The organism is Pseudomonas sp. G.S.17 (assembly GCF_038096165.1).
Classification (GTDB): Bacteria; Pseudomonadota; Gammaproteobacteria; order Pseudomonadales; family Pseudomonadaceae; genus Aquipseudomonas.
In genome coordinates this window covers 3,930,195-4,045,537 of record NZ_CP151076.1, presented here as the reverse complement: position 1 = coordinate 4,045,537, position 115,343 = coordinate 3,930,195, and the positions used below count along the sequence as shown (strand labels likewise).

Below are 115,343 nucleotides of genomic sequence, written 5' to 3'. Positions count from 1 at the left end.
GCGCATGCCAGCGGAGTTCATCGAGGGCTACGGTCCGGCGATGGTTTCCAATCCGGTCGTTGCGCCGTAAACTGCCGGACTTTTTCGAGTGTGACCCATGCAAATTGCTCTGGCGCCCATGGAGGGGTTGGTCGACGACATCCTGCGCGACGCTCTGACGAAAGTCGGCGGCATCGACTGGTGCGTGACTGAATTCATCCGGGTATCCGAGCGGTTGATGCCGGCCCACTACTTCTACAAATACGCCTCCGAGTTTCATAACGGCGCGAAGACCGAGGCCGGTACGCCGCTGCGTCTGCAATTACTGGGCTCTGATCCGGTCTGCCTGGCGGAAAACGCGGCCTTTGCCTGTGAACTCGGCGCGCCGGTGCTGGACCTCAACTTCGGTTGCCCGGCCAAGACCGTCAATCGCTCCCGAGGCGGCGCGGTCCTGCTCAAAGAGCCCGAATTACTCCACACCATCCTCGAACACGTGCGCCGAGGCGTGCCGAAACACATCCCGGTAACGGCCAAGATGCGGCTGGGCTTCGACAGCACCGATCTCGCGCTGGATTGCGCGCGGGCGCTGGCCGACGGTGGGGCGGAGCAAATCGTGGTGCATGCGCGCACCAAGGTCGATGGCTACAAGCCGCCTGCGCATTGGGAATGGATCGCGCGCATTCAGGAGGTGGTCAAGGTTCCGGTGGTTGCCAACGGCGAAATCTGGACCGTGGACGATTGGCGCCGCTGCCAGGAAATCTGCGGCGCCAGGGACATCATGATCGGTCGCGGGTTGGTGGCGCGCCCGGATCTTGCCCGGCAAATCGCAGCCGCGCAGGCGGGCGAAGAAGTGATCCCCATGACCTGGGCCGAGCTGCAACCGATGCTGCGGGTGTTCTGGCAGCACTGCGTGAAGAAAATGACCCTGATCCAGGCGCCCGGCCGCCTCAAGCAATGGCTGGCGCTGCTGACCAAAAGCTACCCTGAAGCCACCACGTTATTCGACGCCCTGCGCCGGGAAACCGACTGCGAGCGCATCGGTTTGCTGCTCGGTGTTGGCGCCGACGAACGGCCATAAAAAATCTGAAAATAACCTTTTGAAAAGCGAATGGCCGACCCTGGCTTGGGGACTACGCGATGCCGGATTCGGGTCGCGGATTACTGGCCGAAGACAAATACCGCATCGTCATCGCGGAGGCCGGCTTCCAGGAGGAAGAACCTGACTTGCAGGTTGAGAAAGGTGTGCTGACCATTGCCAGCGGCGAGCGCGACACCGGTGCGCAGAACCAGGAAAAGGACAACGTGACTTATCTGCATCAAGGCATCGCAGAGCGTGCGTTCAAACTGTCCTTCCGTCTTGCCGACCACGTCGAGGTCCGCAATGCAGGGCTTGCCAACGGCCTGCTGACCATCGACCTGCTGCGGCAGACTCCTGAAGAAGCCAAGGCCAAACGCATCCCTATCAATGGGCAGCAGATTTTGGAAACCAACGGAAGTTGATTGGTTGATTGATATTGCAGTCGGGAAAGGCGCCTTCACACAGTCTGTTCGGGCGCCTTTTCTGTTTCAGGTTTACGAGCCTGAAACCTGCCCATCCAACAACCCCATAAACGCCCGCGCCGCATTGGACAGCGTGCGCTCGGTATGCAGGATGTACCCCAGATGCCGGGTGAGCTGGATGCCGGGCAGGGGAATGCGCGCCACTTGTTCATCGAGCATGGTGCGCGGCAGTACGCTCCAGGCCAGGCCGATGGAGACCATCATTTTGATCGTCTCCAGATAGTTGGTGCTCATGGCGATATCGGGTTTGAGGCCCTGGGCTTCGCAAAGGCCGCTGACGATATGGTGGGTAAAGGTGTTGTTGCCGGGGAATACCGCCGGGTAGCGAACGATGTTTTGCAGCGTCATCGGGCCGCTGTTGGCCAGCGGATGTTCCGGGGCCGCAACAAAGTCCAGCGGGTCTTCCCAGACCGGTACGGCCTTGATCAGGTGGTGCGGATCAGGTGCGAGGGTGATCACCGCCAGCTCGGCGCGTCCGTGGAGAATTTCTTCGTAGGCCACTTCCGAATCGAGAAACTGAATATCCAGCGCCACCAGTGGGTACAGGCGGGTGAATTCCCTTAATAGAGGAGGAAGCCGATGCAGGCCGATGTGGTGGCTGGTGGCTAGCGTCAGGCGTCCGGTCACTTCGCCGGTGAGATTGGTCAGTGCGCGGCGGGTGTCTTCCAGCACATCGATGATCTGATAAGCCCTTGGCAGCAAGGCTCTTCCCGCTTCCGTCAGGCTGACTTCGCGGCCCAGTCGATCAAACAAACGCACATTGAGCTGCTGCTCCAGACCGGCGATACGCTTGCTGATCGCGGGTTGGGTCAAGTGCAGGCGCTCGCCGGCACCCGAGAAGCTGCCGGTTTCAGCAATGGCAATAAACGCGTTCAGGTTGGCCAGATCCATTGTCAGATTCCAGTTGGTTATCCAAAGCATGAAAAATATGAATTTGAGTTATTTAAGCATATTCCATAGCATGTCCGCACAAGCTAAAGGGTCATCGAGTCGATTGCCCAAAGCATAGAAATACGCTGATGAGGATGTGCCAATGACCGGCAAAACGCTGTACGACAAGCTCTGGGAAGCCCACGAAGTCAAGCGACGGGACGATGGCTCGTCGCTGATTTATATCGATCGTCACATCATCCACGAAGTGACTTCGCCGCAAGCCTTCGAAGGTCTGCGTCTGGCCGGGCGCAAGCCATGGCGGATTGATGCCAACATCGCGACCCCGGACCACAACGTACCGACGACCCCTGAGCGCAAAGGCGGTATCGAAGCCATTGCCGATCAGGTTTCCCGCCTGCAGGTTCAGACCCTGGACGACAATTGCGATGAATATGGCATCACCGAATTCAAGATGAATGACGTGCGCCAGGGCATCGTTCACGTGATCGGTCCGGAGCAGGGCGCAACCTTGCCGGGCATGACCGTGGTCTGCGGCGACTCGCACACTTCCACCCACGGCGCATTTGGCGCATTGGCCCACGGCATCGGCACTTCCGAGGTTGAGCACGTGCTCGCCACTCAGTGTCTGGTCGCCAAGAAAATGAAAAACATGCTGGTGTCGGTCGAAGGCAAGCTGCCGTTCGGCGTGACGGCCAAAGACATCGTCCTGGCGGTGATCGGCAAGATCGGCACCGCTGGCGGCAATGGCCACGCCATTGAGTTTGCTGGCAGCGCGATCCGCGATCTGTCGGTGGAAGGGCGCATGACCATCTGCAACATGTCCATCGAAGCCGGTGCCCGTGTCGGCCTTGTGGCTACCGATGAAAAGACTGTTGCCTACGTCAAGGGTCGTCCTTTCGCACCTAAAGGCGAGCAATGGGACATGGCGGTTGAAGCCTGGAAAGATCTGGTTTCCGACGCCGATGCGCACTTCGACACCGTGGTGACTCTCGACGCGACCCAGATCAAACCGCAAGTCAGCTGGGGTACGTCTCCGGAAATGGTTCTTGCTGTCGATCAGAACGTCCCGGACCCGGCCAAGGAAACGGATCTGGTCAAGCGTGACTCCATCGAGCGTGCCTTGAAATACATGGGCCTCAAGGCCAATCAGGCGATCACCGATATCCAGCTGGATCGGGTATTTATCGGTTCCTGCACTAACTCGCGTATCGAAGACTTGCGCGCTGCGGCGGATATCGCCAAAGGCCGCAAAGTGGCTTCGACCATCAAGCAGGCGATCGTCGTGCCGGGTTCAGGTCTGGTCAAGGCACAAGCCGAGAAGGAAGGTCTGGACAAGATCTTCATCGAGGCAGGTTTCGAATGGCGTGAGCCGGGCTGCTCGATGTGCCTGGCGATGAACCCGGATCGCCTGGAAAGCGGCGAACACTGCGCTTCCACGTCGAACCGCAACTTCGAAGGCCGTCAAGGCGCCGGTGGCCGCACGCACCTGGTCAGCCCGGCGATGGCTGCCGCAGCCGCCGTGAATGGTCGTTTCGTCGACGTCCGTGATTTGATTCAGCACTAAGGAGCCCAGCATGAAAGCCTTTACACAGCACACCGGCCTTGTCGCTCCTCTGGATCGTGCCAACGTCGATACCGACCAGATCATCCCCAAGCAATTCTTGAAGTCGATCAAGCGCACGGGTTTCGGCCCGAACCTGTTCGATGAATGGCGTTACCTGGATGTCGGGCAACCGTATCAGGACAACTCCAAGCGTCCGCTGAACCCGGATTTCGTGCTCAATGACGCGCGCTATCAAGGCGCCAGCGTATTGCTGGCCCGGGAAAACTTCGGCTGCGGCTCCAGCCGCGAGCACGCGCCGTGGGCGCTGGAAGAATATGGTTTCTGCGCGATCATCGCGCCAAGCTTTGCTGACATCTTCTTCAACAACAGCTTCAAGAACGGCCTGTTGCCGATCATTCTCGACGAAGCCGATGTGGATGAGCTGTTCCAGCAGGTTGAGGCCACTCCTGGCTACCAGCTCAATGTTGATCTGGCCTCGCAGACTGTGACGCGCCCGGACGGCAAGGTCTTGAGCTTCGAGATCGACGCGTTCCGCAAGCACTGCCTGCTCGAAGGCCTGGACGACATCGGCCTGACGCTCAAGGACGGCGAGGCAATTGCCACCTTCGAGAGTAAGCATCGAGCCAGTCAGCCGTGGTTGTTTCGCGGCTGATAAAGCTACATAACCGCCTTCGCGGGCAAGCCTCGCTCCAACGGGGAATATCCAGTTTTTCTTGGGAAGCAGCCAATGACCAGCACCGCCCATACGCAAGTCGTACAACGTCAATTTGGTGAACAGGCCGCGGCCTATCTGAGCAGTGCCGTGCACGCTCAAGGCACTGAGTTCGCGCTGCTGCAGGCGCAAGTGGCGGGGCGCAGCGATGCGCGGGTGCTGGACCTGGGTTGCGGCGCTGGCCACGTGAGCTTTCATGTCGCCCCGGCGGTTGGCGAAGTGGTAGCGTATGACCTTTCGCAGCAAATGCTCGATGTGGTTGCCGCTGCCGCGCAGGATCGCGGGCTGGGCAATATCAGCACCGTGTGCGGCGCAGCAGAGCGTTTGCCCTTCGCGGACGGTGAGTTCGACTTCGTGTTCAGCCGCTATTCGGCGCATCACTGGAGCGATCTTGGCCTGGCCTTGCGCGAAGTGCGTCGCGTACTGAAACCGGGCGGCGTGGCAGCGTTCATTGATGTCATGTCGCCGGGCAGTCCGCTGCTGGACACGTATTTGCAGACCGTCGAAGTGCTGCGCGACACCAGTCACGTTCGGGATTACTCGGCGGGTGAATGGTTGCGTCAGGTCAGTGAAGCCGGCCTGTTCACTCGCAGTCACAGTCGTCAGCGGCTGCACCTGGAATACAGCTCCTGGGTTGAGCGCATGCGCACGCCGCAAGCCCTGCGCGTGGCGATTCGCGAGTTGCAGCAGGCCATGGGCGCCGAAGTGCGCGAGTATTTCGAGATTGCCGCCGACGGTTCATTCAGTACCGATGTACTGGTTTTGTGGGCCGAACGCTAGTTTTCATAGCGGCGCTGATGCACAGCGCCGCAATAAAAATTTGAGGATGTTATGAGCAAGCAGATTCTGATTCTCCCAGGTGATGGCATTGGTCCGGAAATCATGACCGAAGCGGTCAAGGTGCTGGAACTCGCCAACGAGAAGTATCAACTGGGCTTCGAGCTCAGCCATGACCTGATCGGCGGCGCAGCCATCGACAAACACGGCGTGCCGTTGGCCGACGAAACCCTGGATCGCGCCCGTGCTGCCGATGCCGTATTGCTTGGCGCCGTAGGCGGCCCGAAATGGGACACCATCGAGCGCGACATCCGTCCGGAACGCGGCCTGCTGAAGATTCGTGCGCAACTGGGCCTGTTCGGTAACCTGCGTCCGGCCATCCTTTATCCGCAACTGGCAGACGCGTCGAGCCTCAAGGCTGAAATCGTTGCCGGTCTGGATATCCTGATCGTTCGGGAATTGACTGGCGGGATCTACTTCGGCGCACCGCGCGGCACCCGCGTGCTGGACAACGGCGAGCGTCAGGCTTACGACACGCTGCCGTACAGCGAAAGCGAAATCCGTCGCATCGCCCGCGTCGGTTTCGACATGGCGCGGGTGCGCGGCAAGAAACTGTGCTCGGTGGACAAGGCCAACGTACTTGCCTCCAGCCAGCTGTGGCGTGAAGTGGTTGAGCAAGTGGCCAAGGATTACCCTGACGTCGAGCTGAGCCACATGTACGTCGACAATGCCGCCATGCAACTGGTGCGCGCGCCGAAGCAATTCGACGTGATCGTCACCGATAACCTGTTCGGCGACATTCTGTCCGACGAGGCCTCGATGCTCACCGGTTCCATCGGCATGCTGCCGTCCGCCTCGCTGGATGCCAACAACAAAGGCATGTACGAGCCGTGTCACGGTTCTGCACCGGATATCGCCGGACAAGGCATTGCCAACCCGTTGGCGACTATCCTGTCGGTCTCGATGATGCTGCGTTACAGCTTCAACCAGACCGTTGCCGCCGATGCCATCGAGAAGGCCGTGAGTCTGGTGCTGGATCAAGGCCTGCGCACGGGTGATATCTGGTCGGCAGGCAATGCCAAAGTCGGTACGCAGGAAATGGGCGATGCGGTAGTCGCCGCGCTGCGCAATCTGTAATATCTCGGGCCCGCTGCAACTTTCGACATCGAAAGCAGCGGTCCCACTTTTTGTAAGGGTGTAGTTGCGATGAAACGTGTAGGTCTGATCGGTTGGCGCGGCATGGTCGGTTCCGTGCTCATGCAGCGGATGCTGGAAGAGCAGGATTTCGATCTGATCGAGCCGGTATTCTTCACCACCTCCAACGTCGGTGGCCAAGGCCCTGCTGTGGGCAAGGACGTTGCGCCGCTCAAGGATGCCTACAGCATCGATGAGCTGAAAACCCTTGACGTGATTCTGACCTGCCAGGGCGGCGACTACACCAATGAGGTGTTCCCGAAACTGCGCGAGGCCGGTTGGCAGGGTTACTGGATCGACGCAGCGTCCAGCCTGCGCATGCAGGACGATGCAGTGATCGTGCTCGATCCGGTGAACCGCAAGGTCATTGATCAGCAGCTCGACGCGGGCACCAAGAATTACATCGGCGGCAACTGCACGGTCAGCCTGATGCTGATGGGCCTGGGCGGGCTGTTCGAAGCCGGTCTGGTGGAGTGGATGAACGCCATGACGTATCAGGCGGCTTCCGGTGCCGGCGCGCAGAACATGCGTGAGCTGATCAAGCAGATGGGCGCCACCCACGCGGCAGTCGCCGACGAGCTGGCGAACCCGTCCAGCGCGATTCTGGACATCGACCGCAAGGTCGCGGCCGCCATGCGCAGCGATGCTTTCCCGACGGAAAACTTCGGCGTGCCATTGGCTGGCAGCCTGATCCCGTGGATCGACAAGGAATTGCCGAACGGCCAGAGCCGTGAAGAATGGAAAGGCCAGGCCGAGACCAACAAGATTCTGGGTCGCTTCAAGAGCCCGATTCCGGTCGATGGCATCTGCGTGCGGATCGGTTCCATGCGTTGCCACAGCCAGGCGCTGACCATCAAGCTGAACAAAGACGTGCCAATCGCCGACATCGAAGGTTTGATCAGCCAGCACAACCCTTGGGTCAAGCTGGTGCCGAACCATCGCGAGGCCAGCATCCAGGAGCTCAGCCCGACTGCTGTCACCGGCACCATGAGCATTCCGGTGGGGCGTCTGCGCAAGCTGAACATGGGTTCGCAATACCTGGGCGCATTCACCGTTGGCGACCAGCTGTTGTGGGGCGCCGCGGAGCCGCTGCGTCGCATGCTGCGAATTCTGCTGGAGCGTTGATCCGCCAGAAGCCCAAAAAAATGCCCCTCGCGTGAGGGGCTTTTTTTTGCCGGCGAATCAGGACGCTGTTTCGCGGCTGATCGGCGTGGTTTCTGTTTCGGCTTTGATAGCGGGCTCGGCGTGCCCAGTCGCCTTGCGGCCCCAAAGCTTGCCCAGTTCGATGCCGGGCAATTCGATGTAGCGATAGGTCAGCACCGAAACCGCCAGCACCGAACCCAGCTCAATGACAACGAACAGGTTGTCGAACAGCGTGCTGCCAGTATTGACGTAACGCACCAGCTCGCCGGGTTCACGACCGACCATATCGATCAACAGCGTCTGACCGGTCAATTTGCCGAGCAGCATCACGCCCATTTGCAGCAACAGAATGACGATGGAATGGGTCATGTAAATCGAAAAGGACAGCATGCCCGCCCACTTAAATAGCCGGGTGCGCAGCAGCGTCGACAGCCCGCCGGATTCGAATGCAAACACCGCGATGACCGCGCAAAACAATAGGCTCAGGGAAATGTTCTGCGAGGGACTGCTGAACGTGACTGCGAGGTAAACCGTCAGCAGGCTCAGTACTTCCATGGCCGTGGCGACCGGCGCGCTGACCTGCAAGTCTTTGAAGCTGGCATAAAGCCGATACGTCAGCGCACCGGTAAAGAAGCAGCCCAGCCCGACCAGTGCGCCTTCGGGAAACAGCACGTTGTTGAAATGCAGCGCAACAAACGCGAGGACTGCAATGGCCGCGAAGACCTTGCGCGACACGCTTGGCAACACAGCGAACACCAGGGCGAAGATCAGGTACAGATAAAACTCGACGCTGATGCTCCACGACGGAAAGTTGAACGACATCTGATTGAATCCCGACCACCAGGATTGCAGCAACAGCAGGTTGGGCAGGATTTCCCCCGGCGCCTTTGCCCCGGTAAAGCTGCCTACGCCAAAACTGACCCCGCGCTGTTCCGCGACCATCTTCAGACATTCCAGGCCCAAGGCGATCAGCAGCATCGCCAGGTGCAAGGGATAAAGGCGACAGATCCGCGCAATCACGAAACGCTTGAGCTGCGCCGAGGATTGGAGCCGGTCGGCGTAGATGTGAAAGAGTACGAAGCCGCTGAGCACGAAGAAGAAGTTCACCAGGTAATTGGCGTGTTTGAAAAACGCCAGTTCGGTGAAGCTTTGCAGCGCGTGGGAGTGATGCAGCACTACCGCCAGGGCGCACAGCCCGCGAAAGCTGTCGAGCACGAGAAATCGCTTCATGGCACACAAGTCCTTGAGGGTGAGAGAGGGCGAACGGCAGTGAGTCAGCGGGTGCGAACGCGCCAGCCAAAAAGGGGCTTACAAGTGAGGAGCAAGGCTAAGGGCGCGAGCAGGTTACCACCCTCGACTGGGGCGTCGAGAAGCACGGGTAATGCTGAAATGGCCATCAGTATGCGGCAACTGCCAAATCGAACGCCATCGAAAATTGCTTCGATTTAATCCCTAAATATGGGATGTGAAATTACATATTGAGATTTACTCCTTGATCAGCTTATAGTCGCTGCGCACTCACTGCTCAAAAAATAATAGGTGAAGCGATGCAGGCGCAATTGATCGCGCTCGATTGGGGGACAACCTCACTTCGTGCTTATCGACTCGGCGAACACGGTCGGGTTCTGGAACAACGCTCCTTGAGCGCGGGCATCATGCAACTGCCCAACACACCGCGGCTGATTGCTGGCGTGATGTGCAACGATGGTTTTGAACTGGCGCTGGATGAAGCCTGTGGTGACTGGCTCGACGCTCAGCCCGATCTGCCGGTGATCGCCTGCGGCATGGTCGGCAGCGCGCAAGGTTGGCGCGAGGCGGCATATCGCGAGACACCCGCCAGCGTCGCCGGTCTCAGCTCGGCGCTGCAAACGGTGCGCAGCCTGCGTGGCGTGGAGATTCACATCATCCCCGGCGTCTTGCAGCGCTCAGCGTTGCCCAATGTCATGCGTGGCGAAGAAACCCAGGTCCTCGGCGTCCTCGCGGCGCTGCCCGAGGCGGAAACCCGCAAGCCCTTGCTGATCGGCTTGCCCGGCAGCCATTCGAAATGGGTGCAGGCGGCTGGCGGCTGCATTGTCCACTTCGACACCTTCATGACCGGCGAAGTCTTCGCCGCGTTGAGCGCCCACACCATCCTCGGCCGCACCATGCAGCGCAGCTATGCCTTCGACGAGGCCGCGTTCGATCGTGGCGTATCCGTTGCGCTGTCCGCTGACGGCGCAGCCGGGCCGCTGTCGACCATCTTCAGTTGCCGCACGCTTGGCCTGACCGGCCAGCTGTCCCCGGCGGCGCAGGCTGATTATCTGTCTGGATTGCTGATCGGGCATGAGCTGGCGACCCTGGCCAGCTTGCAGCGCAATCTTCATGAGGTGCTTCCCGCCGTGATCCTGATTGGCGGCGAGCAACTGTGCCTGCGTTATGGCCGCGCCTTGACGGCCTGCGGATTTCTTCACGTGACGGTGGCCGAACAAGCCACCGAGCGCGGTTTATGGCAAGTGGCGGTCAAGGCCGGCTTGCTCGCATCCACTCAAGCAGAGGTTTGAAATGCTCAAGCAAGCGCTGGTCCAGAACGGTCTGATCGCTATCCTTCGTGGTTTGCGTCCCGAAGAGGCGCCCGCCATTGGCGATGTGTTGTATCAGGCTGGTTTGCGCGTCATCGAAGTACCGCTCAATTCCCCGCAGCCCTACGACAGCATTCGCCTGTTGCGCCAAAGCCTGCCCGCCGATTGCCTGATTGGCGCGGGCACGGTGTTGACGCCGGAACAAGTCGAGCTGGTGAAAGAGGCGGGCGGTCAGGTGATCGTCATGCCGCACAGCGATGCCAAGGTCCTGCGTGCCGCCAAGGCTGCCGGGCTGTTTCTGTCGCCGGGCGTGGCTACGCCGACCGAAGCCTTTGCTGCGCTGGCCGAAGGCGCTGACGTGCTCAAGCTGTTCCCGGCCGAGCAAATGAGCCCGGCGGTGGTCAAGGCCTGGCTCGCGGTTTTACCGGCCGGCACGGTGCTGATCCCGGTAGGCGGCATCAGCCCTGACAACATGAAAGTCTTCCTCGATGCCGGCGTGAAAGGCTTCGGCCTGGGTTCGGGGCTGTTCAAGCCCGGCATAAGTGCGGAAGACGTCGCCGAGCGGGCCAAAGCTTATGTCGCGGCCTGGAAGCAACTGACTGCCGCCGCTAATTGAACTGATCGACCGTTGAACTGATCGGCGCACTAGACGCCCACGTCAAACAAGAGAAATCGCACCCATGAAAATCACCAAACTCACGACTTTTATCGTTCCGCCTCGCTGGTGTTTCCTGAAAATCGAAACCGACCAGGGCATCACCGGCTGGGGCGAGCCCGTGGTTGAAGGCCGCGCGCATACCGTAGCGGCGGCTGTCGAGGAGCTTTCCGATTATTTGATCGGCAAGGATCCGCGCAATATCGAAGACATCTGGACTGTGTTGTATCGCGGCGGTTTCTATCGAGGCGGCGCGATACACATGAGCGCCCTGGCCGGCATCGATCAGGCGCTGTGGGACATCAAGGGCAAGCATCTGGGTGTTTCGGTCAGCGATCTGCTGGGCGGTCAGGTGCGGGACAAAATCCGCGTCTATTCGTGGATCGGTGGTGATCGACCTGCCGACACCGCCCGCGCCGCGAAAGAAGCGGTGGCGCGTGGTTTCACGGCGGTCAAGATGAACGGCACTGAAGAGCTGCAATTCCTCGACACCTTCGACAAGGTTGACCTGGCGCTGGCCAACGTTGCTGCGGTGCGCGATGCGGTCGGGCCGAACGTCGGCATCGGTGTGGACTTCCATGGCCGGGTGCACAAGCCCATGGCCAAGGTGCTGATGAAAGAGCTGGACCCGTACAAGCTGATGTTCATTGAAGAGCCGGTGCTCAGCGAAAACTACGAGGCCCTCAAGGAACTGGCGCCGCTGACCAGTACGCCGATTGCCCTGGGCGAGCGACTGTTCTCGCGCTGGGACTTCAAGCGCGTGTTGAGCGAAGGCTATGTCGACATCATCCAGCCGGATGCGTCTCATGCCGGCGGCATCACCGAAACCCGCAAGATCGCCAACATGGCCGAAGCCTACGATGTGGCTCTGGCGCTGCATTGTCCGCTGGGCCCGATTGCCCTGGCGGCGTGCCTGCAACTGGATGCGGTCTGCTACAACGCGTTCATTCAGGAACAGAGCCTGGGCATTCACTACAACGAGAGCAACGACCTGCTGGATTACATCAAGAATCCCGAGGTGTTCGACTACGACAAAGGCATGGTGAAGATCCCCAACGGCCCGGGCCTGGGTATCGAGATCAACGAGGAATACGTCAAGGAACGCGCCGCCATCGGCCACCGCTGGCGCAACCCGATCTGGCGCCATGCCGATGGCAGTTTTGCGGAGTGGTAGGAACCTGACCTGCTTAACGTAGCGAACGTGTGTGGGAGCGAGCTTGCTCGCGAAGACAGTATTTCAGAGGCCCGAAAAGTGCCGGATGTACTGACCAATTCGCGAGCAAGCTCGCTCCCACACATCCTCGCTCCAACAGAATTCTTCCCAGACCTCAATAAACATAAAAAGAGGCACTTCCATGCAAACCCGAATCCTTGAGGGCGCGGCGTCGTTAGTGACGCCGACCCGCAAACGCTACTTCATCATGGTGCTGCTGTTCATTACCGTGGTGATCAACTATCTGGACCGCAGCAACCTGTCGATTGCCGCGCCGGCACTGACCAGCGAGCTGGGTATTGATCCGATTCACGTCGGGCTGATCTTCTCGGCGTTCGGCTGGACTTACGCCGCCATGCAACTGCCCGGAGGCTGGCTGGTCGACCGGGTTCCGCCGCGCATCCTCTACACCGTGGCGCTGCTGCTCTGGTCCATTGCCACCATCATGCTGGGCTTCGCTGCCAGCTTCATCGCGCTGTTCGTGCTGCGCATGGCGGTCGGTGCGCTGGAAGCGCCGGCTTATCCAATCAACAGCCGCGTGGTCACCACCTGGTTTCCCGAGCGCGAGCGCGCCACGGCGATTGGCTTTTATACGTCCGGGCAGTTTGTCGGCCTGGCGTTCCTGACGCCGGTACTGGCCTGGCTGCAGGCGACTTACGGCTGGCACATGGTTTTCGTCAGTACCGGTGCGATCGGCGTGATCTGGGCGGCGATCTGGTACATGGTCTATCGCGAGCCACGTGACTTCAAAGGCGTCAACGAAGCGGAAATCCAGCTGATTCGCGAAGGTGGCGGACTGGTGGATATCCAGGCCGATACCGAGAAAAACAAGCGCGGCTTCAGCTGGCTGGACTTGGGCGTCGTGCTCACCAAGCGCAAGTTGTGGGGTATATATCTGGGGCAATTCTGCCTCAACTCGACGCTGTGGTTCTTCCTCACCTGGTTCCCGACTTATCTGGTGAAATACCGCGGCATGGATTTCATCAAGTCCGGGCTTCTGGCCTCGCTGCCGTTTCTCGCTGCGTTCGTCGGTGTGCTGTGTTCCGGCTTTTTTTCCGACTGGTTGATTCGCCGTGGTCACACCGTCGGCTTTGCGCGCAAGCTGCCGATCATTGCCGGGTTGTTGATTTCCACGTCGATCATCGGCGCCAACTTCGTTGATTCCACGCCGCTGGTGATTGCATTCCTGGCATTGGCGTTCTTCGGCAACGGGCTGGCCTCGATCACCTGGTCGCTGGTGTCGACCCTGGCTCCGGCACGTTTGTTGGGGTTGACCGGCGGCACCTTCAACTTCATCGGCAACCTGTCGGCAATCGCCACACCGATCGTGATCGGCTTCCTGGTTTCCGGGGATTCCTTCGCGCCGGCCATCACCTATATCTCGGTGCTGGCACTGATCGGGGCGCTGTCCTACATCCTGTTGGTGGGCAAGGTTGAGCGGATCGAAATTTGATCACTGGCATGCACAACAGCTGGCGACGATAATGCCGCCAGCTTCCTGATCTTATAAGGCCTGATATGCAGCCAGTTTCCGACCCTCCTGCAACCAGCAGCGCCACCAAGGATTCGGCGCCCACCGGCACGCAAACCCTGCTGCGCGGGCTGGGCGTCATCCAGGCGGTTGCCGGCGGCGCCCGTGACCTCAAGGAAATCGCCCGGCAGATCGGCACCACGCGCAGCACGACCCATCGCCTGGCGAGTTGCCTGGTGGAGGAGCGTTATCTGCGGGTGCTGCCACAAGTGGGTTATCTGCTCGGCCCCAAGCTCATCGAACTGGGTTTTCAGGCGCGCGAAGAAGTGCCGCTGGCCATGCTGGCGCGACCCTATCTGGATGAGCTTTCCGAATTGACCGGCGACACCGTGCATTTGGCGGTTCGCGATGACGACGAAGTCTTGTACCTGCACAAGAATCCGGGACGCAATGGTCCGGAAATGCGCTCGCGGGTCGGCCACCGCATGCCGTTGTTCCGCACCGGCATCGGCAAGGCGTTATTGCTCGACAGTACCGAATCCGAATGGCAACGCCTGTATGACGTCAGCCTGCCAGTGGGTGGCAAGAATCCACTGTGGCCAGCGCATCAGGAACAGTCGTGGGAGGAGTTGCGTCAGCGCATGCGCGAGTACGTGCAAGGCGGTTATGCCTTCGACCTGGAAGACAACGAGCCGTCGATCCGCTGTGTGGCGGCGCCGATTCGCGATGCCAGCAAGCAGATCATTGCCGGCATCAGTATCGCCAGCACCGTGCCTTACATGCCGCTGGAGAAAATGGCCGATCTGGTTCCGCTGATCAAGCAGACTGCCGCGCGGCTGTCTGCTGAGCTTGGGGGGTAGTGCTGTAGGAGATCCCCCGTCGTCCAGACGCCGCGCTGTCGCGCAGCAAACGGGGGATGCGTCTAGCGTTGAAGGTGCGCGCGGGGCAGAGACCGTAGCCCGCACTGGTGTGACAGCACCCGAGTAGGAGAGTGGTCCGCACGGTATCGGCGTGGAGTCATTGTCGGCACAGCTTGCTGTGACCACGTATGAGAGAGTGAATCTTTTCGCCACCGTGTACCCCGCGCGCCCCTTAATCCTGCGAGGAATTCTCATGGCGCGCAAGAACCAGCAGAAACGTTTACGAATTGTTCACGATGACTGTGCGGGCATCGATATTGGCAGTCGTGAGCATTGGGTTGGCGTCGACCCTGATCGATGCGATAACCCGGTGCGCAGTTTTTCCACCTTTACCGACGACTTGCTCGGTTTGGCCGACTGGCTCGAATCGCTAAGTATCAGCGTGGTCGCGATGGAGGCGACCGGGGTTTACTGGATTCCCCTGTTCGAAATTCTGGATGCCCGCGGATTCGACGTCTATCTGGTCAACTCCCGGGCCACACGCCAGATATCGGGCCGTAAATCTGACGTGCTGGATTGCCAGTGGATTTGGCAGCTCATGAGCTATGGCCTTCTGCGGGGGGCCTTCCGACCTTCGGACGCCATCTGCTCCATGCGTTCGATAGTGCGCCAGCGCGCCAATAAAGTTCGCGATCAGGCTCAAACGCTCAACCGTATGCAGAAGGCGTTGAGCCAGATGAATATCCAGCTCGCCAATGTGATCAGCAATATCGCGGGTGTGACGGGAATGAAAATCCTGCGCGCCATTATCGAGGGTGAGCGTAATCCACAAAAGCTGGCCGCTTTTCGAGATCGGCGCATCAAGGCTGATCACGAAACCATTGAGCGCAGTTTACGAGGCAACTGGCGCCTGGAACACCTGCATGCCCTGGCTCAGGAAGTGGCTTGCTACGACTTTCTTGAAGGGCAGATCGCTGAGTGCGACCAAGCGATCAGACAGGTGCTTGAACAATTGCCGACACTCAACGACAAGCCTCAGCCCTCGACCAAGGCGCTGCGCAGTCCGCATCGTTCTTCATCGGAGCAAGCCGGTTTGCATCAGGCTCTCTGGAAAATCATGGGAGTTGATCTGACGGCTATTCCGACCCTCGGCGTAGATACGGCCTTGGTGCTCGCCAGTGAGATCGGCCCTGACTTGTCACGTTTTCCGACATCGGGACACTTTTGTTCCTGGCTGGGTCTTGCGCCCCCGACCCGAATATCAGGCGGTAGACAGCTGCCCGGCAGTGGTCCCAAAGTCCTGAATCGAGCAGCCCAGGCGTTGAAGCAAGCCGCCTCCAATGCGCGCAATGACAAAAGCTTCATCGGTGCCAGCCATCGTTCGCGTTTGGCAAGGATGGACACCAGCTGTGCGATCAAGGCAACCGCCCACCAACTTGCCCGCTTGATCTACGCAATGCTGACCAAAGGCCAGCCTTACGTTGAACAAGGAATGGAGGCTTACGAAGCCAAGACCCAAGACAGGCAGATGCGGGCCTTGCTGCGCAAGGCCCGCAAGTTGGGATTGGAACTGGTGAAAGCTGCGTGATTTTTCTTAGTCAAAACAGTGGGTTATTTTATGTTTGATGAGAGTGAACTTGTGTGGGAGCGAGCTTGCTCGCGAAGGCAGTATTTCAGGCCCCCGAAAAGTGCCGGATGTACTGACCACTTCGCGAGCAAGCTCGCTCCCACGAAGGCCGCTTAAGCCTTCAACGTCGCCATATCAATCACGAAACGATACTTCACGTCGCCTTTGACGACCCGCTCGAACGCCTCGTTGATGTTCTGGATATCGAGCATCTCGATGTCGCAGGTGATGTCATGTTCGGCACAGAAATCCAGCACTTCCTGGGTTTCCGCCATGCCACCAATCATCGAACCGGCCAGCACGCGACGCTTCATGACCAGATTCACTGCATGTACCGGTGGGTTAACCGGTTCGATCAGGCCCACGAGGATGTGCACGCCATCAAAGCGCAGGGTTTCCAGGTACGGGTTCAGATCGTGCTGTACCGGAATGGTGTCCAGCAGAAAGTCGAAGTGGCCGGCTGCTGCCTTCATCTGCGCGGCGTCTGTGGAAATGATCACATGATCAGCGCCTTGACGACGACCTTCCTCAGCCTTGCTCGCCGAGCGGGTGAACAAGGTCACTTCAGCGCCCATGGCCTTGGCAAACTTGATGCCCATGTGGCCCAGACCACCCATGCCCAACACGCCCACTTTATGCCCGGCCTTGACGCCGAAGTGCTTGAGTGGCGAATAGGTGGTGATGCCCGCGCACAGAATCGGCGCGGCGGCGGCCGGGTCCAGTTTCTCCGGGATGCTCACGACAAAACGGTCGCTGACCACGATGCTGTTGGAATAGCCGCCCATGGTCAGGGTGCCATCGATGCGGTCCTTGGAGGCGTAAGTCTGGGTCGGGCCTTCCAGGCAGTAATTCTCCAGATCGGCTTTACAGGCTTCGCAGGTGCGGCACGAATCGACCATGCAGCCAACGCCGACCAGCTGGCCGACTTTGAACTTGCTGACATCAGCGCCGACGGCAGTGACTTTGCCGACGATTTCATGGCCGGGCATCAGCGGGTAGGCAGCAAAACCCCATTCGTCGCGGGCCTGGTGAATGTCGGAGTGGCACACGCCGCAGAACAGAATTTCGATGGCGACGTCATCCGCCCGAGGGCTGCGACGTTCGAAATTCATGGGGGCGAGCGGGGCGGTGGCCGATTGGGCGGCATAGCCGATGGCTTTGATCATGGTTGAACCTCACAAAAATGGTGGCGGGTAAAGATGTGGGGCATTGTCCGGGCGTGCAGCCGTGCCGGCCATGGTCATTCCTGCGCAATTCATGCCTAATCCTCCGGAACTCGCTTACCTCCAACCTGCATGCGATAGAGATCTGCGATGATGCAAGTGTCTAATCCTCTGCCCGGTGTCTCATGTCGTTAGCCCATCATTCCGATGCCAATGCCGCCCTTGTTGCCCTGATCAAACCCTTGGCGACGCGCCCTGGATTTGTGTCGACGCTGTTGCCGGAGGTGCACGTCGTGTCGATGCACAGCTATGTGGCCAGCAGTCCGCAAATCTACGAGCCAAGCCTGATGATCATCGCCCAAGGCGGCAAACTGGCCAGCCTGGGTTCGCGCACGCTGGACTATGGCGCCGGTCATTATCTGGTGCAGGCGCTTTCCGTGCCGTTCATGTGCGAGACCTTCGCGACGCCGCAAGCGCCGTTGTTCGGCGTGTCGGTGGCGATCGATCGAGTGATGCTTGGTGAGCTGGTGCAGGCCATGGGCACCCCTCCGGACTTGATCGTCGAGGCCCAGACGCCGGAGTCCATGACGTCAGCAGTGCTGGATGCGCCGATGCGCGAGAGCGTGGAGCGCTTGCTGCGCTGCCTGCACGATCCCCTTGAGTGCCAGGTGATGGGCCAGTCGCGGCTGCGCGAGGTTTTGTATGCGGCGTTGCGTGGACCCCAGGCCGGTGTGCTGCGGGCGCTGGTGGCCCAGCAGAGTCATTTCGCCCGGGTCGCCGCTTCCCTGGCCTATCTGCACAGTCATTATGACGAGCCGCTGAATGTCGACATCCTGGCCCGCCAGGCGAACATGAGCGCTTCGACCTTCCATGAGTATTTCAAACGCAGCACCTTGCTCTCGCCGGTGCAGTATCTGAAGCGCCTGCGCTTGCTCAAGGCGCAACAGATGCTGGTCGCCGAAGGTCTGGGTGTCGCGCAGGTTGCGCACCGCGTGGGCTATCAAAGCACCTCGCAGTTCAGCCGCGAATACAAACGGTACTTCAATCGCAGCCCAGGCGAAGAGGGCATCAGCCTGAGAATTCCTGCCTGAGGAGCGCGCACAAAAAAAGCCCCCGAAGGGGCTTTCTGGTTTGCAGCTGCTCCCCTTACATATTGGGATAAGTCGGGCCGCCGCTGCCTTCGGGTGCTACCCAGGTAATGTTCTGGGAAGGGTCCTTGATGTCGCAGGTCTTGCAGTGCACGCAGTTCTGGGCGTTGATCTGGAAGCGCTTCTCGCCGTCTTCCTTGGTCACCACTTCATACACGCCCGCCGGGCAGTAACGCTGGGCCGGTTCATCGTACAGCGGCAGGTTGGTGCCGATCGGGATGCTCGGGTCGGTCAGCTTCAAGTGGCAAGGCTGTTCTTCTTCGTGGTTGGTACCGGAGATGAACACCGAGCTGAGCTTGTCGAAACTGAGCTTGCCGTCGGGTTTCGGGTAGTCGATCTTCTTCGAGTCCGCCGCGAGCTTCATGCAGGCGTAATCCGGCTTGGTGTCGTGCAGGGTAAACGGCAGCTTGCCGGCGAAGAAGTTCTGATCGAGGAAGTTGAACGCACCGCCCATGATCGCGCCGTATTTGTGCAGCGCCGGGCCGAAGTTGCGGCTGGCGAACAGTTCTTCGTACAGCCAGCTGGACTTGAACGACGCCACGTAGGCATGCAGCTCGTCGCCACCTTCCTTGCCAGCCAACAATGCCTCGGCCACCGAGTCGGCGGCGAGCATGCCGGACTTCATCGCGGTATGGCTGCCTTTGATCTTGGCGAAGTTCAGGGTGCCCAGGTCGCAGCCAATCAGCGCGCCGCCGGGGAAAACCATTTTCGGCAAGGAATTCAGGCCGCCTTTGCAGATCGCCCGCGCGCCGTAGCTGATGCGCTTGCCGCCTTCCAGGTACTGCTTGACCACAGGGTGATGCTTGTAGCGCTGGAATTCGTCGAACGGCGACAGGTACGGGTTGCTGTAGGAAAGATCGATGATCAAACCGACGACCACCTGATTGTTTTCCAGGTGATAAAGGAAGGAGCCGCCCATGTTGTCGTCATCAAGCGGCCAGCCGGCGGTGTGCACCACCAGGCCTGGCTCATGCTTGGCCGGGTCGACTTCCCAGATTTCCTTCAGACCGATGCCGTAATGCTGGGCATCGGCTTCCGTGTCGAGGTTGAAACGCTTGATCAGCTGCTTGCCGATATGGCCTCGGCAACCTTCGGCGAACAGCGTGTACTTGCCGCGCAGTTCCATGCCGGGGGTGAAGAGACCATCTTTTGGATGGCCTTCACGGTCCACGCCCAGATCACCGGTAATGATCCCGCGCACTACGCCGTTCTCGTCGAACAGTGCTTCCTGGGCAGCGAAGCCCGGATAGATTTCCACGCCCAGGTTTTCAGCCTGCTGGGCCAGCCAGCGGCACAGATTACCCAGGGAAATGATGTAGTTGCCATCGTTGTGCATGGTCTTGGGTACGAAGAAGCTCGGGACCTTGACCGAGTTTTCGGCACTGCGCAGGACATAAATGTCATCGCGGGTGACCGGGGTATTCAGCGGCGCGCCGAGCTCTTTCCAGTCCGGGAACAGTTCGTTCAGGGCGCGGGGTTCGAACACCGCGCCGGACAAAATGTGTGCGCCCACTTCGGAGCCTTTTTCGACCACGCAGACGCTGATTTCCTGACCGGCTTCGGCGGCCTTCTGCTTCAGGCGGCACGCGGCAGAAAGCCCGGCCGGGCCGGCGCCGACGATGACTACGTCGAATTCCATAAATTCGCGTTCCACAGGCTATCTCCTACTCAAGGCTCATCAGTATTTTTTTATAGGCAGCGTACAAACCGACGTGCGGAGGCATTCACTGCCTGCTCGCCTTCAAATGCGGCGCATTATATCTACACCACCCGACAGGTCCAATACAAACGTTTGTTTGAATTATTCGCAGGCCAGATAAATCGTGGTCGCGCGGCTCATCACTGGCCGTTTTGTCGTATTGACCGGAAATCACGTTGCGGTCAAGATACGGGCGGTTTGCACTTGCCGTGGTCGAATCCTCGGCTTGTTTCGCGCTTTAGCGCGCCACAAGCCTGGAACGCCCAGTCATTGCGCGGTGCGCAGTTTACACACCCGTGTGCGCCAGATGTACGGCCCGGGGCGTTTATCCTGGATTTTGGTGGTTTTGGTTTGTGAACCCACCCTTCGGTCTTTACGAATAGCGCTGGATCGCAGCGTATTCGAGAATGCTTTTGCTGCCAGTCCCAGGTCTACCCTGGCGACTTTCTTTTCACCGGAGAGAAACGAGGAATCCATGAAGGTTCTTGTAGCTGTCAAACGAGTGGTCGACTACAACGTCAAGGTTCGCGTCAAAGCGGACAACTCCGGCGTCGATCTCGCGAACGTCAAAATGTCGATGAATCCTTTCTGCGAAATCGCCGTGGAAGAAGCCGTACGCCTGAAAGAAAAAGGTGTTGCGACCGAGATCGTCGTCGTTTCCATCGGCCCGACCACCGCTCAGGAGCAACTGCGTACCGCATTGGCTCTGGGTGCCGATCGCGCCATCCTCGTTGAATGCGCTGACGAATTGAACTCCCTGGCCGTGGCCAAGCTGCTCAATGCCGTGGTTGCCAAGGAACAGCCACAGCTGGTTATCCTCGGCAAGCAAGCCATCGACAGCGATAACAACCAGACCGGCCAGATGCTGGCGGCGTTGAGCGGTTATGGTCAGGGCACCTTCGCTTCGAAAGTCGAAGTGAGCGGCGACAAGGTTGCGGTGACCCGTGAAATCGACGGCGGCGCGCAGACTGTTTCCCTGAGCCTGCCAGCCATCGTGACCACCGACCTGCGTCTGAACGAGCCGCGTTATGCGTCGTTGCCGAACATCATGAAGGCCAAGAAGAAGCCCCTGGAAGTCCTGACTCCGGACGCTCTGGGTGTTTCCACTGTCTCCACGACCAAGACCCTCAAGGTCGAAGCACCGGCTGCACGCAGCGCGGGCATCAAGGTCAAGTCGGTTGCTGAACTGGTCGAGAAACTGAAAAACGAAGCGAAGGTGCTTTGAATTGGAGAGCCTGACTATGACTATCCTAGTAATCGCCGAACACGACAACGCGACGCTGGCTCCGGCCACCCTGAACACCGTGGCGGCTGCGGCCAAAATCGGCGGCGACATTCACGTGCTGGTTGCCGGTCTTGGCGCAGGCGCTGTTGCCGAAGCCGCGGCAAAGATCGCTGGCGTGAGTAAAGTGCTTTCAGCTGACAATGCTGCCTACGCGCACCAATTGCCGGAAAACATCGCGCCGCTGGTTGTCGAGCTTGCCTCGGGTTACAGCCACATCCTGGCTGCGGCCACTTCCAACGGCAAAAACATCCTGCCCCGCGTTGCTGCGCAGCTGGATGTGGATCAGATCTCCGAAATCATCTCGGTAGAATCGCCGGACACCTTCAAGCGTCCGATCTACGCCGGTAACGCCATTGCGACGGTTCAGTCCTCCGCAGCGGTAAAAGTCATCACCGTGCGTTCCACCGGTTTCGATCCGGTTGCCGCTGAAGGTGGTTCGGCTACGGTCGAAGCAGTTTCCGCTGCTCACGATGCAGGCAAATCAAGTTTTGTCGGCGAAGAGCTGGCCAAGTCTGATCGTCCTGAATTGACCGCTGCCAAAATCGTCGTTTCCGGCGGTCGCGGCATGCAGAACGGTGACAACTTCAAGCACCTGTACGCTCTGGCGGACAAACTCGGCGCAGCTGTCGGCGCTTCCCGCGCTGCGGTCGACGCAGGTTTCGTACCCAACGACATGCAGGTCGGTCAGACCGGCAAGATCGTCGCGCCACAGTTGTACATCGCGGTCGGTATTTCTGGCGCGATCCAGCATCTGGCCGGCATGAAAGACTCCAAGGTGATCGTTGCGATCAACAAGGACGAAGAAGCGCCGATTTTCCAGGTGGCCGATTACGGTCTGGTAGCTGATCTGTTCGAAGCAATACCTGAGCTGGAGAAGCTGGTTTAATCCAGACGCTTCACTTATAAAGAGACCCGTCTATTCGGGCTGGATGAGTACTGCGGCGAGTTGCTGCGGGCTTGTGCGGTTTGGACAGGCGGGTTTTTTATTGGATTTGAAAAAGGATGCTCTCATGGGTCAGCCCAAGCGGCTGCTGTCATCGCTTCTTCTGGGCTTGCTGCTCGGCCCGAGCCTGACTTTTGCCGCAGGAAAATGTGAGCGCCTGATCGCCACCGGCAGTCCGGATGCACCGCCATTCCTGTGGCGTGATCCTCAGGACCCGAAGCATCTGATCGGCGCGAACGCTGACTTGCTCAAGCGGGCGGCGACGGATATTGGCATCAAAGTCGAGCTGCTGTACGCCGGAAAACGCAGCCAGGCCGTGGACGAAGTGCGCAGCGGGCGCATGGATCTGCTGGTGGATGCGCCGTTGAATGTCGCAGAGCTGGACTCGCTGGACTACGTGCATCCGCCGATCAGCCACAACGACATCATGCTCTGGAAACGGCGTGATCAGGTGCAGCCTTTCAGCTCTCTGACTGAACTTGCCGGCCTTCAGGGTGCGGCTTCGGAGAGGATCCGCCTGACATCGCCGTTCAGTGCAGCGGTAAAGGAACAGCTTCGCGTCGAGCGGCTGCCTGGCTTGACCGAGGTGTTTCAAAAGCTGATGGTGGGGCAGGTGGATTACGTGTTTGCCGGGCGTTATGCCGGCATGGCGATGGTCCAGACGCTGGGGCTTTCCCAGGACCTGATTGCCCAGCCGACAGCCGTCGACAAGCCCGGTCTATACCTTGCGCTTTCTTTCAATTCGGCCTGCAACGATTCATGGCTGCGCGGACAGCTGGCGAAAAAGATGACAGAATCGGCCGCCTCCGACCTGTCGGGCGAAGCGGTGACGCGTAATCTGGAACTCTGGAAAGCGCAGCTACTGCAACCGGCCAGCGTCAGCGCCCCAAACAAGTAGGAATGTTTTGTGAGTATTCGCCCATTATTTGCCGCTCTGGCGGTCGCCACGCTCGTTGGCTGCGCCAGCGATCCGGCGCCGATCGAACAACTGAAACTGACTGAAAAAGCCATCGAGCAGGCCAAGGCCGTCGGCGCCACCGACGAGCAGCCCGAGCTGCAAACCGCTGAAGAAAAGCTCGCCCAGGTGCGTGCGGACATGGCTGGCAAATCCTACAAGCAGGCGCGCATGAACGCTGAACAGGCAGAGCTGGATGCACGGCTGGCAGAGGCGCGAGTCCTGACTGCGAAAAGCGAGGAACAAATCACTCAGCTCAACACCCGTCTCAATCGTTTGCGCAAACAGTTGGGGGTGACCCAATGAATCGTCTGCCACGTATGTTGAGTCTGGGTTTGCTGTTGGGATCTGCCGGGCTCTACGGCTGCGCCGGTCATCAGAACAGCGGGCAGGCATTGCAGCAGGCCGGTGCTGATTTTCAGAAGGTCCGCGAAGATACCGATGTGTTGCGCAGTGCGCCGAGGGATGTGATCCGGGCCGGTGAATTGCTCGGCCGTGCCGAACGGCTTTCCAGCTATGTGGGCAGCGGTGATGATGTCGCGCATTACGCCTATCTCAGCAGCCGCTATAGCGAAATAGCGCGGGAAAACAGCAATCTGCTGCTTAACCAAGAGCGTCTCGCCAAGATGGAGATGGACCGCCAGCGTCTGCAACTGGCGTTGCGTGAAGCCAAGCTGGCCAGCGCCCAACAGCAGGGTAAGTGGCTGGAAGACCAGATCGTCAGCCTGGCCACGACCCAGACCGAGCGCGGCCTGGTCATGACCTTGGGCGATGTTCTGTTCGATACCGGGCATGCCGAACTCAAGAACTCGGCAAATCGCACCGTACTCAAGGTCGTGCAGTTTCTGCTGCTCAATCCGCATCGTGTGGTACGCATCGAGGGTTACGCGGATAACACCGGCGACGAACAAGCTAACCTGCAACTGTCCAAAGACCGGGCTCAATCGGTCGCCGACGTGCTGACTGATCTGGGAATCGATGACAAGCGCATCGAAGTTCAGGGCTATGGAGCTCAGTATCCTGTCGAAGTGAATGCTTCCGAGCGGGGCAGGGCGCAAAATCGCCGTGTGGAAATCGTTTTTTCCGACGCCAACGGTCGTTTAGGCGCTGCTCGCTGAAATAAATCCGCTGCCCGAGATTCGGGCAGCGGATATCTGCCCGGTTCAGCGTTTAAATTGGCCATTACGCCCGGTCATTATTTAATTCAATCGCTTCGGGACTGGCGGATAAGCAAACTGTCCCAGTACACTTCGGAACTGTTCTGGTGACTACTCGATTTATTTCTTCTATAAAAATAAGTCGCCGGCAGCATTGAGGCCGTTCGATGACCAATCTTCTGCTTTACCAAAGAATCGCCCAGCAACTGGCCGAAGACATTCGTCGTGGGGTTTATCAGCCCGGCGAGCGCGTTCCGTCAGTGCGCAAGATGAGTTCGCAGCTTAACGTCAGCCATGCGACCGTTCTGCAGGCCTATGCGAATCTGGAAGACCAGGGGTTGATTCGCGCGCGGCCACAATCGGGCTATTACGTGCACCAGACGCCCGCGCTCACTGCGCCGACGCCTGATATTGCCCGTGTCGAGCGGCCCGGCCTGGTCACCCGCAGCAGCATCATTCAACAGGTTTTGGTCGAATCGCGGCGCGAAGGCGTGTTCCCTCTCGGAGCGGCCGTGCCGCATGTCGACTATCTGCCGGTCCGCGCCTTGCACCAGCAGATCGCCAAGGTCACCCGTTTTCACAGCCCGCGTGCTTTCAGCTATATGTTCAGCCCCGGATTCGAGCCGTTGCGCCGTCAGGTTGCAATCCGAATGCGTGATGCTGGGGTCGTAGTCGATCCGTCTGAAGTGGTTATCACCCATGGCTGCGTCGATGCCCTGCAAATGTCGCTGCGGGTTCTGACGCGTCCTGGGGATCTGATCGCCGCCGAGTCGCCCACCTATTACGGCCTGTTGCAGTTGGCGGATCTGTTGGGCCTGAAGGTTATTGAAATTCCCAGTGACCCGGCCACAGGGATTAGCCTGGAAGCCTTGCAGTTGGCGGCGAACCAGTGGTCGATCAAGGCGCTGGTGCTGACCTCCCGGCTGAGCAATCCATTGGGCGGGACCATTCCGGAAGAGCGGCAAAAACACCTGCTGCGCCTCGCTTCCGATTTCGATATCCAGATCGTGGAAGACGATATCTATGGCGAGCTGATGTTTGAGCTGGGCCGGACCAAGGCTCTCAAGGCATTTGATCGTCTGGGACGGGTGATTTACTGCTCCAGTTTTTCCAAGACTTTGTCGCCGGGCGTACGTATCGGCTGGATGATTGCCGGCAAGTATCAGCCTGAAATTCAGCGACTGCAGACATTCAGCACTCACTCAGCCTGCAGCGTCACGCAGATGGGTGTGGCGGCGTACCTTGAAAACGGCGGTTATGACCGGCATTTGCGCTTCATTCGCCTTGAATACCGCAAGAACCTCAGCGCCTTTCAGTTGGCTGTGCAGCAGTTTTTCCCCGAAGGCACGCAAATGAGTCGTCCAACCGGTGGATTTATCCTTTGGGTTAGTTTGCCGGGAAGGGTGAATACCCAGGATCTGCATGTTCGGGCGCTTGAGCAGGGCATCAGCATCGCTCCAGGGCTGATCTTCAGCAATACAGAACAATTCAATCACTGCATTCGCCTTAACTGTGGCGTCCCTTGGAATCGTGAGGCGGAACGCGCCTTGATGACCCTCGGAATGTTGGCGAAACAACTCTGTCAGGAAGCGGTCGAACCCTATTGAAGGCGCGTGGAGGGCTCTAGCTCGCGCAAACGTCGCAAATTGTGTCCGTTGGGATCTCTTGGCTTGTCACCGGCAAGTCAAGAGGCCAGCATATGATTCTCAACCTTGACTGCCGTTGCCTATGAATGCCTTTCGCTGTGTCGGATTGTTGATCATTTTTTTGCTGAGTGCCTGCGATTCTCAGGACGCTGCTGCGCCCAAGCCGAAAGTGGCTGCCGAAAAGAAAGTCGAAACGCCTGCTGTCCTGACCCCGAATTTGACTCCGGCTCTTGAAGTTCCGGCGGCTATCGTCGAGCCTGCGTCCAAGGTCGTCGAAGCGACGGTGTCGCCGGCCGAACCGTCGCGGCCGGCGGTGCATGAGTTGAAACCCAACGTTGGAGTGGTGCCGGTAGTCGTCACCAAGGGTGGTGCGTCGAACGCTGCGAAGACCCCCGAGAATACCCAGGCCGCATTGCCCAAGGACGACAACGCCAAAGCGCCTGCGTCCACCACTCCCATCGTCAAGACCAAAGCTGAGTCCACGCTTACCCTCAAGCGCGAGCGGGCGGGCAAGAAAACCGTCACGGCGAAAAAGGAAGTCACTAAAGATACGCATCTGAACTCGCCCAAGCTGGATCTGAGTCTGCCCCCGGAACTGGTCAAGCAGATGACGCCGCCTAAATCGGTGATCTCCGCGCCGCGCAAGCCGATCCTGCCGCAGATGTTTGGTGATGGCTCCTCGGGTGGCGGGCCGTTTCAGCTCAATGGCCGGCTGTTGAGCAACGAAATGCAATTGCAGATGCGCAACGACAATCGACGTGATGTCGAGGGTGCCGCGCTGGACTTCAATTTCAAGCAATAGCTGTGTCTCGCACGCACGGTTTGTACCTCCCGGAATCCAATCATTTTCAAACAGTCGTTTCAGCGGTTACTATCTGCTCGTCATTTTTGCAAAGTGTATGAGTCATGGAATGCCGCTCCGGTTGTGGTGCCTGCTGTATCGCTCCTTCCATCAGTTCTCCCATTCCGGGCATGCCAGAAGGCAAGCCTGCTGGAGAACGTTGCCTGCATTTATCGGTCGAAGCGCTATGTGGCCTGTTTGGCAAGCCCGAGCGGCCTGCCGTGTGCAGCCAGTTCAAGGCAGCCGCCGATGTCTGTGGGGTTGATCAGGCTGACGCGATTCGCATCATCAATTGGTGGGAGGCGGCGACAGCAGTTGCGTGAAATACGCTGTTCGGCAGAAGTGATTTATCGAATTTCCAACAATAAGGAATACAACAATGGGTTCACTGCATCGAATAGCGGTCGTCTGTGGATTTACGGTGCTGATGGCAGCAACTGCCCAGGCTGAAGACTGGCAAGTCGCCAAGGACGAGGGCGGGATCAAGGTCTCCCTGACTGACGTGGCGGGCTCCAAATACAAGGCCTATCGCGGCGAGACTGTGATCAATGCCAGCATCGCCAAGCTGCGCGGGTTGCAGGAAGACGTGGCCGGTGCCTGTGCCTGGGTTCACGAATGCAAATCGCAGAAGCTGCTCAAACATGAGGGTAACAAGGCCTGGACCTACACCCAGTTCAATACGCCGTGGCCGGTGACGCCACGCGACTCAGTGCTCGAAGTGACGACAGAGCAGGGCGCGGATGGCAGCCTGACCCGCAAACTGCAAGGGCAACCCAAGTACATCCCCGAGGAGCAAGGCTTCGTGCGTGTTGCTCAGGTCGAAGGTTTCTGGAAATTTCTGCCGCTGAGCGCTGACAGGACGCAAGTCACTTATCAGGTCCACACCGAGCCGGGTGGTAGCGTGCCTTCATGGCTGGCAAACAAGTTCGTAGTCGATGCGCCCTTCAATACCTTGAAGGCGCTGAAGGATCGCGCAGAGAAGAAATGATCTGAATTTATTGGCGAGAGCGCACATGCAAAAAGGGCTGCCAATGGCAGCCCTTTTTTACTTTCGGCAATGCGCTTACTTGCGTTCTTCCAGAGGCACGATATCGCGGGATACGTAGCCGGTGTACAGCTGGCGCGGACGGCCAATCTTGTACGGGCTGGAAAGCATTTCCTTCCAGTGCGAAATCCAGCCGACGGTCCGCGCCAGGGCGAAGATCACGGTGAACATGCTGGTCGGGATGCCGATAGCCTTGAGGATGATGCCCGAGTAGAAGTCGACGTTCGGATACAGCGAGCGTTCGATGAAGTACGGGTCGGTCAGGGCGATCTCTTCCAGACGCATGGCCAGTTCAAGTTGTGGGTCATTGGTAATGCCCAGTTCCTTGAGGACTTCGTCGCAAGTCTGCTTCATCACAGTGGCACGAGGGTCGCGGTTCTTGTAAACCCGGTGACCGAAGCCCATGAGCTTGAACGGATCGTTCTTGTCCTTGGCCTTGGCGATGAACTTGTCGATGTTCGAAACATCGCCAATCTCGTCAAGCATGGACAACACCGCTTCGTTGGCGCCGCCGTGAGCCGGACCCCAGAGCGCAGCGATACCGGCTGCGATACAGGCGAACGGGTTGGCACCCGAGGAACCTGCCATCCGTACGGTGGACGTCGAGGCATTCTGTTCATGATCGGCATGGAGGATGAAAATCTTGTCCATCGCCTTGGCCAATACCGGGCTGATCGGTTTGATCTCGCACGGGGTGTTGAACATCATGTGCAGGAAGTTTTCCGCGTAGCTCAGGTCATTGCGCGGGTACATCATGGGTTGGCCCATGGAGTACTTGTAAACCATTGCCGCGAGGGTCGGCATTTTCGCGACCAGACGGATCGCCGAAATTTCACGGTGCTGTGGATTGTTGATGTCCAGAGAGTCGTGATAGAACGCCGACAGGGCGCCGACTACGCCGCACATGACGGCCATCGGGTGGGCGTCGCGACGGAAGCCGTTGAAAAAGGTCTTCAACTGCTCGTGAACCATGGTGTGGTTCTTGACGATTACCACGAACTGGGCCTTCTGCTCGGCAGTTGGCAGTTCGCCATTGAGCAGCAGGTAGCAGGTTTCCAGATAGTCGGACTGATCGGCGAGTTGCTCGATCGGATAGCCCCGGTGCAGCAAGATACCGTTGTCACCATCGATATAGGTGATTTTCGACTCGCAAGAGGCGGTCGACATGAAACCAGGGTCAAATGTGAAGCGGCCGGTGGCGGTAAGACCGCGTACGTCGATTACATCGGGACCTACGGTGCCGGTCAGAATGGGCAGCTCGACGGGCGCTGCGCCCTCGATGATCAACTGCGCTTTTTTGTCAGCCATGTGGCCTCCTATTTATGCTTCAAATCATCAGACAGACCCCCCACGCAGGGCCCGCACCACTATAGTGAGATAAATTCTAAAGTCAATTTGCCTAAAGTCGTGTTCCAGAAGGCTTACAGGGCTACTTTTTCCTCGAAAATACCTGCCGTTTACGCCTTTTATCCTACTAAAGCAATCCGCTATTAGCGGTAGGTCTTCGCGTTGTCATTAGCGACCTAACTGTCTATACTCGGCGTCCGACCGCCAGGGGCTTTTAGGGCCTGTTTTGCTGGGGGTCGTCACTTCCTGGGTAGTGGGTACCTGACCAGTGCACTTCCCAACAACTTGCCCTGATTGTTAGGGGCTCTTCAGTGTGAAAAAAGCCGTGAATAGCCAACGACCTGTAAACCTAGATCTAAGGACCATCAAACTCCCCATCACCGGCGTTACGTCATTTCTTCATCGTGTTTCCGGCATCATTCTCTTCCTCGGTCTTGCAATCATGCTTTGGGCATTGAGCAAATCGCTGGGTTCGCAAGAGGGTTTTGACGAGGTGAAGGCATGCATGACCAGTCCGCTGGCCAAGTTCGTCGCCTGGGGTCTGTTCTCCGCCTTGCTGTATCACCTCGTGGCCGGTATTCGCCACCTGGTTATGGACATGGGAGTCGGTGAAACGCTGGAAGGCGGCAAGCTGGGCTCGAAAATCGTTATCGCCGTGTCTGCGGTGCTGATCGTTCTGGCGGGAGTTTGGATATGGTAACCAACGTCACTAACCTGTCGCGTTCGGGCCTCTATGACTGGATGGCGCAGCGCGTATCTGCGGTCGTGCTCGCGGCTTATTTCATTTTCCTGATCGGATACATCATCGCGCACCCAGGTCTGAGCTATGCCCAATGGCATGGTCTGTTCGCGCATAACGGGATGCGTATCTTCAGTCTGCTGGCCCTCGTTGCCCTGGGCGCTCACGCCTGGGTCGGCATGTGGACCATTGCGACCGACTACCTGACGCCTATGGCGCTGGGCAAGCCGGCGACTGCGATCCGTTTCCTTTTCCAGGCGGTCTGCGGCGTTGCGATGTTCGCTTACTTCGTCTGGGGCGTGCAGATTCTTTGGGGTATCTGATTCATGGCTAACATTAATACGCTTTCTTTTGACGCCATCATCATCGGTGGCGGCGGTGCTGGCATGCGCGCGGCATTGCAGCTGGCACAAGGTGGTCACAAGACCGCCGTGGTCACCAAGGTGTTCCCGACTCGCTCCCACACCGTTTCCGCTCAGGGCGGCATCACCTGCGCCATCGCTTCGGCAGATCCGAACGATGACTGGCGCTGGCACATGTACGATACCGTCAAGGGTTCCGACTATATCGGTGACCAGGACGCTATCGAGTACATGTGTTCCGTAGGTCCGGAAGCCGTGTTCGAACTCGAACACATGGGCCTGCCGTTCTCGCGCACCGAACAAGGCCGCATCTATCAGCGTCCTTTCGGCGGTCAGTCCAAGGATTTCGGCAAGGGCGGTCAGGCAGCACGTACATGCGCTGCGGCCGACCGTACCGGTCACGCCTTGTTGCACACCCTGTACCAGGCCAATCTGAAAGCCGGCACCGTATTCCTCAACGAATACTACGCAGTGGATCTGGTGAAGAACCAGGACGGCGTGTTTGTCGGCATCATCGCTATCTGCATCGAAACCGGTGAAACCTCCTACATTCGCGCCAATGCGACTGTACTGGCTACCGGCGGCGCTGGCCGTATCTATTCCTCCACCACCAACGCCCTGATCAACACCGGCGACGGCGTCGGCATGGCATTGCGTGCAGGTGTTCCGGTTCAGGACATCGAAATGTGGCAGTTCCACCCAACCGGCATCGCCGGCGCAGGTGTACTGGTCACGGAAGGTTGCCGTGGTGAAGGTGGATACCTGATCAACAAGCACGGCGAGCGTTTCATGGAGCGTTATGCTCCGAACGCCAAGGACCTTGCCGGTCGTGACGTTGTAGCGCGTTCGATGGTCAAGGAAATCATTGCCGGTAACGGCTGTGGTCCTGATGGCGATCACGTGATGCTCAAGCTCGATCACCTGGGCGAAGAAGTACTGCACAGCCGTCTGCCAGGCATCATGGAATTGTCCAAGACCTTCGCACACGTCGATCCGGCCGTTGCGCCGATCCCGGTCGTACCCACCTGCCACTACATGATGGGCGGCGTTGCCACCAACATCCATGGTCAGGCAATCACCCAGGACGCCGCTGGCGTCGACCAGATCATTCCGGGTCTGTTCGCTGTAGGCGAAGTGGCTTGCGTATCGGTTCACGGCGCCAACCGTCTGGGCGGCAACTCGCTCCTCGACCTGGTGGTGTTCGGTCGTGCTGCGGGTATCCATCTGGAACAAAGCCTGCGTGAAGGTGTCGACTACCGTCGCGCCACCGAAACCGACGTTGATTTCGCCCTTGAGCGTCTGGCGGGTCTCAACGCTCGTGAAACCGGCGAAGACGTGGCTACCTTGCGTAAAGAACTGCAAAGCTGCATGCAGAACTACTTCGGCGTATTCCGCACTGGCGAATACATGCAGAAAGGTATCGCTCAACTGGCCGGCCTGCGCGAGCGTATTTCCAACGTCAAGATCAACGACAAGAGCCAGGCGTTCAACACCGCTCGAATCGAAGCGCTTGAGCTGCAAAACCTGCTTGAAGTGGCCGAAGCAACGGCGATTGCCGCCGAAGTTCGCAAAGAGTCCCGCGGTGCTCACGCCCGTGAAGACTACGAAGATCGCGACGACCAGAACTGGCTGTGCCACACCCTGTATTTCCCGGGTGAAAAACGTGTAGCCAAGCGTGCCGTGAACTTCTCGCCGAAGACTGTTCCGACTTTCGAACCCATGATTCGGACTTACTAAGGGTGGCCGATATGTTGCAAGTCAGTGTTTATCGCTACAACCCGGATCGGGACGCTGCGCCGTTCATGCAGGAATTCCAGATCGATACCGGCGGTAAGGACATCATGGTCCTGGACGTGCTGGCCCTGATCAAAGAGCAGGACGAAGGCTTTTCCTATCGTCGCTCTTGCCGTGAAGGCGTTTGCGGTTCTGATGGCATGAACATCAACGGCAAGAACGGCCTGGCGTGCATCACGCCGCTGTCTGCCGTGGTCAAGAAGAACAAGCTGGTGGTTCGTCCGCTGCCTGGTTTGCCGGTGATCCGTGACCTGGTCGTCGATATGAGCATCTTCTATAAGCAGTACGAGAAGGTTAAGCCATATCTGCTCAACGACACTCCGGCTCCGGCCATCGAGCGTCTGCAGACTCCGGAAGAACGTGAGAAGCTCGACGGCTTGTACGAGTGCATCCTGTGCGCCTGCTGCTCGACTTCCTGCCCATCCTTCTGGTGGAACCCGGACAAGTTCCTCGGTCCGGCTGCATTGCTGCAAGCCTATCGCTTCCTGGCTGACAGCCGTGACAACCAGACCGCCGAGCGTCTGGCGGCACTGGACGATCCGTTCAGCGTATTCCGCTGCCGCGGGATCATGAACTGCGTCAACGTCTGTCCGAAAGGCCTTAACCCAACCAAGGCTATCGGTCACGTTCGCAACATGCTTCTGCAAAACGGCGTCTGATTCGACTGCTGTACCCGTTACACTGCTTCACCGAAATCGCTGCGGCGCAGGCTTCAACCGGCGCCGTAGTTTTAACCTGAGCAGCAGCTTGTAATGCTGCGGCTCTTATTTTGAAGAAATGAGACCAGCAGGGGCATCCGGGCTGGTACCCGGACTATCTGCGTGATCCTTAGTGGCTTGATACAGTCGCTGCACATGACTATCTCAGGTTTGCTGTGGTGTCTTCGCCGGTGGTGTCCCCTTACCGAGGGTGACCAAGCATGCAAGAAAGCGTGATGCAGCGCATGTGGAACAGTGCCCACCTTTCCGGTGGTAACGCTGCCTATGTGGAAGAGCTCTATGAGCTCTACCTGCACGACCCTAACGCTGTGCCAGAAGAGTGGCGCACCTACTTTCAGAAGTTGCCCGCTGACGGCAGCACTGCCACCGATGTATCGCATTCTACGATTCGCGATCATTTCGTGTTGCTGGCTAAAAACCAGCGCCGCGCCCAACCGGTGTCCGCCGGAAGCGTGAGCAGCGAACACGAGAAGAAGCAGGTCGAGGTACTGCGACTTATCCAGGCTTACCGTATGCGTGGCCATCAGGCTGCCCAGCTCGATCCGCTGGGCCTGTGGCAACGTCCTGTGATTGCCGATCTGTCGATCAATCACTACGGGCTGACCAACGCTGATCTGGATACCACTTTCCGTGCTGGCGACTTGTTCATCGGCAAAGAGGAAGCGAGCCTACGCGAAATTCACGAAGCGTTGCAGCAGACATATTGCCGCACCATCGGCTCTGAATTTACGCACATCGTGGATTCCGAGCAGCGCAACTGGTTCATGCAGCGTCTTGAGAGTGTTCGTGGTCGTCCGGATTTTTCCGCGGACATCAAGAGCCACTTGCTCGAGCGCGTGACTGCGGCTGAAGGTCTGGAAAAATACCTGGGCACCAAATATCCGGGTACCAAGCGTTTCGGTCTGGAAGGTGGCGAAAGCCTGATCCCGATGCTGGATGAGTTGATCCAGCGTTCCGGTTCGTACGGCACCAAGGAAATCGTGATCGGCATGGCCCACCGTGGTCGCCTGAACGTCCTGGTCAATACCTTCGGCAAGAACCCGCGCGACCTGTTTGACGAGTTCGAAGGCAAGAAAAAAGTCGAGCTGGGTTCCGGTGACGTCAAGTATCACCAGGGCTTCTCGTCGAACGTGATGACCGCAGGCGGTGAAGTTCACCTGGCCATGGCATTCAACCCGTCTCACCTGGAGATCGTTTCTCCGGTGGTCGAAGGGTCGGTGCGTGCGCGTCAGGATCGTCGTAACGATCCGAACGGTGACAAGGTTCTGCCAATTTCCCTCCACGGTGATGCTGCTTTTGCAGGGCAGGGCGTGGTCATGGAAACCTTCCAGATGTCGCAGACTCGCGGCTTCAAGACGGGCGGCACGATCCACATCGTCATCAACAACCAGGTGGGTTTCACCATCAGCAACCCGGAAGACTCGCGCTCCACCGAGTACGCGACCGACGTTGCCAAGATGATTCAGGCGCCGATTCTCCATGTAAATGGCGATGACCCTGAAGCCGTCGTGTTCGTGACCCAGCTGGCTATCGATTACCGCATGCAGTTCAAGCGTGACGTGGTGATCGACCTGGTCTGCTACCGTCGTCGCGGTCACAACGAAGCGGATGAACCAAGCGGCACCCAGCCGTTGATGTACCAGCAGATCGCCAAGCAGCGCACCACCCGCGAGTTGTACGCTGAAAGCCTGATCAAGTCCGGTGTACTCGATGACGCCCGCGTGCAGGCGAAAATCGATGACTATCGCAACGCGCTGGACAACGGTCTGCATGTTGTAAAAAGCCTGGTCAAAGAGCCGAACAAAGAGTTGTTCGTGGACTGGCGTCCATATCTGGGCCACGCCTGGACTGCGCGTCATGACACCCGCTTTGATCTGAAAACCCTGCAGGAACTGTCCGCCAAGCTCATGGAGCTGCCGGAAGGCTTCGTGGTTCAGCGTCAGGTGCAGAAGATCTACGAAGACCGTCAGAAGATGCAAGCCGGCGGCCTGCCGATCAACTGGGGTTACGCTGAAACCATGGCGTACGCGACCCTGGCGTTCGAAGGTCACCCGATCCGCATGACCGGCCAGGATATCGGCCGCGGTACGTTCTCGCACCGTCATGCTGTGTTGCACAACCAGAAAGACTCCACGACCTATATCCCGCTGCAGAATCTGTACGCCGGTCAGCCACGTTTCGATCTGTATGACTCCTTCCTGTCGGAAGAAGCCGTACTGGCCTTCGAATACGGCTACTCGACGACCCAGCCTGAAGCACTGGTTATCTGGGAAGCCCAGTTCGGCGACTTCGCCAACGGTGCGCAAGTGGTCATCGACCAGTTCATCACCAGTGGCGAACACAAGTGGGGCCGTCTGTGCGGTCTGACCATGCTGCTGCCCCACGGTTATGAAGGGCAGGGGCCGGAGCACTCCTCTGCGCGTCTCGAGCGTTACCTGCAGGGTTGTGCCGAGCACAACATTCAGGTGTGCGTGCCGACTACCCCTGCGCAGATTTACCACTTGCTGCGCCGTCAGGTGATTCGTCCGCTGCGCAAGCCGTTGATCGTGCTGACTCCGAAGTCGTTGCTGCGTCACAAACTGGCCGTGTCGACCCTGGAAGATCTCGCTGAAGGCTCGTTCCAGACTGTTATCCCGGAAATCGATACCCTCGATGCCGCCAAGGTTACGCGTCTGGTGATGTGCAGCGGCAAGGTCTACTACGACCTGCTTGAAAAACGCCGTGCCGAAGGCCGTGAAGACACCATCATCGTGCGTCTTGAACAGCTGTATCCGTTCCCTGAAGACGACCTGATGGAAACGCTTGCTCCTTATACCAATCTGCAAAATGCAGTGTGGTGTCAGGAAGAGCCGATGAACCAGGGCGCCTGGTACAGCAGCCAGCATCATCTGCGTCGCAGCGTTGGCAATCACAACCGCAACCTCGTGCTCGAGTATGCCGGTCGTGACGCCTCTGCAGCACCGGCTTGTGGCTACGCTTCGATGCACGCTGAGCAGCAGGAAAAACTGCTCAAAGATGCCTTCACTGTTTAACGCCTTCGCGCATTAGAAACCGAATTAAGGAATTACAGATAATGGCTATCGAGATCAAAGCCCCCTCTTTCCCGGAATCAGTTGCCGATGGCACCATTTCCAAGTGGCACAAGCAGCCGGGCGAAGCGGTAAAACGTGACGAGCTTCTGGTCGACATCGAGACCGACAAAGTCGTGCTCGAAGTGTTGGCAGAAGCTGACGGCGTGCTGGCGTCGATCGTGAAAGGCGAGGGTGAAACTGTCCTGTCCAACGAACTGATCGCAACGCTGGATGCGGGTGGTACTGCTTCGGCAGCACCTGCAGCCGCTGCTCCGGCTGCTGGCGCACCAGCCCAGGCGGCGGCTCCGGCCGCTGCTGCTGGCGACGAAGATTCCATCGCTGCACCGGCTGCGCGCAAACTGGCTGAAGAAAACGCCATCAACCTGGCCAGCGTCAAGGGCACCGGTAAAGACGGCCGTATCACCAAGGAAGACGTGGTTGCCGCGGTTGAAGCGAAGAAATCCGCTCCTGCTGCTGCGCCAGTTGCCAAGCCTGCCGCTGCGCCTGCTGCTCCTGTGTTCGCTGCCGGCGACCGCGTCGAGAAGCGTGTGCCGATGACCCGCGTGCGTGCCACCGTGGCCAAGCGTCTGGTTGAAGCCCAGTCCAACATGGCGATGCTGACTACTTTCAACGAAGTCGACATGACTGAAGTCATGGCCCTGCGTTCGAAATACAAGGATCTGTTCGAGAAGTCCCACAATGGCGTACGCCTGGGCTTCATGTCGTTCTTCGTCAAGGCTGCCACCGAAGCGCTGAAGCGCTACCCGGCTGTCAACGCCTCGATCGACGGCACCGACATCGTTTACCACGGCTACGCCGACGTTGGTGTTGCGGTGTCCAGCGACCGTGGTCTGGTGGTTCCTGTGCTGCGTAACGCAGAACACATGAGCCTGGCTGAAATCGAAGGCGGCATCGCTGCTTTCGGCAAGAAAGCCCGTGACGGCAAGCTGTCCATGGAAGAGATGATCGGTGGTACCTTCACCATCACCAACGGTGGTACTTTCGGCTCGATGATGTCGACCCCGATCGTCAACCCGCCGCAAGCGGCTATCCTGGGCATGCACAACATTCTGCAACGTCCGATGGCAATCAACGGTCAGGTAGTTATCCGTCCGATGATGTATCTGGCGCTGTCCTACGATCACCGTCTGATCGATGGTAAAGAAGCCGTGACGTTCCTGGTGACAATCAAGAACCTGCTGGAAGATCCGGCTCGTCTGCTGCTGGATATTTGATGAGGCAGCCCCGAACTGCAAGCCGCTGACTGCAAGAGAAAGGCAGCCAGGCGTACAGCTCGGGTTTTGCAAATTACATCTAATGAACAGGTTGCAACGCTCGTCTGTAAGACATCACAGACCGGCTTGCAGCTTGTGGCTTGAAGCTCGCAGCTAAAGAGGAACTCTTTGTTATGTCCCAGAAATTCGACTTGGTAGTGATTGGCGCTGGCCCTGGCGGTTATGTAGCCGCCATCAAGGCCGCGCAACTTGGTCTCAAGACTGCCTGCATCGAGAAATATCAGGACAAGGAGGGCAAACTGGCCCTTGGCGGTACTTGCCTGAACGTAGGGTGCATTCCTTCCAAGGCGCTGCTGGACAGCTCCTGGAAATTCTACGAAGCCAAGAATGGTTTCGCGATCCACGGCATCTCGACTTCCGACGTGTCGATGGACGTTCCAGCCATGGTGGGTCGCAAATCCACCATCGTCAAAGGCCTGACCGGCGGCGTAGCCAGCCTGTTCAAAGCCAACGGCGTGACCACTCTGCAAGGCCACGGCAAACTGCTGGCTGGCAAGAAAGTCGAACTGACCGGCGCTGATGGCACCGTTGAAATCATCGAAGCGGACCACGTGATCCTGGCTTCGGGTTCGCGTCCGATCGACATTCCACCAGCTCCGGTCGATCAGAAAGTTATCGTCGACTCTACCGGTGCCCTGGAATTCCAACAGGTTCCACAACGTCTGGGCGTTATCGGCGCTGGCGTTATCGGTCTGGAGCTGGGCTCGGTATGGGCTCGTCTGGGCGCTCAGGTCACTGTTCTGGAAGCGCTGGAGAAATTCATTCCGGCCGCTGACGAAGCCGTTTCCAAAGAAGCCTTGAAAACCTTCACCAAGCAAGGCCTGGACATCAAACTGGGCGCTCGCGTGACCGGTTCCAAGGTTAACGGCGAAGAAGTGGTTGTCAGCTACACCGACGCAGCGGGCGAGCAGTCGATCACTTTCGACCGCCTGATCGTGGCCGTTGGTCGTCGTCCGGTGACCACCGACCTGCTGGCTGCGGACAGCGGCGTGGACCTGGATGAGCGCGGTTTCATCTACGTCGACGACTTCTGCACCACCAGCGTTCCTGGCGTTTATGCAATCGGTGACGTGGTTCGTGGTCTGATGCTGGCCCACAAAGCCTCGGAAGAAGGCATCATGGTTGTCGAGCGCATCAAGGGCCACAAGGCTCAGATGAACTACAATCTGATTCCTTCGGTTATCTACACCCACCCGGAAATCGCCTGGGTTGGTAAAACCGAGCAGACCTTGAAGGCTGAAGGCGTTGAAGTTAACGTCGGCACCTTCCCATTCGCAGCCAGCGGCCGCGCAATGGCAGCAAACGATACTGGCGGTTTCGTCAAGATCATCGCTGACGCCAAGACTGATCGCGTATTGGGCGTTCACGTCATTGGTCCGAGCGCTGCGGAATTGGTACAGCAGGGCGCGATCGCGATGGAATTCGGCAGCAGTGCCGAAGACATCGGCATGATGGTCTTCTCCCATCCGACGCTGTCCGAAGCATTGCATGAAGCTGCTCTGGCCGTGAATGGCGGTGCCATCCACATCCAGAACCGCAAAAAACGCTAAGACAATAAGAGAAACCACGACGGACTGCCCGTCGTGAGCCTTGCGAGCAAGACTCACCGCGGAATGTCCGCCGGACTCGACCTCTGAGGTGTTCTCTGAAGCCTGACGGACCCACGCGGTCTGACAGGTTTCGGGGCCGCCGGGAGTAGCGGTCACAGGTGGTGCGGCACGCCAGACGTGCAGCACCGAATGCGCAGTACCTAACGAAGACGGTAATAAGCATGAATCTTCACGAGTATCAGGGTAAGCAGCTGTTCGCTGAATACGGCCTGCCAGTATCCAAAGGCTACGCAGTAGACACCCCGGAAGCAGCAGCAGAAGCGTGCGACAAGATTGGCGGCACTGAATGGGTTGTCAAAGCCCAGGTTCACGCCGGTGGTCGCGGTAAAGCGGGCGGCGTCAAGCTGGTTCGCAGCAAAGAAGACGCGGCAGCCTTCGCACAGCAATGGCTGGGCAAGCGTCTGGTAACTTACCAGACCGACGCCAACGGTCAGCCAGTGACGAAGATCCTGGTTGAGTCCTGCACCGACATCGCTAAAGAGCTGTATCTCGGCGCTGTAGTGGATCGTTCGAGCCGTCGTATCGTGTTCATGGCTTCCACCGAAGGTGGCGTGGACATCGAGAAAATCGCTCACGACACTCCTGAGAAGATTCTCAAAGCCACTATCGATCCACTGGTTGGCGCTCAGCCATTCCAGGGTCGCGATCTGGCTTTCCAGCTGGGTCTGGAAGGCAAGCAGGTCACTCAGTTCGCCAAGATCTTCACCGGTCTGGCCAAGCTGTTCCAGGACCACGACCTGGCTCTGCTGGAAGTGAACCCGCTGGTAATCAAGGCTGACGGCGATCTGCACTGCCTGGACGCCAAGATCAACATCGACGCCAACGCCATGTACCGTCAGCCAAAGCTGAAGGCTTTCCACGATCCATCGCAAGATGATCCACGTGAAGCCCACGCTGCCAAGTTCGAACTGAACTACGTGGCGCTGGAAGGTAACATCGGTTGCATGGTCAACGGTGCTGGCCTGGCCATGGGTACCATGGACATCGTCAATCTGCATGGCGGCAAACCTGCCAACTTCCTCGACGTTGGTGGCGGCGCAACCAAGGAACGCGTTACCGAAGCGTTCAAGATCATCCTGTCCGACAGCAATGTCGCCGCAGTATTGGTCAACATCTTCGGCGGCATCGTTCGTTGCGACATGATTGCCGAAGGCATCATCGGTGCAGTGAAAGAAGTCGGCGTTAAAATCCCGGTTGTTGTTCGCCTTGAAGGCAACAACGCTGAACTGGGCGCTAAAGTACTGGCAGAAAGCGGTTTGAACATCATCGCAGCTACCAGCCTGACCGACGCTGCTCAACAAGTTGTCAAAGCTGCGGAGGGCAAGTAATGAGCGTCCTGATCAATAAAGACACCAAAGTAATCTGCCAGGGCTTCACCGGTTCGCAGGGTACTTTCCACTCCGAGCAAGCCATTGCCTACGGCACCAAAATGGTTGGCGGCGTGACTCCAGGCAAAGGCGGCACCACGCACCTGAACCTGCCAGTGTTCAACACTGTGAAAGAAGCGGTAGAAACCACTGGCGCTACTGCCAGCGTCATCTACGTTCCTGCTCCTTTCTGCAAGGATTCCATCCTTGAAGCAGCATTCGCCGGCATCAAGCTGATCGTGTGCATCACCGAAGGCATTCCTACCCTGGACATGCTGGATGCCAAGGTCAAGTGCGACGAGCTGGGCGTGATCCTGATCGGGCCTAACTGCCCAGGCGTGATCACTCCGGGCGAATGCAAGATCGGCATCATGCCAGGTCACATTCACTTGCCAGGCAAAGTAGGCATCGTGTCGCGTTCCGGCACCCTGACTTACGAAGCTGTGAAGCAGACTACTGATGCCGGTTTCGGTCAGTCGACTTGCGTTGGTATCGGTGGTGACCCGATTCCTGGTTCCAACTTTATCGATATCCTGAAGTTGTTCCAGGAAGACCCGAAGACCGAAGCGATCGTCATGATCGGTGAGATCGGCGGTTCGGCTGAAGAAGAAGCGGCTGCCTACATCAAGGCACACGTGACCAAGCCGGTTGTTTCCTACATCGCTGGTGTGACTGCCCCTGCGGGCAAGCGCATGGGCCATGCTGGCGCAATCATCTCCGGCGGTAAAGGTACTGCAGACGAGAAGTTCGCAGCACTGGAAGACGCTGGCGTGAAAACCGTGCGTTCCCTGGCTGACATCGGCAAGGCTTTGGCCGAGCTGACTGGTTGGGCTGTCAAGTAAGCTTCTGCTTACCTGATCGAGCAATCGACAAAGGCCACCTTCGGGTGGCCTTTGTGCGTTATGGATGCCGAATTTGTTGGAGCGAGGCTTGCCCGCGAAGGCATTCGTTCAGCCGACGGCAGTGCTTGCAGGGTAACCGCTTCGCGGGCAAGTCGAAACGCCGCCCGCTCGCTTCAACGGATTCCAGCGTTCACAAAAGGTGCGTTCATCGCTCAGCGCGCCCTCTATCAGTGCAAAACACACGCAAATTGGTTAGGCTAGCGGCCATTTTGTGCAGGCTGGCTCTCACAAGGAGTCACGGCACAGTCAGGTCGGTCCTAAAAGGGCTGGCAGCATTTCCCTTATCCGTCGGGAAATCTCCTCTAAATTCCGATTTGAATGTGTGGTTTCCTTCTGATGAAAGTGTTGAAAGGCCGGGATATCCTGGCACTTGGTTTTATGACGTTTGCCCTGTTCGTCGGGGCTGGCAATATCATCTTCCCCCCGATCGTTGGTTTGCAGGCCGGTCCCCATGTGTGGATGGCGGCGCTGGGCTTTCTGGTCACTGCGGTAGGTTTGCCGGTGATCACGGTCATCGCTCTGGCCAAGGTCGGTGGCGCCATGGATGCGTTGAGCAGCCCGATTGGCAAGGTCGCCGGCGGGATTCTGGCAGCGGTGTGCTATCTGGCGGTGGGTCCGCTGTTCGCGACGCCGCGAACGGCCACGGTGTCGTTTGAAGTAGGTCTCGCGCCGCTGACAGGCGACAGCCCCATGGCGTTGTTTCTCTATAGCCTGGCGTATTTCGCGGTGGTGTTCTGGGTGTCGCTGTATCCGGGGCGTCTGCTCGATACCGTGGGCCGCTTTCTGGCGCCGTTGAAGATTATCGCCCTTGCGGTGCTGGGTATTGCGGCCTTCGCGCTGCCTGCCGGTGATGTCGGGATTGCCGAGCCTGCTTATGCCGCGGCACCGTTCTCCCAGGGCTTCATCAATGGCTACCTGACCATGGACACCCTGGGTGCACTGGTGTTCGGGATCGTCATCGTCAACGCGATTCGCTCACGCGGAGTCGAGTCGCCAGCCTTGATTACCCGTTACGCGATCATCGCCGGGCTGATTGCCGGGGTAGGGCTTGCACTGGTCTACATCAGCCTGTTCCGTCTCGGTTCCGGGAGTCATGCGGTGGCAGCGGGGGCGAGCAACGGCGCGGCGGTCCTGCATGCTTACGTGCAACACACCTTCGGTTCGCTGGGCAGCGGTTTCCTGGCGGTACTGATTTCCCTGGCGTGTCTGGTGACCGCTGTGGGCCTGACCTGCGCCTGTGCCGAGTACTTCAGTCAGGTACTGCCGTTGTCTTATAAAGCACTGGTTCTGATTCTGGCGCTGTTCTCATTGCTGGTATCGAATCTGGGCCTGACCAAGCTGATCATGTTCTCGATCCCGGTACTGACGGCCATTTACCCGCCTTGCATCGTTCTTGTAGCCCTGAGCTTCTGCAAGGATTTCTGGCAATCACAAAGCCGGATCGTCGCGCCAGTCATGCTCGTGGCCGCGGTGTTTGGTGTTATCGATGCGATCAAAGGCGCAGGTTTTGCTGACAGCATGCCGCACGTCCTGGCGAATCTCCCGCTAAGCGATCAAGGCCTGGCTTGGTTGGTGCCGTCCTTGATGATGTTGGTCGTTGCGTTCGTGATTGATCGGGCACTGGGCAAACGAAGTGAAGCGCTGGCATGACAGGTATTCAAAAAGTCGGAATGCAAGTGACTGACGCTTAGTCAGAGCGCGATTTGAAAGTCATCCGCCAAAAGCTAATAAAGCCCGCAATTGCGGGCTTTATTATCTGAAAACCTCTCAGCTTACTTGGTCGTGGTTGGCGCCGGGGCCTGACCATTGGCCTCTTTCGCGCGCTCTTGAGCGGCTTCTGCATTTTTCTGTGCAGCTTCCTGGCTTTCTTTAGCCGCGTCGTTCACTTTATCCTGAGCCTTCGCCATCGACTCCTGGGATTCCTGTGCAGCTTTGTTGGCATCTTGCTGGGTGTTTTCGGACTTCTTGTCACAGGCGGCAAGGCCCAAAGTGGCAGAAAGCATCAAGGCATAAGCTAAAGATTTGCGCATGGGGTGTTTCTCCTTATTGAATATCTACGAGCCTTCGAACACTGGGCTTTTCATTAAGTTCCGGCCACCGCTCAGATAGATTGTGTTTGCGTATCAAGGGCTTCGCGTTGAATCCGCGACGGCACCGAAGCATTTTGCAACTATTACTGCCAGGAAATGAACGCCGCGCATGCGTGAAACCGTGGTGCTTGAGCGTGTCAGGCGCTCCTCCTGCGGCGTTGCCTGATTGCCGGGTTTCGGCTCGGGCGGCATGCGCGCCAACCCAAATGGCATGACACCGGTGCTGCCTTATGCCGAGAAAATCCTTGGGATTGGCCTTCTCGCGCCATTCATTGCGTGGGCAGCGGTCGAAGAATCGTCGAAGCGCAATTGCGCGCCCTTGAAATCCCGGTCCCAGCCCCCACTTTGATGACTACCCGCCGCCCGACACAGATTCATGTCTTGTCTGGTGGCTTTGCCATCTGATTGGAGTTTGATGACCATGAGTGTGGAAACTCAAAAGGAAACCCTGGGCTTCCAGACCGAGGTAAAGCAACTGCTGCACCTCATGATCCATTCGCTGTATTCCAACAAGGAAATTTTCCTTCGCGAATTGATCTCGAACGCCTCTGACGCCGTCGATAAACTGCGCTTCGAAGCACTGTCCAAACCGGACCTGCTTGAAGGCGGCGCCGAGCTGAAAATCCGTGTGAGCTTCGACAAGGACGCGAAAACCGTCACTCTCGAAGACAACGGCATTGGCATGAGCCGGGAAGATGTGATCACCCATCTGGGTACCATCGCCAAATCCGGCACTGCAGATTTCATGAAGAACCTTTCTGGCGATCAGAAAAAGGATTCACACCTGATCGGTCAGTTCGGCGTGGGCTTCTATTCGGCTTTCATCGTTGCCGATCAAGTCGAAGTATTCAGCCGCCGTGCGGGCGCGCCTGCCAGCGAAGGCGTGCACTGGTCCTCCAAGGGTGAAGGCGAATTCGAAGTCGCTACCCTGGAAAAAGCCGAGCGCGGCACGCGTATCGTCCTGCACCTGAAAAGTGCTGAAGATGAATTTGCCGACGGCTACCGTCTGCGCAACATCATCAAGAAGTACTCCGATCACATCGCTTTGCCGATCGAGCTGCCGAAAGAACAGGCCGCTGCCGAAGGCGAAGAAGCGCCCGCCGTTGAATGGGAAACCGTCAACCGCGCCAGTGCACTCTGGACCCGTTCACGCACTGAAGTGAAGGATGAGGAATACCAGGAATTCTACAAGCACGTTGCCCATGACTTCGAGAACCCGCTGAGCTGGAGCCATAACAAGGTTGAAGGCAAGCTGGAATACACCTCGCTGCTCTACGTGCCGGCCCGTGCTCCGTTCGACCTGTATCAACGTGAAGCGCCGCGTGGCTTGAAGCTGTACGTGCAGCGCGTATTCGTCATGGATCAGGCCGAGTCGTTCCTGCCTCTGTACATGCGCTTCATCAAGGGCGTGGTCGACTCCAATGACCTGTCCCTGAACGTGTCCCGGGAAATCCTGCAGAAAGACCCGATCATCGATTCGATGAAGTCTGCGCTGACCAAGCGTGTGCTGGACATGCTGGAAAAACTGGCGAAGAACGAGCCTGAGCAATACAAGGGGTTCTGGAAGAACTTCGGTCAGGTCATGAAAGAAGGCCCGGCAGAAGATTTCGCCAACAAGGAAAAAATCGCCGGCCTGCTGCGTTTCGCTTCGACCCACGAAGAGGGCGGCGAGCAGGTCGTTGCCCTGGCCGAATACCTGGCTCGCGCCAAGGAAGGTCAGGACAAGATTTACTACCTGACCGGCGAGACCTACGCCCAGGTCAAAAACAGCCCGCACCTTGAAGTCTTCCGCAAGAAAGGCATCGAAGTGCTGCTGTTGACCGATCGCATTGATGAGTGGCTGATGAGCTATCTCAGCGACTTCGACGGCAAGGGTTTTGTCGATGTGGCACGTGGTGATCTGGATCTGGGCAAGCTTGATTCCGAAGAGGACAAGAAGGCTCAGGAAGAAATCGCCAAGGATAAGGAAGGTCTTATCGAGCGTTTGAAAGCTGCGCTGGGCGAGTCCGTCAGTGAAGTGCGGGTTTCCCATCGCCTGACCGACTCTCCGGCGATCCTGGCCATTGGCGAGGCTGATCTGGGCATGCAGATGCGCCAGATCCTCGAAGCCAGCGGGCAGAAGGTTCCGGACTCCAAGCCGATCTTCGAATTCAATCCGGCCCACCCGCTGATTGGCAAGCTGGACGCCGAGCAGAGCGAAGAACGCTTCGGCGATCTGTCGCACATTCTGTTCGATCAGGCGGCGCTGGCTGCAGGTGACAGCCTGAAAGATCCGGCTGCTTACGTGCGCAGGCTGAACAAGCTGCTCGTTGAACTGTCGGTTTAACTCGACGTGTTACAAAAACCCGCTTCGGCGGGTTTTCTGATTTTGGTCCGTGCATTTTTCGTTCAATGATTGAGGAGTCAGCGATGAGCAGCAACGTTACTGTCAGTTCCGTGGTGTATCAGATCGATGGCCAGCCGTACGAAAGCCGTCTGGTGTTTGACTCCGGCGACGCTTCGTCACGTCCGGGCCTGTTGATGGCGCCCAACTGGATGGGTGTCAGCGAAGGTGCCGAGAAAATCGCCCAGTCCGTGGCCGAGCAGGGTTATGTGGTATTGCTGGTGGACCTTTACGGGCAAGGCACTCGCCCGCAAAACGGCGATGAAGCGGGTGCTGCAATGATGCCCCTGAAGAATGACCGCGCTGAACTGCGCAAGCGCATGCAGGCGGCTCTTGAGCAACTGCTGAGCCAGACCGACGCGCCGGTCGATGCCGACAAAGTCGCTACGTTTGGCTTCTGCTTCGGGGGTTGCTGCTCACTGGAACTGGCTCGCGCCGGCGCTAATCTGAAAGCCGCCGTGTCGTTCCATGGCACCCTGGACACGCCGAATCCGGCTGATGCGAACAACATCAAAGGCTCGGTTCTGGTTCTGCACGGTGCTGCCGATCCCCTGGTACCGAAAGAGCAATTGCCAGTCTTTGAAGCTGAGATGGACGCTGCAGGCATCGATTGGCAGCTGACCAGCTACGGCGGCGCTGTGCATTCATTCACCGATCCTGAGGCACAGACTCCAGGCAAGATGATGTACGACGCCAAGACCGCGAAACGTGCGTTCGCATCGATGCATAATCTGCTGGATGAAGTGTTCAAGGACTGATTCAGTTTCACCGGTATGGCGTACGCCTGGTGACGAACCTGAGGGGGATTCGATGTTTGGAGGCAACCCTCAGGCGCCGCCGATGTGTTGACTGCACCGACGTCCTCCCGGATAAATCCGGTCCTACAGATCGCGCCGATTTCGCAATTGTGGGAGCGAATTCATTCGCGAGGAGGCCGGGACAGGCTCTGACTATCTCGATGGCTGCCCCGACGTCCTCCCGGATAAATCCGCTCCCACAAGGTCGGCGCTGAATCCGTTGGAGCGAGGCTTGCCCGCGAACCAGGCGCCCCGGTGAACCAGACACACTGCGTTATCGTTCTTCGCGGGCAAGCCTCCAACGGCACGCTTTGCGCCTTATCATCGTTCGCGAATAAATCTCCCAAGGCTCTTCTGCGTTCACGGCAACTCAATCCTGCCCGTTTCCCCCGACACCGTTGGCCAGTCTCCAGCCGCCCAACGCTGGCGGGCCGTTTCGATCAGCGCCGGATCGCTGGCGACGAAGTTCCAGTTCATGCGCCGTGGGCCGTCCAGCGCGGCGCCGCCGATGAGTACTGCGTGACATTCGCTCTGCGCGCATAGCGTCACTTCCTGGCCTGCATCGAGCACGATCAGGCTGCGGGTTTCTACAGCTTCGCCATCCAATGATGCCTCGCCACTGAGCACATACAGCGCCCGCTCCGCATGTTCAGTGGGGATCAGCAGCGTCGTGGCGGTCTGCATGTGCAGTTCGGCGTAGAGCGTCGGCGACAACACGGGCACCGGCGAGGTCAGGCAAAAACCGCTGCCGGCAATCATGCGGATCCGGATGCCCATCTCATCACTGACCGGCAGGCTGCTTGCCGGGTGATGATTGTAATGGCCTGCGCCTGATTCAAAAGCCTTGGGCGACGCCAGCCAGATTTGCAGACCATGCATCCTGGAGCCGCTGGCCAGCAGATCGTCGGGCGTGCGTTCGATGTGGGCAATGGCTGCGCCTGAAGTCATCCAGCTGACTTCGCCCGCATCAACCTGTTGGTCGCTGCCGAGGCTGTCCTTGTGCAGCAGGCGGCCTTCGAACAGGTAGGTAAGGGTCGACAGACCAATATGTGGGTGCTGGCGAATGTTCATGCCGGTTCCCGGCGCGTAGGTGGTTTCCAGCATGTGATCGAAAAACACGAATGGCCCGACGCTGCGGCATTTGGCCGAGGGCAGGGGACGCAGAATGGGTTGGCCTTCGACGTCTTCGGCGCGGGGTTTGATCGTTAGCATCAGGGTTTCTCGGCTGGGCGCGCATGCAAAAGGAAATATCCTACCTGCATAGGCTGAATCGACCCAATAAAAAAGGCGCCTCAAGAGGCGCCTTTCTGACAGCTGCGAAGCGGGGCGAATTACTTGCCCTGCCAGCGCTTCATTACCAGCGTGGCGTTGGTGCCGCCGAAGCCGAAGCTGTTGCTCATGACCTGGTCGATTTTTGCATCTTCCCGGGTCTTGAGCAGGATCGGCATATCAGCGACAACCGGGTCCAGCTCGTCGATGTTGGCTGAGCCGGCCATGAAGTTGCCTTCCATCATCAGCATGCAGTAGATCGCTTCGTGAACGCCGGCGGCGCCCAGAGAGTGACCGGACAGGCTTTTGGTGGAGCTGATGGCTGGAGCGTTGGTGCCGAACACTTCGCGCACGCCTTCCATCTCTTTCGCGTCACCGACCGGAGTCGAAGTGCCGTGAGTGTTGATGTAGTCGATCGGGCCTTCCACAGTGGACAGGGCCATCTGCATGCAACGGATGGCGCCTTCGCCGCTTGGCGCAACCATGTCGTAGCCATCGGACGTAGCGCCGTAGCCAACGACTTCGGCGTAGATCTTCGCGCCGCGCGCCAGAGCGTGTTCCAGCTCTTCGACCACGACCATGCCGCCGCCGCCCGCAATGACGAAACCGTCACGCTTGGCGTCGTAGGCACGGGAAGCCTTTTCCGGAGTTTCGTTGTACTGGCTGGAAAGTGCGCCCATGGCGTCGAACAGGAACGACTGGCTCCAATGCTCTTCTTCGCCACCGCCGGCAAAAACGATGTCCTGCTTGCCCATCTGAATCTGTTCCATCGCGTTGCCGATGCAGTGAGCACTGGTGGCGCAGGCCGATGCGATGGAGTAGTTCAGGCCCTTGATCTTGAACGGCGTGGCCAGACAGGCTGAAACCGTGCTGCTCATGGTCCGCGTAACGCGATACGGACCGACGCGCTTGACGCCTTTTTCGCGCAGGATATCCAGCGCTTCCATCTGATTCAGTGTCGACGCGCCGCCGCTGCCGGCGATCAGGCCAGTGCGAGGATTTGAGACTTGCTCCTCGGTCAGGCCCGAATCAGTGATGGCGTCTTTCATGGCCAGGTAGGCATAAGCTGCCGCATGGCCGACGAAGCGATAGATCTTGCGATCGATCAGTTCTTCGAGGTTGAGGTCAATGGAGCCGGAAACCTGGCTACGCAGACCCATTTCGGCATATTCCGGATTGAAACGGATGCCAGGGCGGCTTGCACGCAGGTTGGCGGAGACGGTCTCTTTGTCATTGCCCAAGCACGAAACGATGCCCAGACCAGTGATAACGACGCGGCGCATGCGGATAACCCTTAGAAGTTGTCAGTGGAGGTAAAGACGCCGACCCGAAGGCCTTCGGCGGTGTAGATCTCGCGACCGTCGACAGTGACCGAGCCATCAGCGATGGCCAGGTTCAACTTGCCTTTGAGGACACGTTTGATCTGGATGTTATAGGTGACTTTCTTTGCAGTTGGCAGCACCTGGCCGAAGAATTTCACTTCACCCGAGCCCAGTGCACGACCACGGCCCGGCAAACCCTGCCAGCCGAGGAAGAAACCGACCAGCTGCCACATGGCATCAAGGCCCAGGCAGCCTGGCATTACCGGGTCGCCTTCGAAGTGACAGGCGAAGAACCACAGGTCTGGATTGATATCCAGCTCGGCGACCAATTCACCCTTGCCGTACTTGCCGCCGCCTTCGCTGATGTGGGTGATGCGATCAACCATCAGCATGTTGGGGGCGGGCAGTTGCGCATTACCTGGGCCGAACAGCTCGCCGCGACTGCAGCGCAGCAGGTCTTCCCGGGTAAAGGCGTTTTGTTTGGTCATGCGAGCTCCTCAATAATCTGGTGCGGCAGGGTGGGGCGCCATGTGCCCCAGGATCCAGTCCTGGCCGGCTGACTCGCCAGGACTCTGTCGGCAGCCTACTCATAGACTATTGCGTTGTAGTGAAAGTCACAGCACAAGGGAAATGAAAGCACACTTGTGCACTGAAATTTATCATCCGGCCGACGTCGATTGTCGATACGGCTACCAAGACTGCCGCAATTTAGCATTTATCGCCAGTCGCAGATGTCCGAAAGGACAGCCAGCGCTGTAAAACCTGCTGCAAATCAGTACGTTTAAAGGGCTTTGCCAGGTAATCGTTCATCCCCGCCTGTAAACAGGCGTCGCGATCGCCCTGCAATGCGTTGGCGGTCAGGGCAATGATCGGCACCTGTTCCAGCCCCGGAAGCTGGCGAATGCGGCGGGTCGCTTCATAGCCGTCCATGACCGGCAGTCGGCAATCCATGAAAATCACTGCGTAGTTGCCACTGCCCGCCATGCTCACAGCCTGGTCGCCATCGGTGGCGACGTGCACCTGAAAACCGAGGCTGTGCAACATTGCCTGAACCACCGTGCGATTGACCGGATTATCCTCCACCAGCAACACGCAGCGGTCCTCGCCGTCGTCATCTCCATGTCCAGCCGAAGCCCCGGACGGATCGGCAACCTCCGCCGGCAAGCGGGTCAGCGCAAGCTCCAGCGTGAAGGTCGAGCCCAGACCTTCCTCGCTCCTGGCGCTGAGGACACCACCCATGCGCTCGGCCAGAGTGCGCGCAATCGGCAGGCCCAGGCCGGTGCCGCCGTAGCGCCGGGAGATTGAACTGTCGGCTTGCTGGAAAGCATCGAACATCGACTCCAGGCGATCTGCCGAAATCCCGATGCCACTGTCGCGAACGGTGCAGGTGAACAGCACGCGCTGTGCTTCCAGTTCCTGGCAACCGGCCTGGACACAGACACTGCCGGTTTCAGTGAATTTCAGGGCGTTGCCAATCAGGTTGACCAGGATCTGGCGCAGCCGGGTCGGGTCGCCAGAGACATTGAAAGAGCGAAGCCCGGCCTGCAGATCCAGTTGCAGCGCCAGCCCCCGTTGCTGGGCATTGTGCTGGAACGCCTGGGTCGAAGTGGTCATCACCTCGGCTAGATTGAACGCGATGTTCTCCATTTGCAGGGCGTTACGTTCGATCCGCGAGAAATCGAGAATATCGTTGATGACCTTGAGCAAATGTTCCGTGGATTCGGTCGCCAGCGCCGCGTACTCGGTCTGTTCCTCGGTCATGCGCGTGGTTTCCAGCAGCTGCAACATGCCCAGCACGCCATTCATGGGGGTGCGCAGTTCGTGGCTCATCATCGCCAGAAAATCGGATTTGGCCCGGTTGGCCCGTTCGGCTTCTTCCCTGGCCTGAATCAGCTGATCGATGGACTGCTGCTGTTCACGGCTGGCTTTTTCCAGGTTGAAAGCCAGGTTGTTGATATGCCGCGCCAGATCACCCAGCTCGGCGTCGTCGGGCACCGGCAGCGGCGTGTTGTAATCGCCTTGCTGGATGGCCTTGACCGCGTCGCCCATGTCACTGATCGGTTGTGACAGGCTGGAGGCCAGGCGGCGGGCCAGCAGGAAGGTGAACAGCAGCGCGAACAGCGCCAGAATGCCGGCCTTGAGCAGGATCTCCTGCTGCCGCTCGCTGAACGCATCGTTGGACATGCCCACCAAAACCCGGCCCAGATAATCTTCCACAGGCTTCGCCACTTCTGCGCGCGCACCGAGGAAATCGTTGCTGAGCTTGATCCGCTGGGCGCGAATCGGCGCCTGGAAAATCTCCACCTGTTTGGAGTTGCCGCCATTCCTGCCGGGCTGCTCGACGAACACCAGGACATTGTTGGCGCTGTCCTGCACTTCTACGAAACGCACATGAGGCGTGGACAAGGTGGCGCGCATCAACCCCCTGAGCACCTCGTCATTGCCGACAATCACCCCGTATTCCGACGCGGGAGCCAGTTGGTTGGCGATTAGCTGACCGGTGTGGTTGACCTCCTGGCGCAGGTCCTGGATCCGCACGAAGGTGAAAAAGCTGATCAGCAGCAGCGTCAACAGCAGCGCAGGCCCGAGGCTGATCATCTGGGTGCGGGTGTTGATGTCCCATTGGCGGCGTTTATTCATGGCTGGCGCTCCGCATCGGTCAGATACGCGGTCAGCGCAGCGTCATTGATGGGGGCGATGCCGAGCGAGCGTGCGACCCGAGGGTTGCTCACAACCTTGAAATACGGGGGGTAGAACGCGCGCGGCCAACTGGCGGGAGGGGTATCCAGCAGTGCATCAAGGGTGTCGAGCCAATCGTGCTGGTCGCTGTAGGTGCTGGCCAGGCTTCCAGCGGTGACGAAACCTGCGTTGGGGCCGAGCAGTGCCAGTTGTTGCGCATAGCTGCTGAGCAACAGGTTCTTGGCGGTCCTGGTGTTGTACAGCTCAATATCGTCCAGCCCGAGCAGGACGTCGCTGCGACTCAGCAATGCGTTCAGTGGGCGGTTGTCGGCGACAGATCGCCAGGATTGGGACACGATCTTCAAGCCCAGCGGCACGGCAGCGTGGCGCGTTTCCTTGAGCAGGAACTGACTGTCACTGTCGAACAGCACGCCGACTTGTCTGGCTTGCGGCAACAGTTGCCGGATCAGTTTGAGCTGCCGCGAGACGGGCGGGTCGCTCCACAACAGGCTCAGGTTTGGCGGGCGTTTCTCTGCCAGGCGCTGATGGGCCTCGATCCGGCTGATGCGCAGCACCAGCGTCGCCGGGCCCTGGCTGTCCAGCAGACGCCAATCCAGGCTACCCGGATCAAGCAGGATCAGGCGGGTATGTTCCGGGATTTTGCCGGGCACGGGCAGCTTGCCAGTTGTGGCGAAACGCACGGAATCTTCGGGCCGCCGCTGGGCCAGGTCGCTGACAAAGGCTCGCACCAAGGGGCTGTCTTCGGTGGCCGTCAACAGGACGTCGGCTGCGCACGCGCTGTTCGCCAGCAGCAGGCCGGTGACGATGCAGCCCAGATGTCCGATCCATAAGCCCAACGCTGTATCCATACTCATCCGCCCGGTGATTCCTGTCGTGCAGCGAAGTTTTCCAATCGCCGGTGGTCGCAATGATTCCAGTAATAGTCGCGCATGGGAACCAAGACGTGGCTTATTTCCATGGAACTTGCCCCCGGTCGTCGGCGCGGCGGGGATGAAATACAGCTAATGAGCGGCGCCGTGACACAGTTTGTCGCTGGCTGACGCTGCAACGCTCCGTATAATGCCGCCATCGCCAAAATCAGATGGCTCTAGATGGATGGTTTTATGACCACACAGCAACCAGTCGCGGTTCTAGGCGGCGGCAGCTTCGGTACGGCCATTGCCAACCTGTTGGCAGAAAACGGGCGTCAGGTCCGTCAATGGATGCGCGATCCGGAACAGGCCGAGGCGATTCGCGTCAATCGCGAGAATCCTCGCTATCTCAAAGGCATCAAGGTTCGTCCTGAAGTCGAACCGACCACAGACCTGGCCGCCACGCTCGACGGCAGCGAGCTGGTCTTCGTCGCCTTGCCTTCCAGCGCCTTGCGTTCAGTGCTGGTCCCGCATGTGCAGCGCTTGAGCGGCAAGATGCTGGTCAGCCTGACCAAGGGCATAGAGGCGAATACCTTCAAGCTGATGAGCCAGATCCTTGAAGAAATCGCACCGCAAGCGCGGATTGGCGTGTTGTCGGGGCCGAATCTGGCCCGGGAAATCGCCGAGCATGCGTTGACTGCCACCGTGGTCGCCAGTGAGGACGAGGAGTTGTGCCAGCAGGTGCAGGCAGCTTTGCACGGTCGCACATTCCGGGTGTATGCCAGTGCGGATCGCTTTGGCGTGGAGTTGGGCGGGGCGCTCAAGAACGTCTACGCGATTATCGCTGGCATGGCGGTCGCGCTGGAAATGGGGGAAAACACCAAGAGCATGCTGATTACCCGGGCGCTGGCGGAAATGACCCGTATCGCGGTCAATCAAGGTGCGAACCCCATGACCTTTCTCGGCCTTGCGGGCGTCGGTGATTTGATCGTGACCTGTTCATCGCCGAAAAGCCGCAACTATCAGGTTGGTTTCGCCCTGGGACAGGGCTTGAGTCTGGATGAAGCGGTCAACCGTCTGGGTGAAGTGGCCGAAGGGGTCAATACCCTCAAGGTGCTCAAAGTCAAGGCGGACGAGCTTCAGGTCTATATGCCGCTGGTCGCAGGGTTGCACGCTATTCTTTTCGAGGGTCGTACCCTGAAACAGGTCATCGAGCAGCTCATGCGTGCCGAACCCAAGACCGATGTCGACTTCATTTCCACCACCGGTTTCAACTGAATACCTATTTTGTTTGCGGGAGAGTGTCTTGAACGATTCCAAACTCAAGCAACATGAGTCGATTTTGCTGCGCGTCCTCTGGATGGTGCTGTTTGTGCTGGTCTGGCACGTCGCCGAAGTCGTCCTGGCGGGCGTTGTGCTGGTGCAATTGTGTTATCGGCTTATCTACGGCGCGCCAAGTGGCAGCCTGATGAACTTCGGCGACAGTCTGAGCCAGTTCCTGGCCCAGATCGGCCGTTACGGCACCTTTCACAGCGACCAGAAACCCTGGCCGTTTGCCGATTGGCCTGCGCCTCGCACACCCGAAGGTGAAGCTCCGCACAGTGTTCCGGCGGCTGCGCACCCGGTACGTGATGAAGAGCCAAAGTTATGAAAGTCTGGGTCTTGCGCCACGGCGAAGCCCAGGCGCAGGCGCGCAGCGATGCCGAGCGCGAGCTGACCCGTAACGGTCGTGAGCAAGTGCTGCACAGCGCGGCCTACCTGATGGGCCAGCCTTTGCAGCGCATTCTCGCCAGTCCTTATGTCCGGGCCCAGCAAACCGCCGAACTGGTCAGGCAGGCGCTGGGGTTTAGCGAGCCGGTGGTCATCGTGCCCTGGCTCACACCGGACAATGATCCGCGCCAGGTGTTGAGTCATCTGGACGCTTATGCCAACGAAGATGTCCTGCTGGTCAGTCATCAGCCGCTGGTGGGCGCGTTGATTGGCCTCGCTGTTCACGGCAGCATCCAACAACCGCAGCCCATGAACACCGCAAGCCTGGCCGAACTGTCGGGTGATTTTCCGTTGGCCGGGGCCATGGAACTGGACAGCGTTCGACACGTTTGAGCCCGTTCGAGCCATTGGCCCCGTTGGAGGCTTGCCCGCGAACCAGACGCCTTGGTGGGCCTGATTCACCGCGTTATCGTTCTTCGCGGGCAAGCCTCGCTCCAACGGGTCTACAGTCGAGCATGTGTTCAGGTCCGCCACCTCACAATCCGTGGGAGCGAGCTTGCTCGCGAAAAGGTCGGTAAACCCGACACATCTTCGGCGTTTGAAACACCGCCTTCGCTAGCAAGCTAGCTCCCACAGGTGGAATGCGGTCATCCCGAGGGACCGGATTTATCCGGGAAGCCGTCGGTACAAACAATACATCTGCGGCGTCTTTGGGTTGCCCCCAAACATAGAATCTCCAAAAGGGTCTGCACCGTTCCTCTGTTTTATTGGCGCGCAAGCACCGGGTAAATACCGGGTCGACTACGCTTGCCCAATAACAATAAGGAACATGAGCCATGACGACCGCCATCAGTCTGCCCTTGAGCCGTTTCTATGATCGTGAGGATCGTCATCCGGACAAGTGTTTTCTGGTCCAGCCGATGGCGGGAGGACAGGTTCAGAAGCTGAGCTGGTCCGAGGTCGGCAATCAGGCCCGCCGCGCCGCGCACTGGTTGCGTCGGCAAGGGCTGCCGCAGGGCAGCTCCATCGCGATTCTTTCCCGAAACTGCGCACACTGGATCATTGCCGACCTGGCGATCTGGATGGCCGGGCATGTCTCGGTTCCGTTGAATCCGTACCTCAGCGCGGGAGCGGTCGCTCAGATGCTGGAGCATTCAGAGGCGGCGATGGTGTTCGTCGGCAGACTGGACGACTGGCCGGGCATCAGTTGCGGTGTCAGCGCCGGTTTGCCGACCGTGGCGCTGCCGCTCAGCCCTGAAGGGTCGTTTGATTTTCGCTGGGATGAGTTGCAGGCCTGGTCGCCGATCCAGGACAACCCCATCGGGCGCTACGATCAGTTGGCGACCATTATCTATACCACTGGCAGCACCGGACGACCCAAGGGTGTCATGCACAGCTTCGGCACCCTGGCTTTTGCGGTCACCCATGGCAGCGGCCTCTTCGGACTGGGCGAAAAGGACCGGCTGCTGTCTTATCTACCCCTGTGCTGCGTGGCCGAGCGAATGTTCGTGGAAATGGCGTCGATCTATGCCGGGCAAACGGTATTTTTCGCCGAGAACCAGGACACCTTTGTCGATGATTTGAAGCGCGCTCGGCCCACGGCGCTGTATGGCGAGCCGGGGATCTGGAGCAAACTCCAGACGAGCGTGCACAGCAGGATTCCCGCCGCACGCCTGAGTGCGCTGTTAAGCGTGCCGCTGCTTGGCAGGCTGGTCGGACGCAGGGTTCGCAAGGGCCTTGGCCTGGACGCGCTGCGGGTTGCCGTGTCGGGCGCTGCGCCGCTGTCGGAAAACCTGCTGGACTGGTATCAACGGCTCGGGCTGGATGTCCTCGACGCCTACGGCATGACCGAAAACTGCGGCTACTCGCATATCTGCCGGCCAGGCCAGCACAAGAGCGGCTGGATCGGCCAGCCATGTCCGCAGGTTGAAGTGCGGCTGGCGGATGACGGCGAGCTGCTGGTGCGTAGCGGCGCAACCATGCTCGGTTACTTCAAGCAACCGCTGAAAACCGTCGAGGCATTGACCGACGGTTTCCTGCACACGGGGGATCGGGGCGAGCTGGACGAGCAGGGCAATCTGCGCCTGACCGGGCGGCTCAAGGAAACTCCGGGTCAACGTCTGCCTGAAAAAACATCAGCGCTTGCGCAGGCGGGTGGAGGTGAAAGATAGTTGGCGTCTGGCGCTCAGCTTCCAAGAGCGCGCCCAATAATAAGGATTGAACATGGGTCTGTGGCGCGATAAACCGAACATCGAACAACTCAATGCCCTGAACAAGAACACCATCCTCGAATGGCTGGACATCCGTTTCGAGTCGTTTACCGACGATTCGCTGACCGCCAGCATGGTGGTCGATCATCGTACGCACCAGCCTTACGGCCTGTTGCATGGCGGGGCGTCGGTGGTGTTGGCGGAATCGGTCGGTTCGACGGCCAGCTATCTGTGCATCGACCCCAGCAAATATTTTTGCGTAGGCCTGGAAGTCAACGCCAACCACCTGCGCGGCCTGCGCAGCGGTCGGGTCACCGCCGTGGCCCGCCCCGTCCATATCGGCCGCACCACTCACGTGTGGGATATCCGCCTGACCAGCGACGAAGGCAAGACCAGTTGCATATCGCGTCTGACCATTGCCGTCGTGCCGCTGGGGCAGGAAGCGCCAAGCCGATAATTGACAAGCCGCTAAGCCGCTAAGCCGCTTTTATGCCGGTGCATGGCCGGAGTGTCATCTTCGATGGCACTTCCAGTCATTGCCGAAGGCACAGCCACTGCGCACAATCGTCACTGGTTTGCTCACTGGATATGCCGGCATGTCGCAACAGGTGTTCTTCGCTCACGCCAACGGTTTTCCGTCGGCGACTTACGGCAAGTTGTTTACGGCGCTGGCGCCGGATTACGTCGTGAGCCATCTGGAGCAGCATGCCCATGACCCGCGTTTCCCGGTCGATGACAACTGGCTGAATCTGGTCGACGAATTGATCCATCACCTGCGTGAACAGCCCGAACCGGTGTGGGGCGTGGGTCATTCCCTGGGTGGCGTGCTGCATTTTCATGCCGCGCTGCGCTGTTCTGAGCTGTATCGCGGTGTGGTCATGCTCGATTCTCCAGTGCTGACCCTGGCCGATCAGTGGATGATCCGTGCCGCCAAACGCTTTGGTTTCATCGACCGCATCACCCCAGCCGGCCGCACTCTGGGACGTCGCGAAGCCTTTGCCGACCTTGACGCCGCGCGTCTATATTTCGCCAGTAAGACCTTGTTTCGGCGCTTTGATCCCGAGTGCTTCGATGCCTATCTGATTCATGGGTTGCAGACCGATGGCGAACAGCTGCGCCTGCGTTTTGACCCGGCCACGGAAATCAGCATCTACCGCAGCGTTCCGCATACCCGGCCTGACGGTTCACGTCAGCTCAAGGTCCCTTTGGCAATGGTGCGCGGCGAACACAGTCGGGTGGTCATGCGTCACCATGCGCGTTCCGTACGGCGCTTGCCCCAAGGTGAATATCTGTCGATGCCCGGTGGGCATATGTTTCCGCTGGAACAGCCCGAGGCCACCGCGCAACTGCTCAAGACCTTGTTCGCCCGCTGGGCTGCGCTCGACACTGTGCAGGTCAGCGCATGAGCTGTCCGGTCGAAGAAGTCCGGTTGAGCTTGCCGCACATTGAACTGGCCGCGCATTTGTTCGGCCCGGAAGACGGCCAGCCGGTCATCGCCCTGCATGGCTGGCTGGACAACGCCAACAGCTTTGCCCGCCTGGCGCCCAGGCTTGAAGGCCTGCGCATCGTCGCCCTGGATCTGGCCGGTCATGGCCATTCCGAGCATCGCCCGCAAGGCGCCGGTTATTCATTACCGGATTACGCCCACGATGTCTTGCAGGTTGCCGAACAGCTCGGTTGGCAACAGTTCTCGCTGCTGGGGCATTCATTGGGGGCGATTATTTCGGTACTTCTCGCTGCCGCGCTGCCCGAGCGTGTTACCCGGCTGGCGCTCATTGATGGTTTGATCCCGCCCACTGGCGAGGTCGAGAATGCCGCAGAACAGCTGGGTAAATCCCTGCATGCGCAATTAAACCTGAGCGCCAAGCGCAAACCGGTCTATCCCGATCAGGACCACGCGATTCGCGCTCGCATGAAAGGCGTGGTTGCCGTTAGTCATGAGGCCGCCGAGTTGCTTGCTCAACGCGGCTTGATGCCGGTACCGGGTGGCTACACCTGGCGCAGCGACAACCGGCTGACCTTGCCCTCGGCGGTGCGCGTCACGCGTGAGCAAGCGCTGGCGTTCGTCGCCGCAATCCACTGTCCGACGCAACTGATCGTGGCGCAGGAGGGGATGCTGGCGAAAAATCAGGCGCTGCTGGCGTCGCTGCCTTTTCAGGTGACGAGCCTGCCAGGCGGCCATCATTTGCACTTGAATGACGACGCCGGTGCAATTCTTGTCGCAGACTGTTTCAATCGCTTCTTTACCGCTCCTTGACTTGCGCCTGGCAACTGCCGAGGCTGGGCGGGTTGAAACAGGAGTTAAATCGATGGATGTCCGCACCGCCTTACCTGATCGCTTGCCTGGCAAACCTGCCCATTTCCTTCAATTAACCTCGCATCGATGAGAGCAGTCATGGGTTTTACCAGTGCTCTTGGATTCACCTTGTGTGCTTCGGCGTTCAGCCTGAGCGTTTGGGCTGCGGACGTTCCAGGCAGTCGCGATCTGGATATCTTGCCCCGCCTGACCGATGCCGAGATTGTCGACTACCACACCGTTGCGGAGCTAGAACGCATTTATCCCATGGGCTCGGTGCGCAAGATCAGCGGTCAACTGCGCTACGAAGCGCAGGTCAGCGCCCGTGGAAATGTCACCGGCGTGACTTATCAGATACCTGCCGAACGCACCTCGGACGAAGCCTTTACCGCCGCTCGCGAAGCCTTGCAAGCCCAGGGCGCGGAGCTGCTGTTCTGGTGTCAGGCGCGCGACTGCGGCGAAAGCAGCCTGTGGGCCAATGAAGTGTTCGGTAATTCCAAGCTCTACGGGGCGGACGAACAGCAAGCTTATTTGCTGTTGCGTCTGGCAGAGCCGAAAAGTGACACGCTGGTGGCCTTGTACAGCATTACTCGTGGCAACCGCCGCGCGTATCTGCATGTCGAACAGTTCGAATCGGCCGCACCTTTGGGCGATCTGTTGCCGACCTCGGCGACGCTGCTGCGACAACTCAAGAGCACCGGCAAACTGGCGCTGCCGCGTTTGGCCGGGGCGCCACAGGACGTTTGGGTGACGCTGGTTTCCAGAGGCCTGAATCTGGACAGCTCGTTGCGGGTGACCATTGGTGGTACCGACGCCGAAGCGTGGCGTCAGGCATTGATCGCCAAAGGCGTACGCGCGGCGCGGCTCGAAGCGGGCGGGGGCGACAAAATTGGCCTGTTCATCGACGTCATACGTTGACCGAACTCACCTGAACCGGCACTGAATCCACTTTTGCACACGGCGAACACTGACGCGTTCAGTGTTCGCCGTTATGCTTTGCGCTTCTGATCTTCTTTTTACTGGATAGACCCATGCTCAATAACGATCGCCTGTTGGTGCAGACCCTGCTCCTGGCGTTGCTCAGTGCGTGTGTCTGGGTGATGGCGCCGTTCTGGTCGGCGTTGTTCTGGGGCGCAGTGCTGGCGTTTGCCAGCTGGCCGCTGATGCGCCTGCTGACGCGCTGGTTCAAGGGTCGCGAGTCGCTGGCGGCGCTGGTGTTGACGCTGGGCTGGATGCTGCTGGTCGCGGCGCCGCTGGTCTGGCTGGGCTTCAATCTGGCCGATCATGTGCGTGATGCCACGGCCTTCATCAAGGATGTGCAGGTCGATGGTTTACCTGATCCACCCACCTGGCTGGTCGGGGTTCCGTTTGTGGGCGAGCGGCTGGTAGCGTTCTGGAACACTATCGATCAGCAGGGCGCGGCGATGATTACCACGCTGCGGCCTTATCTGGGGCAGGTGGGCAACTGGTTGCTGGCCCGCAGCGCGCAGATTGGCGGAGGGATTCTGGAGCTGACCTTGAGTCTGGTCTTCGTGTTCTTCTTCTACCGCGACGGGCCGCGCCTGGCAGCATTCGTGCTCAGCCTGCTGGAACGCTTGATCGGCGAGCGCGCCGAGTATTACCTGGAACTGGTGGCGGGCACGGTACAGCGCGTCGTCAATGGCGTGATCGGGACAGCGGCGGCGCAAGCGGTCCTGGCGCTGATCGGCTTCTTGATCGCAGGTGTGCCGGGCGCCTTGGTGCTGGGCATCATGACGTTCCTGTTCAGCCTGATTCCCATGGGCCCGCCGCTGATCTGGATTCCGGCCGCGGCCTGGCTGGCGTGGAATGGCGAATACGGCATGGCGATTTTCCTCGGGCTTTGGGGCATGTTCATCATCAGCGGCGTGGACAACGTGCTCAAGCCCTACCTGATCAGTCGCGGCGGCAACCTGCCGTTGGTGATCGTCTTGCTGGGTGTCTTTGGCGGCTTGCTGGCCTTCGGTTTCATCGGCCTGTTCATCGGCCCGACGTTGCTGGCGGTGGCGTATAGCTTGTTGACTGACTGGGTGCGCGGGGCTCGGACGGTTCAGCGCTAAGCGCTGTTCGAAGTTGAATAGATCCCGTAGGACCGGCTTTAGCCGGGAGGAGTCCGGTACATTCGCAGCAGTTGCGTCGTCAGACCCTCCGCCCTCCCGGCTAAAGCCGGTCCTACGGGTTGTGTGATGAGGGTCAAGACGGTATCGACGGAGATTGGTTTTTTCCGTGATCCCCTTTACGCCGCGACGCTCAGGTATTTGCCTACCGGCTTGTTCCCTTCAGTGTCATAACGCTCGCTCAATGCGGCAACCATCTTGCTCAACGCCTGAGCCGCTGCATCGTTGCTGCTGGTCTGGTTGCTGTCGTTCGGCGACAGCGCGGCCATCAGTTCATCAACGCTGACACTGTTATTGCTGTCCGCATCCAGAGCGCTGGTCAGTTCGGTGGCGCTGATGGCGCCGCTGCCGTCGGTATCGAGCTTGGCCGGTAACTGTTCCTGGAATTTCTTGCTGCTCGCGCTCGAAGTTGCACTCGCGCTCGTGCTGGTATAGCTCGAATAACTATTACTGACGCCACTGATCATCGGGCGAACTCCCATCAGGTTGGATTGGGCCGGTGGCGGTGCACTGGCTTATGTAGACTCAAGGCGGGAGTTGTCGAGGGTATGTAAGGTTTGTATCGCGCCAGACACCCGGGCGGATCAACGCCGAGGCAGGTCCAGCAGCACAGTCAGGCCACCGCCCGGAGTTTGTTCCAGGGTCAGGTCGCCGCCCATGCGCCGCGCGGCATCCCGAGCAATGGTCATGCCCATGCCAACGCCGCCGGAGTTGCGATTGCGCGAGCCTTCCAGGCGATAGAAAGGCTCGAACACCGTTTCATGGTGCTCGACGGCAATGCCTGGCCCGTTGTCGATCACGGCAACAGTCACGTGATCGTCCTGGTCCTGAATGTCGACCCGCGCCTGCCCGGCATAGCGCAAGGCATTGTCGATCAGGTTGTTGATGCAGGAACGCAAGGCCATGGGCTGGATTTTCAGCGGTTTGCAACCACCGTTGCATTGCACGTCGTCGCCGTTGTCCTGAGCGTTTTCGGTCAAGGAATCGATCAGCGCCTGCAAGTCGAACAGCTGCAAATCCTCGCTGTTGCGCTGTTCATTCAGGTAAGTCAGCGTCGCGTCGAGCATGCCGATCATGTCGTTGAGGTCCTGACTCATCTGCGTGTGCAGTTTCGGCTCGTCGATCTGCTCGACCCGCAGCTTCAGGCGCGACAGCGGTGTGCGCAGGTCGTGAGACACCGCCGCGAGCATGCGGCCGCGCTGCTGCACTTGATCGCGGATACGTTCTTGCATCAGGTTGAAGGTTTGCGCGGCCTGCCGCACCTCGCGCGGGCCGCTGACTTCCAGCGGCGGGCTGTCGAGATTTTCGCTGAGCCGCTCGGCGGCCTCGCTCAGGCGCTGGATCGGCCGGCTCAAAGCCTTGGCGCCGTACCAGGCGGCAATCACCAGGGTAATCGTTTGAAAAAACAGCGGCACGACAGGCCCACCAAATAGCGGCGGCTTTCTTGGAGGAGTGCGTGGCTCAGGGCGCTCCCCCTGAAATTCAGCAGACTGATGCTGAGGGTTGTTAGCTTCAGGGGGCGGTGGAGGCGGGAAGCCATACATCGTGAACCACGTGAACGCCAGCAGATGCGCCAGAAAAATAGCCACCAACGCCCCACCGAACAGGCGGGCGAACAGGGTGTCGGCGGAGCGAATCAACCGATGTCCCTGGCATCGAACAGATAACCTTCGCCGCGTACGGTCTTGATCAGTTGCGGGTTCTTCGGGTCGTCGCCGAGCTTCTGGCGCAGGCGCGAGACCAGCAAGTCGATGCTGCGATCAAAGGCTTCGATGGAGCGACCGCGTGCTGCATCCAACAGCTGTTCACGACTCAGCACCCGGCGCGGACGTTCCAGAAAGACCCGCAGCAAGCGGAATTCGGCGTTGGACAGCGGCACGACCAAGCCATCGGCGGCGGTCAGCTGACGCAGCACGCTGTTCAGGCGCCAGGCATCGAAACGCACAGTGGAACGCTGATCGTTGCGGTCGTCGCGTACCCGGCGCAGCACGGTCTGAATTCGCGCCACCAGTTCGCGCGGTTCAAAAGGCTTGGCCATGTAATCGTCGGCGCCCAGTTCCAGGCCGATAATGCGGTCGGTGGGTTCGCAACGGGCCGTGAGCATCAGGATCGGGATGTCCGACGTGCCGCGCAGCCACCGACACAGCGACAGGCCATCTTCGCCCGGCAGCATCAGGTCCAGCACAATCACGTCGAAGGTTTCCTGCCCCAGCGCCTGACGCATTTCGTTGCCGTCGGTTACGCCCCGGCACTGAATGTTGAAGCGCGCCAGGTAATCGCAAAGCAGCTCGCGGATGGGTACATCGTCATCGACGATCAAGGCGCGCGTATTCCAGCGCTGATCTGCAATCGGGGCGTTGTCTGAAGGAATGTCGGTGCTTGCTTGCATGATGCAACTGCCGCCTGGTGATGCCGCCATCACTGGCCGCTATTGATGATCAACGCCCCTGCATGCTACTTCGCCGGGAGGCGCGGCGAAAGGGTGGGGTGATCGGATGTCGGGGGAATGTCGGGAATGTATCGGGAACGGTACAAAGGCCCGCGTCAGAGTGTCATTCCAGCAAAATTACCCGCTGCTCAATGGCCTTGATCAAAGCGGCCCTGAGGGAATTAACCCCGAATTTACGGCGAATGTTGCCCATGTGGAAATTGACCGCGGCTTCCGTCCGCTCCTGAATGCGCGAGATCTCCCAGGCGGATTTACCCAGCGCCGCCCATTGCAGGACTTCCATTTCCTTGGCGGTCAATTGCACGGTCGGCGCGCCCATGCGCCAGTGGGCGTTCGCTGCGGGGGCGGTTTTCTGTGCTGAGTAGTTCATCGTCGACTCCATGTCGTTTGTTGCACCTCGTCACGATAACGCCTTGCGCCGGATCTGGAACCTGTAAGAAGTGACAGGTGGCACTGTGACTGCAATCCAGAGATCCAACGGATTTACCGCGCTCCACACCCATTTTTACGCCTTCTTTACGCCGCCCCGCACCCGTCGATCTCGTTCCTTTACGCCCTCTTTCCCGACAATGGCTCACACGCGGCAATCGCCGCAGCGACGGAGTATTTCGATGAGCGTTCTGGATGGGGTGTCCCTGCTATTGGCGGCAGGACTGTTCATTTACTTGCTGGTTGCGCTGCTACGCGCAGGCCGGACTTAGGAGCAGCCATGCACAGTTATGACTATCTATTGATCCTGGCTTTCCTGGCGCTGGTGCTGTTGCCCGCGCCGTTGCTGGGGCGTTTCTATTATCGGGTAGTGGAAGGCGAGCGAACCTGGCTGACGCCGGTGCTGCGTCCGGTGGAAAACCTCTGCTATCGCCTGTCGGGCATTGATCCGAAGGTCGAGCAGAACTGGAAAACCTATCTGCTCGCTCTGCTGGCCTTCAACCTCGCCGGTTTCGTCCTGCTGTTTGCCCTGTTGCTCGGGCAGGGCGCGCTGCCACTCAACCCGCAACAGTTGCCGGGCATGGAATGGTCGCAGGCGTTCAACACCGCGATGAGTTTCGTCACCAACACCAACTGGCAGAGCTACAGCGGCGAAGCGTCCTTGAGCTACTTGAGTCAGATGGTCGGCCTGACGGTGCAGAACTTTGTCAGTGCCGCGACAGGCATCGCCGTATTGCTGGCATTTTGTCGCGGTATCAGTCGGCGCTCGACGCAAAACCTCGGCAACTTCTGGGCGGACATGACCCGGGTCACGCTCTATGGGCTGTTGCCGCTGTGCATCGTGCTCGCGCTGTTTCTGGTCTGGCAGGGCGTGCCGCAGAGTTTCGCCCATTACATTGACGCCGTGACCCTGCAAGGCGCTGATCAAAGCCTACCCATGGGCCCGGCTGCCAGCCAGATCGCCATCAAGCAATTGGGCACCAACGGCGGGGGCTTCTTCGGCGTCAACTCGGCGCACCCGTTCGAGAACCCGACGGCGTGGAGCAACCTGTTTGAACTGGCGTCGATCCTGCTGATTCCAGCGGCGCTGGTGTTCACCTTTGGCCATTACGTGAAAGACCTGCGCCAGAGCCGGGCAATCGTCGCCTGCATGCTGGTCTTGCTGTTGATCGGCGGCGGTGTATCGCTGTGGGCCGAGTATCAGCCGAACCCGACGCTGAACATCGTTAATGTCGAGCAGACCGCGCCGCTGGAAGGCAAGGAAAGTCGCTTCGGTACCACTGCGACCGTGCTCTGGGCGACCGCTACCACGGCGGCGTCCAACGGCTCGGTGAACGCCATGCACGACAGCCTCAACCCGCTGACCGGCATGGTCGCCCTGGCCAACATGATGGTCGGCGAAGTGATCTTCGGCGGCGTCGGCGTGGGCCTCAACGGCATGCTGCTCAACGTGTTGATCGCGGTGTTCCTCGCTGGCCTGATGATTGGCCGCACCCCGGAATATCTTGGCAAAAAACTGCAGGCCCATGAGGTCAAGCTGCTGGTCGCCACGCTGTTGGTCATGCCGGTGGGTGTGTTGGTACTCGGCGCGGTGGCGGCCAGTCTGCCCGGGCCGCTGGCGTCGGTGAGCAATCCCGGTCCGCACGGTTTCAGCCAGCTGCTGTACGCCTACACCTCGGCCACCGCCAACAACGGCTCGGCGTTCGGCGGTTTCAGCGCCAACACCGTATTCCATAACCTGATGCTCAGCCTGGCGATGTTCATCGGTCGCTTCGGTTACATCCTGCCGGTCATGGCCTTGGCCGGGAGCCTTGCGATGAAAAAAACCGCACCGCTGGGCCTGAACAGCTTTCCGACCCACGGCCCGCTGTTCGTCACCTTGCTGACCGTGACCATTTTGCTGGTGGGCGGCCTGACCTTTCTGCCAACCCTGGCACTGGGGCCGATTGCCGAACACTTGAGCCTGGGCTTCTGAGGAACCGATCATGACGATGCACATACCTGCTGCAAAACCGGTCGGATCATCCACGCCGACCGAACCGGGCAAAACCCGCTTCTCCGCCCTGTGGCGTCCGGCGCTGATTCAGGCTTTTGTCAAACTCGATCCACGCCAGCTGGTCCGTTCGCCGGTGATGCTGGTGGTGGAACTCACCGCGATCCTGACCACGATTCTGTGCGTCATCCCCGATCCGGCGGTACCGACTTCAGTGGCGGTGCAAATCGCCCTGTGGTTGTGGTTCACCGTGTTGTTTGCCAACTTCGCTGAAGCCCTGGCCGAAGGTCGCGGCAAGGCCCGCGCCGACAGCCTCAAGGCCGGCAGCGAAGGGCTCAAGGCGCGGCGGCGTGACGAGGCGGGCGCGTTCAGCATGGTCAATGCCAGCGCCTTGCGCAAAGGCGACGTGGTGCGGGTCGAAGCCGGAGAGATGATCCCCGGTGACGGCGAGGTGATCGAAGGCATTGCCGCCGTCAACGAGGCAGCGATTACCGGGGAATCCGCGCCAGTGATTCGCGAATCCGGCGGCGATCGTTCAGCGGTCACCGGCAACACGCGGCTGGTCTCGGACTGGCTGCTGGTGCGGATCAGCGCCAATCCCGGCGAATCGACTCTGGACCGGATGATCGCCTTGGTCGAAGGCGCCAAACGCCAGAAGACCCCCAACGAAGTTGCCCTGGATATCCTGCTGATCGGCCTCACGCTGATCTTCCTGCTGGTGGTGGTGACCTTGCAGCCGTTCGCCCACTTCGCCGGTGGCAGCCTGCCGCTGGTGTTTCTGGTGGCGCTGCTGGTCACGTTGATTCCGACCACCATTGGCGGCTTGCTCTCAGCCATCGGCATCGCTGGCATGGATCGGCTGGTGCGCCTTAATGTCATCGCCAAATCCGGGCGCGCCGTGGAGGCGGCGGGCGACGTGCATGTGCTGCTGCTGGACAAGACCGGCACCATCACCTTCGGCAACCGTCGTTGCACCGCGCTGTACGCCGCGCCGGGCGTGAGTCCCAAAGAACTTGGCGAGGGTGCGTTGCTGGCTTCGTTGGCCGACGATACGGCGGAAGGCAAATCCATCGTCGAATACCTGCGCAACCTGCACCCGATGCTGGAGCCGCAGCCCACCGAACTGACGGCCGTGCCGTTCAGCGCCGAAACGCGCTTGTCCGGCGTGGACTATCAAGCGCGCGTGTATCGCAAGGGCGCGGTGGATTCGCTGCTGGCCTTCGTCGGCATGCAGCGCAGTGATCTGCCTCCCGCCCTGACGCGGGAAATCGACAAGATCGCCAAGACTGGCGGCACGCCGTTGCTGGTGTGTGTCGACAAAAAGCTGCTGGGGGCGATTCACCTCAAGGATGTGGTCAAACCGGGCATTCGTGAACGTTTTGCCGAACTGCGCAAGCTGGGCATTCGCACCGTGATGGTCACCGGCGACAACCCGCTGACTGCTGCGGCGATTGCAGCGGAGGCGGGGGTCGATGACGTGCTGGCCGAAGCCACGCCGGAGAAGAAACTCGAACGTATCCGCATGGAGCAGAACGACGGTCGTCTGGTGGCGATGTGCGGCGATGGTGCCAACGATGCGCCAGCCCTGGCCCAGGCCGATGTGGGCATGGCGATGAACGATGGCACCCAGGCCGCGCGGGAAGCGGCGAACATGGTTGATCTGGACAGCGATCCTACCAAGCTGCTGGATGTGGTGCAGATCGGCAAGGAATTGCTGGTGACCCGTGGCGCGCTGACCACGTTCTCCATCGCCAACGACATTGCCAAGTATTTTGCCATCCTCCCGGCACTGTTCGCCTCGATCTATCCGCAACTGGGCGTGCTGAACATCATGCAACTGGCCAGCCCGCAAAGCGCGATTCTGTCGGCCATCGTCTTCAACGCCTTGATCATCGTTGTGCTCATCCCGCTGGCCCTGCGCGGCGTGCGCGTGCAAGCCGCCAGCGCCGCGCAACTGCTGCGTCGCAACCTGCTGATCTACGGCCTGGGCGGGATCGTCGTGCCGTTTGTGGGGATCAAGGCGATCGACATGGTGTTGGTGGCCCTGAACCTGGTTTGAACCCGATCTCCCTTAATCCGAGGATTTACATCATGTCCACATTCTTGCGTCCCGCCCTGAGCCTGCTCGTCCTGATGACGCTTATCACCGGCGCGGCCTATCCGCTGGTGGTTACCGGGATTGCCCAGGTAGCGTTTCCGGACCAGGCCAATGGCAGCCTGATTTACGACACCGCCGGCAAGGTGCGCGGATCGAGCCTGATCGCCCAGTCGTTTACGGGTGATGAGTGGTTCCATTCACGCCCTTCGGCCGGGGCATTTGCCACGGTCGCCAGTGGCGCGAGTAACCTGTCGCCGAGCAATCCGGCGCTGGCCGCCCGGATCACTGACGATGCTGGCAAGGAGTTGGTGCCAGGCCAGGGCCCGGTACCATTGGCCTTGCTGACCACTTCCGGCAGCGGCCTTGATCCGCATCTGCCGCCGACGGCCGTCACCTATCAGGCGGCCCGAGTCGCCGCTGCCCGGCAGTTGCCACTCGATAAAGTGCAGGGTTTGATCGAAGCCAGCACCTATCGGCCGCTGATCGGCCCGCCGGTGGTCAACGTATTGACCTTGAATCAGGCGTTGAATGAGTTACCGTCTGCGCAACGTAATGCCCAGCTTTGAATGAGCAACTGCAACCATGAGTGATTCCGGCCGTGCCGACGCGTTACTAGCCGATATGCCCAAGGACGGGCGTGGTCGACTCAAAGTGTTCCTGGGCGCCGCGCCGGGGGTGGGCAAGACCTACGCCATGCTCCAGGCCGCCCATACCCAGTTGCGTCAGGGTGTAAGGGTGCTGGCTGGAGTCGTGGAAACCCACGGCCGCGCCGAAACCGAAGCCTTGCTCGGCGGGTTGCCGCAACAGCCGCTGCTGCGCTCGCAATACCGGGGCGTAACCCTGGAAGAAATGGACCTCGACGGCGTGCTCGCGCTCCAGCCCAAACTGGTGCTGGTCGACGAACTGGCCCACAGCAACGCCCCGGGCAGTCGTCACACCAAGCGCTGGCAGGACATTCAGGAACTGCTCGCTGCGGGCATCGACGTCTACACCACGGTCAACGTCCAGCATCTGGAAAGCCTCAATGATCAGGTGCGCGGCATCACCGGTGTGCAGGTTCGGGAAACCCTGCCGGACTGGGTCTTGCAGGAAGCCTACGAACTGGTGCTGATCGATCTGCCGCCCCGTGAATTGCTGGAGCGGCTGCGCGACGGCAAGGTGTACGTACCGGAACAGGCGCGAGCCGCCATCGACGCGTTTTTCACCCAGACCAACCTCACGGCGCTGCGCGAACTGGCGATGCAGACCGCTGCCGCGCAAGTCGACGACGACCTGACGCAGGGTTATCGGCAGATGGGCCGGGATGCGCCGCCAGTGCGCGGCCGTTTGTTGGTGGGGATTGATGGCGATGTGCACGCCGAACGTCTGGTGCGCCACGCCAGCCGTGTGGCGCAACGGCGGCATCTGCCCTGGAGTCTGGTGCATGTGGATAACGGCCGGGCTTTCGACGAACAGGCCCGCACACGTTTGCAAAACGCCCAGCAACTGGCCGAACGCCTGGGGGGCGAAGTGGTCCTGCTGCGCGCGGGGGAAGTGGCAAAAACCCTGATTCAACATGCCGCCGAACGCCGCGCCAGTCTGGTGTTGGTGGGTCAGTCGCGGCCTCGCTTGTGTCGCCGGTTGTTCGGCGGTGGCGTTGCAGCGCGGCTGCTGCGTGAAGCCCATGGGCTGGAAGTCAGCGTACTCGACAGCGAACCATTGGCCGATCCACCGCGCATCCGCTCGCCAGGCAGAATCCTCTGGTTCGATTACGGCCTGGCGCTGCTCGCCACGCTGTTGGCCAGTGCGTTGGCCTGGGCGGTGTCTGGCGTGCTCGCATTGCCGAATATTTCGCTGGTGTTTCTCGCTGCGGTTTTACTGGTGGCGGTGCGCAGCAGCGTCGGGCCGGCGTTGGCCTGCGCCGCCTTGTCGTTTCTGGCCTATGACTTTTTATTCATCCCGCCGAATTTTTCCCTGAGCATTCAGCGCGAAGAAGACGTGCTGACCTTGCTGTTCTTCCTGCTGATGTCGGCCCTGACCGGCAATCTCGCGGCGCGTCAGCGGCGGCAGTTGCAGGCGCTGCGCGACACGCAGGAGGAAACCAGCGAGCTGCTGGATCTGTCGCGCAAACTGACGGCGGCCACGGATCGGCAAGCCGTACTCAGCGCTGCGGGCCAGCACCTCAATGGCTGGCGCGAGCTGGAGGTGTGCCTGATCGAGCGCGATGGCGAGGGTGGCTGGAACGTGGCGAGCGGCACTGCGCTGCAATTGTCTGAACCGGAGCGGGCAGCGGCGGACTGGGCCTGGCAGCATGATCAGGCTGCTGGCCACGGAACTGGCACTTTGCCGTCAAGTCGCTGGTGGTGGTGGCCGTTATCCGGCGAGCAAGGCCCGCTGGCCTTGCTCGGCGTTTGCCCTCGTGAAGGGCAGCCATTCAGCGCCCAGCGTCGGCGTTTGCTGACCGCCCTCAGTCAGCCGCTGGCTCAGGCGTTGGCCCGGGCGCAACTCGCCGAGGACCTGGAAGCCGCGCGTCTGCATGGCGAAACCGAACAATTGCGCAGCGCCTTGCTGGCCTCGGTGTCCCATGACCTACGCACGCCACTCACCGCCATGCGCGGCGGCATCGACAGCTTGTTATCGCTGGGCGAAGCCATTCCTTTGCAGGATCGTCGCGAACTGCTGGAAGGTACCCGGGACGAAGCCGAGCGTCTGGATCGCTATATCCAGAATCTGCTGGACATGACCCGGCTCGGCCACGGCGCGTTGAAGCTGGCGCGGGATTGGGTATCGGCTGGCGATATCGTCGGCAGTGCGCTGAATCGGCTGCGTGTGGTGCTGGCATCGCTGCAAGTCGGCGTCCAGGTGCCCGCCGAACTGCCGCTGCTCTACGTGCATGCGGCTTTGATCGAACAGGCGCTGGTCAATGTGCTGGAAAACGCCGCGCGCTTCTCGCCGGTCAACGGCCGCTTGCAGCTGGAGGCCGGTGCCACTGACAGCGAACTGTTTTTCTCGGTCAGCGATGAAGGGCCGGGGATTCCCGAAGACGAGCGGGCGAAGATTTTCGACATGTTCTACACCGCCGCCCGTGGTGATCGCGGCGGGCAGGGCACCGGTCTGGGGCTGGCAATCTGTCAGGGCATGGTCGGCGCTCACGGCGGGCGGATCAGCGTGGGGCCGGGCATTGAAGGGCGGGGCACCTGCATCACCTTGCATTTGCCGTTACAGGCGCAACCGGAAGCGGAAATAGAATCGCCGTCTGATAGTCTTGCTGTCATTCCGCCCACTGCACAGCCAAGGCATTCATGAGTCAGACCGCAACCATTCTGGTGATCGACGATGAGCCGCAGATTCGCAAATTTCTGCGCATCAGCCTCGCGTCACAGGGCTATAAAGTCATCGAAGCCGGGACCGGCACCGAAGGTTTGAGCCAGGCGGCCTTGAACAAGCCGGATTTGCTGGTGCTGGATCTCGGTTTGCCGGACATGGATGGCCAGCAGGTCCTGCGCGAATTTCGCGAATGGTCCGGCGTGCCGGTGCTGGTGCTTTCGGTGCGCGCCAGCGAAGCACAGAAAGTCGAGGCGCTGGATGGCGGCGCCAATGACTACGTGACCAAGCCATTTGGCATTCAGGAATTTCTCGCCCGCATCCGCGCCTTGCTGCGCCAGGCACCCAGCGGCGAGCCACCGAGCGCCGCATTGCAGTTCGGGCCGCTGACCGTGGATCTGGCGTATCGCCGGGTGTTGCTGGACGGCGTCGAAGTCGGCCTGACCCGCAAGGAATACGCCGTGCTGGCGCAACTGGCGCGGTATCCGGGGCGGGTCATCACCCAGCAGCAATTGCTCAAGGACATCTGGGGCCCGACCCACACCGAAGACACTCACTACCTGCGCATCGTTGTCGGCCACTTGCGGCAGAAACTCGCCGACGACCCGACCGCACCGAGGTTTATCGTTACCGAGGCCGGGGTTGGGTATCGGTTGCGGGAGGTTTGACCAACACGGCCTGGTGGGAGCGAGCTTGCTCGCGAATCGATTTCACATTCTGTATAGGCGCCGCCTGACCTGACGCTTTCTCGAGCAAGCTCGCTCCCACACAGTTGGAATGCGGTCATCCCGTAGGACCGGCTTCAGCCGGGAGGAGGCCAGTCCATCCGCAGCAGATCCGTCGTTTTGGGTATCGGTTGCGGGAGGTTTGACCAACACGGCCTGGTGGGAGCGAGCTTGCTCGCGAATCGATTTCACATTCTGTATAGGCGTCGCCTGACCTGACGCTTTCGTGAGCAAGCTCGCTCCCACACAGTTGGAATACGGTCATCCCGTAGGACCGGCTTCAGCCGGGAGGAAGCCAGTCCATCCGCAGCAGATCCGTCGTTTTGGGTATCGGTTGCGGGAGGTTTGACCAACACGGCCTGGTGGGAGCGAGCTTGCTCGCGAATCGATTTCACATTCTGTATAGGCGTCGCCTGACCTGACGCTTTCGCGAGCAAGCTCGCTCCCACACAGTTGGAATACGGTCATCCCGTAGGACCGGCTTCAGCCGGGAGGAAGCCAGTCCATCCGCAGCAGATCCGTCGTTTTGGGTATCGGTTACGGGAGGTTTGACCAACACGGCCTGGTGGGAGCGAGCTTGCTCGCGAATCGATTTCACATTCTGTATAGGCGTCGCCTGACCTGACGCTTTCTCGAGCAAGCTCGCTCCCACACAGTTGGAATACGGTCATCCCGTAATTGGATGGACTCGCCCAAGCCGAGGCGTCTGTAGCGCCACGGTGGCATTCTTAAGAAGCCAACGACAGCGAGGGCGAGTCCATGAAAAAGCATACGACCAAAAGTAACGCCTTGTCTTCAGCCGACGTGTCGGCTTGTTCGACAGTGGCGGTAGATCTTGCCAAGAATGTGTTCCAGGTGGCCGGGGAAGATGCCCTTGGTCAGGTCATTTACGAAGAGCGGATCAAGTCACGCGAAACCTTTGTGGCCTTTTTACAAAAACTGCCGGCAGGCGTGACGGTGCTGATGGAGACCGGCCCTGGCGCGCAGGCTTGGGCGCGGCTGTTGCAAGCACAAGGCAATCAGGCGCGAATTTTACCGGCGCAACATGTCGCCAAACATCGTAGCGGTGCCAAAAATGATCGCAACGATGTGCTGGCGATATTGCGTTCAGGACGAGATGTAAACATTGCGCCAGTGCCAGTCAAAAGCACCGCACAACTGGCCATGCAGGCTCTGCATCGTGCTCGACAAGGGTATGTAAGGCGGCGCACTGCAATGGGTAATCAGATACGCGGGCTGTTGCTGGAACAGGGTATTGCCATGGCGCAAGGGGCGGTGACCCTCAGCCGAAATGTCCCACGTATATTGGAAGATGCCATCCAGCCATTGCCGGATATGTTGCGCGAGCTGATTGATGAAATGCTGGGCGAATGGAGCCATCTGGGTGAGCGCATCGATGTACTGACGGGCCGTCTGGAAGCAGCAGCGCGCGAAGATGAGACAGCAAAGCGTCTGATGACAGTGCGCGGCATCGGCCCAATCATCGCCACGGCCTTGCTGGCCAAACAGACTGAGCCTGAGCGTTTCGCCAATGCCCGAATGTTTGCTGCCTACTTCGGCACGGTGCCCGAGCAGCACAGCAGCGGGCAAAAAATCCGATTGGGAGGAATTTGCAGACGCGGAGATGGCTATATTCGCAGCCTGTCGATTCAAGGAGCGCACGCCGTGTTAAGGCAGGTGAAGCCTGATTCGGAGCATCCCGATGATCGCCGGCTACGACGCTGGCTAAGTCAGCATGGTCAAAAAGGAGCAGCCGTAAGGTTGGCCAATAGAAACCTGCGCATCGTCTGGGTGCTGCTGCAAAACAATCAGACCTATCGTCGTCAGCCTGCAGGTTGCCAGGAGGCGACGATGAATCATTAATCAACAGAGTTCTGCCACCGGGGTGCTGAGTCACCTCAACCGCTGCTGAAGAACATTGACCCCAGGTCAGACCGTCGCGGATAGATGCCTACGGTCCTACTGGCCCTTTGAGGCCTTAACGTAATCGGCATACCGCGAGCTTACCCAATGTTGGCCAGAAGCCGTAACGCTTCCTCGAACAGGCCTTATACATAGATGCAACCGGGTAGCAGTGTTCAAAAGCAGGTTGAAAGTGTGGGCGAGTCCATACATAGGACCGGCTTCAGCCGGGAGGAGGCCAGTCCATCCGCAGCAGATCCGTCGTTTTGGGTATCGGTTGCGGGAGGTTTGACCAACACGGCCTGGTGGGAGCGAGCTTGCTCGCGAATCGATTTCACATTCTGTATAGGCGTCGCCTGACCTGACGCTTTCGTGAGCAAGCTCGCTCCCACACAGTTGGAATACGGTCATCCCGTAGGACCGGCTTCAGCCGGGAGGAAGCCAGTCCATCCGCAGCAGATCCGTCGTTTTGGGTATCGGTTGCGGGAGGTTTGACCAACACGGCCTGGTGGGAGCGAGCTTGCTCGCGAATCGATTTCACATTCTGTATAGGCGTCGCCTGACCTGACGCTTTCGCGAGCAAGCTCGCTCCCACAGGTCTGTTTAGCGCCTATGCTCCGCCTCATACCGATCCAGCGTATCGCTGGCGATCTCGCGGCCCAGAGCGATGAGTTCCGGGGCCTTGTAGAACTCGAAAAACCGGCACACCCGCTTGGGAACGTTGATCAGGATGTCCGGCGGATAACCGGCGATCTTGTATTGCGCCAGCGAGGTCTGCATGACTTCGAAGCTCTGGTTGATCAGATCCAGCAGCGATGCCGGGCCGACGTTATCGATGATGACCGAACCGGTAGCGGATTTCGGCGCGCTCTCGCCCTGAGGCGCCGCAGCCGGTTGTTGCCCTTGCGGATCGGCCGAGTCTTCGCCCAGCCATGGGTTGGCAATGGTCGCCGAGCGGGACTTGAGGCTGTCCTGCTCCAGGCGCAGGACGTCACCGCCCGCAGTATCCAGCTTGCGGCGGAACGGCAGGCGCGATCCCAGCGAGCTGATCAGGCTGTCGAAACGTTTTTTCACCGCCGGCGGACGTTCGATGACCGGCAACTGGTAATGCCCCTGATTGGTGGAGTTCAGGTTCACTGCGACAATCAGATCACAATGGCTGGACACCACCGGCACAATTGGCAGCGGGTTGAGCAAACCGCCGTCCACCAGCATGCGTCCGTCCTGCATGACCGGCGTGAACAAACTGGGGATAGCCGCCGAGGCCCGCATCGCCTGATGCAGGCAGCCTTCCTGAAACCAGATTTCCTGCTGGTTGGTCAGGTCGGTGGCCACCGCCGTGTAAGGTATGCGCAGGTCTTCGATATTGATTTCGCCGACGATTTCCCGGATCTGGCCGAAAACCTTCTCACCGCGTATGGCACCGAGGCGGAAGCTGACGTCCACCAGCCGCAACACATCCAGATAATCCAGGCTCTCGATCCACGCGCGGTATTGCTGCAACTTGCCCGCTGCGTAGATGCCGCCGACCACCGCCCCCATGGAGCAGCCGGCGATACACGCGATGTCGTAGCCGCGCCGCTCCAATTCTTCGATGACACCGATATGCGCATAACCGCGTGCGCCGCCGGAGCCGAGTACCAAAGCGATGCGTTTTTTCATGTCGGGCTCCTGAAGTTGGCACACCATACGCGCAAATAGGCATGATCGTGCTTCCCGGGCAGCCTGTGAAGACTTGTCGCAGGTAAAAAACAGTTACTCTTGCTGCCCGGCTCCACGGCACTTTTAAACGCCCGGACCGTCCAACTCGCACATTCGATTCTTATTCCCGAGGTAACACCGATGAAAGCCTGGATCTGCCTGCCATTATTAGCTCTGGTTTTAACAGGTTGCGCCGGCAAAACCGGGTACCGCGACAGCTGCGCCACGCAACTGGATTCGGCCTGGCACGAGCTGGACCTGGCCAAGGCCGAAGGCTTCGCCGGAACCGTCAGCTATTCCAAAGCCCTGTCATTGTTGACCGGCGCCAAGACCCAGCAGCAATTTGAAGCCTTCGAAGGTTGCACCAGCAAGGCCGAGAAAGCACGCTTCTACATCCGTGAGTCCCGCGCCGGGCGATAAGTCTTTTCAGTTCGCTCCGTCACCGTAGGAGCGAATTTATTCGCGAAGCAATGTTTCAGGCGCTGAGTCTCTGTTGGATGTGTCGGCCCTTCGCGAATAAATTCGCTCCTGCGGATTGGGATTTTACGCCTGGCTTTCCCCGCCGCACGGCATGCAAACGCTTCATCTCCAAGCTTTTCCCTCCCCGCTCTGGCGAAACGACCTACGCTGACCTTAAAGTGGCTGCATATATTGCGTCGTTCGCAAGCCAATGGGTCAGAGGCAGTCGCCTGGAGAGTGTTTTTCTATGGGCAGGAAACTCGATGAGTGCCTCAACGCCATCAATGAGGTGGTGCTAGGCAAGGAACCGCAAGTCCGACTGGCCATGACGTGCCTGCTCGGCGGTGGTCATTTATTGATTGAAGATTTGCCCGGCATGGGCAAGACCACGCTCAGCCATACCTTGGCCAAGGTGTTGGGCTTAAGCTTCCAGCGCATTCAATTCACCTCTGATCTGCTGCCTGGCGACATTCTCGGCACATCGGTATTTGATCGCGACAGCGGGCAGTTCACCTTTCATCCGGGGCCGATCTTCGCCGAACTGGTGCTGGCCGACGAAATCAATCGCGCCACGCCAAAAAGCCAGAGCGCCTTGCTCGAAGCCATGGAAGAAGGGCAGGTGACCATCGAGGGCGCCACGCGGCTGCTGCCCGATCCTTTTTTTGTGATTGCGACCCAGAACCCGTTCAGTCAGGGCGGCACCTTTGCCTTGCCGGAATCGCAACTGGATCGCTTCCTCATGCGGCTTTCCCTGGGTTATCCCGCCAAATCGGCGGAAAAAGCCTTGCTCATGGGCGAATCGCGCCGGGATTTGCTGCCGCGCCTGCAACCGCTGCTCAACCATGCCGAGCTGGCGTTGTTGCAGGCGCAGGCGCGGCAGGTGCGGGCCAGCGATGCGTTGGTGGATTACGTGTTGCGGCTGGTGGATGCCACGCGCAGTCAGCCGCAATTCGCCTACGGGCTTTCTCCCCGCGCCAGTCTGGCAATTCTGTCGGCGGCACGGGCCTGGGCGCTGTTGATCGGTCGCGACTATGTGATTCCCGAAGACGTGCAGGCCGTGCTGCCCTCGGTCGTTGGCCACCGTTTGCGCGAGCGATCCGAATCGACCGGGCATGGCAGCGGGGCGCTGGTCCAGTGGCTATTGCGCGAGGTGCCGGTGCTTTGATCGAACAGCTCAAACCGATCTGGCAACGCTGGCTGTCCCGGCGAATTCCCCCGGCGCCACGCGTCACCCTTGATCACCGGCGCATCTTCATCATGCCCACGCGCACCGGGGGTACGTTCGCGCTGGTGCTGTTTTTGATGCTGCTGGTCGCCATCAACTACCAGAACAGTCTGGCGTATGGCCTGACGTTCCTGCTGATGTCCATGAGTGTGCTGGGCATTTTGCACACTTACCGCAACGTCAGCGGGCTGATTCTCAGCGCCGGAGTGGCACGCTCGGTGTTCGTCGGTGAGGCCGTGCATTTGCGCTTGCGGCTGGAAAGCGCCGGGCACAGTCGGCAAGCCATTGCCGTGGGCTGGGACGCCAGCCAGTTGCAGAAAGTCGATGTCATGGCCGACGGTCTTGTCGAGATTGAGCTGACCTTGCCTGCGGAAAATCGCGGCTGGTTGCGCGCGCCGCGACTGCGGGTCGAAAGCGTATTCCCCTTGAGCCTGCTGCGCGCGTGGAGCTGGCTTGACCTGGAACAGACCGCGTTGGTTTTTCCTCGGCCGATCGGCGGAGCGATGCCGCTGCTCAAGGGCGTTCAGCCTCACGCCGACGATGAGGGTGAGGCGACTCAGCGACCGGGCGTGGATGATTATCACGGCCTGCGGCCTTATCAGCCTGGCGACAATCGCCGGCGCATGCACTGGAAGGCCTGGTCCCGTGGGCAAGGTCTGCTGGTCAAGGATTTCACTGACTTGAGCGGCCACGACCTGTGCCTGGATTTCATGGCGCTGGGCGGTGATATCGAAGATCGCTTGTCGCGGCTGTGCTATTGGGTGGTGATCCTGTCCCAACGTCATCAGCCGTTTGCGTTGCGCTTGCCGGGGTTTTTCTCGCCGCCGGACAGTGGCGAAGTACACCGCGAAACTTGCCTGCGCGCCCTCGCGTTGTACGGTAGTCAGCCATGAGCGCAGATTCCGGCCTGAGCCTGCCTATTCCTCGGGGCAGCCTGATGTGGTTGCTGCTGGCGCAGGCGTTGGTGATCGTGCCGTTCATTACCCATGTGCCCTGGTCGATCCTGGGTCTGTGGCTGGCGTGCAGCCTGTGGCGCGTGCAGATTTTCCGCATGCGCGTCCGCCCTCCCGGAACCTGGGTCAAGTCGGGCTTGCTGGTGGGCACGGCGGGCGGCGTGTATCTGGCCCGAGGCAGTCTGGTCGGACTGGATGCCGGCGCGGCACTACTGATTGCCGCGTTCATCCTGAAGATGCTGGAAATGCGCACTCGTCGTGATGCGCTGGTGCTGATCTTTCTCGGCTTTTTCTGCGTGGTGGTGGGTTATCTGTTTGAAGACAGCCTGCTGTGGGCGGCATTCACGCTGTTGCCGGTCAGTACGCTGCTGGCAGCCTTGATCGGTTTGCAGCAGACCGATGCGCCGGGCAACCCCGTCAATAGCCTCAAGCTGGCGCTCAAATTGCTGCTGCAAGCGGTGCCTTTGATGCTGGTGCTGTTTTTGTTCTTCCCCCGGCTGGAGCCGCTGTGGTCGTTGCCGCAACCGAGCAACAAGGCGATGACCGGGCTTTCCGATAGCATGGCACCGGGGGATATCGCCGAACTGAGCAAATCCGCCGCGCTGGTCTTTCGTGCCAGTTTCGACGGCGCGATACCGGCGCGCAATCAGTTGTACTGGCGCTCGTTGACCCTTGAGCAGTTCGACGGTCGGCGCTGGTCCCAGACCGGGCGCGCGCAAACGGTACAGCTACCGCAATGGCAAAAACATGGCGAAACCGTAAGTTACAGCATCGTCATGGAGCCCAGCGGGCGTCCCTGGCTGTCGACCCTGGACGTCGGCGAGAGCAGCCTGCCGGACGTGCGCCAGATGAGTGACTTCCGCCTGCAACGCCGCCGCCCGGTGGAGCAGTCGTTGCTGTACAGCGTCAATTCCTGGCCGGACGCGACCCGCGATGGGCAGCTCAGCGAAAATATCCAGCGCCAGGATCTGCAACTTCCGCCCAAGGGCAATCCCCAGGCGCGGCAATGGGCCAGCGATCTGCTGCGCAACCATCCCAAACCCGACGCGCTGGTTGACGCCATGCTCGGTTACTTCAGCCGTGAGTCTTTTCATTACACCCTCAAGCCGCCGACGCTGGGGCCGGAGAGCATCGACAGTTTTCTGTTCGACAGTCGCCGTGGGTTCTGTGCCCATTACGCCGGTGCCATGACCTTCGTGCTGCGCGCGGCAGGAATTCCGGCGCGGGTAGTGGCGGGCTATCAGGGCGGCGAACTGAACCCCGACGGCAATTACCTGACCGTGCGCCAGTTTGACGCGCACGCGTGGGTCGAATACTGGCAGCCGGGCATTGGCTGGCGCAGCGTTGATCCGACCGCAGCGGTGGCGCCGCAACGTATCGAACAAGGGCTGGAGCAGGCGCTGGCCGCCGACGAGGCGTTTCTCGAAGATTCGCCCATGTCGGCGCTGCGCTATCGCAACGTGCCGTGGATCAATGGCCTGCGCTTGAGTTGGGATAACTTGAACTACGGCTGGCAGCGTTGGGTCCTTGGTTATCAAGGGCAACAACAGCTGCAAGTGTTCAACCGCTGGTTCTCCGGGCTGGAAGCTCCGGCGTTTATTGGCGCGGCCGGATTGGTGCTGGCGTTGGTTGCGCTGTGGATTTTCAAGCCATGGCAGCGTGAAAGCGACTCGCAACTGCGTCTGTTCAACGCGTTCGAGCGCTTGCTGGCGCGGCGCGGATTACGGCGCATGCCCGGCGAAGGGGTGCAGGAATTCGCCCGGCGTGCCGGGTTGTCGCTTCCCGAACACGCGGAGCTGATCCAAGCCTTTTGCGAGGAATTTCAGGCGCAGCGCTACGCGGGCCGTACGACCTCGGCCGCTGAGCTGCGTCGCTGTTTGAAACGTTTGCGGCGTCGTTTGCCCTGGCGTCTGTCGGCGGCCAAGGGTATCAGTGAGTAAACCGAATAAGGATCAAGATATGTCATCGATGGTCGACCATCTGGTCGCAGAGATTTTAACCCTCGACATCAAATTGCTTGCCTGCCACGCGCGACTTACGGCTTCCACTGACAGCGAAGCGCTGCACGATTTGCGTACCACGGTGCGTCGACTACGCAGCTTGCTGCGCCCGTTGCGCGGACTGTCGGGTGTCGAGCAGCTGGAAGAGGCGGCCAAAGCGGTAGGTCAACTGACCACGCCGCTGCGGGACATGGAAGTGCTGGCCGCACACCTCGCCGAACTGGGGATGACCGAAGCGGCGCGCTGGCGTACCGATCAAGTCAGCCAGGCTTATCAGCGCGTAGCTGAATCGACGGAACTCAATCGACTGTTTGGCATGCTTGATCAATTTCCGGGTTTCATTCGCGTCCAGCAGCGCCAGAAGCTGTTGAGTGGCTTGCGTCAAAGCATCGAAAAGCGCATCGACAAACAATGGAAAAAGCTCAGCGAAGCCATGGCCGATCCTGCCCATGACCGACATCGTCTGCGTTTGCTGATCAAACGGGTGCGCTACGCCGCTGAAGCTTACCCGCAACTCAGTCATCAGTCGGCCAAGACCCAGGCGTGCCTGAAGGATGCTCAAGGGACATTGGGCAACTGGCACGATCACCTGCAATGGCTGGCGCAGGCCGGGCAGCAACGGGATCTGGCCCCCTGCATTGCCGGCTGGCATCTGGGCATCGTGCGCGCGGAGAAAAAGGCCGACGTATCACTCAAACGTCTGGCGAAGGCGTGCTTCAACGGCAAGTCCTGAGCAGCTGTTGACGAACCTCTTTTGCAATCACCCCGCAGAAATGGCGGATATGGAGCCTGCACGCCGATCAACAGCTGGTTAAGATCGTTGCAGATTTCAGATCCTTCATTTTTGGTGGTGAGCATGAACTTTTCCGAGTTGGTCAACGCAGTCAACGATAACCCGCTGTCTGTCACGATCCCGGCCGAGTGGGGGCAGGGAAGGGCGTGTTTTGGTGGCCTGATGGCCGCTTTGCAATACGAAGCCATGCGCGCCAGGGTCCCGGAAAACCGGCCGGTACGCTCCCTGGCAATCACCTTCGTCGGGCCTGCGGAGCCGGATGTGCCGATCTCGTTCGAAGTCGAAGTCCTGCGTGAAGGCAAGGCGGTCAGCCAGGTGCTGGGTCGCGCCATGCAAAACGGCCAGGTCATGACGCTGATGCAAGGCAGCTTCGGTGCGCCGCGCGAGTCGGTGATTGCCGTGCAGGCCGATCCGGCGCCAAACCTCAAACCCTTCGCAGAATGCCCTCAGCTGCCCTTTATCAGCGGCGTGATGCCTGAGTATTTGCGTTTCATGGACATGCGTTGGGGCTTGGGCGGGATGCCATTCAGCAACACGCCTTCGCCTGCCATCGGTGGGTATGTGCGCTTTCGCGAAGTCGAAGAAGGGCGTCTCACCGAGGCGCATCTGTTGGCCTTGGTCGACACCTGGCCGCCAGCGCTGCTGCCGCATTTGAGCAAACCGGCCCCGGGCAGTTCGCTGACCTGGACCATCGAATTCGTCCAGCCGCTACCGCAGTTGAGCATTCATGACTGGTGCACGTATCGCGCAGTGATCGAACATGCCCGTGATGGCTATGGCCACACTGCCGCAATGCTCTGGTCGCCAGCCGGCGAGTTGGTGGCGATCAGTCGGCAGACGGTGACGGTGTTTGGGTAGGAGACTTGTTGGGGGCGCGCGCTCGTGTGTAGGAGGGAATTTATTCCCGAAGGCGTTGCAGCGGGCGCAGCAGATATATCGCCTGCCACAAAGCCTTCGCGGGCAAGCCTCGCTCCAACGGGCCTGCTGCCAATACCTTCCCGGATGAATCCGGTCCCACGGGATTCAAACCATTCAACACCCGTGCCGCTGAATCCCCAACCCGGCAATCAAACCGATCACGCCAATTGCCAGTGACGAAAAGCTGCAGGAAATCAGGCCGTCGACGATCAGCAGCGCCGCAAGGATAAACAGCGGCCGCGCGAGGACATTCAGCACAAGGTTGGCTGGAGGGCGGTGATTATCGGCGTGCCATTGCCACGTGTGGAGATTGGAAAGTCGCTTGGTCATTACTGCTGTCCTCTTCACTGCATCAAATCGATACCTGAAGCGTAGGCCTGACTCGCGAATGCAGCGAATCAAGCCTGACTATCGGTGCAATAGGGCCGTTGCCGTTACAGCTTGAGTTGACCGATGGCCTTGCTCAGCTCACCGGCCAGGGTCGCGAGCTCGCTACTGGTGGTGGCGGAATCCACGGTCTGGTTCACAGTGCGTTCAGTCACATCACGAATGCTGACCACGGCGCGATTCATGTCTTCGGCAACCTGACTTTGCTGCTGCGCGGCGACGGCGATCTGCGTGTTGCTCTCGCGCATCTGCGCAACCGCGCCGGCGATAGCGGCGAGTGCATCGCCGGCTTCCTGAGCCTGCTGCACGCATTCGTCCGCCTTGAAGGAGCTGTCCTGCATGAAATCCACCGCGTCGCGAGTCCCAGCCTGCAACGCGGAAACCATGGTGGTGATTTCATCGGTGGAGGTCTGCACGCGCTTGGCCAGGTTGCGCACTTCATCTGCGACGACGGCAAAGCCACGGCCCATTTCACCGGCCCGTGCGGCCTCGATGGCCGCGTTGAGCGCCAACAGGTTGGTCTGTTCGGCAATGCTGTGAATCACGCCGACCACGCCGTTGATCTTCTGACTGTCTTCGGCCAGGCGCTGAATCATCTCGGCGGTTTGCTGCACGCCGGTGGACAAACCTGCGATAGACAATTGAACCCGTTCGACCACGGCCTTGCCGCCGCCAGCCAGGGTGTCGGCAGTCTGCGACTGATCGCGCGTGGTGCTGGCGTGTTGGGCAATGTGATAAACGGTGGCGGACATCTCGTTGATCGCGGTGGCGACCTGATCGGTTTCACTCTGCTGGCCGAGCATGCCGTGGCGCACGTCATTCATGCCGGCCGCTAGATGCGCAGCGCCCTGATCCAGACGTGCAGCGGTCTGGGCAACGGTGTTGACCACGCGTTGATAACCGGCCTGCATCGCGTTGAAGGCCTTGGCCATCTGACCCACTTCATCATCGCCAGTCAGCGGCACGCGCGCCGACAGATCGCCGCTTTTCTCCACGTGCAGCATGACGTCCTTGAGGGTGTTGAGCTGGCTGAGCAGGAAGCGAATCAGCAACTGCGACGCGCAGAGCATGGCCAGCATCAGGACAAATACGGCAATGGCGTAGTTGACGAAGCGAGCTTCCAGGACTTGCGTCAGGCTTGGCGCGAAGGCCAGGAGCGCGACGCGCTGCCCGTCAGCACGCGCCACGACCTGAGCGCCGATCAGGGTATTTTCATCCGCCGACGGTTGCAGGTTCAGCTCGACCCAGCCTGTGCCGCTGGCCAGTTGCGGCAATGACTGATCCTTGAATTTCGGGGTTTGGCCCTGAGGAATGACCAACACATCGCTGCCAGCGGGAACCGCTTGTGCGGCGGGCCACGAACCGATCAGTCGCGCTTGCGCCTGGGCGGACTGACGAGCGCCATCGACGCGTGCCTGTTGTTCGAGTTGCGAGGCATAGACCACCAGCAACAGCGTGGTAATGAAAGCGACCGCGTTCACGGCCCAGAACTTGTACTTCAGCGAAAGGTTGCTAAGCCAGGTGCCCATAAGAGGTCTTCTTTGGTTAGTCGTGGGTAGACGTGCGGCAAGGTGCCACCATGATGAGCCAATGTTCAGAGAATATGTTGATTTGGGTCAAGCGCACGTCAGACGTGAGCGTCCGCAAGCTCGGGCAAGTCGAAAAAAGTGCGTGCGCAGCGGCTGCTGTGGGCGGCCAGGTCTTCCTCGGTTTCGCCCCGATGCAGAGCCACTTCGCGCAACACTTCGGGCAGGTAGGCCGGTTCGTTGCGGCCATTTTTCGGCTTGGGTCGCAAGGTACGCGGCAGCAGGTACGGCGCATCGCTTTCCAGCATCAAACGACCACGGGGAATGTCGCGGACCAGCGGATGCAGGTGCGTACCACGGCGCTCATCGCAGATCCAGCCGGTGATGCCGATGTGCAGATCAAGGTCCAGATAGCTGAACAATGCTCGTTGTTCGCCGGTAAAACAATGCACGACAGCGGCGGGAAGACGGTCGCGATAGTCGCGCAGAATCTCCAGCAGACGCTGGCTGGCGTCGCGTTCGTGAAGAAATACGGGCAATTGCAATTCGACCGCCAACGCCAGATGCGCCTCCAGGACTTTTTCCTGTTGCGGGCGTGGGGAGAAATCGCGATTGAAATCCAGACCGCATTCGCCGACGGCGCGCACGCGATTTTCTTTGAGCAGGGCACGCAACTGTTGCTCGGTATCGGTGGTCCAATCGCTCGCTGAATGGGGATGAATTCCCGCAGTGCTGAACAGGTGCCTGGCATCTTCATCCAGTTCGTGACAGAGCTGCAAAGCCTGTTCGCTGCCCTCGATACTGGTGCCGGTAACGACCAGTTGACAGACGCCCGCGGCATAGGCTCGATCGAGAACCGCCTGTCGTTGCGAGGCGAAGCTGGGATTTGTCAGATTGACGCCGATGTCGATGAGTTGCATGGTGCTACCTCAAGCCGGAGACCGCTGAGGATATCAGAGCTTCGGTAATTAATAAGAAACCCAGTCAATTCAACTGATTGAGCGCTGTTATTCAGTCCGGTTGATAGATTCGACATCAGTCGCGCTAAGCCCGTGCCTGTAATTCCCCCGTTTTTTCCATGCTATTGAACCGGCATTTCCCTGGAGAGTGAATGATCCGAGCCTTGATTGTCCCCGTGGTTTTTCTGTTGACCTTGGCACCGTTCCCGGCGAACGCGCGTCAGGCTGGTCCGCAACTGGTGCAGCACAAAACCCAGGTCCGGGACCTGGCCGCTATCCGCAGCAGCAAGGTGTTGCGCGTGCTGGTCAACCAGAGCCGCAACAGTTCCGGCGATGTGCAGGGCGAAGAGATCGGCGTCGAATATCACCGTCTCCAGGCCTTCGAGAAATACCTCAACAGTCATTCCCGCGACGGCCAGCAGATCACCTTCAAAATCATTCCCAAAGCCAAGACTCAGTTGCTCAGCGCATTGCGACGCGGCGAGGGCGATCTGGTTGCGCCGGGTGAACTGCTCGATGCCACGGGCGTGAAGGGCATCGAGGCCAGCGCGCCCATCGTCAGCCAGGTGCCGTTGGTGCTGATCGGAGTCAAGGGCGAGCGCGGCTTCAAACATGTGGAGCAACTGTCCGGCCGCACCTTGAGTCTGTCGGCGGGCAGTGCGGCCGATGAAGCGGTGCACCAGTTGAACCAGCGCCTGGCGTTGCGCAAGCTGCCGCCGGTGAAGATCGAGTGGGTTGATCCGAGTCTGGCGGTGGAAGATGTGCTGGAAATGGTCCAGGCGGGCATCTTTCACCTGACCGTAGTCGAGCAGCCGATTGCCGAGCGCTGGGTGCGGGTCATGCCGAAACTGCGCGTCGACCGGGCGTTGACCCTGAGCACCGGCAGCGACATGAACTGGTACGTGCGCCAGGACGCGTCGGTGTTGCACGCCACGATCGACAGCTTCCTCAAAACCTATCGTGCGCCCGCCAACCAGGACGTTGCGTTCCAGAAGGCCTATAAAAATCTTTATCGCGTACACAATCCTCTGGCCCGCGCAGATCGCCAGCGTCTGGAAGAACTGCGCCCGATGTTGCAGCGTCACGCAGATGCTCAGGGCATGGACTGGCTGAATCTGGCGGCCCTGGCATTCAAGGAATCAGCGCTGGATCCGGGTGCCAAAGGCAGCGGCGGCGCCACCGGCCTGCTGCAGATCACGCCATCGGCCGCGCAACGGGTCGGCGTGGGTAATATCCAGACAGCCGACAATAATGTTCAGGCCGGGGCCAAATACCTTGCGTTGATCCGCCGCAAGTTTTTTGCCGGCCCCAGGTTCAATGAGCGCGAACGCATGGCCTTTACCCTGGCCGCGTACAACCTTGGTCCGGAGCGTGTGCAGGGCATGCGTCTCGAGGCCAAGCGGCGTGGCTTGAATCCGGATCAATGGTTTTTCCAGACTGAGCGCGTGGCGATGGAACAGGCTGGAATGGGCGTGGTGAGCTACGTTAATAGTGTGAACAAATATTATCTGGCGTTTGATCGCGAGCGCGACTCTCTGGAAGACACCCGACCCGGAAAGCTGACAGTCAGGAAGTGATCGAAGTTACTGATAGGTATGATGGGTTTTATGCGCTTATCATATGAGCATATCCGATTATGATGGCGCCATTACTTCACTAATGGAATGAGCAGCATGAGCCCTCTGATCAAAGCAGTTTTCACTACCCGTGCCGGTTACGGTCTGACCATCGTGCGTATCCTGGTCGGCATCATTTTTATCGCTCACGGCAGCCAGAAGCTGTTCGGCGCATTTGGCGGCTACGGCCTGGAAGGCACCGGACAATACATGGCCAGCCTGGGTCTGAACCCTGGTTATCTGATGGCGTTGCTGTCGGGCAGCGCGGAGTTCTTCGGCGGCCTGGGCCTGGTGATAGGTCTGTTGGCCCGCCCGGCTGCGGTAGTGCTTGCGCTGACGCTGGTGGTGGCGATTTTCTCGGTGCATATCAGTCACGGGTTGTTCATGGCCAACAACGGTTATGAGTTTGCCTTGGCGTTGCTCGGCGGCGTGATTGCGGTATTGATCGAGGGTGCGGGCAAGGCGTCGGTGGATCGGGCTATCGGTGATTGATTGGCTCCCGTCCTGTGCGGACCGCATTCCACCTGTGTCGCGGATAAATTCGCTGCTACAGGGGAATGCGTACATATCTGTTGTTGCGGTAACGGCGGCTTAGGGTTGCGCCCTTACGGCGCCTCACTTTCGAAAAGCGCGAAAGTAACCAAACGCTCTTGCCCCACCACTCGGTCCCTCGCTTTGGCTCGGCATGCCCGTCATCCGACATTGATTTGGAGGGCCGCCGCAAAGGGCCATCCCTGGCCCAGTGCGGCTAAACCGGCGTCCTGCCGGTTTACCCTCCAAATCAACATCGAATTCCGGCCAGCGTGGTTTGACGGGGCGGTGTGGACCGTATCTCAACTGTAGGAGCGAATTTATTCGCGAGGTTTAACGGCGGCGACACAGATCTACGCCGTGAGCGCTGGCCTCCTTGTGGGGAGCTTGCTCGCGAAGGAAGTCAACGATGACGCGTGCTGTCTGGATAAACCCGGTTTCCGTTCGTTTTTCGCGAGCAAGCTCGCTCCCACAGAAACATGGCTGCTCCTGCTATTGATCGAACCCCAACCCGCCATTCCCCAACAGATATATCCCCGATCAACAAAACCGGCAGAGACGCCCCGAACGATGGCATTTGACAATTAGCTGGCGGCTTCTCTACGATGCTGCTCATGCGCCGATTTAAACAACTACTTGCGGGGCGCCAGGTAAGCATGATGCTTGCCGATAGAAGTCTCAGGACTTCGAAATACCGCTAAAGCGTTGGTTCGGTGTTGCCTCTCACCGCTGCCCAGCGGATTTATTGAGGCTGAGACATGACATCATGACCCGTCTGCATCCCGTTGTTCGCATTTCCCCCATCGCCACTCAGTTCGCGCGTAAAAATCCAAAGATCCTCTTGGGCGGTTCCCATCAACCGACATTGCTGCGTTACCTGGATGGCTGGCCACGACGTAATGGCGGGCCGCATGCATTCCTGATCCAGTTCGTCGACACCCTGCAATCCCTCGCGCAGTTCAAGGACGATCAATTCGATCTGGCGGTGTTGCAAGCGCCGGATGCCGAGCATGCCGAAGAGGTGATTCGCAATCTGACGCGTATTGCGCGGCAAGGATTGATTACTCGCTGCTGAGTTGCATTTGCCAATGAGACAGTGAGACCCGCCTGTTGAGCACCAACATCATCACGAAGGAAGGCCATGAAGCTCTGAAACAGGAGCTGGATTACCTGTGGCGGGAGAAGCGGCCGGACACCACGCGCAAGGTGACGTGGGCGGCGTCACTGGGCGATCGCAGTGAAAACGCCGACTACCAATACAACAAGAAACTGCTGCGGGAAATCGACCGCAGGGTTCGCTATCTGCGCAAGCGTCTTGAGGACGTGCGCGTGGTTGCCTACTCGCCGGAGCAGGAAGGTCGGGTGTTTTTCGGCGCCTGGGTCGAGATCGAAAATGACGCGGGGGAGATCAAGAAATTCCGCGTGGTGGGTTACGACGAGATCTACGGTCGCAACGATTACATTTCCATCGACTCACCGATGGCGCGCGCGCTGCTGAAGAAAGAAGAGGGCGATGAAACCGTGGTGCAGACGCCGAATGGCGAGATGGTGTGGTGGATCAATAGCATCACCTATCCCGGCTGATGGCTGCCTCGCTGATTAACCCGATCAGCGAAGCAGCCATCAGCATTCAACCCTCGCGCAACACCGTCAGCGGGCTGACATTCAGCGCCCGCCGCGTGCCGAACACGCCTGCGCCACCGACCAGCAGCGCACCCATCACCGGCAGCAACAGCAGCCACGCGTGGGGGTACCAGACCAGATCGAAGGCGTAGCGATACAGGGCGAAGCTCACCAGCTCACAACCCAGCGCCGCCAGCAAACCACTCACCGCGCCCAGCAAGCCGAACTCGATACGCCGCGCCTTGACCAGCAACGCTCGCTCGGCGCCTAACGCACGTACCAGCGCGCCCTGGCGGATGCGCTCGTCGAGGGTTGCCTGCAAGCCTGAGAACAGCACCGCGATGCCCGCTGCCAGCACGAACAGCAAGACGAACTGCACCGCCAATGTGACCTGATCGAGGATGCTGCGCACCTGTGCCAGCAACGCTTCGACGCCCAGCAGGCTGATCGACGGGAACGTGCGCGACAGGTCGACGATCTGTTTGTCCTTGCCCGGCGGCAGGTAAAAACTGGTCATGTAGGTGGTGGGCAGATCCTGCAGAGTGCCGGGTTCGAAGATGATGAAGAAGTTGGGCTGGAACGTGTCCCAGTTGATGTCCCGCAAGCTGGTGACCACAGCGTCACGGGTCAGCCCGCCGACATTGAAACTCAGGCGATCACCCAGCTTGATGCTCAGGCTGTCAGCCAGCTTGGCCTCCACCGAAACCCCCGGAGTCGTCGCGGCGGAGGCGTCGGCCGGGGCCTGCCACCAATTGCCGGCCGTGACCTTGTTACCTTCCGGCAAGTCAGCGGCCCAGGTCAGGTTCAGATCCCGGCGCGTGGCATTTTCGCCTCGGGAATCCTTGGTGACAAAATCGCTGACCGGCTTGTCATTGATGTTCATCAAACGGCCCGGCACGACGGGGTAAAGCGGCGCCGAATGGGTCGAGATCTGCGTCAACTGTTGGCTGAAGCGGTCCTTGTCATCAGGCAGCACGTTGAGCACGAAGTAATTCGGTGCGTCCTTGGGCAGCTGGTTTTGCCAAGTGTCGAGCAGCTCGCCGCGCAACAGGGCGATCAAGCCCATCGACAACAGGATCAGGCCGAAGGCCAGGGATTGTCCTGCTGCGGCCAGTGGATAACGCAGTAACTGACCCAAGCCGAGACGCCACGGCAACGAAGCGCCCGCCAGCAAGCGACGCAGGCTTTTCAAGGCCAGCAACAGCAGACCGCCGAGGACCACGGCGGCAATCACGCCGCCGCCGAGCAAGGCGAACGTCAGCACCAGATCCAGGCTCAGCCGCCACATGATCAGGCCCAGCGCCAGTAACGCGGCGCCGTACACCAGCCAGGAACTGGCGGGGATTGGCAGCATGTCCCGGCGCAGCACGCGCAAGGGTGGAACCCGGCCCAAAGCGGCGAGTGGCGGCAGGGCGAAGCCGGCCAGTGCCACCAGTCCGGTGCCGATGCCAGCCACTGCGGGCATCAGGCCGCCCGGCGGAACGGCGGCAGGCAGCAAGTCATGCAGCAGGGCAAACAAGCCGAGTTGCGCGCCCCAGCCCAGTAACGCGCCGCTCAGGCTGGCCAGCAACCCGAGCATCGCCAGTTGCAGGCTGAACAGCAGCAATGCTTCATTACGCGACAGGCCCAGGCAGCGCATTAGCGCGCTGGCATCGAAGCGCCGCACGGCGAAGCGTGATGCCGACAACGCCACGGCAACCCCGGCCAGCAACACGGCCACCAGACTCGCCATGTTCAGATAGCGTTCAGCCTTGCCCAGTGCGCCGCCGATCTGTTGGCTGCCATCACGAGCGTCCTTGATTTCCTGATGGGGTTCCATGCCCGGTTCGATGGCCTTGCGATAGGCGGCGAGGGCTTCAGGCGGGCCGCTCCACATTTCCCGATAGCTGACGCGGCTGCCCGGCTGCACGACGCCGGTGGCCTGCAAATCCGCCAGATTGATCATCACTCGCGGCGTGAGGCTGTAGAAATTACCGGCGCGGTCCGGTTCGTAGGTCAGCACCCGAGTGAGCTTGAGGGTTTTCGAGCCGACATCGATGTCATCGCCGATTTTCAGGTCAACGGCGGGAAACATCCGCGACTCGGCCCAGGCTTCTCCGGGTTTCGGGCCTTGGCTGACTTGTTCGGGTTGATACAGATCGGCGGCGCTTTTCAGTTCGCCACGCAGTGGGTAAGCAGTGTCGACGGCTTTGACGCTGGACAGCTGAATGCCAGCATCGGTGGCAATCACGCTGGAGAAAATCACCACTTGGGAATGATCCAGCTTGAGCGCCTGGCCTGCCTCGATCTGCTGTGGCTTGGCCGGGCTCGATCCTTCAAGCACCAGATCGGCGCCCAGAAACTCCGTGGCGCGCATCAGCATGGCGCCGTTCAGGCGGGCGCCGAAATAGCCGATGGCGGTGCTGGCGGCAACGGCCACCAACAGGGCGAAGAACAACACCCGCAATTCACCGGCGCGGGCATCGCGCAGCAGTTGGCGGACAGCAAGGTTGAGCAGGCGAACAAAAGGCAGGCGTGCCATCAAGGCTCCAGTGGGGCGACCAGACGGCCACCTTCGAGTCGGATCAGGCGTCGGCAGCGGTGGGCCAGACGTTCGTCGTGGGTAACCAGAACCAGAGTCGTGCCGCGCTCCTTGTTCAGTTCGAACAACAGATCGCTGATCCGTTCGCCGGTGTGACTGTCCAGATTGCCGGTGGGTTCATCGGCGAACAGCACGTCAGGGTCGGCGGCAAAGGCGCGGGCAATGGCGACCCGCTGCTGTTCGCCACCGGAAAGCTGGCGCGGCGTGTGGGTCAGACGTTTGCCGAGGCCGACCCGCTCAAGCAGCACGCGGGCCTGTTCGCGGGCGTCGTTGCGGCCTTTGAGTTCCATGGGCAACATGACGTTTTCCAGCGCATTCAGGCTGTCCAGCAACTGGAACGACTGAAACACAAAACCCACGTGTTCGGAGCGGACCCGGGCGCGCTGGTCTTCGTCCAGCTCGCTGAGGTTGCGTCCGGCCAGAACCACGGCACCGGCGCTGGGCAGGTCGAGGCCGGCGAGCAAACCGAGCAGCGTGGACTTGCCCGAACCCGAGGCGCCGACGATGGCCAGGCTGTCGCCCTTGTTTAGTTCCAGAGAGAGTTCGTGCAGGATGGTCAGGTCACCTTCGGTGCTGGGGACCACTTTACTGAGGCTCAGAGCACTGAGAATACTTTCACTCATGGAGAATCCGATGCGTGCGTGGTTTTTAAGTGCTGGCCTGGGGTTGCTGCTGCTGTCACAAGGAGCGGCGGCGGGCACGGTGTTGATCGTTGGGGATAGTATCAGCGCGGCTTTCGGCCTGGATACCCGCGTGGGATGGGTATCGCTGCTGGAACAACGCATGAAACAGGAAGGTTTCACCGACAAAGTGGTCAATGCATCCATCAGTGGCGACACCAGTGCGGGAGGTCAGGCGCGGCTGCCTGCGCTGCTTGCAGAGCATAAGCCGGAACTGGTGATCCTTGAGTTGGGCGGCAATGATGGCCTGCGTGGCCAGCAGCCAGCTTCTTTGCAACAAAATCTTGCAACGATGATCGACAAGTCCCGGGAGGCGGGCGCCAAGGTCTTGCTGCTGGGCATGCAGATCCCGCCCAACTATGGGCCGCGCTACACCAATGCGTTCAAAGCGGTCTACAGCACCCTGGCGGAAGAGAAAAAGGTGCCGCTGGTGCCGTTTTTCCTTGAAGGCGTGGGCGGCATTCCCGAGTTGATGCAGGCCGATGGACTGCATCCGGCTGCCGGAGCCCAGGGCAAGTTGCTGGAAAATGTCTGGCCGACGTTAAAACCGCTGCTTTGAGGCTTTTCTAGCGGGGGGCTTTCGGCTAAGGTGGCGCCCCCCGATCTGGAGCCCTCCATGCCCCGTCCCGCCTGGTCCCTGTATGCCTATCAACTGATCGAGCCTGATGAACAGCTCGACCTGTTCGCGTGCCAGGAAGTAAAGGTGCATCTGGTTGCCCGGCAACTTGAGCTGGGCGGTACCATCGACCGGACGCTGTGCGGCACGTTGCTGCCGGCTCAGCCGCGTTGGTCGGCGGTGGAAAGGACGGTATTTCGCGACGAGCGCTTGTGCTCATTGTGCCGTGCCATCGTCGAGGCGCAGAAGCGCGGGACACGGCCGATCTGGCCGGAATTGCGCTTCAACGAGTAATAGCACGCCGCCTCCCGATTGCCTTGGCAGCGGTGTACAATTCGCTTCTTTCTACCCGCCGTCGTTGCCAAGGATTCCCCGGATGTTGTCGCGCATTCCAGCCGTTACCCGCTGTCTGTCGCTTGCTGCACTGTGTGCGGCGGGCTCCGTTTCCGCTTTGGAATTTCCCCTGCCACCGCCTGGCGAAGATATCGTCGGCCAGGTGCAGACGGTTACGGCCAAATACGAAGACACCTTCGCCGACCTGGGTACCCAGTACGATCTGGGTTATCTGGAGATGATCGCGGCCAACCCGGGCATCGATCCATGGCTGCCGGGCGCTGGCCGGCAAATCGTCTTGCCGACCCGCTTCGTGCTGCCGCCGGGCCCGCGCGAAGGGATCGTCATCAACCTCGCCGAGTACCGCCTTTACTACTATCCCAAAGGCCAGAACGTCGTACACACCTATCCGCTGGGTATCGGCCGCGAGGGTTGGGGTTCACCGATTGCACTGACCAAGATCATCGCCAAGACGCCCAACCCGACCTGGACGCCGCCGGCTTCGATTCGTGCCGAGCACGCCGCTGATGGCGATCCGTTGCCAGGCGTAGTGCCGGCCGGGCCTGACAATCCGCTGGGCCCCTTCAAGTTTGGCCTGGGCTTGCCCGGTTACCTGATTCACGGTTCCAACAAGAAATTCGGCATCGGCATGCGCACCAGCCATGGCTGCTTCCGCATGTACAACAACAACGTGCTCGAACTGGCGGGCATGGCCCCCGTTGGCACGCCGGTGCGGATCATGAGCGAGCCCTACAAATTTGGTATTAGCGGCGGCAAGGTTTATCTCGAAGCGCACACACCGCTCGACGAAAGTGGCAATCCGTCAATCGTGGACAAGCACACGGCGGTGATCAACGCCTTGCTCAAGCGCGAAGACCTGGCCAATAACCTGCGCATGAACTGGGATCTGGTTCGCGACGTAGTGGCCGCTGAAGATGGCATGCCGGTAGAGATCGCGGTGCCGGGTTCGGCGGTGGCTGCGAGCAATCCGGTGCCGTTGCAGTAAAACGGGCTCGGGTTACTGGCTCTCGTTGGAGCGAGGCTTGCCCGCGAACCAAGCACTGCGCTGTAGCAACGCACCGCGTTCTTGTTTTTCGCGGGCAAGCCTCGCCAACAGGATTTGCGCTAGCCAACCAAAAAATCGCAGGCACAAAAAAGCCGACCCGGAACCGGGTCGGCTTATCAATAATCCCGAGGGATTATTACTTGCGGCTAGCCTTGTCCAACATACGCAGAGCGCGCTCGTTGGCTTCGTCAGCAGTTTGCTGAGCTTTTTGAGCAGCAGCCAGAGCTTCGTCAGCCTTGCGATAGGCTTCATCAGCGCGTGCTTGCGAACGAGCTGCTGCGTCTTCTGTAGCTGTCAGACGAGCTTCGGTTTCTTTGGATACGCTGCTGCAACCGGTGGCCAGAACTGCAGCCAGAGCCAGAGCAGAGAATTTCAGAACGTTGTTCATCGTGTTCCCCTTCAAGGACTTTTTTTCAATTTAGTCATCTCTCGAAAGTGAGAAAATGACCGGCGTACATACTACCCATTGTTTGTAGTAAGTAAACTGACCAAGCGCAAGAAGCAGACAAATTTCTTGGCTTTGAGAGTGTTCGGTGAAACTTCTCATGCGGTTTGTCTTGAATTATCGCTGGCTGGCGACTGTTTAGTTTAGGTTGATGGCGAAGCGCAGAATTGCCGGGCCGGCCAAAGAAAGTGCCTTCGCTGCATTCAAGGGTAGTAAACGACTCACACCTTTGCCATTAACGCCTGCAGCTAATTGCCCATGCGTTTACCAAGTCTGCGCGTGACTTTCAACGGGCCAGCACGTCTCAATCGACAAGATTCGGTGAGGATCGGCATAACTATCTGAGTCATCAGATGTTCAATCGCGATTTTTTGCGGTCGACACGCTTGAGCATATTCCCCAATGACGCCTACTATTTGCAGGTGCTCTTTTGTTGGGATCAGCAAAGCTCTTCTCGGTGTCCAAAACAGGCACGGGGTGGCGTAGATGTTCCTTCGCCGGAAAAACATCGGTAAGGTAGGGGTCCAATTCCAAGACCCGCGAGGAGTAGTGATGAGCGAGGCGTTGTCCATCCACCATGATCAGAACGGTCACCAGTTCGAGATCAATATTGAAGGTCACCGTGCCTACCTGACCTATATGGACCTGGGTAAGCAGACTCTGGATATTTACCGGACCTTCGTACCCAATGCCCTGCGTGGCAGGGGTATTGCTGCGGCGCTTACCGAGCAGGCGCTCGATTATGCCGACAGAATGGGATACACCGTGATTCCGTCATGTTCCTATGTCGAGCGTTACATGGAACGTAACCAGCGCCAGGCCGCCAAGATCTGACTTACGCCTTCGACTGACCGTGCAATGAAAAACGCCGAGCATTTGCTCGGCGTTTTTGTGTTTGCGTACGGGCTTAACCGCGTTCGCGCTTGGGCAGCACATCCTTGAGTTTAGCGTGCATGCTGCGCAGGGTTTTTTCGGTGCTTTCCCAATCGATGCAGGCATCGGTCACGGATACGCCGTATTGCAGTTCAGACAGATCTTTCGGAATTGCCTGACAACCCCAATTCAGATGACTTTCAACCATCAGACCAATAATCGATTGGTTGCCTTCCAGAATCTGGTTGGCAACGTTTTCCATGACCAGCGGCTGCAGGGCCGGATCTTTATTGGAGTTGGCGTGGCTGCAATCGACCATGATGTTCGGCTTGATGTTGGCCTTGTTCAGCGCCTGCTCGCAGAGCGCGACGCTCACCGAGTCGTAGTTTGGCTTGCCGTTACCGCCGCGCAGCACCACGTGACCGTAGGCGTTGCCCTTGGTGGTGACGATGGAGACGCCGCCTTCCTGATTGATGCCGAGGAACCGGTGCGGGCTGGAAACGGACTGCAAGGCGTTGATCGCCACGGTCAGGCCGCCGTCGGTGCCGTTCTTGAAGCCGACCGCCGAGGACAGGCCCGAAGCCATTTCCCGGTGAGTCTGGGATTCGGTGGTGCGTGCGCCGATGGCCGACCAGCTGATCAGGTCCTGCAGGTATTGCGGGGAGATCGGGTCGAGCGCTTCGGTTGCGGTCGGCAGGCCCATTTCAGCGAGGTCCAGCAACAGTTGACGACCGATGTGCAGGCCATCCTGAATCTTGAACGAGTCATCCAGATACGGATCGTTGATCAGACCTTTCCAGCCGACGGTCGTACGCGGCTTCTCGAAATAGACGCGCATGACCAGATACAGTGTGTCGGACACTTCCGCAGCCAACGCCTTGAGGCGTTCGGCGTATTCGTGGGCAGCCTTGATGTCGTGGATCGAGCACGGCCCGATCACCACGAACAGGCGATGATCCTTGCCGTCGAGGATGTTGCGGATAACTTCGCGGCCCTGGCTCACGGTGCGCAAGGCGGCAGCGGTGAACGGGATTTCACGCTTGAGCTGATCCGGCGTGATCAGAGTCTCGTTGGAAGAAACGTTGAGGTCGTCAATCGGTAGATCAGCCATCGTGTTCTCATCAGGTCACGGTGCTGGCCGCCAACGTAGCCCGTGCGGCGAAGCCAGCATGATTGGAGCGCAGCGGGGAGCGGAACCTTAGCGCGTTAGGCCGTTGTTCGACAATGGGCAAACACGGCTTTATCCCCTTGTAATGGCTGGATGGTCACTGTTAACGCAGGTTTTTTCGTCTGCGGGCGCTACAAGGATATTTGCAAGCGCCAGCGGGGAAACGGATAGTGTGCAGCCTTACAGGAGGCGTTTTCTTGGATCAGCTTGAACTGAGCGACTTTGATGTCGACCAACAACTGCTGCAATTGGCGGGTATTTCGCTGCTGATCTTCACCAGCGTCGGTTGTGCAAGCTGCCGTTATGCCCGGCAACAGCTGCCCCGGCTGGATTTACCCGTGCAGCGACTGTGCTGGATCGATGCCGAGGAAAACGGCGGGGCTGTGGAACGCTATGAAGTGTTTCATCTGCCGGCACTGTTCATCGTGCGCGACGGCGAGTTTTTCGGGGCGCTGGGCACGCAGCTCACCGACAGCGCAATCCGCGCCGCCTTGAGCCTGGGATTGACCCGTGAACCCGATGAACTGCCATGAGCCCGGCAATCAACAAGCAAGGAGATCGGCATGAGCCATGAAGTGACGCGACCCCGAATCGGAATTATCGGCACCGGCGCCATCGGCGGTTTTTATGGCGTAATGCTGGCGCGTGCCGGTTTCGACGTGCATTTTTTGCTGCGCAATGAATTCGCGGCGATCACGCAACACGGCTTGCGAGTGGACAGCGCGGTGTTTGGCGAACTGACGCTGAATCCGGTTCAAGCCTATTCCTCCGCCGCCGACATGCCGCGCTGCGACTGGCTGCTGGTGGGCGCCAAGGCCACCAGCAACGCCGCCCTGGCACCTGCCGTTGCTCAAGCCGCTGCGCCTGGCGCCAAGGTGGTGGTCTTGCAGAACGGGCTTGGCGTCGAAGACAGTTTGCGCAGCCTGCTGCCTGATTCGCTGCATCTGTTGGGCGGCCTGTGTTTCGTCTGCGCGCACCGCACGGCGCCCGGAATCGTCGCGCATCAGGCGTTCGGAGCAGTGAGCCTGGGTTATCACAGCGGTTCGGCAAACGATGCAGCCAGCCAGCTTGTGCTGGTGGAAGAGGGTGCAAGCCTGTTCCGGTCCGCCGGCCTCGAGGCGCACGCCATGCCCAACCTGCAACAGGCGCGCTGGCAGAAGCTGGTCTGGAACATCCCCTACAACGGTTTGTCGGCGTTGCTGCAAGCCAGCACCGCGCCGCTGATGGCGGGCGCGCAGAGTCGCGAGTTGATCCAGGCGTTGATGGCCGAGGTGGTGCAGGGTGCTCAAGCGTGTGGCCACCTATTGCCCGAAGGTTTTGCCGACCATCTGTTCACCGTGACAGAGAAGATGCCGGATTATCGGCCCAGCATGTATCACGATTTTCAGCAGCAGCGCCCCCTCGAACTTGAGGCTATCTATGCCATACCACTGGCTGCGGCAGCGCAGGCGGGTTGTGACATGCCGCGTGTACGCATGCTGTATCAGGCGCTGGCTTTTATCGATGCACGAAACAGCTGATCAGGCTGCGAGGCGCAATCATGGCAAACGATCAAGGCAACAAACTGGTTCTGGCGATTTCCTCCCGCGCCTTGTTCGACCTGCGTGACAGATCATGCGATCTACGTGGCCGACGGCGTCGCGGCGTACCGCAAATACCAGATCGCTCATGAAGACGAGATGCTTGAACCCGGCGATGCGTTTCTGCTGGTGCAGAAGCTGTTGAGCCTCAACGCGAGCATGAGCAAGGCGCGGGTCGAGGTCATTCTGGTTTCCCGTAACAGCGCCGACACCGGCCTGCGAATTTTCAATTCGATTGAGCATTACGGCCTGGACATTACCCGTGCGGCGTTCGTCGGCGGCCGCAGCCCTTATCCTTATCTGGCTGCCTTCGGTTGCCATCTGTTTCTTTCGACGCACGCCGAGGATGTGCGCAGTGCGCTGGATGCCGGTTTCGCGGCGGCGACCATTCTCTCAGGTGGTGCGCGGCGTGCTGCCAGTGCCGAACTGCGCATTGCCTTCGATGGCGATGCCGTGCTGTTTTCTGACGAGTCGGAGCGGGTTTACCAGTCGGGCGGTCTCGAAGCCTTTCAGGCCAGTGAACGCCAGTCGGCCCGCGAGCCGTTGCGCGGCGGTCCGTTCAAGCCATTCCTGGCGGCGCTCAATCTGCTGCAACGCGAGTTCCCCGAAGAGGCCTGCCCGATTCGCACCGCGCTGGTCACGGCACGTTCGGCGCCTGCTCATGAACGGGTCATCCGCACATTGCGCGAATGGGACATCCGTCTGGACGAGTCACTGTTCCTGGGCGGTCTGGAAAAGTCGGCGTTTCTTGAAGCCTTCGCGGCCGACGTGTTCTTCGACGATCAACCCGGCCACTGTGAAAAAGCCCGTGATGTGGTTGCCACTGGCCACGTACCACACGGCATCAGCAACGAAATAAAACGTTGAACTTTTGCCCCTCGAACGGGTAATCACCGTCGCACTTTTTGGCGCGCTGCTAAGCTGAATCCATCTCCGCCATTCTGGCTGTTCGGGAGGTCGTATGATTCGTTCGATGCTGTATGCCACTGACCTGAGTCTGTATGCGCCCTATGTCATGCAGCACGCGCTGGCACTTGCTCGAACCTTTAACGCCGAGCTTTATGTGATCCATGTGGTTGAGCCGATGGGGTTGTTTGCCGAATCTGTACTACAAAGTTATCTGAGTGAGGATGCGCTGAAAGAACTGCATCACCAGGGGCTCAACACGGTGCTGGATGGCATCGAGCAGCGGGTACTGGACGGATTTCGGGAGGAGCTGGGGGAAGGGCATCAGGATCTGGCCTTGATCCGCACCGTGCGGGTTGTGCAGGGCGATCCATGCAACGTGATTCTGGAGCAGGCGCAACAGCTTGAGGTCGACCTGCTGGTAGTGGGCAGTCACAGTCACGGAACAGAAGCCGCTGCACCGATTGGCCGCACGGCGGCCAGGGTTTTGCAGCTATCGGAGGTTCCGGTTTACATGGTGCCGGGGTGGAGCAAGGGCGCGCGCCGGTGAGATGAGACGCAGACGTAAAATCGAGCGTGCCTTTGGCGCTCAAAAGTGATAAAAAGTTCTAGTTGTCTTGTTCTCACCATTAATCCAGTTATATAGCGTCGCTGATGCCTTGGGCGTCTTCCTGCTTTGAGGGACACATATGAAGCTTCAACAATTGCGCTACATCTGGGAAGTGGCGCACCACGACCTCAACGTTTCAGCGACGGCTCAGAGTCTGTATACCTCTCAGCCCGGAATCAGTAAGCAGATTCGTCTGCTGGAGGACGAACTGGGTGTCGAAGTGTTCGCCCGCAGCGGCAAGCATCTGACCCGCGTCACCCCCGCCGGTGAGCGCATCATCACCACTGCCGGTGAAATCCTGCGCAAAGTGGAGAGCATCAAGCAGATTGCTCAGGAATTCTCCAACGAGAAGAAAGGCACCCTGTCGATTGCGACCACGCATACCCAGGCGCGTTATGCGTTGCCGCCGGTGATCAGCAATTTCATCAAGCAATACCCGGACGTGGCGCTGCACATGCATCAGGGCTCGCCGATGCAGATCGCGGAAATGGCCGCTGATGGCACCGTGGATTTCGCCATTGCCACCGAGGCACTGGAGTTGTTCGGCGATCTGGTGATGATGCCGTGCTATCGCTGGAACCGTTGCGTTGTCGTGCCTCAAGGCCACCCGTTGGCCAAGGTGCCGAAGCTGACGCTGGAAGTGCTGGCTGAGTACCCGATCGTGACTTACGTGTTCGGTTTCACCGGTCGTTCCAAGCTTGACGAGGCCTTCAGCCATCGCGGCCTGACCCCTAAAGTGGTGTTCACCGCCGCCGACGCCGACGTCATCAAGACTTACGTGCGCCTGGGCCTGGGTGTCGGCATCGTGGCGAAAATGGCCGTGGATGCCAAACTCGACAGCGATCTGGTGATGCTTGATGCCAGCGACCTGTTCGAGGCCAGCATCACCCGCATCGGCTTTCGTCGCGGCACTTTCCTGCGCGGCTTCATGTGCGACTTCATCGAGAAATTCGCCCCGCACCTGACCCGTGAGGTCATGGCCAAGGCGATTCAGTGCCACAACAAGCAGGAACTGGAAGAGTTGTTCGACGGCGTGGAATTGCCGGTGCATTGATTTAATCAAGTGGGAGCGAGCTTGCTCGCGAAGAGGTCAGTAAACCAGGCAGATTTTTAACCTGAAATACTGCTTTCGCGGGCAAGCCTCGCTCCAACGGGCTCCGATGGGTTCTCAAACCTTCGCGATCAGATTCCCCGAATGCAATCCGCATTCCTTCTGCGTGGCTTCTTCCCACCACCAGCGGCCTTCACGTTCATGCTGGTTCGGCAGCACCGGGCGCGTGCAGGGCTCGCAACCGATGCTGATGAAGCCGCGTTCGTGCAGGCTGTTGTAAGGCAGTTCCAGCATGCGGATGTAACCCCAGACTTCTTCGCTGGTCATCTGCGCCAGCGGGTTGAATTTGTACAGGGTGCGTTCCGGCGTTGAAAACGCGCTGTCGATTTCCAGTGCCGCGACGTGGCTGCGGGTGCCGGGGCTCTGGTCGCGACGTTGCCCGGTGGCCCAGGCCGTTACGCCCGCCAGCTTGCGTCGCAGGGGTTCGATCTTGCGGATGCCGCAGCACTCGCCATGACCGTCGCGATAAAAGCTGAACAAGCCCTTTTCCTTGACGAAGGGTTCGAGCTTCTGCTGATCCGGGGTCATGATCTCGATGTCGATCTTGTAGTGCTCGCGCACCTGCTCAATGAAACGATAGGTTTCCGGGTGCAGGCGGCCGGTGTCCAGGCTGAACACCTTGACGTTCTTGTTCAGCTTCCAGGCCATGTCCACCAGCACCACATCCTCGGCACCGCTGAAGGAAATCCACAGGTCATCACCGAAATGCTCAAAGGCCAGTTTCAGGATGTCCTGCGGGGACTTGTTGGCGTAAGTCGCGGCGAGACCGACGACGTCGAAGGGTTGGCTCATCAGGCGGTTTCCTAAAGTTGGCGCTTAGGCGCTCGTAATGACGGGGATGTTAACAAAATCTTTCGCCGAGTTGGCCGGTTTGCTGTTGTTGCGCTGAAACAGCAACAGCCCCTAAAGTGCCGGTTCTTTTTGACGATGAAGTCCCCTCGAGGAGTGTCCTGTGGAAATTGCCTGTCTGGACCTGGAAGGCGTGCTGGTCCCGGAAATCTGGATCGCCTTTGCTGAAAAAACCGGTATTGAATCGTTGCGCGCCACCACCCGGGATATTCCCGACTACGACGTGCTGATGAAGCAGCGCCTGCGCATCCTTGATGAGCACGGCCTCAAGCTTTCGGATATTCAGGAAGTGATCGGCACCTTGAAGCCGCTGGACGGCGCCATCGAGTTCGTCAACTGGCTGCGCGAGCGTTTTCAGGTGGTGATTCTGTCGGACACGTTCTATGAGTTCTCCCAGCCACTGATGCGTCAGCTGGGCTTCCCGACCTTGCTCTGTCATCGCCTGATCACCGACGAGACCGACCGGGTTGTCAGCTATCAGCTGCGTCAGAAAGATCCAAAGCGTCAATCAGTACTGGCGTTCAAGACCTTGTACTACCGCGTTATCGCTGCCGGCGACTCGTACAACGACACCACGATGCTGGGCGAAGCCGATGCTGGCATTCTGTTCCACGCCCCGGAAAACGTGATCCGCGAATTCCCGCAGTTCCCGGCGGTGCATACCTTTGAAGACCTGAAAAAGGAATTCATCAAGGCCTCGAACCGGGATTTGAGTGTGTAAGCCGCACCCTTCACCCCTGGAACCGAATTTATTTTCGCGAAAAGGCCGGTGCAAACGCTGAAGATCTTCCTCGGCAGACCCGACGCCTTCCCGGACAAGTTCGGTCCTACCGAGCCATACAACCGGTAGGACCGGACTTGTCCCCGAAAAGGCCGGTGCAAACGCTGAAGATCTTCCTCGGCAGACCCGACGCCTTCCCGGACAAGTCCGGTCCTACCGAGCTATACAAACCGGTAGGAGGGGACTTGTCCCCGAAAAGGCCGGTGTGAACACTGAAGATCTTCCTTGGCAGACCCGACGCCTTCCCGGACAAGTCCGGTCCTACCGAGCTAAACAAACCGGCAGGAGGGGACTTGCCCCCGAAAAGGCAGGTGCAAACGATGAAGATCTTCCTCGGCAGACCCGACGCCTTCCCGGACAAGTCCGGTCCTACCGAGCTATACAAACCGGTAGGAGGGGGCTTGTCCCCGAAAAGGCCGGTGCAAACGCTGAAGATCTTCCTCGGCAGACCCGACGCCTTCCCGGACAAGTCCGGTCCTACCGAGCTATACAAACCGGTAGGAGGGGGCTTGTCCCCGAAAAGGCCGGTGCAAACGCTGAAGACTTCCTCGGCTGACCCGATGCCTTCCCGGACAAGTTCGGTCCTACCGAGTAACACGCAACCGGTAGGAGGGGACTTGTCCCCGAAGAGGCCGGTGCAAACGCCGAGCTATACAAACCGGTAGGAGGGGACTTGTCCCCGAAAAGGCCGGTGCAAACGCTGAAGATCTTCCTCGGCAGCCCCGACGCCTTCCCGGACAAGTCCGGTCCTACCGAGCTATACAAACCGGTAGGAGGGGACTTGTCCCCGAAAAGGCCGAGGCGGTTCAGGGGTATCAAAGCCCTTCCAGCGTCTCCAGCAACACGCGCACCTTGGTAATCGATTCCTGATGTTCGGCTTCGCAATCGGAATCGGCCACGATGCCGCCGCCGCCCCAGCAGGAAACCTTGCCGTCCTTGACCAGCAAGCTGCGAATGGCGATGGAGCTGTCCATTTCCCCGCGCACATCCAGGTACAGCAGCGATCCGCAGTACAAGGCACGCCGCGTGGGCTCCAGTTCGTCGATGATTTGCATGGCGCGAATCTTCGGTGCGCCGGTGATCGAGCCGCCAGGGAAACTCCCGGCAATCAAGTCCAGCGGGTCATGATCCTGCGCCAGTTCGCCAGTCACGCTGCTGACCAGATGATGCACGTTCGGATAGCTTTCCAGGCTGAACAGCTCGGGGACTTTCACCGAGCCAATCCGGCAACTGCGGCCCAGATCGTTGCGCAGCAGATCGACAATCATCAGGTTTTCCGCGCGGTCCTTGGGGCTCGCCAATAGTTCTTCGGCATAGGCCTTGTCCTCGGCCGCATCACGACCGCGCGGGCGCGTGCCTTTGATCGGTCGGGTTTCGACCTGACGCTCGCTGACCTTGACGAAGCGCTCCGGCGACAAGCTGAGGATCGCGTCGCCATCAGGCAAGGCGATATAACCGGAAAACGGAGTAGGGCAGGCCGCGCGCAACACGCAATACGCTGCCCACGGGTCGCCTTTACAGTCGGCCTGAAAACGCTGGGCGAAGTTGACCTGATAACAATCGCCCGCCTGGATATACGCCTGGATACGCGCAAAGGCAGCGCGATAGTCATCGGCGTCCAGATTGGCCTTGAACGCTGAGGTCAGTTGGAATTCAGCGGTATCCGCGTCGGCGGGTTGCGTGAACAACTCCAGCAATCGCTGCCCTTCGCCGGGCTCCAACGAGGGATGGCAGACCAGCTGCGTGGTCCGCGCCTGATGGTCAGTGATGACCGCCCAGGCGTACAGCCCAAGGCGGGCGTCGGGCAATTGCAGATCATCGACCGCATGCTCGGGTTGCGGCTCCAGACGGCGACCGAAGTCATACCCGAGGTAACCCAGCAGCCCGCCAGCAAAAGGCAATTCACTGCCCGCCGGTAATTGCGCCGGGCCCAGTCGCGCAAGGCTGTCGCGCAGACGCTGAAAAAAACCGTCGCCGCTTTCCTGAGGTTCCGCCACCAATTGCTCCAGCGGCCAGGCGCTGAACACATCGAACCTGCCACGCTCGGCGCTCGGGCGGCCACTGTCCAGCAGGATAGCGCCAGGGGCGTGGCGGATCCGACCGAAGTCATCGGCAGGGTTGGGGCAATAGGGCAACGGGGCAATGGAACAGGTTGGCATGCCAGGCTTCTGATCGGCGGCGCGGGCGGCGATTGTAGCCGCCCGCGTGGCTGGGGCCTACCTCATTCAGATGTACATCGACGTCTGGCCGGTATATTCCCACCTTCCCCGACTGTTTTTCCTATAGTTGCCAGCAGTGATGGCGTTACGTCCAGTTATCGCTGCTGCAGGAGGAGCAGGAGCAGCAACCAGACCAGTCGGAGCATTAGCAGAAGACAGGCTTCCCACGCTGGCTCGGGGTAAACCTGAACCTCCAGCACCCTCGGTATTTGAACTGACAGATCCTCTACCAGACACAGAAGCGTTGCGGGACGGACTCTGAGAATAATCTACACTGGGTGTCCGCAATGCCCTGACATTTGCACCAGTTGCAGAGCTACGCGGCCCAATATTTGGCCCCGGACTACCCCCGCCAGCTCCACCGGTGCCGCTAATCGATCCTGGTGGCGAGGTCGAGGTCCCTACACTCGCCGTTGCAACGCCAGCACCTGATGCTGCAGCACCTGCTTTCGCTGCAGCAGCCGCTTTTACAGCTGCCTTAGCCACCCCAGCACCGCCGAAAGTCATCATTGCGCCTATCCCTCCCACTGTCATGCCAGCCGTGCCGAGATTAGGATCTTCCGTGATGACACCGGCCGTTTGTAGTCCAAGACCTACAGCCTGCAGCGCGATACCTCCGATGGCTAGCTTCATGCCAGCAGTCGCCAAAGGCGCACTCCAAGGGACAAAAGCTACCGTAACTCCCAGAACCACTGCAGCTACGCCAACCCCAAGCCACTTGGTCCAGCCACCGCCTTGCTTGGGCTGCTCAATCGGATCCACATACCCCGGATTGCCGCCGGGTCGTTCTTGTGTGCCCATCCGATGGCCGGTCGGGTCAGAGAAACTGATCGGATTGCCCATGCAGTACATGTAGGGATTGAGGCCACCCGCGCCGAACGGGCTGAGGGAGTCCGGGCTGTGGAACCGCATCAGGCTCGGGTTATAGACTCGATAGCCTCTTCCCAGCAGGTACCAGCCGCCGACTTCTTCACGCACTTCACCGTTGAACGCCAGCAGGCTGAGCAGTTCGTCATCGGCTTGTTCGCCATAAGCGCTATAGGATCGGGTCCGCACCTCGTTGTCGAACTGTCTTTCGCCAATCACACTGTTGCTGGCATCGGTCAGGAACAGCAACGTCCGGCTCTCATCGCCCTGCTGCTGTTGGCCGATGGGGCCGTCCTGGTCGTATAGGCATTGGATGAGGGTCTTGTCATGGACCGTATGGCTCAGGCTGTAGCCTTCAAAGAAGCGCAGGGTTTCGCTGCCATTGGCCTGAAGCACACTGATGAGGTCGTCGTGGCCGTCATAGCGATAGGCAATGATGGGCTGATCGTCAGCGCCTTTGACTTCAGTCAGGCGTCCCTGGCTGTTATAGCTCAACTGCCTGCCGCGTTCATCATTGAGCATGTGGCCATCGGCGTCGTAGGTGAACTCGGTACTGAGTGGATAGCTTTCGTGGTTGTGCGTCACCTTGATCAGCTGGCATGAGTCATCGGGGGCATGGGTGAAAATGGCTCTGTCACTGCTGCCATCCGCGAACTTGCTGAGGCAGAGTTTGATGTTGTTCAGGGCGTCGAACAGGAAGGTCTGTTCGGTAATCCGGTTGCCGTGGGCGTCGCTCGACAGCTCGCTGCCTTCGGCTTTGTAATTGTCCAGCCGACCCCGGGAATCATAGGTAAAGGTTTCCTTGCAGACGCTTTGCTCGCCGACAAGGCGTTCCCGAATGTGCAATTGATCGTCGTCGTACCAGGTCTGGGTGAAGGTGCGGACCGGGAGGTCGGGCAGATGCTGGGTGCGTCTGGTTTCCCTGCCGAGGGTGTCGTATTCCAGCTTGGTGAGCAGTGTTCTGTCGCTGTCCAGAAGATGAGTGGTGCTTTGCTGCAATTGACCCAGATTGTTGTAGGTGAATTCGGCCTGCAATTTACCCTGCGAAACCGACGCGACCCTGCCGCAGTCGTCGTATTCGTAGCGGGTTTCGAAGCCATCGGCGACGGTGCTGCTCATGGGGCGACCCTGCCGTGAGCTGACGTAACGGGTCTCCTGGGCCTTGCCCTCGATACCGGTGCGGCTTTGCAGTTGCAGATGACCGAAAACGTCGTAGGTGTACTGATTCTCGGGCTGATCGGGAACTCTACTGGTGCCAGTGATACGCGCGGTCTGGCTGTCGTAGCTGAATTCCACTTCGTTTGCGGCTGCGCCGTTGATGCTGATTTTGCGCGGTTGGGTTGTCAGGTCCAGGTCGTAGGTGTACTCGAAAACCTGCTTGCTGGGCGAAATGCGCTGGCTGGGTTGCACCCTATCCCCCGTGTAGCCGTAGGTTTCCACGCGAGGGCCAACGCTGATTTGGGTCAGTCGTTCCAGGCCATCGAACGCTTGGGTGCCGGGCGTAACCTCGGGCTCGGCAGTATTGCCGGGAGTGACGTGGATGTTTATGGGCAATTCGCTGCTGCTGTGATCGGCGAAACTGCGAGCCACGACGGTTTTATCGGGAAGGGTGGTGCTTGTCATGCGCTCAAATGCATCGAAGGCATATTCAGTCACCAGACTGCGGCCGCTGAGCTGTTGCGTTTGCTGGGTGCAATTGCCTTTGCCGTCGTATTGATAGAGCAGTGAGCCGACGGTCGCGCCTGTTTCATCCTGGCGAACGACAGAGTCCGGCTTGTTGAATACGTTGAATTCAGTAACGCTCAGGCCGCTTTTGATCGAGGGTTGCGTCGAGCTTTCTATCCAGGTGGTCTGCCTGACGCCGCGTTTGCCGAAAGGTGAGCGTTGCGTGACCGTGGCGACCCCGTCCGGCCCCACCACCCTGCATTCGTGACCCCAATTGTCGTACTCGATGGTGCTGGTCAGGGCCCGTTCCAGCGTTCCCAGCCAGTCATAATCGGTTTCGCTGACCAGATTGGCCCACGGGTCGTATGTCGCCGAGTAGGTTTTGCGGTAATCAACCGCATCTTGCCCAGGTTCCAGGCACTCCTCGAGAATCGTTCGATTGAGCCCGTCGAAGGTGCTGCGAATCTTGACGCCATTGACTTCCGTCAACTCCTGGCTTGCCTGCTGCCCCGGTTGGGAGGTCAAGGTATACGCGTAATGACGAGACGCGGCGAACGCGGTATCCGGGGCCACGGTTTCCAGAGTGACCCGGTTCAACGTGTCATATTCGTACTTGAGCAGAACCCCGTTGACGTCGGGCACGACCAGCGGTTTTCCCGTAAACAGTGACTGTTGCAGGGTTACGCTTTTGGACGTGCCATCAAACGCGGTCAGGGTTTCGACAATCTGGTCCACGGTTTCCCCAGCCAGGGCGCTCGGGGGTGTGCTGTAGCTGAACCCGGTGGTCGAGGTTTTCCCGTTGAGGGTTTCGCTTTGGCTTTTTGCCCGGCCATGCACCGCCGGATCTTGCGGTGCGTCGTAATAGTCGCGCTGGGTGTATTGCAGCGCAGCGACATGGTTGTCGTCGCTGCTGGTCAGGGTTTCCTCGGCGATCACCAGCCAATTGCCCGGGTCACTGGCGTTCTCCAGAGCCGGCAGCGCGCGGTAGGTGTAAACGAGGCGCAGAGCGGCGGCCTGGCCATGCTGCGACGCGGCGGGGAAGGTATGGTGTTCGTGCTGGTTGCGTACAAACCCGTCCGGGTCCGGCGGACAACCCTCAGCGCCGTCTTTGGGGTAATAGCTGAAGGTTTCGCGGATGCCATTGGCCTGGACCTTGCTGGTCAGGTTGCCGTATTCATCGAACTCAGTGCTTTCAACTTCGATGTGCAACTGGTTGGCGTCGTTGTCCAGTTCCCAGCGGTGGGTGACGGTTTTCGGCAGCTGGAACTGTGGTGGTTGGTTGTCGAAATTGGTGTCTTCGGCGTGGTAATCGGTCAGCACCCGTTTGACGCAGTGGTCCTGAACCGTCAGCTCCTCAGTCTGGAGATGAAATCGGTTATAGGTGCGGCTCACCGTGCGCAGGGTATTTGTGCCGTCTTTCAAGGTGGCGACCGAGCCATAGTCATAGTTATGGTCGACGTTATAGAGGTTGTCCTCGCCATTGTCGTCCCAGTATTGCAGGGCGTTGTGGCCAAGGAAGTTATTGTCGGTGTAGCTGTAGTTCACCTCGATCATAGGTTGCCCAAAACCGGGGTAGCTGCGGTGGCGATTGACCCGGGGCAATGGATCACGCGGCGCGCCGGGAAAGACGTGGCCCTGATCGAAATACTCGATGGTTTCCCGGCCACCTGCCGGGGTCTGGACTTCAACCAGGCAGGTGCGGCCAAACACCTGCTTGTAGCTGAAACGCCAGGAAGCTTTCTCCGGCGTTGGCAGGATGATGGCGGTGACTTCGCCGTCGCCATTGAGCTTCATCTCGAAAGTGGCCAGCGGCCCGCCGTTGGGCCCGCTGTCCGGATGCAGGTGCAGCTTGACGAACGAACCGCCGGGATCGCGCTCAACGCGCAGCAGCGTGGTGAAGGCATCGCTGACAGTACTCAACAACTGGCCGCCGTTGAACGGGACATACGTCAGGCTGACGGCATGGCCCGAAGGCGAGCTGATCGTGCGGGGCAAGGCGACCCGTTGCTTGCTGCTGCCGCCGGTGACCAGGATCTCTACCAGCCCGGACTTATGCACCACGCGGTAAGTCTCGTTGCCCTCGTCATGGAAGTGGAACGTGTCGAGTTTTTTCTCCTTGATGTCCGGTTGGGCTCCGCTGCCGGTGACCTTGAAATTCTCGCCGCTGCTCAGGGCCAGCATCTGGTCTTCAGGCGTGAACTGCGACAGGTTCAGGTTCCAGCCCATGCCGAAGCCGGAGTCGATCACGTTCAGCGGGTTGAACTGCAACTGCAGCGGCACGGCCGGACCGCAGAGTCGGTTGCTCTTGAGTTCCGGCATGTCCACGGACACGGTGTACTGGCCCGTGCGCGGATCGACGCAATGCTGCATAAAACCCATGAAGTTGAATGCATTGGAATGCACGGCACTGGAAGTAGTCATTGCCGGTAACCCTCTGTGGTGATCAATAATCAAGCAACCCTAAGCAGGGTCGGGTGGAGATGTGGCGGCACGGATGGAGACGCCTGACAGCGTGTCGCGTATCTGTGCATTGCCGTTTTTGCGGTATTTTCCAGTCAGCTGCAAACCGGGTTCGATGATGTCGCCCACAGCATAGGTGTCGATATATTCCAGCTCGATAATGATTGTTGAAGTTCTTTTGCGCGTGGTCACAAAACTAAACCAGAAGTTCTGATCTTCGCTTTCTATCGCGTCATCTCTATCAGCCAGTAATATTTTCGTGGCAGAGGGAAGATCAGTGAACTGAACAGTCCGCGCTGTATCGTTTTTGCAGGGGGAGTCAGACTCACGGAACCCATATATTTTCGTTTCGCCACTGCCACTGGCGGGCGCAGGCAGAGAGCAAGTCGCATTGTCTTTATCTCTGATGAGAATAGCGCCCGAACTGGCGACACTCGTTGCAGTGTTTGAGTTCGTTGCCGAAGATGAGCTTTTTTCTGTGTTCATGAGGGATATTCCTGGCGGACGAAACTATCAATCACCACAATGAGGCGCACTTGAATTTGGTGGGGTCCTCTTCGTCTCCCCAGTGCTGCCGAGAGGCAATGACCTTGTTGGCGGGGCATTCAAAGTCAGTTTCATGTGCATTGCCGGCACTTGTCCATTCGCTGTCCACGATGGTCCGCATGGCGTTGCCCCAGGCATCGATAACTGTGGAGCATTGATAGCTGGTGGGATCGTTTTCATCACCGACGTGTTTTCGGCCCGTCATGACTTTGTCTGTAGGACAGTTGTAGCTATGCAAACTTTCGTCATCAATCTTTTCCCAGGCTGCATCTGACGTCTTCAACTGCTGGAACTGATGCACTGAGGCGCATCGGTAAAAAGTGCCTTCTTCTTCGTCACCTTTATGTCTCAGTCCGACCATGACGCTAAAGTCCGAACACGCATATTCGTGGTCATGTTCATGGACTCCACCACTCCACGCCCATGGTTCAGTCGTCGCTGCAGCGTTGGGTTTAATCGCCGGTCTGGGAGCATCTTCGGCATGTGGCATGGGTTGAATCAAGCCTAGAGCGCTGAAGATCAAGGCGGAACATAGCCAGGTATGTTTGTTTTTCACGGCAGACATGAAACTTCCTGTTTTCACTTTATTTCTCCCTGGGGTACATAGGTTCGCAGCTAACGCCAGCCGTTCCCGAAGCCCGGTACTTTGCTGTTCGTTAACCACCGTGCAGCAGGTCTTTATCACCCATTTCAATTTACGGTAGACCCGATATCCGACTCTGACAACCTAGTAGTTTTGCTAGGTATACATCTCTGTCTGTCGGGTGTAGAACCTCCCTCAGGAAGCATTGGATCGCGTATTACAACCTCGGCATGGAGCCATGAGCATGAGCGAATCAGCCAGTGGGGAAACCGGACTTGCAGCCTTGCCTGATCAAGTTGCCCTGCCTGTTGCGCAAATAAAACAGTCTCACGACCTGGCGCTGGGAATTGACGATGTGGGTGATAGCGGCGCACTGGCGGTTGTGCCGATAGTTGCTGCGCTAGAGAACGGTGATTCCGTGACCTTATACTGGAAAGGTTTCTATGAGGGTTTTCCTCTGATCGACTGGTCCGGTGAGTTTACGTTTGATGATTCAACTACCAACGCTCCTGCGCTATTTAGCATAGATCGCTCAAATGTATTAATTATTGAAGACGGTTATGCCGAAATAAACTATCAGGTCAATTTCGCAAGCGGCGCTGAATCTGATGAGTCGCCAACGCAAACAGTGCACATTGTGCCGCCTGTTGCCGCACGTCTCGAAGCCCCTTATGTCGATGGCCACGATTCAAACCAGCCAATAGATTCCGGGCGTTATCCCGAAGGTATCACTGTGCAATTCGCGGCTTATCCCGGGGTGCAACTTGACGATCATGTCGTGCTTTACGGGGATGGCCTTCCGGAGGCTGGCAGCATCGTCATGGCATTGCGCATTGACGCCTCGCATATCGAAACCGGCGCGGTAGCGTTTTTAATTGGCCCCGAATGGCTGCTGGCCAATCAAGGCGAAAAAGTGGAGGTTTTCTATCAGTACGCCCGGCCCGGCGTTGCCGCGACCAGCGAAGCATTGAGCCTCAGCGTGCTGCTACCTTTGGATCTGCCGCCTGCCGTGGTGGAGGAGGCGCAGGCCGAGGGCCTTCCAGGCGAGAGCAAGGGCTATTTGCTTGCGCGCGACGCGACGTCGGGCGTCTATGTCAACGTCAGCGAGTCGGTCCTGCTTGGGGAAAACGATGACCTCGAAGTGCATTGGCAGGGTCATCCCTCTGGCGGGCGGCATATTGCGCAGACGCCGGTCAGTCCCGACGACAGGACACGTTTCTTGGTGCCAGCCAGCGCGGTTGCGGCCAATATGGGCGGGGACAGCAAGCGTTTCGACGTGTTCTACCGCTTTACACCCTTCAACGGGCACGCCCAGGATTCCCGACCTTTTCACTTACGTATCCAGCCGCTTGATCAGGAGCGGTACCCGACGATTCAGTGGCCCAGGTTGGCGGGCGCCGCCACATTATCTTTGAAATCCGTGGCGGCCAGTGGTGAAGATCTGCAGCTTGGTCTATGGCCATTTATGGCTGAAGGGCAGCTGGTCACCATTGAGGCGAGTGGCGTGGCCGCTACCGGCGCACCGACCCGAATCACTGTTCGCGATGCGCAGAGCGTATCGAAAACGGAGATGACCCAAAGAAAAGTGATGAGCAAGTTAGCCCGAGGGTTTCTGCAGACACTGATGATCGATCAGTACATCACCGTGACCCCGAAAATCAGTTTTGATGGCGGAGATACCTTTTTTTGGCTGCTAAGCAATAACGGCGTGAAGCTTGTTGATTGAAGGTTCAACGGCTCGGACCGTTCATGGAGGAAAAGGCGATGAGACTTACAGTTGATGCACTACTTGCCGAGATGCGCAAAGAGCCATTTACCGTTGGCTGGAATGCGATCGTGGTTTATGACAGAGCCAAGACCAACAAAGTGCTGGCGCAGGAATATATAGAACGGTTCTCTACGGAGTCCTATTTTCCGCCGCTAAATGGCCCCGTACCGACAACAGAAAGTGAAATTGAGTGGGTCTATGATTATATCGTGGACGCGCCACGGCTTTCGTTTGAAAACGCCAATATTACCGAATCAAGAGCGATGTTGACCATGAAGGTTCTGGGAGGCACACAACTTTCCGTGGCAACAGAATCAGGGCGTGCTGCCACCGTGGTCCGGGTGGCCGCTTACGATTCGTTGCAAGGACCTTTACTCACCATGATTATCAATCTCATGTTGGCTGAGGGCAGTGTCAATAGTCTTGGCCAGGTAGCGCTTGATCTTAAAACGGGTCAGTCGCCGTTGCTGTATTTCTTTGGCCCCACCAAAAACCAGCGAGAGAAGGGCGGGGCGTTCATGTTGAACAAGTTCAAGTCGCTGGAGCCATTGATTACAATTTTTGTGCTTAATGAAATAGGCAGACAGGATGACCAGTTCCTTAAGCCCAAATATTTTACCTTCAGGACTCATCCTGAGCCGGGGGCCAGCGTCGCTCGTGCGGCGAATTTTGGCGAAGGGGCGGTTTTGAACTTCATTAGCATGGATGATGAGAATAATGGAACAATTCCTGCGACTAACGAAGATTTGAAGTATCTGATCCCTGCAGGTAATTATTCCGCTTCAACGTTTCTTGGGCAGGACTTCATGTTAAGAAGGATTGTGGTCGAAGGCTTCAAGAAAATGACACCAGGCCTCCACTACGTGACAACTGGCGAGCCTGGAAGCTTCATTGAGAGCATAAAGCTGACCAGCGGTGTATATACCAGTGAGGCGATTTCTACCTCACTGCCAAATTTCTCCAACCTGAGCCTGGATGGCTTCCGGCTGTCCATGGGTGACGTATATGATGGATTTACGCTAACTGTCGTTAGAGACAGTGGCCTTTATAAAATCCATTGGAAGAGAAGCGCCTTACAAAACTGCTCTATAACTCCTAACGGCCAAAGTAAGCTTGATGGCACTCTTATGGCTTCATGGGAACTCACGCAACAATTCAAATTCACCCTGCGCGACGCATCCGGAGAATTGGCCCTGGAAGCTGTCGAAGCTGGCAAGATCAGGCTGTTTAAAATTGCTCCAGGCACCACTGCCTGGCCACCTGCTGTCCAGGAAAACTTCGCGGAAATTGCTGCGTTTCTTGAAGGTGAACTCGCCGCTGCGCTGGAGAACTGGATACCTCTGTTTACTTCTGCAGTTGAGGAAGTCGATGTCTTTAGACTCAACAGTCTGTTATTCAAAACCGATAATGTTGTGCGCTTTAACAGCGCCCATTCGCCAGGCGACCTGGCGCTGTTTGGAGAACTTGCGCCCCATCTCGACGAATTCTCCATTCTTCCGTTGGAACCTGTCACGGGGGTTGGCGGTGAGCAGACTTTCAATACCGAGCCACCCGGTGTCGCGGGGGTGAGTTGGGAGGTGGTAAATATTGAAGGGGCTACCGGTAATCCGGGAAAAATAGTCAGTGGCACGGCGCCCGGCACGGGGGTTTATACCGCGCCGCCACAAAGTGATATCCAGGGTTTCTTTCTCCGGGTGCGAGTCATCGCGACGAAAGGCGAGTTCCGCAGCTCTGCCCTGGTGACAATTGTCACCCGATCCATTGCTATCAACCCCATGATTCAGTTCTGCAATGCCCGAAAAAAAGGCGGCGAAGTACAGAGCCGTGAAGTCGCCGCAGGAACCTTGGGTGTTGCTGCAGGCCTGCAATGGACGGTCGCCGGTAACACCGGGTCAACGGTCGTGGAAAGTACACTTGAGCGCGGCGACCATACCTTCATTGCCTGTGAGGAATCTGATGACAACGCTGTGGCTTATACGCTCGACGAAATAGTAGTAACGGATCCGGTATATGGCAGCGAGTCAAGTTGGGTTCTGGTGATACACAAAGCCCCCACTGGCGAAATCCAGATAGATAACACCGTGTCGCTGCCGCCAAATAAAGTAAAGCTGGTGCTCGACGGCGGCACAGGTCCTATGCCAGACGTGATATGGACATTGATGAAAGGCAGTGGTTCTTTCGAGGCGAGCGATGAAGAGGGGGTGTTTACAGTCGATCCTGGCGGATCCTTTCGCTTTGCACTGATAACCGCTTTTGTGAAATCCCCCAGTCCGCCATGGCCAGATATGACGGCTCATTTTATCTTGCCGCTGCCGCTGGTTGATATTCCAACGTTGGTAACCGCGCTGGATAAATCGTCGATTTACTTTAAATCCGTCGCTCGCCTGGGTATGGACGAAGCGGCCCGCGTCGCTGGACTGAATGGGTGATTATCATGAGTAATCGATCGGTAGCCAGTATCCTGGCCAGGCTTAATGAACGCTCGCAGTCCAATGGCTGGAATGCGATTGTGGCTTACGATAAGACGTGTGCAAATACATTACTGGCGCAGGAATATATTTCCAGATTCAGTGCCGACAGCTACCTCACACCCATCACTGCAAAAATTCCCTCTACGCAGGATGAGCACGAGTATGTAGTGGATTTCGTTCTTGATCGTCCGCGACTGTCATTCGAGAAAGCCTCGGTTAAATATTCAACGGCGAAGTTGGTGGTAAAAGTCGTCGGCGGATTGCACCTCACCACCCGCGAGCCTATGGGCAAGCCTGAAGAACTGATCAGTCTGGCTGCTTACGACACTTTGGGCGGGCCTGAATTGCGGATGGGTATGTCCCTGAGCGTGTTATTGGGCACCGTTGATATCGAGGGGCGCATCGCGTTTGATCTGTCCAAGGGAACGGAAATCACCTTGACCTACTCGCAGGACCCGGACAAGCGTCGACTGGGGGGTGAATTTTTTCGGGCCTATTTCGAAAAACTGCCTGACGA

At 59.1% G+C, this 115,343-nt stretch carries 100 protein-coding genes and 4 pseudogenes (2 of these 104 cut by a window edge); 75 read left to right on the top strand and 29 right to left on the bottom strand.

Translation table 11 applies throughout. The annotated features are described in order from the left end of the window. The 3 genes and pseudogenes from AABC73_RS19035 to AABC73_RS19025 form a co-directional block, all read left to right on the top strand. Positions 1 to 70, top strand: partial view of a thioesterase family protein gene (locus tag AABC73_RS19035; RefSeq protein ID WP_341524280.1) — the end only. The gene continues 380 nt to the left of window position 1, outside the view; 70 of the gene's 450 nt are visible here — the last part of the coding sequence; the start codon falls outside the window, past its left edge; the stop codon is at positions 68 to 70. A gap of 27 nt (positions 71 to 97) precedes the next feature. Then, positions 98 to 1,057, top strand: coding sequence for a tRNA-dihydrouridine synthase (locus AABC73_RS19030; RefSeq protein WP_341520490.1), 960 nt, complete (start codon positions 98 to 100; stop codon positions 1,055 to 1,057). An 89-nt stretch (positions 1,058 to 1,146) separates the two neighbouring features. Beyond that, positions 1,147 to 1,479 (top strand): annotated as a pseudogene (locus AABC73_RS19025) (Hsp20 family protein); the annotation flags it as partial. A gap of 72 nt (positions 1,480 to 1,551) precedes the next feature. On the opposite strand, the gene AABC73_RS19020 reads toward AABC73_RS19025, so the two are convergent. Next, positions 1,552 to 2,430: a LysR family transcriptional regulator gene (locus tag AABC73_RS19020; RefSeq protein ID WP_341520489.1), complete on the bottom strand. Its 879-nt coding sequence runs from the start codon at positions 2,428 to 2,430 to the stop codon at positions 1,552 to 1,554. A 142-nt stretch (positions 2,431 to 2,572) separates the two neighbouring features. Between AABC73_RS19020 and leuC the strand changes: the two genes are divergently transcribed. The 5 genes from leuC to asd all read left to right on the top strand — a co-directional run bounded on the left by leuC (position 2,573) and on the right by asd (position 7,805). Then, positions 2,573 to 3,997, top strand: a complete 1,425-nt coding sequence (gene leuC / locus AABC73_RS19015) for a 3-isopropylmalate dehydratase large subunit (RefSeq protein WP_341520488.1) — start codon at positions 2,573 to 2,575, stop codon at positions 3,995 to 3,997. Between the two features lie 10 nt (positions 3,998 to 4,007). After that, on the top strand, positions 4,008 to 4,649 hold the full coding sequence (gene leuD, locus AABC73_RS19010) for a 3-isopropylmalate dehydratase small subunit (protein WP_341520487.1): 642 nt from the start codon (positions 4,008 to 4,010) through the stop codon (positions 4,647 to 4,649). Between the two features lie 75 nt (positions 4,650 to 4,724). Continuing rightward, positions 4,725 to 5,489, top strand: coding sequence for a class I SAM-dependent methyltransferase (locus tag AABC73_RS19005; protein ID WP_341520486.1), 765 nt, complete (start codon positions 4,725 to 4,727; stop codon positions 5,487 to 5,489). Between the two features lie 51 nt (positions 5,490 to 5,540). Next, positions 5,541 to 6,623, top strand: a complete 1,083-nt coding sequence (gene leuB, locus AABC73_RS19000; protein WP_341520485.1) for a 3-isopropylmalate dehydrogenase — start codon at positions 5,541 to 5,543, stop codon at positions 6,621 to 6,623. Between the two features lie 69 nt (positions 6,624 to 6,692). Then, a complete protein-coding gene (gene asd / locus AABC73_RS18995; RefSeq protein WP_331150846.1) occupies positions 6,693 to 7,805 on the top strand; it encodes an aspartate-semialdehyde dehydrogenase in 1,113 nt (370 codons plus the stop codon). 57 nt (positions 7,806 to 7,862) lie between these two features. Here the strand turns inward: asd and AABC73_RS18990 are convergent, their stop codons facing one another. Continuing rightward, positions 7,863 to 9,053: an acyltransferase gene (locus AABC73_RS18990; protein ID WP_341520484.1), complete on the bottom strand. Its 1,191-nt coding sequence runs from the start codon at positions 9,051 to 9,053 to the stop codon at positions 7,863 to 7,865. Between the two features lie 317 nt (positions 9,054 to 9,370). Here AABC73_RS18990 and AABC73_RS18985 point away from each other — a divergent pair, with 317 nt between their 5' ends. From AABC73_RS18985 to AABC73_RS18960, 6 genes are all read left to right on the top strand, one after another. Further along, positions 9,371 to 10,363, top strand: a complete 993-nt coding sequence (locus AABC73_RS18985; RefSeq protein ID WP_341520483.1) for a 2-dehydro-3-deoxygalactonokinase — start codon at positions 9,371 to 9,373, stop codon at positions 10,361 to 10,363. Between the two features lies 1 nt (position 10,364). Further along, the gene (locus tag AABC73_RS18980) at positions 10,365 to 10,997 is read left to right on the top strand and encodes a 2-dehydro-3-deoxy-6-phosphogalactonate aldolase (RefSeq protein WP_341520482.1); all 633 of its coding nucleotides are present in this window, start codon (positions 10,365 to 10,367) and stop codon (positions 10,995 to 10,997) included. A gap of 55 nt (positions 10,998 to 11,052) precedes the next feature. Then, positions 11,053 to 12,210: a galactonate dehydratase gene (dgoD, locus tag AABC73_RS18975; RefSeq protein ID WP_341524279.1), complete on the top strand. Its 1,158-nt coding sequence runs from the start codon at positions 11,053 to 11,055 to the stop codon at positions 12,208 to 12,210. Positions 12,211 to 12,391: 181 nt separating this feature from the next. Beyond that, positions 12,392 to 13,702, top strand: coding sequence for an MFS transporter (locus AABC73_RS18970; protein WP_341520481.1), 1,311 nt, complete (start codon positions 12,392 to 12,394; stop codon positions 13,700 to 13,702). Between the two features lie 65 nt (positions 13,703 to 13,767). After that, entirely contained in the window at positions 13,768 to 14,580 is an 813-nt protein-coding gene (locus tag AABC73_RS18965) for an IclR family transcriptional regulator (protein ID WP_341520480.1), read from the top strand. 253 nt (positions 14,581 to 14,833) lie between these two features. After that, the gene (locus tag AABC73_RS18960) at positions 14,834 to 16,168 is read left to right on the top strand and encodes an IS110 family transposase (protein WP_341520479.1); all 1,335 of its coding nucleotides are present in this window, start codon (positions 14,834 to 14,836) and stop codon (positions 16,166 to 16,168) included. A gap of 152 nt (positions 16,169 to 16,320) precedes the next feature. Here AABC73_RS18960 and AABC73_RS18955 read toward each other — a convergent pair whose 3' ends face one another. Next, positions 16,321 to 17,373, bottom strand: a complete 1,053-nt coding sequence (locus tag AABC73_RS18955) for an NAD(P)-dependent alcohol dehydrogenase (protein ID WP_331150852.1) — start codon at positions 17,371 to 17,373, stop codon at positions 16,321 to 16,323. A gap of 182 nt (positions 17,374 to 17,555) precedes the next feature. Between AABC73_RS18955 and AABC73_RS18950 the strand changes: the two genes are divergently transcribed. Then, a complete protein-coding gene (locus AABC73_RS18950; protein ID WP_341520477.1) occupies positions 17,556 to 18,461 on the top strand; it encodes an AraC family transcriptional regulator in 906 nt (301 codons plus the stop codon). A gap of 55 nt (positions 18,462 to 18,516) precedes the next feature. On the opposite strand, the gene AABC73_RS18945 is transcribed toward AABC73_RS18950, so the two are convergent. Further along, positions 18,517 to 20,172, bottom strand: coding sequence for an electron transfer flavoprotein-ubiquinone oxidoreductase (locus AABC73_RS18945; protein ID WP_341520476.1), 1,656 nt, complete (start codon positions 20,170 to 20,172; stop codon positions 18,517 to 18,519). A gap of 312 nt (positions 20,173 to 20,484) precedes the next feature. Continuing rightward, on the bottom strand, positions 20,485 to 20,694 hold the full coding sequence (locus AABC73_RS18940; protein WP_341520475.1) for a hypothetical protein: 210 nt from the start codon (positions 20,692 to 20,694) through the stop codon (positions 20,485 to 20,487). Here AABC73_RS18940 and AABC73_RS18935 point away from each other — a divergent pair. The 9 genes from AABC73_RS18935 (at position 20,693) to AABC73_RS18895 (ending at position 28,032) form a co-directional block, all read left to right on the top strand. Beyond that, positions 20,693 to 21,442, top strand: a complete 750-nt coding sequence (locus tag AABC73_RS18935; RefSeq protein ID WP_341520474.1) for an electron transfer flavoprotein subunit beta/FixA family protein — start codon at positions 20,693 to 20,695, stop codon at positions 21,440 to 21,442. The genes AABC73_RS18940 and AABC73_RS18935 overlap by 2 nt on opposite strands. A gap of 16 nt (positions 21,443 to 21,458) precedes the next feature. Then, on the top strand, positions 21,459 to 22,388 hold the full coding sequence (locus AABC73_RS18930; protein ID WP_341520473.1) for an FAD-binding protein: 930 nt from the start codon (positions 21,459 to 21,461) through the stop codon (positions 22,386 to 22,388). 124 nt (positions 22,389 to 22,512) lie between these two features. After that, positions 22,513 to 23,343: a transporter substrate-binding domain-containing protein gene (locus AABC73_RS18925; RefSeq protein WP_341520472.1), complete on the top strand. Its 831-nt coding sequence runs from the start codon at positions 22,513 to 22,515 to the stop codon at positions 23,341 to 23,343. 9 nt (positions 23,344 to 23,352) lie between these two features. After that, on the top strand, positions 23,353 to 23,706 hold the full coding sequence (locus AABC73_RS18920; protein WP_341520471.1) for a DUF4398 domain-containing protein: 354 nt from the start codon (positions 23,353 to 23,355) through the stop codon (positions 23,704 to 23,706). Next, entirely contained in the window at positions 23,703 to 24,518 is an 816-nt protein-coding gene (locus AABC73_RS18915) for an OmpA family protein (protein ID WP_341520470.1), read from the top strand. Before AABC73_RS18920 ends, AABC73_RS18915 begins: the two co-directional genes overlap by 4 nt. Before the next feature lie 206 nt (positions 24,519 to 24,724). Continuing rightward, a complete protein-coding gene (locus tag AABC73_RS18910; RefSeq protein WP_065834538.1) occupies positions 24,725 to 26,164 on the top strand; it encodes a PLP-dependent aminotransferase family protein in 1,440 nt (479 codons plus the stop codon). 121 nt (positions 26,165 to 26,285) lie between these two features. Further along, positions 26,286 to 27,005, top strand: a complete 720-nt coding sequence (locus AABC73_RS18905) for a translation initiation factor 2 (protein WP_341520469.1) — start codon at positions 26,286 to 26,288, stop codon at positions 27,003 to 27,005. Between the two features lie 104 nt (positions 27,006 to 27,109). Next, positions 27,110 to 27,367, top strand: a complete 258-nt coding sequence (locus AABC73_RS18900) for a YkgJ family cysteine cluster protein (RefSeq protein ID WP_331151112.1) — start codon at positions 27,110 to 27,112, stop codon at positions 27,365 to 27,367. Between the two features lie 56 nt (positions 27,368 to 27,423). Then, positions 27,424 to 28,032, top strand: coding sequence for an START domain-containing protein (locus AABC73_RS18895; RefSeq protein ID WP_341520468.1), 609 nt, complete (start codon positions 27,424 to 27,426; stop codon positions 28,030 to 28,032). Between the two features lie 75 nt (positions 28,033 to 28,107). Here the strand turns inward: AABC73_RS18895 and gltA are convergent, their stop codons facing one another. Further along, positions 28,108 to 29,397, bottom strand: a complete 1,290-nt coding sequence (gene gltA / locus AABC73_RS18890; protein WP_020289328.1) for a citrate synthase — start codon at positions 29,395 to 29,397, stop codon at positions 28,108 to 28,110. A 352-nt stretch (positions 29,398 to 29,749) separates the two neighbouring features. Here gltA and sdhC point away from each other — a divergent pair, with 352 nt between their 5' ends. From sdhC to brnQ, 10 genes are all read left to right on the top strand, one after another. Then, complete coding sequence (gene sdhC / locus AABC73_RS18885; RefSeq protein ID WP_020289327.1) at positions 29,750 to 30,136, top strand: succinate dehydrogenase, cytochrome b556 subunit; 387 nt, start codon at positions 29,750 to 29,752, stop codon at positions 30,134 to 30,136. Then, entirely contained in the window at positions 30,130 to 30,498 is a 369-nt protein-coding gene (sdhD, locus tag AABC73_RS18880) for a succinate dehydrogenase, hydrophobic membrane anchor protein (RefSeq protein WP_065834542.1), read from the top strand. Before sdhC ends, sdhD begins: the two co-directional genes overlap by 7 nt. Positions 30,499 to 30,501: 3 nt before the next feature. Then, entirely contained in the window at positions 30,502 to 32,274 is a 1,773-nt protein-coding gene (gene sdhA / locus AABC73_RS18875) for a succinate dehydrogenase flavoprotein subunit (protein WP_065834543.1), read from the top strand. Between the two features lie 11 nt (positions 32,275 to 32,285). Next, positions 32,286 to 32,990 carry a succinate dehydrogenase iron-sulfur subunit gene (locus tag AABC73_RS18870; protein WP_065834544.1) on the top strand — a complete coding sequence of 235 codons (705 nt, stop codon included), beginning with the start codon at positions 32,286 to 32,288 and terminating at the stop codon, positions 32,988 to 32,990. 260 nt (positions 32,991 to 33,250) lie between these two features. Then, complete coding sequence (locus AABC73_RS18865) at positions 33,251 to 36,082, top strand: 2-oxoglutarate dehydrogenase E1 component (protein ID WP_341520467.1); 2,832 nt, start codon at positions 33,251 to 33,253, stop codon at positions 36,080 to 36,082. A 41-nt stretch (positions 36,083 to 36,123) separates the two neighbouring features. Further along, positions 36,124 to 37,356, top strand: a complete 1,233-nt coding sequence (gene odhB, locus AABC73_RS18860) for a 2-oxoglutarate dehydrogenase complex dihydrolipoyllysine-residue succinyltransferase (RefSeq protein WP_341520466.1) — start codon at positions 36,124 to 36,126, stop codon at positions 37,354 to 37,356. A 173-nt stretch (positions 37,357 to 37,529) separates the two neighbouring features. Then, the gene (gene lpdA / locus AABC73_RS18855; RefSeq protein ID WP_331151858.1) at positions 37,530 to 38,966 is read left to right on the top strand and encodes a dihydrolipoyl dehydrogenase; all 1,437 of its coding nucleotides are present in this window, start codon (positions 37,530 to 37,532) and stop codon (positions 38,964 to 38,966) included. 221 nt (positions 38,967 to 39,187) lie between these two features. Further along, entirely contained in the window at positions 39,188 to 40,354 is a 1,167-nt protein-coding gene (sucC, locus tag AABC73_RS18850) for an ADP-forming succinate--CoA ligase subunit beta (RefSeq protein ID WP_020289320.1), read from the top strand. Beyond that, positions 40,354 to 41,235 carry a succinate--CoA ligase subunit alpha gene (sucD, locus tag AABC73_RS18845; protein WP_020289319.1) on the top strand — a complete coding sequence of 294 codons (882 nt, stop codon included), beginning with the start codon at positions 40,354 to 40,356 and terminating at the stop codon, positions 41,233 to 41,235. The genes sucC and sucD overlap by 1 nt, the downstream gene beginning before the upstream one ends. Positions 41,236 to 41,631: 396 nt before the next feature. Continuing rightward, positions 41,632 to 42,945 carry a branched-chain amino acid transport system II carrier protein gene (gene brnQ, locus AABC73_RS18840; RefSeq protein WP_341520465.1) on the top strand — a complete coding sequence of 438 codons (1,314 nt, stop codon included), beginning with the start codon at positions 41,632 to 41,634 and terminating at the stop codon, positions 42,943 to 42,945. Between the two features lie 122 nt (positions 42,946 to 43,067). On the opposite strand, the gene AABC73_RS18835 is transcribed toward brnQ, so the two are convergent. After that, entirely contained in the window at positions 43,068 to 43,325 is a 258-nt protein-coding gene (locus tag AABC73_RS18835) for a hypothetical protein (RefSeq protein WP_331152019.1), read from the bottom strand. A 481-nt stretch (positions 43,326 to 43,806) separates the two neighbouring features. Here AABC73_RS18835 and htpG point away from each other — a divergent pair, with 481 nt between their 5' ends. Next, a complete protein-coding gene (gene htpG, locus AABC73_RS18830) occupies positions 43,807 to 45,711 on the top strand; it encodes a molecular chaperone HtpG (RefSeq protein ID WP_341520464.1) in 1,905 nt (634 codons plus the stop codon). An 83-nt stretch (positions 45,712 to 45,794) separates the two neighbouring features. After that, positions 45,795 to 46,526, top strand: a complete 732-nt coding sequence (locus AABC73_RS18825; RefSeq protein WP_341520463.1) for a dienelactone hydrolase family protein — start codon at positions 45,795 to 45,797, stop codon at positions 46,524 to 46,526. 399 nt (positions 46,527 to 46,925) lie between these two features. On the opposite strand, the gene AABC73_RS18820 is transcribed toward AABC73_RS18825, so the two are convergent. From AABC73_RS18820 to AABC73_RS18800, 5 genes are all read right to left on the bottom strand, one after another. Then, positions 46,926 to 47,777 carry a pirin family protein gene (locus AABC73_RS18820; RefSeq protein ID WP_341520462.1) on the bottom strand — a complete coding sequence of 284 codons (852 nt, stop codon included), beginning with the start codon at positions 47,775 to 47,777 and terminating at the stop codon, positions 46,926 to 46,928. Between the two features lie 119 nt (positions 47,778 to 47,896). Further along, the gene (gene fabB, locus AABC73_RS18815; RefSeq protein WP_020289313.1) at positions 47,897 to 49,117 is read right to left on the bottom strand and encodes a beta-ketoacyl-ACP synthase I; all 1,221 of its coding nucleotides are present in this window, start codon (positions 49,115 to 49,117) and stop codon (positions 47,897 to 47,899) included. Positions 49,118 to 49,128: 11 nt separating this feature from the next. Then, positions 49,129 to 49,644, bottom strand: a complete 516-nt coding sequence (gene fabA / locus AABC73_RS18810; protein ID WP_020289312.1) for a 3-hydroxyacyl-[acyl-carrier-protein] dehydratase FabA — start codon at positions 49,642 to 49,644, stop codon at positions 49,129 to 49,131. Positions 49,645 to 49,864: 220 nt separating this feature from the next. Beyond that, positions 49,865 to 51,796: a response regulator gene (locus tag AABC73_RS18805; protein ID WP_341520461.1), complete on the bottom strand. Its 1,932-nt coding sequence runs from the start codon at positions 51,794 to 51,796 to the stop codon at positions 49,865 to 49,867. Beyond that, positions 51,793 to 52,710, bottom strand: a complete 918-nt coding sequence (locus tag AABC73_RS18800) for an ABC transporter substrate-binding protein (RefSeq protein ID WP_341520460.1) — start codon at positions 52,708 to 52,710, stop codon at positions 51,793 to 51,795. The genes AABC73_RS18805 and AABC73_RS18800 overlap by 4 nt, the downstream gene beginning before the upstream one ends. Positions 52,711 to 52,959: 249 nt before the next feature. On the opposite strand from AABC73_RS18800, the gene AABC73_RS18795 reads away from it, so the two are divergent. The 9 genes and pseudogenes from AABC73_RS18795 to AABC73_RS18755 all read left to right on the top strand — a co-directional run bounded on the left by AABC73_RS18795 (position 52,960) and on the right by AABC73_RS18755 (position 61,001). Then, a complete protein-coding gene (locus tag AABC73_RS18795) occupies positions 52,960 to 53,985 on the top strand; it encodes an NAD(P)H-dependent glycerol-3-phosphate dehydrogenase (RefSeq protein WP_341520459.1) in 1,026 nt (341 codons plus the stop codon). Positions 53,986 to 54,013: 28 nt separating this feature from the next. Then, positions 54,014 to 54,358 carry a DUF4389 domain-containing protein gene (locus AABC73_RS18790; RefSeq protein ID WP_341520458.1) on the top strand — a complete coding sequence of 115 codons (345 nt, stop codon included), beginning with the start codon at positions 54,014 to 54,016 and terminating at the stop codon, positions 54,356 to 54,358. Next, positions 54,355 to 54,810: a phosphohistidine phosphatase SixA gene (sixA, locus tag AABC73_RS18785; protein ID WP_341520457.1), complete on the top strand. Its 456-nt coding sequence runs from the start codon at positions 54,355 to 54,357 to the stop codon at positions 54,808 to 54,810. The genes AABC73_RS18790 and sixA overlap by 4 nt, the downstream gene beginning before the upstream one ends. 443 nt (positions 54,811 to 55,253) lie before the next feature. Continuing rightward, positions 55,254 to 56,522, top strand: a pseudogene (locus tag AABC73_RS18780) (AMP-binding protein); the annotation flags it as partial. Between the two features lie 118 nt (positions 56,523 to 56,640). Next, positions 56,641 to 57,084, top strand: coding sequence for a hotdog fold thioesterase (locus tag AABC73_RS18775; RefSeq protein WP_341520456.1), 444 nt, complete (start codon positions 56,641 to 56,643; stop codon positions 57,082 to 57,084). Positions 57,085 to 57,223: 139 nt separating this feature from the next. Next, positions 57,224 to 58,033, top strand: a complete 810-nt coding sequence (locus tag AABC73_RS18770) for an alpha/beta hydrolase (RefSeq protein WP_341520455.1) — start codon at positions 57,224 to 57,226, stop codon at positions 58,031 to 58,033. After that, positions 58,030 to 58,884 (top strand): alpha/beta hydrolase, encoded by an 855-nt coding sequence (locus AABC73_RS18765; protein WP_341520454.1) that lies wholly within the window; start codon positions 58,030 to 58,032, stop codon positions 58,882 to 58,884. Before AABC73_RS18770 ends, AABC73_RS18765 begins: the two co-directional genes overlap by 4 nt. A gap of 138 nt (positions 58,885 to 59,022) precedes the next feature. Then, entirely contained in the window at positions 59,023 to 59,841 is an 819-nt protein-coding gene (locus AABC73_RS18760; protein ID WP_341520453.1) for a DUF4892 domain-containing protein, read from the top strand. A gap of 113 nt (positions 59,842 to 59,954) precedes the next feature. Next, on the top strand, positions 59,955 to 61,001 hold the full coding sequence (locus AABC73_RS18755) for an AI-2E family transporter (RefSeq protein WP_341520452.1): 1,047 nt from the start codon (positions 59,955 to 59,957) through the stop codon (positions 60,999 to 61,001). A gap of 176 nt (positions 61,002 to 61,177) precedes the next feature. On the opposite strand, the gene AABC73_RS18750 is transcribed toward AABC73_RS18755, so the two are convergent. From AABC73_RS18750 to AABC73_RS18735, 4 genes are all read right to left on the bottom strand, one after another. Continuing rightward, positions 61,178 to 61,525: a hypothetical protein gene (locus AABC73_RS18750; RefSeq protein ID WP_341520451.1), complete on the bottom strand. Its 348-nt coding sequence runs from the start codon at positions 61,523 to 61,525 to the stop codon at positions 61,178 to 61,180. A gap of 117 nt (positions 61,526 to 61,642) precedes the next feature. After that, the gene (locus AABC73_RS18745) at positions 61,643 to 62,698 is read right to left on the bottom strand and encodes a HAMP domain-containing sensor histidine kinase (protein ID WP_341520450.1); all 1,056 of its coding nucleotides are present in this window, start codon (positions 62,696 to 62,698) and stop codon (positions 61,643 to 61,645) included. Beyond that, a complete protein-coding gene (locus AABC73_RS18740) occupies positions 62,695 to 63,447 on the bottom strand; it encodes a response regulator (protein ID WP_341520449.1) in 753 nt (250 codons plus the stop codon). The genes AABC73_RS18745 and AABC73_RS18740 overlap by 4 nt, the downstream gene beginning before the upstream one ends. Before the next feature lie 163 nt (positions 63,448 to 63,610). Then, positions 63,611 to 63,826 (bottom strand): helix-turn-helix domain-containing protein, encoded by a 216-nt coding sequence (locus AABC73_RS18735; RefSeq protein ID WP_341524278.1) that lies wholly within the window; start codon positions 63,824 to 63,826, stop codon positions 63,611 to 63,613. A 292-nt stretch (positions 63,827 to 64,118) separates the two neighbouring features. On the opposite strand from AABC73_RS18735, the gene kdpF reads away from it, so the two are divergent. The 7 genes from kdpF to AABC73_RS18700 all read left to right on the top strand — a co-directional run bounded on the left by kdpF (position 64,119) and on the right by AABC73_RS18700 (position 73,918). Further along, a complete protein-coding gene (gene kdpF / locus AABC73_RS18730; RefSeq protein ID WP_044901127.1) occupies positions 64,119 to 64,208 on the top strand; it encodes a K(+)-transporting ATPase subunit F in 90 nt (29 codons plus the stop codon). 8 nt (positions 64,209 to 64,216) lie between these two features. Beyond that, entirely contained in the window at positions 64,217 to 65,911 is a 1,695-nt protein-coding gene (gene kdpA, locus AABC73_RS18725; RefSeq protein ID WP_341520448.1) for a potassium-transporting ATPase subunit KdpA, read from the top strand. Between the two features lie 10 nt (positions 65,912 to 65,921). Further along, positions 65,922 to 67,988 (top strand): potassium-transporting ATPase subunit KdpB, encoded by a 2,067-nt coding sequence (gene kdpB / locus AABC73_RS18720; RefSeq protein ID WP_341520447.1) that lies wholly within the window; start codon positions 65,922 to 65,924, stop codon positions 67,986 to 67,988. A gap of 32 nt (positions 67,989 to 68,020) precedes the next feature. Then, positions 68,021 to 68,593, top strand: a complete 573-nt coding sequence (kdpC, locus tag AABC73_RS18715) for a potassium-transporting ATPase subunit KdpC (protein WP_341520446.1) — start codon at positions 68,021 to 68,023, stop codon at positions 68,591 to 68,593. A gap of 16 nt (positions 68,594 to 68,609) precedes the next feature. Then, the gene (locus AABC73_RS18710) at positions 68,610 to 71,312 is read left to right on the top strand and encodes a sensor histidine kinase KdpD (protein WP_341520445.1); all 2,703 of its coding nucleotides are present in this window, start codon (positions 68,610 to 68,612) and stop codon (positions 71,310 to 71,312) included. Next, on the top strand, positions 71,309 to 71,998 hold the full coding sequence (locus AABC73_RS18705) for a response regulator (protein WP_341520444.1): 690 nt from the start codon (positions 71,309 to 71,311) through the stop codon (positions 71,996 to 71,998). Before AABC73_RS18710 ends, AABC73_RS18705 begins: the two co-directional genes overlap by 4 nt. 861 nt (positions 71,999 to 72,859) lie before the next feature. Next, a complete protein-coding gene (locus AABC73_RS18700; protein ID WP_341524163.1) occupies positions 72,860 to 73,918 on the top strand; it encodes an IS110 family transposase in 1,059 nt (352 codons plus the stop codon). 642 nt (positions 73,919 to 74,560) lie between these two features. On the opposite strand, the gene AABC73_RS18695 is transcribed toward AABC73_RS18700, so the two are convergent. Further along, positions 74,561 to 75,619 (bottom strand): patatin-like phospholipase family protein, encoded by a 1,059-nt coding sequence (locus AABC73_RS18695; protein WP_341520443.1) that lies wholly within the window; start codon positions 75,617 to 75,619, stop codon positions 74,561 to 74,563. Between the two features lie 180 nt (positions 75,620 to 75,799). Between AABC73_RS18695 and AABC73_RS18690 the strand changes: the two genes are divergently transcribed. The 6 genes from AABC73_RS18690 to AABC73_RS18665 all read left to right on the top strand — a co-directional run bounded on the left by AABC73_RS18690 (position 75,800) and on the right by AABC73_RS18665 (position 81,946). Then, positions 75,800 to 76,078: a hypothetical protein gene (locus AABC73_RS18690; protein ID WP_020289290.1), complete on the top strand. Its 279-nt coding sequence runs from the start codon at positions 75,800 to 75,802 to the stop codon at positions 76,076 to 76,078. Positions 76,079 to 76,364: 286 nt separating this feature from the next. Continuing rightward, positions 76,365 to 77,282 carry a MoxR family ATPase gene (locus AABC73_RS18685; RefSeq protein WP_047575775.1) on the top strand — a complete coding sequence of 306 codons (918 nt, stop codon included), beginning with the start codon at positions 76,365 to 76,367 and terminating at the stop codon, positions 77,280 to 77,282. After that, a complete protein-coding gene (locus tag AABC73_RS18680; RefSeq protein WP_341520442.1) occupies positions 77,252 to 78,235 on the top strand; it encodes a DUF58 domain-containing protein in 984 nt (327 codons plus the stop codon). Before AABC73_RS18685 ends, AABC73_RS18680 begins: the two co-directional genes overlap by 31 nt. After that, complete coding sequence (locus tag AABC73_RS18675) at positions 78,232 to 80,235, top strand: DUF3488 and transglutaminase-like domain-containing protein (RefSeq protein WP_341520441.1); 2,004 nt, start codon at positions 78,232 to 78,234, stop codon at positions 80,233 to 80,235. The genes AABC73_RS18680 and AABC73_RS18675 overlap by 4 nt, the downstream gene beginning before the upstream one ends. Positions 80,236 to 80,254: 19 nt before the next feature. Next, entirely contained in the window at positions 80,255 to 81,028 is a 774-nt protein-coding gene (locus tag AABC73_RS18670) for a CHAD domain-containing protein (protein ID WP_341520440.1), read from the top strand. 123 nt (positions 81,029 to 81,151) lie between these two features. After that, on the top strand, positions 81,152 to 81,946 hold the full coding sequence (locus AABC73_RS18665) for a thioesterase family protein (protein WP_341520439.1): 795 nt from the start codon (positions 81,152 to 81,154) through the stop codon (positions 81,944 to 81,946). Between the two features lie 180 nt (positions 81,947 to 82,126). Here AABC73_RS18665 and AABC73_RS18660 read toward each other — a convergent pair. The 3 genes and pseudogenes from AABC73_RS18660 to AABC73_RS18650 form a co-directional block, all read right to left on the bottom strand. After that, positions 82,127 to 82,336, bottom strand: a pseudogene (locus tag AABC73_RS18660) (terminase); the annotation flags it as partial. 104 nt (positions 82,337 to 82,440) lie between these two features. Further along, complete coding sequence (locus tag AABC73_RS18655) at positions 82,441 to 83,922, bottom strand: methyl-accepting chemotaxis protein (protein ID WP_341520438.1); 1,482 nt, start codon at positions 83,920 to 83,922, stop codon at positions 82,441 to 82,443. Positions 83,923 to 84,020: 98 nt separating this feature from the next. Further along, the gene (locus AABC73_RS18650) at positions 84,021 to 84,839 is read right to left on the bottom strand and encodes a TatD family hydrolase (RefSeq protein WP_065834580.1); all 819 of its coding nucleotides are present in this window, start codon (positions 84,837 to 84,839) and stop codon (positions 84,021 to 84,023) included. A 191-nt stretch (positions 84,840 to 85,030) separates the two neighbouring features. Here AABC73_RS18650 and AABC73_RS18645 point away from each other — a divergent pair, with 191 nt between their 5' ends. From AABC73_RS18645 to greB, 4 genes are all read left to right on the top strand, one after another. After that, entirely contained in the window at positions 85,031 to 86,455 is a 1,425-nt protein-coding gene (locus AABC73_RS18645) for a transglycosylase SLT domain-containing protein (RefSeq protein WP_341520437.1), read from the top strand. A gap of 96 nt (positions 86,456 to 86,551) precedes the next feature. After that, positions 86,552 to 86,986, top strand: coding sequence for a DoxX family protein (locus tag AABC73_RS18640; protein WP_341520436.1), 435 nt, complete (start codon positions 86,552 to 86,554; stop codon positions 86,984 to 86,986). A gap of 805 nt (positions 86,987 to 87,791) precedes the next feature. Further along, positions 87,792 to 88,100: a class I SAM-dependent methyltransferase gene (locus tag AABC73_RS18635; RefSeq protein ID WP_341520435.1), complete on the top strand. Its 309-nt coding sequence runs from the start codon at positions 87,792 to 87,794 to the stop codon at positions 88,098 to 88,100. Positions 88,101 to 88,135: 35 nt separating this feature from the next. Next, positions 88,136 to 88,609 carry a transcription elongation factor GreB gene (gene greB / locus AABC73_RS18630; RefSeq protein ID WP_341520434.1) on the top strand — a complete coding sequence of 158 codons (474 nt, stop codon included), beginning with the start codon at positions 88,136 to 88,138 and terminating at the stop codon, positions 88,607 to 88,609. A gap of 46 nt (positions 88,610 to 88,655) precedes the next feature. On the opposite strand, the gene AABC73_RS18625 is transcribed toward greB, so the two are convergent. After that, positions 88,656 to 91,169, bottom strand: coding sequence for an ABC transporter permease (locus AABC73_RS18625; protein ID WP_341520433.1), 2,514 nt, complete (start codon positions 91,167 to 91,169; stop codon positions 88,656 to 88,658). Further along, entirely contained in the window at positions 91,169 to 91,852 is a 684-nt protein-coding gene (locus AABC73_RS18620) for an ABC transporter ATP-binding protein (protein WP_020289274.1), read from the bottom strand. The genes AABC73_RS18625 and AABC73_RS18620 overlap by 1 nt, the downstream gene beginning before the upstream one ends. A 10-nt stretch (positions 91,853 to 91,862) precedes the next feature. Here AABC73_RS18620 and AABC73_RS18615 point away from each other — a divergent pair, with 10 nt between their 5' ends. From AABC73_RS18615 to AABC73_RS18605, 3 genes are all read left to right on the top strand, one after another. Further along, complete coding sequence (locus AABC73_RS18615; protein WP_065834588.1) at positions 91,863 to 92,468, top strand: arylesterase; 606 nt, start codon at positions 91,863 to 91,865, stop codon at positions 92,466 to 92,468. A 57-nt stretch (positions 92,469 to 92,525) separates the two neighbouring features. Continuing rightward, the gene (locus AABC73_RS18610) at positions 92,526 to 92,819 is read left to right on the top strand and encodes a hypothetical protein (protein ID WP_065834589.1); all 294 of its coding nucleotides are present in this window, start codon (positions 92,526 to 92,528) and stop codon (positions 92,817 to 92,819) included. A gap of 82 nt (positions 92,820 to 92,901) precedes the next feature. Continuing rightward, positions 92,902 to 93,864: a L,D-transpeptidase family protein gene (locus AABC73_RS18605; protein WP_341520432.1), complete on the top strand. Its 963-nt coding sequence runs from the start codon at positions 92,902 to 92,904 to the stop codon at positions 93,862 to 93,864. A 196-nt stretch (positions 93,865 to 94,060) separates the two neighbouring features. Here AABC73_RS18605 and oprI read toward each other — a convergent pair whose 3' ends face one another. Continuing rightward, positions 94,061 to 94,312, bottom strand: coding sequence for an outer membrane lipoprotei OprI (gene oprI, locus AABC73_RS18600; RefSeq protein ID WP_002553018.1), 252 nt, complete (start codon positions 94,310 to 94,312; stop codon positions 94,061 to 94,063). Between the two features lie 609 nt (positions 94,313 to 94,921). Here oprI and AABC73_RS18595 point away from each other — a divergent pair. Then, a complete protein-coding gene (locus tag AABC73_RS18595; protein WP_020289269.1) occupies positions 94,922 to 95,203 on the top strand; it encodes a GNAT family N-acetyltransferase in 282 nt (93 codons plus the stop codon). 73 nt (positions 95,204 to 95,276) lie between these two features. On the opposite strand, the gene AABC73_RS18590 is transcribed toward AABC73_RS18595, so the two are convergent. Beyond that, entirely contained in the window at positions 95,277 to 96,353 is a 1,077-nt protein-coding gene (locus tag AABC73_RS18590; protein ID WP_065834591.1) for a 3-deoxy-7-phosphoheptulonate synthase, read from the bottom strand. 254 nt (positions 96,354 to 96,607) lie between these two features. On the opposite strand from AABC73_RS18590, the gene AABC73_RS18585 reads away from it, so the two are divergent. From AABC73_RS18585 to cysB, 5 genes and pseudogenes are all read left to right on the top strand, one after another. Beyond that, positions 96,608 to 96,943, top strand: coding sequence for a thioredoxin family protein (locus AABC73_RS18585; RefSeq protein WP_341520431.1), 336 nt, complete (start codon positions 96,608 to 96,610; stop codon positions 96,941 to 96,943). A 30-nt stretch (positions 96,944 to 96,973) separates the two neighbouring features. Then, positions 96,974 to 97,930 (top strand): putative 2-dehydropantoate 2-reductase, encoded by a 957-nt coding sequence (locus AABC73_RS18580; protein WP_341520430.1) that lies wholly within the window; start codon positions 96,974 to 96,976, stop codon positions 97,928 to 97,930. A 20-nt stretch (positions 97,931 to 97,950) separates the two neighbouring features. Next, a pseudogene (locus AABC73_RS18575) lies at positions 97,951 to 98,857 on the top strand (5'-nucleotidase). Positions 98,858 to 98,951: 94 nt separating this feature from the next. After that, positions 98,952 to 99,446: a universal stress protein gene (locus tag AABC73_RS18570; RefSeq protein ID WP_341520429.1), complete on the top strand. Its 495-nt coding sequence runs from the start codon at positions 98,952 to 98,954 to the stop codon at positions 99,444 to 99,446. A 139-nt stretch (positions 99,447 to 99,585) separates the two neighbouring features. After that, on the top strand, positions 99,586 to 100,560 hold the full coding sequence (gene cysB, locus AABC73_RS18565; RefSeq protein WP_065834596.1) for an HTH-type transcriptional regulator CysB: 975 nt from the start codon (positions 99,586 to 99,588) through the stop codon (positions 100,558 to 100,560). A gap of 114 nt (positions 100,561 to 100,674) precedes the next feature. Here cysB and AABC73_RS18560 read toward each other — a convergent pair whose 3' ends face one another. After that, the gene (locus AABC73_RS18560) at positions 100,675 to 101,409 is read right to left on the bottom strand and encodes a phosphoadenylyl-sulfate reductase (protein ID WP_065834597.1); all 735 of its coding nucleotides are present in this window, start codon (positions 101,407 to 101,409) and stop codon (positions 100,675 to 100,677) included. Between the two features lie 160 nt (positions 101,410 to 101,569). On the opposite strand from AABC73_RS18560, the gene thrH reads away from it, so the two are divergent. Further along, entirely contained in the window at positions 101,570 to 102,187 is a 618-nt protein-coding gene (gene thrH / locus AABC73_RS18555) for a bifunctional phosphoserine phosphatase/homoserine phosphotransferase ThrH (RefSeq protein ID WP_341520428.1), read from the top strand. 875 nt (positions 102,188 to 103,062) lie between these two features. Here thrH and pabB read toward each other — a convergent pair. The 4 genes from pabB to AABC73_RS18535 form a co-directional block, all read right to left on the bottom strand. After that, entirely contained in the window at positions 103,063 to 104,406 is a 1,344-nt protein-coding gene (gene pabB / locus AABC73_RS18550; RefSeq protein ID WP_341520427.1) for an aminodeoxychorismate synthase component I, read from the bottom strand. 66 nt (positions 104,407 to 104,472) lie between these two features. Beyond that, complete coding sequence (locus tag AABC73_RS18545; RefSeq protein ID WP_341520426.1) at positions 104,473 to 109,419, bottom strand: RHS repeat-associated core domain-containing protein; 4,947 nt, start codon at positions 109,417 to 109,419, stop codon at positions 104,473 to 104,475. Positions 109,420 to 109,458: 39 nt separating this feature from the next. After that, positions 109,459 to 109,944 (bottom strand): hypothetical protein, encoded by a 486-nt coding sequence (locus AABC73_RS18540; RefSeq protein WP_341520425.1) that lies wholly within the window; start codon positions 109,942 to 109,944, stop codon positions 109,459 to 109,461. 31 nt (positions 109,945 to 109,975) lie between these two features. Then, complete coding sequence (locus AABC73_RS18535) at positions 109,976 to 110,569, bottom strand: hypothetical protein (RefSeq protein WP_341520424.1); 594 nt, start codon at positions 110,567 to 110,569, stop codon at positions 109,976 to 109,978. A gap of 262 nt (positions 110,570 to 110,831) precedes the next feature. Between AABC73_RS18535 and AABC73_RS18530 the strand changes: the two genes are divergently transcribed. The 3 genes in view from AABC73_RS18530 to AABC73_RS18520 are tightly spaced (at most 38 nt apart) and all read left to right on the top strand, a layout consistent with a single transcriptional unit that may run on beyond the window. Then, positions 110,832 to 112,313, top strand: coding sequence for a hypothetical protein (locus AABC73_RS18530; protein WP_341520423.1), 1,482 nt, complete (start codon positions 110,832 to 110,834; stop codon positions 112,311 to 112,313). Positions 112,314 to 112,351: 38 nt separating this feature from the next. Beyond that, entirely contained in the window at positions 112,352 to 114,784 is a 2,433-nt protein-coding gene (locus tag AABC73_RS18525) for a hypothetical protein (protein WP_341520422.1), read from the top strand. A gap of 5 nt (positions 114,785 to 114,789) precedes the next feature. Beyond that, a protein-coding gene (locus AABC73_RS18520) for a hypothetical protein (RefSeq protein ID WP_341520421.1) crosses the window boundary here: on the top strand, positions 114,790 to 115,343 show its 5' end (the start). 1,804 nt of this gene lie beyond the right edge of the window; the window shows 554 of its 2,358 coding nt (coding positions 1-554); the start codon lies at positions 114,790 to 114,792; its stop codon lies off the right edge, out of view.

Coding starts and splice junctions, on each gene's coding strand:
- brnQ (WP_341520465.1), top strand. CDS start 41,632: ATGAAAGTGTTGAAAGGCCGGGATATCCTGGCACTTGGTTTTATGACG.
- AABC73_RS18670 (WP_341520440.1), top strand. CDS start 80,255: ATGTCATCGATGGTCGACCATCTGGTCGCAGAGATTTTAACCCTCGAC.
- AABC73_RS18635 (WP_341520435.1), top strand. CDS start 87,792: ATGACCCGTCTGCATCCCGTTGTTCGCATTTCCCCCATCGCCACTCAG.
- AABC73_RS18560 (WP_065834597.1), bottom strand. CDS start 101,409: ATGAGCCAACCCTTCGACGTCGTCGGTCTCGCCGCGACTTACGCCAAC.
- AABC73_RS18900 (WP_331151112.1), top strand. CDS start 27,110: ATGGAATGCCGCTCCGGTTGTGGTGCCTGCTGTATCGCTCCTTCCATC.
- sucD (WP_020289319.1), top strand. CDS start 40,354: ATGAGCGTCCTGATCAATAAAGACACCAAAGTAATCTGCCAGGGCTTC.
- AABC73_RS18755 (WP_341520452.1), top strand. CDS start 59,955: ATGCTCAATAACGATCGCCTGTTGGTGCAGACCCTGCTCCTGGCGTTG.
- AABC73_RS18650 (WP_065834580.1), bottom strand. CDS start 84,839: ATGCAACTCATCGACATCGGCGTCAATCTGACAAATCCCAGCTTCGCC.
- AABC73_RS18525 (WP_341520422.1), top strand. CDS start 112,352: ATGAGACTTACAGTTGATGCACTACTTGCCGAGATGCGCAAAGAGCCA.
- AABC73_RS18795 (WP_341520459.1), top strand. CDS start 52,960: ATGACCACACAGCAACCAGTCGCGGTTCTAGGCGGCGGCAGCTTCGGT.
- AABC73_RS18985 (WP_341520483.1), top strand. CDS start 9,371: ATGCAGGCGCAATTGATCGCGCTCGATTGGGGGACAACCTCACTTCGT.
- AABC73_RS18605 (WP_341520432.1), top strand. CDS start 92,902: ATGTTGTCGCGCATTCCAGCCGTTACCCGCTGTCTGTCGCTTGCTGCA.
- AABC73_RS18540 (WP_341520425.1), bottom strand. CDS start 109,944: ATGAACACAGAAAAAAGCTCATCTTCGGCAACGAACTCAAACACTGCA.
- AABC73_RS18980 (WP_341520482.1), top strand. CDS start 10,365: ATGCTCAAGCAAGCGCTGGTCCAGAACGGTCTGATCGCTATCCTTCGT.
- AABC73_RS19030 (WP_341520490.1), top strand. CDS start 98: ATGCAAATTGCTCTGGCGCCCATGGAGGGGTTGGTCGACGACATCCTG.
- htpG (WP_341520464.1), top strand. CDS start 43,807: ATGAGTGTGGAAACTCAAAAGGAAACCCTGGGCTTCCAGACCGAGGTA.
- sucC (WP_020289320.1), top strand. CDS start 39,188: ATGAATCTTCACGAGTATCAGGGTAAGCAGCTGTTCGCTGAATACGGC.
- gltA (WP_020289328.1), bottom strand. CDS start 29,397: ATGGCTGACAAAAAAGCGCAGTTGATCATCGAGGGCGCAGCGCCCGTC.
- asd (WP_331150846.1), top strand. CDS start 6,693: ATGAAACGTGTAGGTCTGATCGGTTGGCGCGGCATGGTCGGTTCCGTG.
- AABC73_RS18800 (WP_341520460.1), bottom strand. CDS start 52,710: ATGAGTATGGATACAGCGTTGGGCTTATGGATCGGACATCTGGGCTGC.
- leuB (WP_341520485.1), top strand. CDS start 5,541: ATGAGCAAGCAGATTCTGATTCTCCCAGGTGATGGCATTGGTCCGGAA.
- AABC73_RS18580 (WP_341520430.1), top strand. CDS start 96,974: ATGAGCCATGAAGTGACGCGACCCCGAATCGGAATTATCGGCACCGGC.
- AABC73_RS18935 (WP_341520474.1), top strand. CDS start 20,693: ATGAAGGTTCTTGTAGCTGTCAAACGAGTGGTCGACTACAACGTCAAG.
- AABC73_RS18765 (WP_341520454.1), top strand. CDS start 58,030: ATGAGCTGTCCGGTCGAAGAAGTCCGGTTGAGCTTGCCGCACATTGAA.
- cysB (WP_065834596.1), top strand. CDS start 99,586: ATGAAGCTTCAACAATTGCGCTACATCTGGGAAGTGGCGCACCACGAC.
- AABC73_RS18750 (WP_341520451.1), bottom strand. CDS start 61,525: ATGATCAGTGGCGTCAGTAATAGTTATTCGAGCTATACCAGCACGAGC.
- AABC73_RS18675 (WP_341520441.1), top strand. CDS start 78,232: ATGAGCGCAGATTCCGGCCTGAGCCTGCCTATTCCTCGGGGCAGCCTG.
- AABC73_RS18930 (WP_341520473.1), top strand. CDS start 21,459: ATGACTATCCTAGTAATCGCCGAACACGACAACGCGACGCTGGCTCCG.
- AABC73_RS18905 (WP_341520469.1), top strand. CDS start 26,286: ATGAATGCCTTTCGCTGTGTCGGATTGTTGATCATTTTTTTGCTGAGT.
- AABC73_RS18690 (WP_020289290.1), top strand. CDS start 75,800: ATGAAAGCCTGGATCTGCCTGCCATTATTAGCTCTGGTTTTAACAGGT.
- AABC73_RS18695 (WP_341520443.1), bottom strand. CDS start 75,619: ATGAAAAAACGCATCGCTTTGGTACTCGGCTCCGGCGGCGCACGCGGT.
- AABC73_RS19020 (WP_341520489.1), bottom strand. CDS start 2,430: ATGGATCTGGCCAACCTGAACGCGTTTATTGCCATTGCTGAAACCGGC.
- AABC73_RS18535 (WP_341520424.1), bottom strand. CDS start 110,569: ATGTCTGCCGTGAAAAACAAACATACCTGGCTATGTTCCGCCTTGATC.
- AABC73_RS18645 (WP_341520437.1), top strand. CDS start 85,031: ATGATCCGAGCCTTGATTGTCCCCGTGGTTTTTCTGTTGACCTTGGCA.
- AABC73_RS18915 (WP_341520470.1), top strand. CDS start 23,703: ATGAATCGTCTGCCACGTATGTTGAGTCTGGGTTTGCTGTTGGGATCT.
- AABC73_RS18825 (WP_341520463.1), top strand. CDS start 45,795: ATGAGCAGCAACGTTACTGTCAGTTCCGTGGTGTATCAGATCGATGGC.
- AABC73_RS18735 (WP_341524278.1), bottom strand. CDS start 63,826: ATGGGCGCGCCGACCGTGCAATTGACCGCCAAGGAAATGGAAGTCCTG.
- AABC73_RS18960 (WP_341520479.1), top strand. CDS start 14,834: ATGGCGCGCAAGAACCAGCAGAAACGTTTACGAATTGTTCACGATGAC.
- kdpC (WP_341520446.1), top strand. CDS start 68,021: ATGTCCACATTCTTGCGTCCCGCCCTGAGCCTGCTCGTCCTGATGACG.
- AABC73_RS18835 (WP_331152019.1), bottom strand. CDS start 43,325: ATGCGCAAATCTTTAGCTTATGCCTTGATGCTTTCTGCCACTTTGGGC.
- lpdA (WP_331151858.1), top strand. CDS start 37,530: ATGTCCCAGAAATTCGACTTGGTAGTGATTGGCGCTGGCCCTGGCGGT.
- AABC73_RS18925 (WP_341520472.1), top strand. CDS start 22,513: ATGGGTCAGCCCAAGCGGCTGCTGTCATCGCTTCTTCTGGGCTTGCTG.
- AABC73_RS18530 (WP_341520423.1), top strand. CDS start 110,832: ATGAGCGAATCAGCCAGTGGGGAAACCGGACTTGCAGCCTTGCCTGAT.
- AABC73_RS18775 (WP_341520456.1), top strand. CDS start 56,641: ATGGGTCTGTGGCGCGATAAACCGAACATCGAACAACTCAATGCCCTG.
- fabB (WP_020289313.1), bottom strand. CDS start 49,117: ATGCGCCGCGTCGTTATCACTGGTCTGGGCATCGTTTCGTGCTTGGGC.
- kdpF (WP_044901127.1), top strand. CDS start 64,119: ATGAGCGTTCTGGATGGGGTGTCCCTGCTATTGGCGGCAGGACTGTTC.
- fabA (WP_020289312.1), bottom strand. CDS start 49,644: ATGACCAAACAAAACGCCTTTACCCGGGAAGACCTGCTGCGCTGCAGT.
- AABC73_RS18865 (WP_341520467.1), top strand. CDS start 33,251: ATGCAAGAAAGCGTGATGCAGCGCATGTGGAACAGTGCCCACCTTTCC.
- AABC73_RS18610 (WP_065834589.1), top strand. CDS start 92,526: ATGCCCCGTCCCGCCTGGTCCCTGTATGCCTATCAACTGATCGAGCCT.
- AABC73_RS18595 (WP_020289269.1), top strand. CDS start 94,922: ATGAGCGAGGCGTTGTCCATCCACCATGATCAGAACGGTCACCAGTTC.
- AABC73_RS18990 (WP_341520484.1), bottom strand. CDS start 9,053: ATGAAGCGATTTCTCGTGCTCGACAGCTTTCGCGGGCTGTGCGCCCTG.
- pabB (WP_341520427.1), bottom strand. CDS start 104,406: ATGCCAACCTGTTCCATTGCCCCGTTGCCCTATTGCCCCAACCCTGCC.
- AABC73_RS18655 (WP_341520438.1), bottom strand. CDS start 83,922: ATGGGCACCTGGCTTAGCAACCTTTCGCTGAAGTACAAGTTCTGGGCC.
- sdhA (WP_065834543.1), top strand. CDS start 30,502: ATGGCTAACATTAATACGCTTTCTTTTGACGCCATCATCATCGGTGGC.
- AABC73_RS18620 (WP_020289274.1), bottom strand. CDS start 91,852: ATGAGTGAAAGTATTCTCAGTGCTCTGAGCCTCAGTAAAGTGGTCCCC.
- AABC73_RS18705 (WP_341520444.1), top strand. CDS start 71,309: ATGAGTCAGACCGCAACCATTCTGGTGATCGACGATGAGCCGCAGATT.
- oprI (WP_002553018.1), bottom strand. CDS start 94,312: ATGAACAACGTTCTGAAATTCTCTGCTCTGGCTCTGGCTGCAGTTCTG.
- AABC73_RS18770 (WP_341520455.1), top strand. CDS start 57,224: ATGTCGCAACAGGTGTTCTTCGCTCACGCCAACGGTTTTCCGTCGGCG.
- AABC73_RS18625 (WP_341520433.1), bottom strand. CDS start 91,169: ATGGCACGCCTGCCTTTTGTTCGCCTGCTCAACCTTGCTGTCCGCCAA.
- sdhD (WP_065834542.1), top strand. CDS start 30,130: ATGGTAACCAACGTCACTAACCTGTCGCGTTCGGGCCTCTATGACTGG.
- AABC73_RS18910 (WP_065834538.1), top strand. CDS start 24,725: ATGACCAATCTTCTGCTTTACCAAAGAATCGCCCAGCAACTGGCCGAA.
- AABC73_RS18665 (WP_341520439.1), top strand. CDS start 81,152: ATGAACTTTTCCGAGTTGGTCAACGCAGTCAACGATAACCCGCTGTCT.
- AABC73_RS18895 (WP_341520468.1), top strand. CDS start 27,424: ATGGGTTCACTGCATCGAATAGCGGTCGTCTGTGGATTTACGGTGCTG.
- AABC73_RS18640 (WP_341520436.1), top strand. CDS start 86,552: ATGAGCCCTCTGATCAAAGCAGTTTTCACTACCCGTGCCGGTTACGGT.
- sixA (WP_341520457.1), top strand. CDS start 54,355: ATGAAAGTCTGGGTCTTGCGCCACGGCGAAGCCCAGGCGCAGGCGCGC.
- AABC73_RS18615 (WP_065834588.1), top strand. CDS start 91,863: ATGCGTGCGTGGTTTTTAAGTGCTGGCCTGGGGTTGCTGCTGCTGTCA.
- AABC73_RS19005 (WP_341520486.1), top strand. CDS start 4,725: ATGACCAGCACCGCCCATACGCAAGTCGTACAACGTCAATTTGGTGAA.
- AABC73_RS18940 (WP_341520475.1), bottom strand. CDS start 20,694: ATGGATTCCTCGTTTCTCTCCGGTGAAAAGAAAGTCGCCAGGGTAGAC.
- AABC73_RS18870 (WP_065834544.1), top strand. CDS start 32,286: ATGTTGCAAGTCAGTGTTTATCGCTACAACCCGGATCGGGACGCTGCG.
- AABC73_RS18710 (WP_341520445.1), top strand. CDS start 68,610: ATGAGTGATTCCGGCCGTGCCGACGCGTTACTAGCCGATATGCCCAAG.
- kdpB (WP_341520447.1), top strand. CDS start 65,922: ATGACGATGCACATACCTGCTGCAAAACCGGTCGGATCATCCACGCCG.
- AABC73_RS18965 (WP_341520480.1), top strand. CDS start 13,768: ATGCAGCCAGTTTCCGACCCTCCTGCAACCAGCAGCGCCACCAAGGAT.
- leuD (WP_341520487.1), top strand. CDS start 4,008: ATGAAAGCCTTTACACAGCACACCGGCCTTGTCGCTCCTCTGGATCGT.
- AABC73_RS18805 (WP_341520461.1), bottom strand. CDS start 51,796: ATGAATAAACGCCGCCAATGGGACATCAACACCCGCACCCAGATGATC.
- AABC73_RS18570 (WP_341520429.1), top strand. CDS start 98,952: ATGATTCGTTCGATGCTGTATGCCACTGACCTGAGTCTGTATGCGCCC.
- AABC73_RS18590 (WP_065834591.1), bottom strand. CDS start 96,353: ATGGCTGATCTACCGATTGACGACCTCAACGTTTCTTCCAACGAGACT.
- AABC73_RS18970 (WP_341520481.1), top strand. CDS start 12,392: ATGCAAACCCGAATCCTTGAGGGCGCGGCGTCGTTAGTGACGCCGACC.
- AABC73_RS18740 (WP_341520449.1), bottom strand. CDS start 63,447: ATGCAAGCAAGCACCGACATTCCTTCAGACAACGCCCCGATTGCAGAT.
- AABC73_RS18955 (WP_331150852.1), bottom strand. CDS start 17,373: ATGATCAAAGCCATCGGCTATGCCGCCCAATCGGCCACCGCCCCGCTC.
- AABC73_RS18760 (WP_341520453.1), top strand. CDS start 59,023: ATGGGTTTTACCAGTGCTCTTGGATTCACCTTGTGTGCTTCGGCGTTC.
- kdpA (WP_341520448.1), top strand. CDS start 64,217: ATGCACAGTTATGACTATCTATTGATCCTGGCTTTCCTGGCGCTGGTG.
- AABC73_RS18545 (WP_341520426.1), bottom strand. CDS start 109,419: ATGACTACTTCCAGTGCCGTGCATTCCAATGCATTCAACTTCATGGGT.
- AABC73_RS18950 (WP_341520477.1), top strand. CDS start 17,556: ATGTCGTTAGCCCATCATTCCGATGCCAATGCCGCCCTTGTTGCCCTG.
- AABC73_RS18820 (WP_341520462.1), bottom strand. CDS start 47,777: ATGCTAACGATCAAACCCCGCGCCGAAGACGTCGAAGGCCAACCCATT.
- AABC73_RS18685 (WP_047575775.1), top strand. CDS start 76,365: ATGGGCAGGAAACTCGATGAGTGCCTCAACGCCATCAATGAGGTGGTG.
- odhB (WP_341520466.1), top strand. CDS start 36,124: ATGGCTATCGAGATCAAAGCCCCCTCTTTCCCGGAATCAGTTGCCGAT.
- leuC (WP_341520488.1), top strand. CDS start 2,573: ATGACCGGCAAAACGCTGTACGACAAGCTCTGGGAAGCCCACGAAGTC.